At 61.2% G+C, this 115,343-nt stretch carries 99 protein-coding genes and 1 pseudogene (1 of these 100 running past the window's edge); 69 read left to right on the top strand and 31 right to left on the bottom strand.

The annotated features are described in order from the left end of the window. The 3 genes in view from U8U01_RS06440 to U8U01_RS06430 are tightly spaced (at most 11 nt apart) and all read left to right on the top strand, a layout consistent with a single transcriptional unit that may run on beyond the window. Positions 1 to 60: the final stretch of a hypothetical protein gene (locus tag U8U01_RS06440; protein WP_322172674.1), read on the top strand. It extends 534 nt beyond the left edge of the window; the window shows 60 of its 594 coding nt (coding positions 535–594); the start codon falls outside the window, past its left edge; its stop codon occupies positions 58 to 60. A gap of 11 nt (positions 61 to 71) precedes the next feature. After that, positions 72 to 533: a hypothetical protein gene (locus U8U01_RS06435; protein WP_161473127.1), complete on the top strand. Its 462-nt coding sequence runs from the start codon at positions 72 to 74 to the stop codon at positions 531 to 533. Further along, a complete protein-coding gene (locus U8U01_RS06430; RefSeq protein WP_166543239.1) occupies positions 530 to 874 on the top strand; it encodes a hypothetical protein in 345 nt (114 codons plus the stop codon). The genes U8U01_RS06435 and U8U01_RS06430 overlap by 4 nt, the downstream gene beginning before the upstream one ends. A 194-nt stretch (positions 875 to 1,068) precedes the next feature. On the opposite strand, the gene U8U01_RS06425 is transcribed toward U8U01_RS06430, so the two are convergent. Beyond that, positions 1,069 to 1,458, bottom strand: a complete 390-nt coding sequence (locus tag U8U01_RS06425; RefSeq protein ID WP_322172672.1) for a hypothetical protein — start codon at positions 1,456 to 1,458, stop codon at positions 1,069 to 1,071. Between the two features lie 31 nt (positions 1,459 to 1,489). Beyond that, positions 1,490 to 1,972: a hypothetical protein gene (locus tag U8U01_RS06420; RefSeq protein ID WP_322172670.1), complete on the bottom strand. Its 483-nt coding sequence runs from the start codon at positions 1,970 to 1,972 to the stop codon at positions 1,490 to 1,492. A gap of 162 nt (positions 1,973 to 2,134) precedes the next feature. On the opposite strand from U8U01_RS06420, the gene U8U01_RS06415 reads away from it, so the two are divergent. From U8U01_RS06415 to U8U01_RS06380, 8 genes are all read left to right on the top strand, one after another. Continuing rightward, positions 2,135 to 2,392 carry a hypothetical protein gene (locus U8U01_RS06415; protein WP_322172668.1) on the top strand — a complete coding sequence of 86 codons (258 nt, stop codon included), beginning with the start codon at positions 2,135 to 2,137 and terminating at the stop codon, positions 2,390 to 2,392. Between the two features lie 267 nt (positions 2,393 to 2,659). Continuing rightward, positions 2,660 to 2,977, top strand: a complete 318-nt coding sequence (locus tag U8U01_RS06410) for a plasmid mobilization protein (RefSeq protein ID WP_322172666.1) — start codon at positions 2,660 to 2,662, stop codon at positions 2,975 to 2,977. Next, a complete protein-coding gene (locus U8U01_RS06405; protein ID WP_322172665.1) occupies positions 2,977 to 3,180 on the top strand; it encodes a hypothetical protein in 204 nt (67 codons plus the stop codon). Before U8U01_RS06410 ends, U8U01_RS06405 begins: the two co-directional genes overlap by 1 nt. A gap of 119 nt (positions 3,181 to 3,299) precedes the next feature. Beyond that, positions 3,300 to 3,485 carry a hypothetical protein gene (locus U8U01_RS06400; RefSeq protein ID WP_166543242.1) on the top strand — a complete coding sequence of 62 codons (186 nt, stop codon included), beginning with the start codon at positions 3,300 to 3,302 and terminating at the stop codon, positions 3,483 to 3,485. Positions 3,486 to 3,543: 58 nt separating this feature from the next. Beyond that, complete coding sequence (locus U8U01_RS06395) at positions 3,544 to 3,843, top strand: nucleotidyltransferase family protein (protein ID WP_322172664.1); 300 nt, start codon at positions 3,544 to 3,546, stop codon at positions 3,841 to 3,843. Then, the gene (locus U8U01_RS06390) at positions 3,833 to 4,180 is read left to right on the top strand and encodes a HepT-like ribonuclease domain-containing protein (RefSeq protein ID WP_322172662.1); all 348 of its coding nucleotides are present in this window, start codon (positions 3,833 to 3,835) and stop codon (positions 4,178 to 4,180) included. Before U8U01_RS06395 ends, U8U01_RS06390 begins: the two co-directional genes overlap by 11 nt. Positions 4,181 to 4,278: 98 nt before the next feature. Then, on the top strand, positions 4,279 to 5,826 hold the full coding sequence (locus U8U01_RS06385; RefSeq protein ID WP_367575603.1) for a recombinase family protein: 1,548 nt from the start codon (positions 4,279 to 4,281) through the stop codon (positions 5,824 to 5,826). Then, a complete protein-coding gene (locus tag U8U01_RS06380) occupies positions 5,807 to 5,962 on the top strand; it encodes a sporulation transcriptional regulator SpoIIID (protein WP_322172661.1) in 156 nt (51 codons plus the stop codon). Before U8U01_RS06385 ends, U8U01_RS06380 begins: the two co-directional genes overlap by 20 nt. A gap of 122 nt (positions 5,963 to 6,084) precedes the next feature. Here U8U01_RS06380 and U8U01_RS06375 read toward each other — a convergent pair whose 3' ends face one another. Both U8U01_RS06375 and U8U01_RS06370 read right to left on the bottom strand, forming a co-directional pair. Further along, positions 6,085 to 8,109 carry a leucine-rich repeat protein gene (locus U8U01_RS06375; RefSeq protein WP_322172659.1) on the bottom strand — a complete coding sequence of 675 codons (2,025 nt, stop codon included), beginning with the start codon at positions 8,107 to 8,109 and terminating at the stop codon, positions 6,085 to 6,087. A gap of 115 nt (positions 8,110 to 8,224) precedes the next feature. Further along, entirely contained in the window at positions 8,225 to 8,593 is a 369-nt protein-coding gene (locus U8U01_RS06370) for a metal-dependent transcriptional regulator (RefSeq protein ID WP_322172657.1), read from the bottom strand. A gap of 154 nt (positions 8,594 to 8,747) precedes the next feature. On the opposite strand from U8U01_RS06370, the gene U8U01_RS06365 reads away from it, so the two are divergent. Beyond that, a complete protein-coding gene (locus U8U01_RS06365; RefSeq protein WP_322172729.1) occupies positions 8,748 to 9,791 on the top strand; it encodes a methyltransferase in 1,044 nt (347 codons plus the stop codon). A 59-nt stretch (positions 9,792 to 9,850) separates the two neighbouring features. Here U8U01_RS06365 and dusB read toward each other — a convergent pair whose 3' ends face one another. The 3 genes from dusB to U8U01_RS06350 form a co-directional block, all read right to left on the bottom strand. Then, positions 9,851 to 10,828 carry a tRNA dihydrouridine synthase DusB gene (dusB, locus tag U8U01_RS06360; RefSeq protein ID WP_322172655.1) on the bottom strand — a complete coding sequence of 326 codons (978 nt, stop codon included), beginning with the start codon at positions 10,826 to 10,828 and terminating at the stop codon, positions 9,851 to 9,853. Between the two features lie 92 nt (positions 10,829 to 10,920). After that, a complete protein-coding gene (gene yfbR / locus U8U01_RS06355) occupies positions 10,921 to 11,565 on the bottom strand; it encodes a 5'-deoxynucleotidase (protein ID WP_322172653.1) in 645 nt (214 codons plus the stop codon). A gap of 3 nt (positions 11,566 to 11,568) precedes the next feature. Continuing rightward, complete coding sequence (locus U8U01_RS06350; protein ID WP_322172651.1) at positions 11,569 to 12,672, bottom strand: SGNH/GDSL hydrolase family protein; 1,104 nt, start codon at positions 12,670 to 12,672, stop codon at positions 11,569 to 11,571. A gap of 241 nt (positions 12,673 to 12,913) precedes the next feature. Between U8U01_RS06350 and U8U01_RS06345 the strand changes: the two genes are divergently transcribed. Continuing rightward, complete coding sequence (locus U8U01_RS06345) at positions 12,914 to 15,124, top strand: 3'-5' exonuclease (protein ID WP_322172649.1); 2,211 nt, start codon at positions 12,914 to 12,916, stop codon at positions 15,122 to 15,124. 167 nt (positions 15,125 to 15,291) lie between these two features. Here the strand turns inward: U8U01_RS06345 and U8U01_RS06340 are convergent, their stop codons facing one another. From U8U01_RS06340 to U8U01_RS06305, 8 genes are all read right to left on the bottom strand, one after another. Next, a complete protein-coding gene (locus tag U8U01_RS06340) occupies positions 15,292 to 15,459 on the bottom strand; it encodes a hypothetical protein (RefSeq protein ID WP_322172647.1) in 168 nt (55 codons plus the stop codon). Positions 15,460 to 15,637: 178 nt separating this feature from the next. Further along, the gene (locus tag U8U01_RS06335; protein WP_322172645.1) at positions 15,638 to 18,436 is read right to left on the bottom strand and encodes a glycoside hydrolase family 3 protein; all 2,799 of its coding nucleotides are present in this window, start codon (positions 18,434 to 18,436) and stop codon (positions 15,638 to 15,640) included. Positions 18,437 to 18,961: 525 nt separating this feature from the next. Then, positions 18,962 to 19,261 (bottom strand): MGMT family protein, encoded by a 300-nt coding sequence (locus tag U8U01_RS06330; protein WP_322172643.1) that lies wholly within the window; start codon positions 19,259 to 19,261, stop codon positions 18,962 to 18,964. Beyond that, entirely contained in the window at positions 19,258 to 20,658 is a 1,401-nt protein-coding gene (locus tag U8U01_RS06325; protein ID WP_367575602.1) for an MATE family efflux transporter, read from the bottom strand. Before U8U01_RS06325 ends, U8U01_RS06330 begins: the two co-directional genes overlap by 4 nt. Before the next feature lie 730 nt (positions 20,659 to 21,388). Further along, positions 21,389 to 21,580 (bottom strand): hypothetical protein, encoded by a 192-nt coding sequence (locus U8U01_RS06320; protein ID WP_322172641.1) that lies wholly within the window; start codon positions 21,578 to 21,580, stop codon positions 21,389 to 21,391. A 351-nt stretch (positions 21,581 to 21,931) separates the two neighbouring features. Then, positions 21,932 to 24,112: a Tex family protein gene (locus tag U8U01_RS06315; RefSeq protein WP_322172640.1), complete on the bottom strand. Its 2,181-nt coding sequence runs from the start codon at positions 24,110 to 24,112 to the stop codon at positions 21,932 to 21,934. Between the two features lie 539 nt (positions 24,113 to 24,651). Beyond that, positions 24,652 to 26,475, bottom strand: coding sequence for an asparagine synthase (glutamine-hydrolyzing) (gene asnB / locus U8U01_RS06310; protein ID WP_322172638.1), 1,824 nt, complete (start codon positions 26,473 to 26,475; stop codon positions 24,652 to 24,654). A gap of 292 nt (positions 26,476 to 26,767) precedes the next feature. Continuing rightward, positions 26,768 to 27,637, bottom strand: a complete 870-nt coding sequence (locus U8U01_RS06305) for a GH25 family lysozyme (RefSeq protein WP_322172636.1) — start codon at positions 27,635 to 27,637, stop codon at positions 26,768 to 26,770. 1,279 nt (positions 27,638 to 28,916) lie between these two features. Here U8U01_RS06305 and recO point away from each other — a divergent pair. The 10 genes from recO to U8U01_RS06255 all read left to right on the top strand — a co-directional run bounded on the left by recO (position 28,917) and on the right by U8U01_RS06255 (position 41,277). Then, the gene (recO, locus tag U8U01_RS06300) at positions 28,917 to 29,663 is read left to right on the top strand and encodes a DNA repair protein RecO (RefSeq protein WP_322172634.1); all 747 of its coding nucleotides are present in this window, start codon (positions 28,917 to 28,919) and stop codon (positions 29,661 to 29,663) included. A gap of 512 nt (positions 29,664 to 30,175) precedes the next feature. After that, on the top strand, positions 30,176 to 32,530 hold the full coding sequence (locus U8U01_RS06295) for an endonuclease MutS2 (RefSeq protein ID WP_322172632.1): 2,355 nt from the start codon (positions 30,176 to 30,178) through the stop codon (positions 32,528 to 32,530). Between the two features lie 106 nt (positions 32,531 to 32,636). After that, positions 32,637 to 33,449, top strand: coding sequence for a histidinol-phosphatase HisJ family protein (locus U8U01_RS06290; protein WP_322172630.1), 813 nt, complete (start codon positions 32,637 to 32,639; stop codon positions 33,447 to 33,449). A gap of 11 nt (positions 33,450 to 33,460) precedes the next feature. Then, on the top strand, positions 33,461 to 33,937 hold the full coding sequence (locus tag U8U01_RS06285; protein ID WP_322172628.1) for an NUDIX hydrolase: 477 nt from the start codon (positions 33,461 to 33,463) through the stop codon (positions 33,935 to 33,937). Positions 33,938 to 33,955: 18 nt separating this feature from the next. Further along, positions 33,956 to 34,450 (top strand): Lrp/AsnC family transcriptional regulator, encoded by a 495-nt coding sequence (locus U8U01_RS06280; RefSeq protein WP_496196407.1) that lies wholly within the window; start codon positions 33,956 to 33,958, stop codon positions 34,448 to 34,450. Beyond that, on the top strand, positions 34,446 to 35,612 hold the full coding sequence (locus U8U01_RS06275; protein ID WP_322172725.1) for an aminotransferase class I/II-fold pyridoxal phosphate-dependent enzyme: 1,167 nt from the start codon (positions 34,446 to 34,448) through the stop codon (positions 35,610 to 35,612). The genes U8U01_RS06280 and U8U01_RS06275 overlap by 5 nt, the downstream gene beginning before the upstream one ends. A 539-nt stretch (positions 35,613 to 36,151) precedes the next feature. Then, complete coding sequence (ispE, locus tag U8U01_RS06270) at positions 36,152 to 37,000, top strand: 4-(cytidine 5'-diphospho)-2-C-methyl-D-erythritol kinase (protein WP_322172723.1); 849 nt, start codon at positions 36,152 to 36,154, stop codon at positions 36,998 to 37,000. Positions 37,001 to 37,096: 96 nt separating this feature from the next. Next, positions 37,097 to 37,720, top strand: coding sequence for a stage II sporulation protein R (gene spoIIR, locus U8U01_RS06265; RefSeq protein WP_322172626.1), 624 nt, complete (start codon positions 37,097 to 37,099; stop codon positions 37,718 to 37,720). 42 nt (positions 37,721 to 37,762) lie between these two features. Continuing rightward, a complete protein-coding gene (locus tag U8U01_RS06260) occupies positions 37,763 to 41,077 on the top strand; it encodes a PD-(D/E)XK nuclease family protein (protein WP_322172625.1) in 3,315 nt (1,104 codons plus the stop codon). Further along, entirely contained in the window at positions 41,074 to 41,277 is a 204-nt protein-coding gene (locus U8U01_RS06255; RefSeq protein WP_322172623.1) for a hypothetical protein, read from the top strand. The genes U8U01_RS06260 and U8U01_RS06255 overlap by 4 nt, the downstream gene beginning before the upstream one ends. A gap of 129 nt (positions 41,278 to 41,406) precedes the next feature. On the opposite strand, the gene U8U01_RS06250 is transcribed toward U8U01_RS06255, so the two are convergent. After that, positions 41,407 to 43,161, bottom strand: coding sequence for a Na/Pi cotransporter family protein (locus tag U8U01_RS06250; protein ID WP_322172622.1), 1,755 nt, complete (start codon positions 43,159 to 43,161; stop codon positions 41,407 to 41,409). Between the two features lie 213 nt (positions 43,162 to 43,374). Between U8U01_RS06250 and ispF the strand changes: the two genes are divergently transcribed. From ispF to U8U01_RS06235, 3 genes are all read left to right on the top strand, one after another. Then, a complete protein-coding gene (ispF, locus tag U8U01_RS06245) occupies positions 43,375 to 44,595 on the top strand; it encodes a 2-C-methyl-D-erythritol 2,4-cyclodiphosphate synthase (protein WP_322172621.1) in 1,221 nt (406 codons plus the stop codon). 104 nt (positions 44,596 to 44,699) lie between these two features. After that, positions 44,700 to 46,022 carry an alpha-L-fucosidase gene (locus U8U01_RS06240; RefSeq protein ID WP_322172619.1) on the top strand — a complete coding sequence of 441 codons (1,323 nt, stop codon included), beginning with the start codon at positions 44,700 to 44,702 and terminating at the stop codon, positions 46,020 to 46,022. Continuing rightward, a complete protein-coding gene (locus U8U01_RS06235; RefSeq protein ID WP_322172618.1) occupies positions 46,019 to 48,316 on the top strand; it encodes a transglutaminase domain-containing protein in 2,298 nt (765 codons plus the stop codon). Before U8U01_RS06240 ends, U8U01_RS06235 begins: the two co-directional genes overlap by 4 nt. 180 nt (positions 48,317 to 48,496) lie before the next feature. Here U8U01_RS06235 and U8U01_RS06230 read toward each other — a convergent pair whose 3' ends face one another. Continuing rightward, complete coding sequence (locus U8U01_RS06230) at positions 48,497 to 48,676, bottom strand: hypothetical protein (protein ID WP_322172616.1); 180 nt, start codon at positions 48,674 to 48,676, stop codon at positions 48,497 to 48,499. A 313-nt stretch (positions 48,677 to 48,989) separates the two neighbouring features. On the opposite strand from U8U01_RS06230, the gene U8U01_RS06225 reads away from it, so the two are divergent. From U8U01_RS06225 to U8U01_RS06185, 9 genes are all read left to right on the top strand, one after another. Next, on the top strand, positions 48,990 to 49,511 hold the full coding sequence (locus U8U01_RS06225; protein WP_322172615.1) for a nitroreductase family protein: 522 nt from the start codon (positions 48,990 to 48,992) through the stop codon (positions 49,509 to 49,511). Positions 49,512 to 49,701: 190 nt separating this feature from the next. Further along, positions 49,702 to 51,051, top strand: coding sequence for an ABC transporter substrate-binding protein (locus U8U01_RS06220; RefSeq protein ID WP_322172613.1), 1,350 nt, complete (start codon positions 49,702 to 49,704; stop codon positions 51,049 to 51,051). A gap of 50 nt (positions 51,052 to 51,101) precedes the next feature. After that, positions 51,102 to 51,881, top strand: coding sequence for an FAD-dependent thymidylate synthase (thyX, locus tag U8U01_RS06215; RefSeq protein ID WP_322172612.1), 780 nt, complete (start codon positions 51,102 to 51,104; stop codon positions 51,879 to 51,881). Then, positions 51,878 to 52,525: a dTMP kinase gene (locus U8U01_RS06210; protein WP_322172610.1), complete on the top strand. Its 648-nt coding sequence runs from the start codon at positions 51,878 to 51,880 to the stop codon at positions 52,523 to 52,525. Before thyX ends, U8U01_RS06210 begins: the two co-directional genes overlap by 4 nt. Positions 52,526 to 53,404: 879 nt before the next feature. Further along, entirely contained in the window at positions 53,405 to 53,971 is a 567-nt protein-coding gene (locus U8U01_RS06205; protein ID WP_322172609.1) for a DJ-1 family glyoxalase III, read from the top strand. A gap of 82 nt (positions 53,972 to 54,053) precedes the next feature. Further along, positions 54,054 to 55,388, top strand: a complete 1,335-nt coding sequence (gene mltG / locus U8U01_RS06200; protein WP_322172607.1) for an endolytic transglycosylase MltG — start codon at positions 54,054 to 54,056, stop codon at positions 55,386 to 55,388. A gap of 77 nt (positions 55,389 to 55,465) precedes the next feature. Further along, the gene (locus U8U01_RS06195; protein ID WP_322172605.1) at positions 55,466 to 56,773 is read left to right on the top strand and encodes a peptidase U32 family protein; all 1,308 of its coding nucleotides are present in this window, start codon (positions 55,466 to 55,468) and stop codon (positions 56,771 to 56,773) included. 229 nt (positions 56,774 to 57,002) lie between these two features. Next, positions 57,003 to 57,179 (top strand): YjfB family protein, encoded by a 177-nt coding sequence (locus tag U8U01_RS06190; RefSeq protein WP_322172603.1) that lies wholly within the window; start codon positions 57,003 to 57,005, stop codon positions 57,177 to 57,179. A 201-nt stretch (positions 57,180 to 57,380) separates the two neighbouring features. Then, complete coding sequence (locus tag U8U01_RS06185; RefSeq protein WP_322172601.1) at positions 57,381 to 59,756, top strand: glycoside hydrolase family 2 TIM barrel-domain containing protein; 2,376 nt, start codon at positions 57,381 to 57,383, stop codon at positions 59,754 to 59,756. An 8-nt stretch (positions 59,757 to 59,764) separates the two neighbouring features. Here the strand turns inward: U8U01_RS06185 and U8U01_RS06180 are convergent, their stop codons facing one another. From U8U01_RS06180 to U8U01_RS06160, 5 genes are all read right to left on the bottom strand, one after another. After that, entirely contained in the window at positions 59,765 to 59,893 is a 129-nt protein-coding gene (locus U8U01_RS06180) for a hypothetical protein (RefSeq protein WP_322172600.1), read from the bottom strand. Positions 59,894 to 60,008: 115 nt separating this feature from the next. Continuing rightward, positions 60,009 to 61,229 (bottom strand): AfsR/SARP family transcriptional regulator, encoded by a 1,221-nt coding sequence (locus U8U01_RS06175; protein WP_322172598.1) that lies wholly within the window; start codon positions 61,227 to 61,229, stop codon positions 60,009 to 60,011. A gap of 46 nt (positions 61,230 to 61,275) precedes the next feature. Beyond that, positions 61,276 to 62,253: an alpha/beta hydrolase gene (locus U8U01_RS06170; protein ID WP_322172596.1), complete on the bottom strand. Its 978-nt coding sequence runs from the start codon at positions 62,251 to 62,253 to the stop codon at positions 61,276 to 61,278. A gap of 281 nt (positions 62,254 to 62,534) precedes the next feature. After that, entirely contained in the window at positions 62,535 to 63,872 is a 1,338-nt protein-coding gene (locus U8U01_RS06165; protein WP_322172594.1) for an MATE family efflux transporter, read from the bottom strand. A 71-nt stretch (positions 63,873 to 63,943) separates the two neighbouring features. Further along, positions 63,944 to 64,387, bottom strand: coding sequence for a MarR family winged helix-turn-helix transcriptional regulator (locus U8U01_RS06160; RefSeq protein WP_322172592.1), 444 nt, complete (start codon positions 64,385 to 64,387; stop codon positions 63,944 to 63,946). 173 nt (positions 64,388 to 64,560) lie between these two features. Here U8U01_RS06160 and U8U01_RS06155 point away from each other — a divergent pair, with 173 nt between their 5' ends. The 11 genes from U8U01_RS06155 (at position 64,561) to U8U01_RS06105 (ending at position 73,708) form a co-directional block, all read left to right on the top strand. Further along, the gene (locus tag U8U01_RS06155) at positions 64,561 to 65,289 is read left to right on the top strand and encodes a hypothetical protein (RefSeq protein ID WP_322172590.1); all 729 of its coding nucleotides are present in this window, start codon (positions 64,561 to 64,563) and stop codon (positions 65,287 to 65,289) included. A gap of 268 nt (positions 65,290 to 65,557) precedes the next feature. After that, complete coding sequence (locus tag U8U01_RS06150; protein WP_322172588.1) at positions 65,558 to 66,067, top strand: helix-turn-helix domain-containing protein; 510 nt, start codon at positions 65,558 to 65,560, stop codon at positions 66,065 to 66,067. 444 nt (positions 66,068 to 66,511) lie between these two features. Further along, positions 66,512 to 67,885 carry a TrpB-like pyridoxal phosphate-dependent enzyme gene (locus U8U01_RS06145; RefSeq protein WP_322172586.1) on the top strand — a complete coding sequence of 458 codons (1,374 nt, stop codon included), beginning with the start codon at positions 66,512 to 66,514 and terminating at the stop codon, positions 67,883 to 67,885. Between the two features lie 233 nt (positions 67,886 to 68,118). Continuing rightward, positions 68,119 to 68,886, top strand: coding sequence for a hypothetical protein (locus tag U8U01_RS06140; RefSeq protein WP_322172584.1), 768 nt, complete (start codon positions 68,119 to 68,121; stop codon positions 68,884 to 68,886). Positions 68,887 to 68,916: 30 nt separating this feature from the next. Continuing rightward, positions 68,917 to 70,176 (top strand): 3-isopropylmalate dehydratase large subunit, encoded by a 1,260-nt coding sequence (leuC, locus tag U8U01_RS06135; protein ID WP_322172582.1) that lies wholly within the window; start codon positions 68,917 to 68,919, stop codon positions 70,174 to 70,176. Then, the gene (locus U8U01_RS06130) at positions 70,173 to 71,051 is read left to right on the top strand and encodes a GNAT family N-acetyltransferase (protein ID WP_322172580.1); all 879 of its coding nucleotides are present in this window, start codon (positions 70,173 to 70,175) and stop codon (positions 71,049 to 71,051) included. Before leuC ends, U8U01_RS06130 begins: the two co-directional genes overlap by 4 nt. Further along, the gene (locus U8U01_RS06125; protein ID WP_322172579.1) at positions 71,048 to 71,773 is read left to right on the top strand and encodes a DUF3788 domain-containing protein; all 726 of its coding nucleotides are present in this window, start codon (positions 71,048 to 71,050) and stop codon (positions 71,771 to 71,773) included. Before U8U01_RS06130 ends, U8U01_RS06125 begins: the two co-directional genes overlap by 4 nt. Positions 71,774 to 71,788: 15 nt before the next feature. After that, entirely contained in the window at positions 71,789 to 72,031 is a 243-nt protein-coding gene (gene dmpI, locus U8U01_RS06120) for a 4-oxalocrotonate tautomerase DmpI (RefSeq protein WP_322172578.1), read from the top strand. Positions 72,032 to 72,034: 3 nt separating this feature from the next. Then, positions 72,035 to 72,517, top strand: a complete 483-nt coding sequence (leuD, locus tag U8U01_RS06115; RefSeq protein WP_322172576.1) for a 3-isopropylmalate dehydratase small subunit — start codon at positions 72,035 to 72,037, stop codon at positions 72,515 to 72,517. Between the two features lie 12 nt (positions 72,518 to 72,529). After that, a complete protein-coding gene (locus U8U01_RS06110) occupies positions 72,530 to 73,177 on the top strand; it encodes a hypothetical protein (protein ID WP_322172575.1) in 648 nt (215 codons plus the stop codon). Between the two features lie 57 nt (positions 73,178 to 73,234). Further along, positions 73,235 to 73,708 (top strand): cupin domain-containing protein, encoded by a 474-nt coding sequence (locus U8U01_RS06105; RefSeq protein WP_322172573.1) that lies wholly within the window; start codon positions 73,235 to 73,237, stop codon positions 73,706 to 73,708. Here U8U01_RS06105 and U8U01_RS06100 read toward each other — a convergent pair. After that, complete coding sequence (locus U8U01_RS06100) at positions 73,693 to 74,892, bottom strand: MFS transporter (RefSeq protein ID WP_322172572.1); 1,200 nt, start codon at positions 74,890 to 74,892, stop codon at positions 73,693 to 73,695. The genes U8U01_RS06105 and U8U01_RS06100 overlap by 16 nt on opposite strands. Before the next feature lie 540 nt (positions 74,893 to 75,432). Between U8U01_RS06100 and U8U01_RS06095 the strand changes: the two genes are divergently transcribed. Then, entirely contained in the window at positions 75,433 to 76,404 is a 972-nt protein-coding gene (locus tag U8U01_RS06095; protein WP_322172570.1) for a sugar phosphate isomerase/epimerase family protein, read from the top strand. A gap of 617 nt (positions 76,405 to 77,021) precedes the next feature. Here the strand turns inward: U8U01_RS06095 and U8U01_RS06090 are convergent. Beyond that, on the bottom strand, positions 77,022 to 78,287 hold the full coding sequence (locus U8U01_RS06090; protein ID WP_322172568.1) for an HlyC/CorC family transporter: 1,266 nt from the start codon (positions 78,285 to 78,287) through the stop codon (positions 77,022 to 77,024). A gap of 246 nt (positions 78,288 to 78,533) precedes the next feature. Between U8U01_RS06090 and U8U01_RS06085 the strand changes: the two genes are divergently transcribed. The 14 genes from U8U01_RS06085 (at position 78,534) to U8U01_RS06020 (ending at position 96,662) form a co-directional block, all read left to right on the top strand. Beyond that, positions 78,534 to 79,850 (top strand): peptidoglycan-binding protein, encoded by a 1,317-nt coding sequence (locus U8U01_RS06085; RefSeq protein WP_322172566.1) that lies wholly within the window; start codon positions 78,534 to 78,536, stop codon positions 79,848 to 79,850. A gap of 34 nt (positions 79,851 to 79,884) precedes the next feature. Then, a complete protein-coding gene (locus U8U01_RS06080; protein WP_322172565.1) occupies positions 79,885 to 81,258 on the top strand; it encodes an MATE family efflux transporter in 1,374 nt (457 codons plus the stop codon). After that, entirely contained in the window at positions 81,251 to 82,180 is a 930-nt protein-coding gene (locus tag U8U01_RS06075; RefSeq protein ID WP_322172563.1) for a DMT family transporter, read from the top strand. The genes U8U01_RS06080 and U8U01_RS06075 overlap by 8 nt, the downstream gene beginning before the upstream one ends. Before the next feature lie 110 nt (positions 82,181 to 82,290). Then, positions 82,291 to 82,995, top strand: coding sequence for a glucosamine-6-phosphate deaminase (gene nagB, locus U8U01_RS06070; protein ID WP_322172561.1), 705 nt, complete (start codon positions 82,291 to 82,293; stop codon positions 82,993 to 82,995). A 69-nt stretch (positions 82,996 to 83,064) separates the two neighbouring features. Further along, entirely contained in the window at positions 83,065 to 83,493 is a 429-nt protein-coding gene (locus tag U8U01_RS06065) for a hypothetical protein (protein ID WP_322172559.1), read from the top strand. A gap of 17 nt (positions 83,494 to 83,510) precedes the next feature. After that, positions 83,511 to 85,721, top strand: a complete 2,211-nt coding sequence (gene recD2, locus U8U01_RS06060) for an SF1B family DNA helicase RecD2 (RefSeq protein ID WP_322172558.1) — start codon at positions 83,511 to 83,513, stop codon at positions 85,719 to 85,721. A 476-nt stretch (positions 85,722 to 86,197) separates the two neighbouring features. After that, complete coding sequence (locus U8U01_RS06055) at positions 86,198 to 87,718, top strand: ATP-binding cassette domain-containing protein (protein ID WP_322172557.1); 1,521 nt, start codon at positions 86,198 to 86,200, stop codon at positions 87,716 to 87,718. Between the two features lie 39 nt (positions 87,719 to 87,757). Next, on the top strand, positions 87,758 to 88,618 hold the full coding sequence (locus U8U01_RS06050; RefSeq protein ID WP_322172556.1) for a pyridoxamine kinase: 861 nt from the start codon (positions 87,758 to 87,760) through the stop codon (positions 88,616 to 88,618). A gap of 490 nt (positions 88,619 to 89,108) precedes the next feature. Beyond that, the gene (locus U8U01_RS06045) at positions 89,109 to 89,576 is read left to right on the top strand and encodes a hypothetical protein (protein WP_322172554.1); all 468 of its coding nucleotides are present in this window, start codon (positions 89,109 to 89,111) and stop codon (positions 89,574 to 89,576) included. A 12-nt stretch (positions 89,577 to 89,588) separates the two neighbouring features. Continuing rightward, positions 89,589 to 90,212, top strand: a complete 624-nt coding sequence (locus tag U8U01_RS06040) for a nucleotidyltransferase domain-containing protein (protein ID WP_322172553.1) — start codon at positions 89,589 to 89,591, stop codon at positions 90,210 to 90,212. 131 nt (positions 90,213 to 90,343) lie between these two features. Continuing rightward, on the top strand, positions 90,344 to 92,656 hold the full coding sequence (gene yicI, locus U8U01_RS06035) for an alpha-xylosidase (RefSeq protein ID WP_322172551.1): 2,313 nt from the start codon (positions 90,344 to 90,346) through the stop codon (positions 92,654 to 92,656). A gap of 197 nt (positions 92,657 to 92,853) precedes the next feature. Further along, complete coding sequence (locus U8U01_RS06030; protein WP_322172550.1) at positions 92,854 to 94,734, top strand: extracellular solute-binding protein; 1,881 nt, start codon at positions 92,854 to 92,856, stop codon at positions 94,732 to 94,734. A 101-nt stretch (positions 94,735 to 94,835) separates the two neighbouring features. Then, the gene (locus U8U01_RS06025) at positions 94,836 to 95,762 is read left to right on the top strand and encodes an ABC transporter permease (RefSeq protein ID WP_322172548.1); all 927 of its coding nucleotides are present in this window, start codon (positions 94,836 to 94,838) and stop codon (positions 95,760 to 95,762) included. A 12-nt stretch (positions 95,763 to 95,774) separates the two neighbouring features. Then, positions 95,775 to 96,662 (top strand): carbohydrate ABC transporter permease, encoded by an 888-nt coding sequence (locus U8U01_RS06020; RefSeq protein WP_322172547.1) that lies wholly within the window; start codon positions 95,775 to 95,777, stop codon positions 96,660 to 96,662. Positions 96,663 to 96,772: 110 nt separating this feature from the next. On the opposite strand, the gene U8U01_RS06015 is transcribed toward U8U01_RS06020, so the two are convergent. From U8U01_RS06015 to U8U01_RS06000, 4 genes and pseudogenes are all read right to left on the bottom strand, one after another. Continuing rightward, positions 96,773 to 97,939, bottom strand: coding sequence for an amidohydrolase (locus U8U01_RS06015; RefSeq protein ID WP_322172545.1), 1,167 nt, complete (start codon positions 97,937 to 97,939; stop codon positions 96,773 to 96,775). Positions 97,940 to 98,454: 515 nt separating this feature from the next. Next, on the bottom strand, positions 98,455 to 99,030 hold the full coding sequence (locus tag U8U01_RS06010; RefSeq protein WP_322172733.1) for a hypothetical protein: 576 nt from the start codon (positions 99,028 to 99,030) through the stop codon (positions 98,455 to 98,457). 35 nt (positions 99,031 to 99,065) lie between these two features. Continuing rightward, positions 99,066 to 99,353, bottom strand: a pseudogene (locus U8U01_RS06005) (sigma-70 family RNA polymerase sigma factor); the annotation flags it as partial. A gap of 183 nt (positions 99,354 to 99,536) precedes the next feature. After that, positions 99,537 to 100,658: an aldo/keto reductase gene (locus tag U8U01_RS06000; RefSeq protein ID WP_322172544.1), complete on the bottom strand. Its 1,122-nt coding sequence runs from the start codon at positions 100,656 to 100,658 to the stop codon at positions 99,537 to 99,539. 205 nt (positions 100,659 to 100,863) lie between these two features. Between U8U01_RS06000 and U8U01_RS05995 the strand changes: the two genes are divergently transcribed. From U8U01_RS05995 to U8U01_RS05960, 8 genes are all read left to right on the top strand, one after another. Next, complete coding sequence (locus U8U01_RS05995; RefSeq protein WP_322172542.1) at positions 100,864 to 101,502, top strand: hypothetical protein; 639 nt, start codon at positions 100,864 to 100,866, stop codon at positions 101,500 to 101,502. Continuing rightward, positions 101,499 to 103,160: an HsdM family class I SAM-dependent methyltransferase gene (locus U8U01_RS05990; protein ID WP_322172540.1), complete on the top strand. Its 1,662-nt coding sequence runs from the start codon at positions 101,499 to 101,501 to the stop codon at positions 103,158 to 103,160. The genes U8U01_RS05995 and U8U01_RS05990 overlap by 4 nt, the downstream gene beginning before the upstream one ends. Further along, on the top strand, positions 103,141 to 104,235 hold the full coding sequence (locus tag U8U01_RS05985) for a DNA cytosine methyltransferase (RefSeq protein ID WP_322172538.1): 1,095 nt from the start codon (positions 103,141 to 103,143) through the stop codon (positions 104,233 to 104,235). Before U8U01_RS05990 ends, U8U01_RS05985 begins: the two co-directional genes overlap by 20 nt. Before the next feature lie 210 nt (positions 104,236 to 104,445). Next, positions 104,446 to 104,973: a MarR family winged helix-turn-helix transcriptional regulator gene (locus tag U8U01_RS05980; protein ID WP_322172536.1), complete on the top strand. Its 528-nt coding sequence runs from the start codon at positions 104,446 to 104,448 to the stop codon at positions 104,971 to 104,973. Further along, positions 104,970 to 106,703 carry an ABC transporter ATP-binding protein gene (locus U8U01_RS05975; protein ID WP_322172534.1) on the top strand — a complete coding sequence of 578 codons (1,734 nt, stop codon included), beginning with the start codon at positions 104,970 to 104,972 and terminating at the stop codon, positions 106,701 to 106,703. Before U8U01_RS05980 ends, U8U01_RS05975 begins: the two co-directional genes overlap by 4 nt. Beyond that, positions 106,693 to 108,603 carry an ABC transporter ATP-binding protein gene (locus tag U8U01_RS05970; protein ID WP_322172532.1) on the top strand — a complete coding sequence of 637 codons (1,911 nt, stop codon included), beginning with the start codon at positions 106,693 to 106,695 and terminating at the stop codon, positions 108,601 to 108,603. Before U8U01_RS05975 ends, U8U01_RS05970 begins: the two co-directional genes overlap by 11 nt. A gap of 781 nt (positions 108,604 to 109,384) precedes the next feature. After that, positions 109,385 to 111,034: a putative polysaccharide biosynthesis protein gene (locus tag U8U01_RS05965; protein WP_322172530.1), complete on the top strand. Its 1,650-nt coding sequence runs from the start codon at positions 109,385 to 109,387 to the stop codon at positions 111,032 to 111,034. Positions 111,035 to 111,309: 275 nt separating this feature from the next. Then, entirely contained in the window at positions 111,310 to 112,827 is a 1,518-nt protein-coding gene (locus U8U01_RS05960) for a D-alanyl-D-alanine carboxypeptidase family protein (RefSeq protein WP_322172528.1), read from the top strand. A gap of 81 nt (positions 112,828 to 112,908) precedes the next feature. Here the strand turns inward: U8U01_RS05960 and nifU are convergent, their stop codons facing one another. Genes nifU through nifS form a run of 3 tightly spaced genes read right to left on the bottom strand, consistent with a single transcriptional unit; the run spans position 112,909 to position 114,722 of the window. Continuing rightward, positions 112,909 to 113,340, bottom strand: a complete 432-nt coding sequence (nifU, locus tag U8U01_RS05955) for a Fe-S cluster assembly scaffold protein NifU (RefSeq protein WP_322172526.1) — start codon at positions 113,338 to 113,340, stop codon at positions 112,909 to 112,911. Position 113,341: 1 nt separating this feature from the next. Continuing rightward, positions 113,342 to 113,530 (bottom strand): hypothetical protein, encoded by a 189-nt coding sequence (locus tag U8U01_RS05950; RefSeq protein WP_322172524.1) that lies wholly within the window; start codon positions 113,528 to 113,530, stop codon positions 113,342 to 113,344. Next, complete coding sequence (gene nifS / locus U8U01_RS05945) at positions 113,514 to 114,722, bottom strand: cysteine desulfurase NifS (RefSeq protein ID WP_322172522.1); 1,209 nt, start codon at positions 114,720 to 114,722, stop codon at positions 113,514 to 113,516. Before nifS ends, U8U01_RS05950 begins: the two co-directional genes overlap by 17 nt. Positions 114,723 to 115,343 lie beyond the last annotated feature (621 nt).

Genomic DNA, 115,343 nt, shown 5'->3' with positions numbered 1-115,343 from the left:
CATGAAGACAGCTATAAAATCAACCTTGCGGATGGATATATTACCACGGACCGCGTTTAGGAGGGGAGCAAATGAATATGAATCAATTCCAGTCCGAAGTAGAGCCGATTTCAATCGAGGGGTTTCAAGTAGTCAGCGGGGAGCTTTTCTCCCGTGTCAGCAGTTGTGCTTCGCCGTCCTGCACCATTTGGAGTTCGGGGATAACCTTCAACAGGCTGGCGCTGACCGCGTTGAACTGCTGTGAGCGCATCCGCCTGGAGGTACATCCACAGAAGAAAAGCCTTTTGGCCGTCCCGGTGACCGTCAAAGACAAGGACAGCATAATATGGCGCAAAAACATTAAAGAGTACGCACCAAGACGCATGGAATCCGTCCGGTTCTCCTCACAAATCTATGAGATATGGGGCTGGGATACCAGCTGGGTCTACAGGGCCGTGGGACACGTTGTGACAGTGGAAAACAAGATCATGCTCCTCTTTGATTTCAGCGCCCCTGAGCAGTGGAAGGCCAAAGAGAAAAAGACGGCAAAATGAATGGCGTATACATCTCTTTTTATTTGAAAGCGAACCGAATCCATATTTTTGTGGAAGCCCTTCGCTCTATGGGCAGTCCTGAACGGATCCGCTTTCTTATCTCCAAGGATGGGCGGATCCTGCTGATCCAGCCTTATGGCAAAAGGGGTTTTACCTCGCATATGATCCCACGGGAAGTATATGATGGCAAGCGGCCGCTGGAAATATCCAGCTATAAACTGTGTACAATCCTGGCTGAGCTTCACGGCTGGGACCTGGGTTGTTCCTACCGTGTGCCTGGACGGATCGCGGCGGACACCCGGTCTGCGCTCTTCTTTTTGGATAAAGCCGAGGCTATCTGATAGCAAAACAGAACTTCTATTGTGGGTTATGGAGTGAAATGGCCTTCCCATATAGCGTGGCAGGAATTACTAAATAATGTGATATGTTATTTTCACAAGCGGAAAATGCTATGTAAGCACAATACATCCAATTACTATCCGGTACGTGTAAATTAGAAATGAACTGGCGTATTGATATATAATGCCAGTTCATTTTATTTATGCATACCTCTCAAAAGCCTGTGATTCCCAGCGATAATGCTTTTATAAAGCGTTTTGAATTGATCAAAGGTTCTCGTTTTTTCTTGACTCGGTCCCTGCCGCCAAAAAGCTGGAAACAGGGGCATGAACTTATCAATGACGGTGATGACTGGCACGTTCCACACACTGGATTCTTCATTGTCGATCACAATCACCCGATGGGGCTTATCAATTTCAATCCCATCTAGGGCTTGTTTGAAAAATCGGAAACGCCGTCTTTTTTGCCATAAGAGGCCACTTTCTACGTCGAAAATCCTCGTCAATCGCGAGATTGCCTTGCGGTTTTCTCCTTGAAATTGTCCCCTTCTGGCCAAAAATTCGTCATTTCCTCTATTTTCAAACAAGCCCTAACCTTGTTCCGCCGGAGAGCATCAGTCAATTATAGGCGTACAGTTTGCTCAACTGGCAAGAACCAATCTTCATATCCAGCATGATCCTCCGGCGCAGCGGCTCGTAAATGTCCTCTCGCACGAAAGAGATCTGCGCCTTGCGGCTCATGCTGTTGGAGCGCTCGAAAGCCAGATACCGACAGGGTCCAGCGCCAAAATCCAGCACGATGCCCTCTGGCCGGAACATACTCTCTGCTTTCTTCTGTCGAACGGCATGACGGTTCTGCGCGGCATTCCGGTCGAAGATATTGCTGAAATCTACGTAGCAAATCACGTCCGACAGGTCGCTGATGAGCGTGTCCTCCATCGGTAGCTGGTAGTTGTCTCCACGCAGAACACACATAGTCTGAAAGAGCAGCGCGCAGTCCTGTTGCTCATGAAGCGAGGAAAGTACCTTGCACTTCTCCGTTGCTTTAGCATTTAGAGTAAAGGCATAGCCGCTCTCCGCACCTCCCTGAGCATAGGCCATGAGGGCGCTAGCAGAAAGTGAGTAGATTTTATACCTGACCTGTGGCACGGCAGTCACCTCTTGCCCAAATTATACCAGAGTCCTTTCCGGTTTGCAATATGAATACTGCTCCCACTTTTTCAAGCTGGGAGCGTTTCTATTTTACCGAAAGGACTGATGTGTATGCCCAAACCCATCGAAAAGCTTACCGTCATCGACGGCGAAACCCTACAGGACATGAGGTTTCAGCCGGGAAAGGGTGTGTTCTTCCAAAGCCGCAAAAGTAATGGACAGCGGCTGGTGCAAGTCTTCTTTGTCTCTGCAAAGGACGTAAGTGCCGCAAGTGACGCAACTTTGAGTGGTGCCGGATTTACCGTCCCTTGCGACCCTTACAATGCTGAACTCCCTGTATTCTCTAGGGAAAACGCCCATTCAGCGTGAGCCGCTACTTTCGACCCTTGCGCCCCTGTGAGGCCACAGCAGGCCCGTGTTGGCGTTTTGCGGCGGCAGTCGGGTACGTCTCCACCACCAGGCCCTGAGAAGGGCGTTTTGGGGCAATTCTGGCCCCGTTTCGCGGCAAGGTTCAAAGGGGCCGGATTTCCCGGCAGGGGAGGGCCGTAAGGGCCTCCCGCTGGGGCAAGCAGAGCGCGTGGCTGTCCGCCCCGCACAAAAGAACCGGGCAGAAGCCCGTACCCACTTTAGAAAGGTATGCAGAACAACAGAAAACGAGCAGAAACTCTGACGATTCGTCTGACAAAAACAGAGAAAGAAATGATTCAAAAGAAAGCAAAGAAGGCTCAACTCAGCGTTACAGATTTTTTCGTTGCAACATCGTTGCGCACGGAGATTCACGTTGCCGAGAACATCAAGCCTCTGCTGATTGAGCTGAAACGCATCGGCAACAACATCAACCAAATCACCATGAAAATCAATGCGGGAGCGTTCCACTCCGCTGACTTTTCGGATGTCATACAGGGTCAACGGATGCTCTACGAACAGCTCCTGCGCATTGCGGGAGGGCGGTAATGGCAACCGTAAAATTTACCCAGGAGAGCCGCCAATCAATTTGTGCCATGAAAGGCGTGATTTCCTACTGCTTGCAGGAGAAAAAGGTTGCGGATGATGCCACCGGCCAGCGCATGGTCAGTGGCATTTCCTGCGATGGAGAGAACGCATTTGCTGAATTTTTGACGACAAAGACCGCCTATTGGAAGCAATCATTGGCCTGACAGCCGGCATAATACCCAACTCCAATTAATTTACCCCAGCGGTTCGGTGCTATCACCGGGCCGCTTTTCATATATATTCACATCGAGAAACTGAATCCAAAGGAGGCCTGGCAAACAATTTGAGTAAAAAAAAGCTGAATTACCGTTTTCATAATCCCAACCCCGACAGCCAAACGGCCAACTACATACTAAAGGTTTTCCTCGAATCGAACCGCCCAAAGGTCGAAAACGCTGTCCAACAGGCGGCGCAAGAAGTTCAGGCCGGGGAAGAAACGGAACATGAAGCCATTACCAGGGCAATGTGATTTTCTCTTGCTATTTTTCCGCCAATGCGGTACAATAGTCTTGAAAGGGGGCGGCCTTATGCAAAAGGTTTATTCCATCCACGAAATCGAAAATATCCTCCAGCCGGTTTTCGCTGGCTATGGCGTGCGGCGAGCGGTGCTGTTCGGCTCCTACGCAAAGGGACAGGCCACTCCCCGCAGTGACGTGGACATTCTGGTTGACAGCGGCCTGCGCGGGCTGGCGTTCTTTGGCCTGTTGGAAGGTGTTTCATCCACACTGAGCGTACCGGTTGACCTTATCGATGTTTCACAAATCGAGGAGGGCTCTCAAATTGATGCAGAGATACGGCAGACAGGGGTGCCGATTTATGGGCAGTAAGGATCTTGCGGTGCTGAGAAAAATCCTTCGGCATATCGAAAGCATTATGCGCTACTGTGCCGATTGCCGTACGCTGGAAGATTTTTCATCCGACGCCATGCGCTTGGAGGCTACCGTCTTCAACCTGATGCAAATCGGCGAGCTTGCAAAGGAATCTCTGAGCGACGAGGCAAAGGCGCAGATTAAAACCATCCCCTGGCAGCAGATATACGGTATGCGCAACCGCATCGTTCACGGCTATTCCGGAGTCAATATGCAGATCGTGTGGGATACTGTGTCAGTTGACATTCCCATGCTCCACAAAGAGTTGAAATCGATTATTGAAACAAATACCTAACCTATATGGCGGAGCCGAACCGGCCCCGCCAATTTTTTGTTGCTTTCTCGAAAGAAGTGTGGTAAACTCAGTAGTAACAAGAAGTCTTAAATCAATTAGTGAGGTACCTCGTGAATATAGCCGCCTACTGCCGTGTCTCCACTGACAAGGAGGACCAGCTCAACAGCCTTGAGGCCCAGAAAGAGTTTTTCTCCGAATACACCAGCCGCACCGGCGACGTGCTTGTGCGCCTCTACGCCGACGAGGGCATCTCCGGCACAAAGATCAAGAACCGCAAGGAGTTCCTGCGGATGATGGCGGATGCCGAGCACCATCTGTTCGACATGGTAGTGGTTAAGGACATCAGCCGCTTTGCCCGAAACACTGTGGACCTTCTCCAAAGCGTCCGCAGGCTGAAAGCCCTGGGCATCGAGACCCAGTTCCTCACTGCCAACATGACCAGCATGGGCAACAGCGAGTTCGTGCTAACTATCTTCGGCGCGCTGGCCCAAGAGGAGAGCGCCAACACCTCCAAGCGGGTAAAGTTCGGCAAGAAGATGAATGCTGAAAAAGGCCGGGTCCCCAACATCGTCTACGGCTATGATAAGACCGCTGGGGACTATTTTAATCTGGCAATTAACCCAACAGAGGCTGACATTGTCCGCCAAATCTTCCATATGTACACTGAGGAAGGGGCGGGCGCGGCGAAAATCGCCAACACCCTCAACGAGCGCGGCCTGCGCACCAAGCGCAACTGCTCCTGGAGCCAGAACGCCATCTGCCGCATCATCACCAACGAGCTGTACACCGGCAAAATCATCAACGGCAAGCAGGAAGTTTCCGACTTCCTCACCGGCCAGCGAGCGGACAAGCCTGAGGATGACTGGATCGTGGTGGATCGTCCCGAGCTGCAAATCATCTCTCCCAAGACTTTCCAGTATGCCCAAGAAATCTTAGACTCCCGCCACAAGACTTTCCGCACCGACCACCAGCGCCAGAGCAACAAGCACCTGTTCTCCACCCTCATCAAGTGCAAGGAGTGCGGCTGGTCCTTCTACCGCACCGTGCGCACCTACAAAAACACCTATGTGCGCTGGGTCTGCTCCGGCCACACCGGGCGAGGCGCGGATAGCTGCCCCAACGCCGTCACCGTGGACGAGGACGAATTGATAGACACCCTGCAAGAGTATTTCGCCGGGATATTAAAGCAAAAGAAAAATATCATCCCCTATGTTGTCAAGGAGTTCCAGCGGGTTTACCGCGCTAAGGATGATAACCAGGAGTATGAAAAAGAATTGACCGCCCAGCTTGACAAGTTGCAAAAGACCCGCCAGAAATACATGGATATGTACACCGACGACCTTATCAGCCGGGAGGAGCTGAACGAGAAGATAGGCGGCTCAAAGAAGGAAATCAAGCGCATCGAAAACGAGTTGAAAATCGTCGGCTACAATATCACCAAAGGCGACCAGTTGGAAAGCATCTTGCAAAACACCTTCAAGACCATCGAGGACATCACCGATGTGCGCTCCATGACCAACGCTCAGCTCAAGCGGCTGATCCAGAAAATCGAGGTGGACAAGGACGGCAACGTGGACATCTACCTGCGGCTTCTAGGCGATTTAGGTCTGGAAGAAACCGTAGTGATTGCGGACAACCATACATAAAGACGTTTCCCAACGCCTGAAGTACATAGACCGGGGGCTATACAGGGACGTAAAGAACGTGTTGGCGGTCAATAAGGCCCAGCGGCACATCCGCGGGGGCATGGCCACCAAAAAGAAATATGAATCGCTGAAATGAGGGCCAACACGAAAACGGAAAGCACACAAAACAGAGAAAATACACGGAAAAGCCATCGCCCGCCTCCCTGTTGGCCAGGAGGCGGGCGATGGCCCTTTTTTATGGTATGCGCACGGCCGGCTTTATTCCAGCCCGGCCACGTTCTGGCAGAAGGTCATCAGGATCTGTGCCATCTGCGCCCGGGAGGCGGTGCCACGGGGCAAAAGCTGGCCGTCTGAGCCGTTGACCAGCTTGTTGCCTACCGCCCACTGCATGGGGGCTTTGGCATAGCTTTGCACCTTGCCGCCGTCCGGGAAAGCGGACAGGTCGCCGCTGGCGGTTACATCGTAGCCCTTATACTGGGCGTAGCGGTACAGGATAGCCGCCAGGTCCTGCCGGCTGATGGAGCTGCCAGGCATAAACCGCCCGTCCTCATACCCGCTGACGATCCCGTTGGCCGAGGCCCACTGTACCGGGTTATAGTAATAGGCGCCGGGGTTGGTCACATCGGTAAAGTCCTTGCCCCCGGAAACAGCCGGCTTGTTTTCCAGGTTGTACAGCACCGTAACAATCTGCCCACGGGTGGTTTTGCCGTTGGGGTTAAACTTGCCGCCCCCTTCCCCGCTCATCAGGCCGTGTGCCACCACGTACTTCACTGCGGGCTTATACCAGTTGGCGGTCAGGTCGGTAAAGCCGGTGTCCGGGTCCGGGGTGGGCGTCGGCGTAGGCGTAGGAGTAGAAGTGGGGGTGGGGGAAGGCGTTGCCGGCGCGCTGCCAAAGTGCTTGGGCGCGTCATGCAGGGTCTGGTTGTAGCCGTAGTCGTCGCTGATGCTGACCCGCTCCCACTGGTCCTGGGTGCCGGCGTAGTACACGCCGGTCAAGGGGCAGTCAGAAAAGGCGGCGGTTTCTATACTGGTCACGCTTTGGGGGATATGGACCTTTTTCAGGCTTGTGCAGCCGTTAAAGGTCTGCTTCTGGATGCGGGTAATGCCCTCCGGCAGGGTGATTTCCTCCAGCCCGGTGCCCTGGAAAGCGGCCCAGCCCAGCTCCCGCAGCCCGGCGGGCAGGGTGACGGCGCGCAGCTTGGGCAGATAGCAGAACGCGGCCGTGCCAATGGTGGTCACGCTGCTGGGGATCGAGATGGACGCCAGGTTCTCGGCGTATTCAAAAGCCTGCTGGCCAATGGTGGTCAGGGTAGAGGGCAGGCTGACCTTGGTAAGGCTGGTGCAGTGGCTGAAGGCGAATTTATCCAAAGAGGTGACGCCCTCCTCCAGGACAACCTGTTCCAGCCCCGCGCAGTATGAAAAAGCGCTTTCGTCCACCTGCTTTACGCTGCCGGGTATGGTAACGGAAACCAGCTTGTTGCACCCTACAAAGGTACCCTCGCCCAAACTGGTCAGGGTAGAGGGCAGGCTGATCTCCGTCATTTCGCAGCCGTAAAAGCCCCGGTTGCCAATGGAGGTAACGCCCTCTTCAATGACCACCTTCTTCACCTTTTCCGGGAAACTGTACCAGGGGTGTACGGCGTTGGGGTAGTCCTGCATATCCCCGGTGCCCCGTATGGTCAGCAGGCCGTCCCCGTCCAGGGTCCAGGTAACATTGTCCCCCTGGGCGCCCACCTGGCCGGAGAGCACCTCCGGCGCCGGTTCGTCCCCGCCCGCCCCTTCCGGGTAGCGGGTGAACAGGTATGTAGAGGCCTCTACCTCCTCCTGGCTCAGGGTACGTCCCCAGTAAATAACAGACTGGTTATCCCACATACCCCACATGGTCATGTTCCCTTCGGCAATGGTCACGCTGTCCGCCGCCTTGCCGGTTACAACCACACTGTGGGCGTCCCCTTCCAGCCGCAGCACGTCCCCGATGCGCACGTCCGCAAAGCTTACGGGGGCGACCTTCCGGGCGGGCAGGCTGTCAAAAGCCGCGTCGCTTAGGATAAAGGCGAAAGCCGCGCAGCCGTAGCCGGTTATGTTTTTGCCGTCCCACAGGCCCTTGGCCTGGTAAGAATCGGCATTGGACCAGGGCGTGCCGGTGGGGTACTGGCCCTCCAGCGCCATAATCCGCGACCGGGCCTCCTCCTGGCTGGGGGCTTCCCCGGCGGCCAGGGCCCCTACCGGCACCACGGCCAGCAGCATACAAAGGGCCAGTACAATGGAAAGAACCTTCTTCAAATCGATAACCTCCTAAGAATAATTTTATAAAAACAGAAACCCTCTGGGTATCCCAGGTTAAAAAACCCGCCCCTTGGCTTGCAATCCGGCGGGCAAAAGGGTATAATGGCAACAGTCAGCCCCCGTCCACGTGCCTTTGTATGGCCCGGAACGTGTCCTCGCTGACCACGTGCTCCATCCGGCAGGCGTCCTCGGCGGCCAGTTGAGGGGGCACGCCCAGGCTGGTCAGCCAGCGGGTGAACAGCAAATGCCGCTCGTACACGCTTTCGGCAATCCGCCTGCCCTCCTCCGTCAGGGTGATGAACCCCTCCGGGTCCACCACAATGCAGTTGCGCTCCCGCAGGTGTTTCATGGCCACGCTGACGCTGGGCTTGCTGAACTCCATCTCGGCGGCAATGTCAATGGAGCGCACCGCCCCGGTACGCTGGTGGAGGATCAAGATGGTTTCAAGGTAGTTTTCCGCAGATTCCTGGATCTTTTTCACGGCGCGCAGGCTCCTTTCCCCGTACCCCGGCATACCGCACAAAACAGCCGGGCAGCGGGCCGGGTGACAGTTCTATTATATACGAATTTAAAAAAAAAGCAAGCCCATCCGGTTTTTTTACCCTGGGTTTGCGGGATAGGGGGTCGTTTTGGTGATGTACCGCTATTTTGGCGCCTTTATCGCCGGCACAGAGGAGATCGTGGCGGCCATCCTCCGGCAGGGGCTGCCGGGGGGTTCTGTCCGGGCGCTGTCCCCTGGCGCGGTGGAGTTTGAGGCCGGCCAGCCCTACCGTCGGCTCAGCCTGCCCTGTTTCAACAACCTTTTCCGGGTGATTTGGTCCGCGCCCGCCGCCCCCACCAAAGCCGGGCTGGAAAAGTTCCTGCGGGCCCTGCCCAGCGCCCGGGCAGACTGGCCCGCCGCCCGGCCGGAGGAGGGGAAGGGCCGCAGCTTCCGGCTGGTGGTTTCCTGCAAAAACCAGTTGGTGGGGGTGTCCCGCCCGGCCAAAGAGGCCGCCGAGAAAAAGTTAGCCGCCGAAACCGGCCTCCGGCTGGACCGCAGCCTGCCGGACTGGGAGTTCTGGGCCCTGGTCCGGGACGACGGCCGGGCCTACCTGCTGCGCCGCCTGACCCGCCACCGGGCCTATGACAAGCTGCTGCACCCCGGCGAACTGCACCCGGAGCTTGCCTATATGCTGTGCTGGCTGACGGACCCCCGCCCCACCGACCGGGTGGCGGACCCCTTTTGCGGCTACGGGGCCATCCCGGCCCAGCGCTGCGCCCGGTTCCCCTACGCCAGCCTGTACGCCGGCGACCTGGCCACCGGGCCCCTGGAGGCCGCCCGGCAAAAACTGCAAAAGTACAAGGGCGTCACCGTCGCCCGGCAGGACGCCCTGCGCCTTCCGGAAACTTTGGGGCACGGGGCCCTGGACGCCATCATCACCGACCCGCCCTGGGGGCTGTACGGGGACGTGGGCATGGAGCTGGGGGAATTTTACCGGCTGATGCTGGCCGCGTTTGCCGGGGCCCTCAAGCCGGGGGGCCGGGCCGTGGTGCTCACCGCGGCCAAGCGGGAACTGGCCGCCGCCCTGGCGGGTACCCCGGCCCTGTCCCTGTCCGGCCGCTGGGACATTCTGGTGTCCGGCAAAAAGGGCGCCATCTTCCGCCTGTCCAAGGCAGGGGGCGCCCCGCCCCGGCCCTGACCCCGTCCGGGCACGGCAGAGCCCCCGGCCCCTTTCGGGCCGGGGGCTCTTTTGGGGCGCTACCGGGTGGGCTCCCCCAGGCGAAGGGCCTCCTCGATCAGCCCGTCCAGGCCCGCAAGGCTGTCCAGTTCGCTGGCCAGCCGCCTAAGCTGGGCCGCGCCCCGCAGGCCCTTCAGGTACCAGCCCGCGTGCTTGCGGGCCTCCCGCATGGCCCTGGCCTCGCCCTTATAGCTGCACATCAGCCCGATATGCCGGCGCATGGCCAGCAGCCGCTGGGCCGGGGAGGGCGGGGGCAGCAGCCGGCAGTCCTCCCCCAGGTAGGCGTTGATCTCTGCAAACACCCAGGGGTTGCCCAAAGCGCCCCGGCCCACCATGACCAGGTCGCAGCCGGTGGCGGCCAGCAGGGCCGCGGCGGAGTGGGGGCCGGTCACGTCGCCGTTGCCGATGACCGGTATGCCCACCGCCTCCTTCACCTGCCGGATGACGGCCCAATCCGCCTGGCCCTGGTACAGTTGCGCCCGGGTGCGGGCGTGTACGCACACCCCGTCCGCCCCGGCGGCCTCGCAGGCTTTGGCCACCGCCGGGGCGTTGATATGGGCGGCGTCCCAGCCGGCCCGCAGTTTCACGGTAACAGGCAGGCCGCAGGCCTCCTTCACCGCGGCCACAATCTCCCCGCAAAGGGCCGGGTCTTTCATCAGGGCGCTGCCCGCGCCGCCGCCGGTGATCTTCGGCATGGGGCAGCCCATGTTGATGTCAATACCCGCGGGGGCCAAGCGGGCCAGTTTCCGGGCGGCGGCGGCCATGCAGGCGGGCTCGCTGCCGAAAATCTGCAAAAACACCGGCCCCTCGTCGTGGGAAAGGTCCGCCAGTTGGGCGGTTTTTTTGTCGTTATACTCCATCGCCTTGGCGCTGATCATCTCGCTGACCGTATAGGTCGCGCCATAGCGGCTGCAAACCTGCCGGAAAGCCGCGTCCGTAACCCCGGCCATAGGGGCCAACGCCACAGGGGAGGGAAGGTGGATATGGGCGATCTCCATGGGAAACTCCTTACCATACAGAATAATAAAAATATGCCGGGCAAAAAGCGGGCCCTCCCGAAGCGGGTACCCCCGCTTGTTTACGGCAAGCCCTACAGGGCGCTGGAAAAGAACATTTGGGCGCTCTCCGCCATTTTTACCCCCGCGGTAGAGGAATAGTTCTGCTCGTCCAGGGTCAGCCCGTAGCTGGGCAAAAACTCCCGCACAAAGCAGTCGGCCTCCGGCAGGCCCATTTCCTCCAGGGCCTTCAAGGTGGCGCGCTCGGCCTCCCGGAAATCCTGGTTGCCGCTAAGCCGCTCCTCCATGCACTTGATCACCGCGGAGATCCGGTCCGCAGCCTTGACCAGGGGCAGTAGCTGCCGGTCCTCCGGGGCGCTCATGGACATCAGCTCCCGGTAGGCGGGGCGCAGGTCCTCCGGTAGCATGGCCACCAGCCGGTCCACCGCCAGTTGCTCCACCTCGGCATAGGCCCGCCGTATCTCCTCCGAGTGGTACTTGACCGGCGTAGGCATATCCCCGGTAATAATCTCCGATGCATCGTGGAGCAGCGCCAGGGTAGCGGCCCGCTGGGGGTCATACTGCCGGCCAAAGCGCCGGTTGCCAATCACCGCCAGGGCATGGGCCACCAGGGCGGTTTCCAGGCTGTGTTCGCACAGGTTCTCGCTGCGGGTGTTGCGCATCAGCCCCCAGCGGCTGATGTACTTCATCCGGGACAGCATGGCAAAAAAGTGGTACATCCCTTACGCCTCCCACACGGTTTCCAGGTAATCGGCCAGTATCTGGGCCGCTTGGGCGTGGGCTTTCCTGCCCGGGTGGCCGCGGGAGCCCATCAAGTCCCGGCCGGTGTCCGGCAGCAGCAGAAAATCCGCCCGCAGGTCGCCGGTTTCCCGCCGGTACGCCGCCACGGCCTCCCGGATGGCCCCGGCCATCTCCCGCCCCAGCATACCGTAGGCCCACAGCAGGAAAGCGCCGGGGTTGCGCGCCCGCAGTTGTTTCAAAAAGGCCACGGCCGCGCCGGTAAAGGCGGCCCGCCCGGCCCGGTTGCCCTCCTGCTGAAAGCACGCCCCGGTAGCCGGATCCTGCCAGGGGGGCTGGCGCACCGCGCCGCCGTCATTGGTGCCCAGGTTGATAACCACCGCGTCCGGCTGCCAGGCGGCAAAGTCATAGGGGGCCTGGGCGCCCAGGTCCTGGTTGGCCTGGCCGGTAAGGGGGCCGCACACCCGGTCGTACACGCCGGGCAGGGTGCAGTGGGGGTTGTTGTCCCAGCTACTGCGCACCCCCCAGCCGCTTTGGGAAACCACCCGGTAGTCCGCCCCGCACAGGCCGGCAGCCAGCATGGGGAACCCGTATACCGCCGAGAAAAACAGGGGGATCCAGTCCTGCTCTTCCTGGGCCCCCACCAGCCCCTCGCCGGAAGTAATGCTGTCGCCGATAAATTCCAGCCTGCGGCCCCGCGCCTCTACCGGCAGGAAACTGCCGTCGGTGCGCAGGGCGTGCACCTGCAACCTGGCCTGGGGGTCCCCCGGCATGGCCTGTACCTCTTTCACCAAGCGGACGCTCTTGGCCTTTGCGGGGTCCATCCCCCTAAACAGGCACAGCCAGTGCCGCCCGGCGGGCAGGGGGAACCGGCTGATTACCTGGCCGTTCACCGTAACCGCGGCCCACTGCTCCAGTTGGGAAAAATCCGCCTCCACCTCCGCCCACAGCCCGGCCGCCCGGACGTTCACCTCCAAAGCGCTGCCCGTCCAGAACAGCGTCAGCGGCGCCAGCGAGCCGTTGGTGCGGCCCAGCACCTTCAGGTGGGGCACCGCCGACAGGGCATATTCCTGCAAATCCTGTAACATAGGGGAAATCTCCTTTATTTTGGCATGGTACCCTTCCGGGCCGCCGGGGCCCCGCAAAGGGTGTTTTCTACATTATACCACAATCCCCGCCCCCCTGGGTAGGGGGTAAATAAAAAATCCCCCAAACCGCCCCTCTGCCCCAGGGGCGAAAAAAGTTGCGCCCCCCCGTTTCCTGTGGTATACTGGTAGAATAAATCGAAACAAAAAGGGATGCCCCCCATAAAGCAAAGGAGGAACAGGCATGAAGATCGAGTTTATGCTGACCGCCGGGTTTATCAAAACCCTCTGCGGTATGGATAAAGCCCTGCAAGGGGCCACCTTGGATACCCTGAAGGAGTGTCTGGAAAACCCCGCCCGCATCACAGACCCCTCCGACAAGGGCCTGCGCCCGGAGATCCTGAAAAGCGCCAGAGGGGATGCCGGCCGGCTTATGTCCATCCGCGTCCGGCAGGGCCCCCGTATCATCCTGGCCCAGCGGGAAGGCGCCTACTACTTCCTGGCCGCCGGCAAGCATGACGATATGTACGGCGAGGTCAACAACAACGGCAGGCAGTTGCTGGCCCGTGCCGACCCCACCGCGGCCGTAGGGGCCGCCAGCCCGGCAGAGGTAGCCGCCCTGCTCCAGGCCCTTCTGGAGGAAGAGGCCCCCGGCGGGGCCGTGGCGGACGCCCGCCCCTTCCCCCAGGAGGGCGCCAGCGACGTGCAACTGTACCGCATGGGCGTGCCCGAGGACAAGATCGGCTGCCTGCGCGCCCTGAAGGACATGGAGCAGTTTATCGACGAGGTTTCCGGCCAGTTGGAGGACAGCCTCTGCGACCGGCTCTTTACCCTGAGCACCGGCAGCGCCACCGCCATCGAGCTGATCCGGGAGTACGAAAAAACTCAAACACTGCCGGCCGGCCAAGCCGGGCAAACCGGCCAAAACGGGCAGCCCGCCTTCCAGGAGGCCCCCTCCCTGGTGCGCAGCGGCCACGAGCAGTTGGCCAAAATCCTGCAAGAAGGCCGCCTGGAAGAGTGGCGCACCTTCCTGCACCCGGCCCAGCAGCGGCTGGCCGAGGCCCGCCTGGTCCGGGGCGGCGTTGAGTCCACCGGCTACGACGGCCCCGTGCGGGTGTCCGGCGGCGCGGGCACAGGCAAAACCGTTACCGCCATATACCGGGCCATCTGCCTGGCCAAAGGGCTGGGCAACGGGGAAAAGCTGCTCTTCACCACCTTTACCGAGAACCTGGCCCAGGATATCGAGCAAAGCCTCAAACTGCTAAACGGCGGGGCCCTGCCACGGGGGGTGGAGGTTTGCCATATCGACAAAAAAGCCGGCGAACTGCTCCGGGCCACCGGCGGGAAGATCCTCTACAACCCCGCGGAACTGGAGCCCCTTTGGCAGCAGGCCGCCAGCCAGGCCAAAGACCCCTACCCGGAAACCCCTACCTGGTACCGGGAGGAGTGGGAGCAGGTGGTAGCCAAGGGGGCGTTCCTCACCCAGGAAGAGTACCTGCAAGTGGCCCGCCACCAGCGGGGCGCCCCCCTTTACCGCCAGGAAAGGGAGCGGGCCTGGCCGGTGTTTACCGAATACCAAAAACTGCTGGAAACCCGGAACACCTTTGACCGCAACAGCGCCCTGCGCCGCTGCGTGGAGCAGCTCCCCCCGGCGGGCCTCTATAAGCACGTGGTGGTCGATGAAGTCCAGGACTTCTCCGGCTGGGACCTGCGCCTGATCCGGGCGCTGGCCGGGCCGGCGCACCCGGATGACCTGTTTCTGGTGGGGGATGTGCGCCAGCGCATTTACGGCAACAGGCCGGTGCTGTCCCAGTGCGGCATCCACGTGCCCGGCAGCCGCAGCTTTGTGCTGCGCATGAACTACCGTACCCGCGAGAACGTGCGCCGGGCCGCCTCCTGCCTGCTGGAGGACGAGCTTTTTGACAATATGGACGGCGGCCTGGACGACAGCGCACGGGCCTACTACTCCCCCCTGGCAAAAGGCGTGGTGCAGGTGCGTCATGCCCAAAACGAGGCCCAGGAGATGGAATGGATTCTGGGCGAGTTGGAAAAACTCCGGGCCCAGGGCGTGCCCCTGCGCAATGTCTGCCTGACAGCCCCCACCAATGCCCTGGTGCAAAAGTATAAGAAAAAGCTGGCCGAACAGCTCGGCAAGGTGTTCGAGGTCAAAAAAACAGGCCTGGACGAAACCGGCCAGGACGGCTTGCGCATCGCCACCATGCACCGGGTAAAGGGGCTGGAGTTCCAGTATATGTTCCTGGCCGCCGTTAACGACGGCACCCTGCCCCATTACCCCCTGAGCAATGAAACCGAACGGGCCAAAGCCGCCCGTAAGGCCGACAAATGCCTGCTCTACGTGGCCATGACCCGCGCTCGCGACGGCGTGTTCGTCAGCGGTTTCGGCCCCAAAAAGTCCCCCTTCCTCTCCTCCCTGGAGCACCGCTCTACCCCCTGACGCCCGCCCCCTTTTTTGCCTCTCTCCCCTTTACCTCTGGCGGGCAGGGGCCCGTTCTCGCCTGCCGGCTCGGTCGGCTCGGAACGGTCGCCACTGGCGACCCTTGCCCCTGCACCCCGCCAGGAACTGCGTCCCTGGACCCGCCTGTGGCCCGGCCTTTAGCCTTCCTAAAATAATAAAAAAGCAGTCCCTCCAGCGTCAAAAGGTACTGCTTTTTCTTTTTTCATTTTTTTATTTAAATTCCCCTCCCCCCTAAAATAAAACATTCCCGCCGTGCTCTCCACCCAAAAACCACAACAAACCCGCCCTTCAAAATAAAAAAGCAGTCCCCCCAAAACGTCCCAAGGGCACTGCTCTTTATTTTCCTGATACCCCCCATAGGGGGCCCACAAGGCCGGTCCAGCGCGGCCCCAGCGCTGGCGAGGGGTTTGGGGGCGAGCAGCCCCCAAAAAGCCCCCTATGCCGCCAGGGCAGCGCCCCTTGCGGGGCCAAATGGCTTAAACAAGCGCCGGCTTACTCCCCGGTAGCCTCCCGGTTTTTCATCAGATCCTCCAGGCCCATTTTAAAGTGGAAGGTACAGGACTGGAGTTCCAGGCCGGTTTGGGCGGCGAAGAAACGCAGGTAGAAGTTGGCGGAGAAACCCATCACGTCCAGTTCCACGGTCTGCCAGTCCCGCTGGGCGCCGGTCAGGGTGATGGTCCCCAGCAGGCTATGGTCCTGGAACACAGAAAGGGGAAGCTGGCTGACGTCGTTGCTGTCCGTGCTGCGCAGCACCAAACGCAGGGTATACAGCCCCTGCCGCTTTACGGACATCCCGAACCGGGTATTATCCCCCTTATGCAGGCCGATAAGCCCGGTGTCCAGTTGGGCAAAGCCCTCCCGGTCGGCCTCCACAAAGTGGATCTGTGCCGCGCTGCCGTCGTCAAAAGAGGGGGCGCAGGCCAGGTCCCGGTCCAGTTGGCTCTCCTGTCCCCGCAGCCGGGCCAGGGCGGGGGATTGCATCAAAAACCGGCAGATATTCCCGGCGCAGCGTTGCAAATCCCCCCGGCTCAGGCTGCCCTGGGCCAAAGCGGCGGCCAGGTTGTCCGGGTTCTCCTGGGCGTTGGCGGTCACCATATACAGGTCGTTCTGGGCCCTGGCCATAGCGGCCAGGTTGGTGCGTTCGCCGGGCTGCCCCTGGTCGTTGCACCGTGCCCACCAGTCGGTCATCACCTGTCCCTCAAAGCCCCACTGGTCCCGCAGTACGGTGGTCAGCAGGTCGTAGTTGCTGGCCGACCAGAACCCGTTCACCGGGTTATAGCTGGTCATAATCGAGCGTGCCTTCCCGGCTTTCACGGCAATCTCAAAGCAACGCAGGTACAATTCCCGCAGGGCCCGTTCCGAAACCACCGCCTCCACGTCATGCCGGTGGAACTCCTGGCTGTTGCAGGCAAAGTGCTTAATGGTGCCCGTCACCCCGTACTTCTGCATGGCGTTCAGTTGGGCGGCGGCCATGCGCCCGGTCAGCAAGGGGTCCTCCGAGAAATACTCAAAGTTCCGCCCGTTCAGCGGGTGCCTGTGCAGGTTGATGCCCGGCCCCAGCAACGTGTCCACCTTGTTTTTGCGAAGCTCCAGGCCGGCGTACTCGTACAGCTCGCCCACCAGTTGGGTGTCAAAGGTGCAGGCCTGGCAGGTGCCGCTGGGCATGGAGAACGCCCAGGTGCCGCAGTCCATGCGGATGCCGCTGGGCCCGTCGGCGCAGCAGCCGGTGGGTATGCCCATATCCACCAGCCGCTGCGTCACCCCGCCAAAGGCCCCGGCGGTGCCGGGGGTCACTTTGGGCGAGCACATCCCCTCGCCCCGCACCACGCAGCACAAATCCTCATCCGAAAGCTGGGCGATAAACGCCGCCATATCCACCTTGCCGTCGGCCACATCCCCCAGTTTCCAGCCCTTATCGCCGGTTTGGGGATAGGCAGGCGCCATGTGGGCAGCCCGGCGGGCCATGGGGTCCACCGTACCCAGGGGAGCGGGCTCATAGGCCGGGGCGTATACGCCGTTTTCCGCCGCCCCCGGCCGCAGGCGCTCAAAGGGCGTAACCGGCGCGCAGGCCTCCTCCAGTTGCTCCAGCACCTGGGCCTCCAGGGCCACGCGGCCCACCGGCCGGGCGCTGCGCACGTCCGTCCCGGCAAAGAAGGCGTACTCCCCTGCCTCCACCACCCAGGCGGACTTATGCCCCGTAACCCCGCTGTCGTCGTAAGAGGCCAGCAGGTCTACCGAAAAGGTCATCTCCACCGTGGCCTCTTCCCCCGGCGCCAGCAAGGGGGTCTTGGCAAAGGCGCACAGGCTCCGGGCGGGCTTGCCCAGCCGGCCCTGGGGGGCCGCGCAGTACAGTTGCACCACTTCCCGGCCGGGCACGCCGCCGGTATTGGCCACTTTGGCAGAGAACCGGAACAGCCCGTCATACTGCACCGGGGCGGGCTCCACCGCAAACTGGGTGTAGCTCAGCCCAAAGCCGAAGGGGTACAGCACCTTGTCCGGGGCAAAGGTTTCAAAGTAGCGGTAGCCCACGTAAATATCCTCGCTGTACACGTTCCGGCTCTCGCTGCCGTAGTTCCCGGCAGCCGGGTAGTCGCCAATATCCCTGGCAATGGTGTCCGAAAGCTTACCAGAGGGCGTCACCTGCCCGGTAAGCAGGTCGGCCACGGCCAGGCCGCCTTCCTGCCCGCCCTGCCAGGTCAGCATCACGGCCCCCGGGCGGTATTCCTCCACCCATTTCATGTCCAGGATGCTCCCCGTGTTCAGCACCACGGCCACCTGCCGGAAAGCCCCGCAGGCCAGCGCCAGCATCCGGCGCTCCGCGGCGGCCAGCAGGTAGCTGCCCTCCGCGTCCGAGTTATCCTTATCCTCCCCGGCAGTCCGGCCGATGATCACCAGCGCCGCGTCGTTTTTTTCGCTGTATTTTCCCACCAGGGTTTCGTCCAGGGGCATTTCCTCCTGGTACCAGGGCTCGGCGGCCCAGCCCTGCCCTACGTCAAAGGGGTGGTCCTGTAGCCACGCCTCGTACACGGCCTTCAGTTCCTGGTCCACCTCTACCCGGCCGCCCTGCTCCAGCGCCTCGGTGATGGTGGGCACGTGCCCGGTGTTCACCAGCCCGCCCGAACCGGTGCCGGACTTGTAGTAGTTGAACTGGCTGCGGCCGAACACGGCCACCTTCGCGCCGGGGGCAAAGGGCAAAACGCCCGCCTCGTTGCGCAGCAGGACAGCGCCCTCGCAGGCAGCGGCCCGCGCCGCCGCCCCGTAGGCTTGTGGGTCAAAAGTTTTTGCTTTCATGGGGGTTCCACCTTTCTGTATGATTATGGATGGAAAAAAGTACCTTTTATGTATAGTATAACCTACCCGCCCCCATTTAGCAAGAGGCAAATCCCCAACCCACCCCCACGTTTTTGCCTCTACCTCCAAAAAAAGCCCCTTCCCCCTTTGCAGGGGAAAAGGGCGCGTCCAAAATAAAGAACGAAAAAGTGAAACTCCGGCGAACGAATCAATAAAAGTTTCGTTTTCTCACCTGCCGGTTCGGCCGGATCGTGACGGCCGCTCTACTTGGCTGTGCCAAGTAGCCGGCGGCCCTCGCCCTTTTCAAACGGGCAAACAATAAAAGTTTCGTCGTCTCACCTGCCGGTTCGGTCGGCTCGTGACGGCCGCCACTGGCGACCCTCGCCCTTTTCAAAGGTGGTGGGGTTTTTAGGGGGCGACAATCGCCGGTGGCGATTGTCCGTCGCCGGCCGAGGCGGCAGCCGAGAATCAAAGCCCCCGCCGGAGGCAAAAATCCCGTATAGACCCAGCAGCCGCCCCGCAGCCCTAACCCTCCCAAAGGGCGGCCCGCAAGTCCACGCGGCCGTCAGGCAGAAAGGGCACGCCCTCCGCCTCCAGCATATTCCGCTGGATGGCTTTCCCGCCAAAGGCCTGGTCGCAGCAAAGGGTGCCGTCACGGTAGATGACCCGGTGGCAGGGCAGCCCGCCGGGGGCATGGAGCATCGCCGCCCCCACAATCCGGGCGGCCCTGGGCCTGCCGCACAGCAGGGCAATCTGCCCGTAGGTGGCCACCCGCCCGGCGGGGATGCGCCCCACGGTGGCAAACACTTCGTCCCGAAAGCTCATAGGGCCCTCCCCAAAGGCAGGGGCCTCTTTTCCAGTTGCCGGAACAGCCGCACCAGAATCACCACCGCCACCACAGCCAAAATAAACTCCGCCACCAGTTGCGAGTAGGCCAGCCCATAGGGCGGGAACAGCCTGTCCAGCAAGATCAGGGCCGGTATCTCCAAAATGATCTTCCGCAGCACCGCAAACACCAGGGCCTTCCTGCCCATGCCGCAGGACTGGAACACGCCCACCGCAATAAAGTCAATGCACAGGAAGGGCTGCGCCAGGCAAAGCCCCTGCAAAAAGGCCGCCCCATAGGTAACAACCGACTCGTTCTGGATGAACAGCAGCGTAAACCACCTGGCCCCAAAGAACATGGCCGCCGTGGCTACCGCCATAAAGGCCATGGCAAGCTTCATCAAAAAGCCGATCGTGCTCTTCATCCGGGGGGTGTTGCCGCTGGCATAGTTGTAGCTGATCAGCGGCATGATCCCCTGGGAGCCCCCCAGCGCAATCTGCATGGAAACCGAACTGATGGTGGTGGCAATGCCCATGGCGGCCACCGCGTCGGGGCCGTAGCCGGCGGTAAAGTTGTTCAGCACCATGCGCCCGGTCACGTTCAGCAGGTTCTGTATGGAGGCCGGTATGCCCACCCCGAAAATACCCAGCACAATGGCCCGCCGCCACCGAACCATAGCCGGGTTCACGCACACATAGGTTTTGCCCCTGCGCACAAACAGCAGCACAAAAAAGTACCCGCAGGCAAAGCAGTTCGAGAGGAACGTGGCCAGCCCCGCCCCCGCGGCGCCCAGGCCCAGCCCCCAGGGCAAAATAAAGATGGGGTCCAGTATAATGTTGAGGAAACACCCGCTCATGGTGCCGATGCTGGCGTGCAGCGCCGCCCCCTCCGAGCGCACCAGGTAGGCCAGCACCACGTTCAAAATGGCCGGGCTGGCGCCAAAAGTCACCGTCCACAGTAGGTAGTCGCTGGTGGCGGAAAGGGTAGACGCATCCGTGCCCAGCGCCGTCAATAGGGGCATACGGAAACAGGTAAACCCCACCGAAAACAGCACCCCAAACAGCAGCGACCCATAAAACCCAAAGGCCGAGCTGCGGTATACCGTGTCATAGTCCTTGCTGCCCAGGGCCCGGCTCATCATGCTGGAAGTCCCCACCCCAAACAGGTTGTTCACCGCGTTAAAAGCCAGCAGCATGGGCCCCGAAAGGGTCAACGCCGCATTCTGTACCGGGTCGTCCAGCATCCCCACAAAGTACGTGTCCGCCAAGTGGTACAGCACCATCACCAGCGAGCTCAATATAGTAGGTATCGCCAGCGTCATCACTGCCTTGCGTATAGGCATCCGCTCAAAAAGTTCCGTCTTGCTTGTATCCGGCATATGTACTCCTTTCTCCATAAATGCGCCTGCTGCTTTGCTGCCACCTTCCGGCCCAGCCTGCCTTAAGGGGCGCCGCCCCTTAAGAATCCCTGCCAGAGGGGCCCAGCCCCTCTGGACTCCCACCGCCGCGCACCCCCGGCCCTGTCCCCCAAGGCCCCCTACCCGCGAGGGCCAAACAGCATAACTTAAAATCTTTTTTCTTTTTTAATTTCAGTCCCTTGCCCACCTACGGTGCCCCCACCGGCCCAGCCTTCCTTAAGGGGCGCCGCCCCTTAAGAATCCCTGCCAGAGGGGCCCAGCCCCTCTGTACTCCCGCCGCCGCGCACCCCCGGCCCTGTCCCCCCAAGGCCCCCTACCCGCGAGGGCCAAACAGCATAACTTAAAATCTTTATTCTTTTTTTATTTCAGCCCCTCGCCCACCTACGGTGCCCCCACCGGCGCTACCTGCCTTAAGGGGCGCCGCCCCTTAAGAATCCCTGCCAGAGGGGCCCAGCCCCTCTAGACTCCCACCGCCGCGCACCCCCGGCCCTGTCCCCCAAGGCCCCCTACCCGCGAGGGCCAAACACCATAACTTAAAATCTTTTTCCTTTTTATTTCAGCCCCTCGCCCACCTACGGTGCCCCCACCGGCGCTACCTGCCTTAAGGGGCGCCGCCCCTTAAGAATCCCTGCCAGAGGGGCCCAGCCCCTCTAGACTCCCGCCGCCGCGCACCCCCGGCCCTGTCCCCCAAGGTCCCCGCCCGCGAGGGTCAAACAGTATACTTAAAAATTTTTTCTTTTTTTAGGGCTTGTTTGAAAATAGAGGAAATGACGGATTTTTGACCAGAAGCGGTCAGCTTCAAGGAGAAAACCGCAAGGAATACTTGCGTATTACGAGGATTTTCGACGCAGGAGATGGCTGCTTCTGGGTAAAAAGACGGCGTTTTCGATTTTTCAAACAAGCCCTAGTTTTATTTTTTGATCTCTTGCCCGCTCCAGGTGTTCCCCTCGGCCCAGTCGAGCCCACAAAAATAAGCCAGCGCCATCCGCACGCCCCCCAATTTCCATGACGCCCCCCATCCCGGCCCTTCAAAAAACAAAAAAGATCCAGTCCCCGCACAACCCAACAGGGGTTTGCACCCCCAATAAACAGTAAGCGTCCCCAAGGCCCCCTATAGGATTCCAAAGGGGCTGTGCCCCTTTGGCAGGGGCCTGGGGGCAGCGCCCCCAGCAGGGTACAGGGGCAGAGCTCCTGGCAGGGGTCTGGGGGCAGAGCCCCCAGCGGGGTCAGGGGCTCTGCCCCTGGAAAGCACTCAAGGGGATTGCGGTGCACGCATAGAGAGGGCGATCCGTTTTTTCTTCTCATCCACTTCCATCACCGTAACCTCCACCACGTCGCCCACCTTAACCACCTGGTTAGGGTCGCGGACGAAACGGTTGCTCAGTTGGGAGATATGCACCAGCCCGTCCTGGTGCACGCCAATGTCCACAAAAGCGCCAAAGTCCACCACATTGCGCACGGTGCCGGTAATCTTCATCCCCGGCGCCAGGTCGCTGATGTCCATCACGTCCGTGCGCAGCATAGGCGGGGGCAGTTCGTCCCTGGGGTCCCGGCCGGGCTTTTGCAGTTCGGCGGCAATATCCCGCAGGGTAGGCAGGCCCACGCCGCAGGCCGCGGCGGCCTTTTCCGGGCCCAGGGCCTTCAGCCGCGCGTCCAAATCCCCCAGCGCGCCGGGTGTGCCCACATCCTCCAGGGCATAGCCGCACAATTCCAGCAGCTTTTCCGCCGCCTTATAAGACTCCGGGTGCACGGCCGTGCGGTCCAGCACCTTCTGGCTCTCCGGCACCCGCAAAAAGCCCGCGCACTGCTCAAAGGCTTTGGGCCCCAGCTTGGGCACCTTCAGCAGTTCCCGGCGGGTGGTAAAGCTGCCGTTTTCCTCCCGGTAGGCGGCCACGTTCTTCGCCACGGTGGGGCTTATGCCCGCCACCCGCCGCAAAAGGGCCGGCGAGGCCGTATTCAGGTCCACGCCCACGGCGTTTACGCAGTCCTCCACCACCCCGTCCAAAGCCTCCGAAAGCCTGGCCTGGGGCATATCATGCTGATACTGCCCCACCCCAATGGCCTTGGGGTCTATCTTCACCAGTTCGGCCAAAGGGTCCTGCAAGCGCCGGGCAATGGACACCGCCGAGCGCAAACTCACGTCAAAGTCCGGGAACTCCTCCGCCCCCAGTTTCGAGGCCGAGTACACCGAGGCCCCAGCCTCGCTGACCACCATATAGGACACATCCCCGCCGTACTCCTTGATAAATTCGCTGACGAATATCTCCGACTCCCTGCCCGCCGTACCGTTGCCAATGGCAATACACCGGATGTGGTGGGTGTCGCACAGCCGGCGCAGTACCCGCTTGCCCTCCTCCACCTTGTTGTGGGGCTTGGTGGGGTAGATCACCGCCGTTTCCAGCACCTTGCCGTTGCCGTCCACCACAGCCAGCTTGCAGCCGGTGCGGTAGGCCGGGTCAAAGCCCAGGGTCACCTTGCCCTTTACCGGGGGCTGCATCAGCAGGGGCCGCAGGTTCAGGGCAAAGGTGTGTATGGCCTGTTCCGCCGCCTGGTCCGTCAGGGCCCGCCGCAACTCCCGTTCCAGCGAGGGGAAGATCAGCCTGTCCCAGGCGTCCCCGGCCACCTCCTCCAGCACCGCCCCAAAGGGGTGGTCCCGCCGTACCCCCTGCAAAATCAGCCGGGTGGGGCCAAACTCTCCGGGCAGCAGGCTTACCTTCAGCACGCCCTCCCGTTCGCCCCGGTCCATGGCCAGTACCTGGTGGCCCTGCAACCGTTTCAGCGGCTCCTGAAAGTCATAATACAGCCGGTATACCGTGTCCTCCTCGGTGTTGGCCACGGCCCGGGCGCTGCCCTCTTTCTGCATCCGCTCCCGCAGCCGTTTGCGGGTGTCCGCCTCATCAGAAAGGTCCTCGGCGATAATGTCCTTGGCCCCTTGCAGGGCCTCCCCGGCAGAGGCCACCCCCTTTTCCGGGTCGATATACCCCCCGCACAGTTCCTCCAGCCCCAGGGGCCGCCCGTCCGGCCCCTTGCCGGCCCATATGGCCGCGGCCAGGGGCTCCAGCCCCTTTTCCCTGGCGATGCTGGCCCTGGTCTTGCGCTTGGGCCTAAAGGGCCGGTACAGGTCGTCCACCTCGGTCAGGGTAGCGGCCCGGCCAATGGCCTCCTCCAGTTCCGGGGTCAGCTTTTCCTGCTGGGCAATGGCGGCCTTCACCTCGGCCTTGCGCTGTTCCAGGCCCCGCAGGTATTGCAGCCGGTCCGCCAGGGTGCGTATGGTCTGGTCGTCCATAGTGCCGTGCTGCTCCTTGCGGTACCGGGCGATAAACGGCACCGTGTTGCCCTCGTCCAGCAAGTCCGCCACCGCCTGCACGTGTCCGGGCCGCAAATGCAGTTCCGCGGCAATGGCCTCTATAATCGGTTCCCTGTTATTCTCCATAATTTTTATTTCACTCCCTGCTCGTTGGGTCCCTCTCTGCTGGGCGTGTCCCAAGCAAAGCGCTTAAAAACGTTTCAAAAGTAGGCTCCGGCAAATAAAACAATAAAAGTTTCGCCTTCCCACCTGCCGGTTCATGACGGCCGCCCAACCTTGGCTGCGCCAAAGCCAGTGCCCCCGCCCTTTTCAAACGGGCCAACAATAAAAGTTTCGTCCACCTTTTCAAAGGTGGTGGGGTTCTTAGGGGCAAAGCCCCTAAGCCGCCGGAGGCAAGGTGGTGGAGTTCTTAGAGGTGAAACCCAAGAGTTGGCAACGCCAACTCTCCACCGCCAGAGGCCAATATTCCGTCATAAACTCTTCTTTATGGACACACCCGCTGTCTGCGGTGTGCCCAAAACGAAGAGTTTAAAAACGGGACTCCGGCAACCAAATGGTAAAAGTTTCGTCCACCTTTTCAAAGGTGGTGGGGTTCTTAGGGGCAAAGCCCCTAAGCCGCCGGAGGCCCACATTCCGACCCTTCTGTTGGCCGCGCCCCCCTCAGCCTACCGATTCACAAAAAATTCCCGGTACCACACCAAAAAGGTGTATACGGTCCACACCCGCCGGCTGTTGTCCGCTTTCCCGGCCTTATGCTCGTCCAGCAGTTTCACCAGCCTGCCCGTGTGGAAGAACGCCTCCGCCTCCGGCCCGGTGAACATCTCCTTCACCCGCTGGTAATAGGCGTCCTCTTTCAGCCATACCCGCGTAGGCACCGGGAAGCCCAGCTTTTTCTTCCCCGCCCACTTTTCGGGCATCCGCCGCAAAGCGGCCTGGCGCATGGCATATTTGGTGTTCTCGCTGTTCACCCGGTACCGCATGGGTATGCGCCCGGCCAGCGCCATCACTTCCTTGTCCAAAAACGGCACCCGCAACTCCAGGGAGTTGGCCATGCTCATCTTGTCCGCCTTCAGCAGGATATCCCCCACCATCCACATATGCAGGTCCACAAACTGCATCTTGGTCACCGGGTCCTTGTCCTGCACCATATCGTAATAAGGTTTCACCATCTGGGCCGGTGAGGGCGCGCCCACCGGGTCCTTCAGCAGGGCCCGGCGCTGCTTTTCGGTAAACATATAGGCATTGCCGATAAACCGCTCCTCCAAAGGCTTGCCCCGGCGCACCAAAAAGTTCAACCCCCGGCGGGCGGGCAGCGCCCCGGCAATTTTGCCAATGACCCGCCGCACAGGCAGGGGTATCCGGTCATACCAGGCCATGGAGAGGGGCTCCCGGTAGATGTTATACCCCCCAAACAGTTCGTCCGCCCCCTCGCCGGAAAGCACCACCTTCAGGTGCTGGGCGGCGGTGTTGCACACAAAGTACAGGGCCACCGCCGAGGGGTCCGCCAGGGGCTCGTCCATATGGTACTGTATCTTCCCAAAGTTGCCCCAAAACTCCTCCGGCGTAATCACCTTGCTGATGTTCTTCACCGGTATCAGCGCCGAAAGCTCCTTGGCGTAGCTGGTTTCGTTATACCGCTCGCCGTTGTCAAAGCCCACGGTAAAGGTCTTGTCCACATGGGCCGAGCACGCCACATAGCTGGAGTCCACCCCCGAGCTCAAAAAGGACCCCACCTCCACGTCGCTGACCTTATGGGCCTCCACGCTGCCGTCAAAGGTCTTTTCAATGGCGTCCACCCACTCTTCCAGGCTCTTGCCCTCGTCCGCCTGGAACTTGGGCAGCCAGTACCGGGTAATGGCCATGTCCCCGTCCTTATAGGTAAAGTAGTGGGCCGGGGGCAGCTTGTACACCCCCTCAAAAAAGGTTTCCGGCCCCGGCGAGTACTGAAAGCTCAGGTAATGTTCCAGCGCCCGGCGGTTCAGCGCCTTCTTAAAGGCCGGGTGGGGCAAAAACCCCTTTATCTCCGACCCAAACAGGAAACTCTCCCCCATGCTGGCATAGTACAGGGGCTTTATGCCAAAAAAGTCCCTGGCCCCAAACAGTTCCCCCTTCTCCTTGTCCCATATCACAAAGGCGAACATCCCCCGCAGCTTGTCCAGCATACCGGGGCCGTACTCCTCATAGCCGTGCAGCAACACTTCGCTGTCCGCCGCGGTCTTAAAGGTATGCCCGGCGGCCAGCAGGTCCTTTTTCAGGTCCCGGTAGTTGTATATCTCCCCGTTAAACACCAGCACTTTAGACCCGTCCTCGTTGCACATAGGCTGGCGCCCGCCCTCCAGGTCAATAATCGAAAGCCGCCGGAACCCCAGCGATACCCGCCCGTCCTGGTAATACTGGGCGTCGTCCGGCCCCCGGTGGGCAATGGCGCCGGCCATCTCCTGCAACACGCCCTGGTCCCCGTCGCCGGTAAAGCCAATAAATCCACACATAGTTTCTTATCCCCTTTCGGTGGTAATAGGCAGCATATAAACCAACAGGAATAAAGAAGATTATACCACAAAACCCCCGCCGGCGCAACAGGGCAGGGCCAAAAAGGCCCTGCCCCGCCTTAGAACCTGCTAGCCGTGCACGGATTGCGCGGACAGGTTTGTTGTCAGAGGACATTTTTTGTCAGAGGACGTAGATTGCGCGCGGGCAATCCCACGATTGCCAAGCAAAAGCTGCGTCCTACGGCGGAAAATATGCCGGCAAGATGGGTGCGGATCAATGCTGGACAGGTTCTCAGCTTTCCGCCATCCCGTCCAGCTTTTGCAGCACCCGTTCTATTACGTACAGGGCCCGTATATAGCTGTAGCTGGCGTCTATCCGGGTTTTCCCCGTCACCGTTTCACCGGACCCCGCCAAGCCCAGCTCCCGGTACACGTCCTCCACGGCCTGCCGGGCCCACTTGGGCACCTGGTCAAAGGTGGGGTACTTCTTCTCGTTCCGGTCGTACACCGCCTGGGCCTCCTGCCTGGCCAGTTGCTGCACCTCTTCTCTTGTCATGTCGGTCCAATCTCCTTTCCCTATTATGGCCGGGTAATCCCGAAACGCCCGGTCCAGGTCAAATATTTTCCCGTTGATAACCCCCCGGTCGCTGTACTGCCACAGCCCCGCGCCCGGGTAGTCCAGTTGATCGTTCCACTGGGCCACCCACCGGTCTATCCCGGCCAGCCGGGGGCTGTCCAGCCGGGTGCGCATCCAGCTCAGCGAGGCATACAGCCCGCAGTAAAAGCCCGCGTCCTTCAGCGCCCCGTAGTAGGCCAGGCAGTTGTCCACCAGCGCCTGGCCGCTGGGCAGCGTGGCGTCCTCCAGGTCGTACCATACGCCGTATAGGGGCTCCACCCCCTGCAAAAGCCGCAGGGTGTGCCGGGCCTCGCTCAGCGCCATTTCCCGGTTCCTGGCGTACGAGTACAGGTATACCCCAAAGGGTATCCCCGCCGCCCGGCACTTGCGCACGTTCGCCCAGTATTGGGTGTCGTCCTGAGAGGTATAGTCGCTCCCGTACCCGCAGCGTATGATGATAAAGTCTACCTTCCCCCGCAGCCCGTTTATGTCCACATCCCCGTTGAACTGCGATATGTCGATCCCCGACGCCAGATAACCCGCCATGCAGATGCCCCTTTCCTTCGCTCTGGTACCCCTATCCTATGCCCGCCCCGGCCAAAAGGTGCTTTTTGCCTTTTGCCTCTGGCGGTTTGCCTCCGGCGGTTTGCCTCCGGCGGCCCAAGGGGCCTTGCCCCTTGGGAATCCCCACCACTTTTGAAAAAGTGGACAAAACTTTTATGTGCGCACGCCAAAACGCCTTTTCTCCAACCGCCAGGCTTTGCCATCGAAACTTTTCCTCGTTTTACTTTTTTTCTTTTTTATTTTTTAATTGATAAACAGCATCAAGTGCAACCTATAAAAATAATCATGATAACTAGGGCTTGTTTGAAAATAGAGGAAATGACGGATTTTTGACCAGAAACGGTCAGCTTCAAGGAGAAAACCGCAAGTAATACTTGCGTATTACGAGGATTTTCGACGCAGAAGATGGTTGCTTCTGGGTAAAAATACGGCGTTTTCGATTTTTCAAACAAGCCCTAGCCTTCGCAATTTAAATGATAAAAGCAATTACGATAACCGCCCCTCAAAATCAAAGTCATAAAAATAATGAATATAACTATTCTTTTTAATTTAAATAATAGAAATTATCATAATAATCGCGATATCCCCGTCCAATCCCCGCCGAACCGGCCCGAAAATACATAAAAATACATTCCCCCCAAAAAATCTCCGCCCTAACTGCCTCCTAACCCCCGAATATCCCCCCACGATCCCCCCAATACCCTGCGGTTACGCACCCCTAACCGCCTCCCGAAAGAATAAAAATACGCCCTCATATATATTTATACACGCCCAAAACAGGCGCGCAAAAAAGTTTTGTCCACTTTTTCAAAAGTGGCAGGGATTCCTAAGGGGCGGAGCCCCGAAAGGCAAAAAAAGCTTGCGTTAGGGCAAAAAAGAAGGTACAATATGTAGTTAGAACGGGGGGACAAGCACATCTGGTGGGAAAAGTATGCTGAAATTTGTCGATAAAAGATATTTTTCCCACTCATAGCCGGGGCAAAAGCTGTGAATACTGCTAGTAGATCAAGCCGGAAAGCAGGGCGGGGGCGCACCCAGGCGGCGGAAACGCGGCAGGGTGGTCCAGTCGAGTCGGTTAGCTTTCTGGTAGAATTTACAAATTTTTTGGCATTTTCGCCGAAAAACCGCAGTGAGGAGGCGTTTGCAGTGAACGAAAGGCAAGCCTGGCAAAGCTTTGTACAAACCGGCCGGGTAGAGGACTACCTCCGGTACGCCCACATACGCGCCGTGGCAAGCGCCCGGCAGGAAGGGGAGCCGCAAGTTGACATTTCAAACACAGGGCCTGGTCATCCGCGAAACAGAGGCCGGGGAGAAGTACCGCCAAGTCACGGTACTTACCGCTGAATACGGCCTGTTACGGGCCTTTGTACGCCGGCGCAGCGGCAAGCGGGACAACAAAAGCGCCGGCACAGACCTTATGTGCTATTCCCGCCTGGACATCTCCAAAGGGCGGGGAGATTACATAGTCAATGATGCCCGGCCCCTGCGCCGTTTCACCTGGTCCCCGGCCGATGTAAGCGCGGTATACCTGGCCATGTACTTCTGCCAGTTGGCCGAGTTGCTGGTAACGGATACCGGGCATACCGGCGAGTGCCTGCGCCTGCTGATGAATGCCCTCTACCTGCTCAGCCAGGGCAGCCGCTCCCAGCCCCAGCTAAAGGCCACGGTAGAGCTACGCCTGCTGTCCCTTTGCGGCTACCTGCCCGACCTGACCGGCTGTGCCGGCTGCGGGGCGTACGAGGCCCCCCAAATGGCCTTTTTGCCCAGTGAAGGCTGCATTTTATGCGAAAACTGCCACCGGCCCGGCAGCCGTCCTGCCGTCCCCCTCACCCCGGACGCCCTCCATGCCATGCGCCACATCGTCTACGCCGACTTTGCGCGCGTCTTTTCCTTCCGGCTCACCGGCCCCTCCCTCCAGGCCCTCTCCGCCGCATCCGAGGCCTACACCCTCTCAACCCTCCAGGAGGAGCCCAAAGCGCTCTCTTTCTATAAAAGCTGCGCCCTGTAGGGCCCTGCCGGCCTGTGCCATGGTATGTCCTGGGGGATTGGATTTGTGCGGATTGGTGAAAATTATGGGTAAATTTTGTGCTTTTATACATTCCTTTTGGGTGCATGGCCCTTTGCAGGGGGCCGTGCTGGCGTTTTGCCCGTGTTTTAGGGCGTGTTCACATAAGCTGAGTATGCGGATTTTGGAGTAAATTTTTGTCAGATTCAAGGCGGAAATTTGCAGACGTACTCGCGTACTTCAAAAATTTTTAACGCAGAAGATGGCAAAAATTTGCCCAAAAAACGTGTGCGAACGCTTATGTGAACACGCCCTAGGAAAATAAACGGCAAAAAAGGCTTAAGAAGTTCCCCCTGCTGCCGATTTGCTAAAGAGGAGCCTTATACCCCGGCACAAGCGCCGGAAAGGGAAAAGCGGCAGCCTGTGCCTGGGCTGCGGCCCTTTGCCAACAGGAAATACCCCCGTATCCGGGGGCAAGGTCCCAAAAGGTGGGACCCGCTACGAAAGGAGTCAGAATGAACAGGAATTATAGAGCGCTGGAACTGGACAAGATACTGGAGATGGTGGCGGCGGAAACCGCCTGCGAAGACGCGGCGGAGGCTGTGCGGGGCATAGAACCGGCGGGCACGGCAGGGGAGGCCCAGCGGCTTTTAGAGGAAACGGACGCGGCCTTTGTGCTGATGGCAAAGTTCGGCGGCCCCGGTTTCCGGGACCTGAAGAACGTTTCCAACCCCCTGCGCCGGGCCCAGGCCGGCGGCAGCCTGGGTATGCGGGAACTGCTGGATGTGGCAGGCACCCTGCGGGCCATACGGGCGCTGCAAAGCTGGCATGACAAATCCGCCGGGATGAAAACGGCGCTAAGCGACCGGTTTTCCGTGCTGTCGCCCAACAAATACCTGGAGGAAAAGATCTTCACGGCCATTATCAGCGAGGAGGAAATGGCGGACGCCGCCTCCCCGGCGCTGGCCACAATCCGGCGGAAGATCCGCAATGCCTCGGCCCGGGCCCGGGACCAGTTGGACAAGCTGGTGCACGCGGCGGCCCACCAAAAGCACCTGCAAGAGAGCATCATCACCCAGCGGGGCGGGCGCTATGTGGTGCCCGTCAAGGCCGAATACCGGGGGGAGGTGCCGGGCCTGGTCCACGACACCTCCGCCAGCGGGGCCACGGTGTTTATAGAGCCCATGAGCGTGGTGGAGGCCAACAACGAGATCCGGGTGCTGCAAGCCCAGGAATTGGAGGAGATCAACCGCATTTTGCGGGAACTTTCCGCCGAGGCCGGGGCCTTTGCGGACGGGGTCATCCACAGCTACCAGATGGCGGTAGAGTTAAACGTGATCTTCGCCAAAGCCCAGGTAGCCTACCGCATGAAGGCCGTCGCCCCCACCGTAGGGGAGGACGGCGTCACGGTTCTGCACGGGGCCCGGCACCCCCTTATCGACAAAAACAAGGTGGTGCCTACGGACATCAGCCTGGGCAGGGATTTTGACACGCTGATCATCACCGGCCCCAACACCGGCGGCAAAACCGTGGCCCTGAAAACCGTGGGCCTGCTGACCTTAATGGCCATGTGCGGGCTGATGATCCCCGCCGGGGCAGGGAGCCAGGTGTCGGTATTCCGCCATATTCTGGCGGATATCGGCGATGAGCAGAGCATCGAGCAGAGCCTGTCCACCTTCTCGGCCCACATGACCAATATCATCCGCATATTAAGCATGGCCGGCGGCCAGAGCCTGGTGCTGCTGGACGAGTTGGGCGCGGGCACCGACCCGGTAGAGGGCGCGGCCCTGGCCGAGGCGATCATAGAGGAACTGCGGGCCAAAGGGGCCCGGCTGGCCTGTACCACCCACTACGCCGAGTTAAAGGCCTACGCCATCCAGACCCAGGGTGTGGAAAACGGCTGCTGCGAGTTCGACGTGGAGAGCCTGCGGCCCACCTACCGGCTGCTCATCGGGGTGCCGGGCAAGTCCAACGCCTTCGCCATCTCCAAGCGGCTGGGGCTGGAGGAACGCATCGTCGGCCGGGCAGGGGAGCTGGTTTCCAAAGAGGACAGCGCCTTCGAGCAGGTAGTGGGCCGGCTGGAGGAGGAGCGCCATAAGTTGGAGGAAGAGTTGGCCGCCGCCCAAAGGGCCGCGGAAAGGGCGCGGGACAGCGTGCGCGAGGCCCAGGCCAAGCAGGCCGAAGCCGGCCGGCAGGCAAAGCGGGAACTGGAGCAGGCTAGGCAGGAGGCCGCCAATATCGTGCAGAAAACCCGCCGCCAGGCGGACGCGCTGCTCAACGAACTGGACGAGCTGCGCCGCCAGCAGAACAAAGCCCTTTCCGCCGAGCAGAAGGCCCGGCTGCGGGGCGGGCTGCGGGACTTGGAAACCGCCGCCGACCCGGTGCACCAGTTGCGCTCCAACGAGGCATACACCCTGCCCCGGAAACTGCGGCCGGGGGACAGCGTGCAGATTTTTGACATTGACAAAAAGGCCACGGTGCTGGAAGAGCCACGGGACGGCCAGGTGCTGGTACAGGCGGGGATCATCAAGACCCGGGTAACGGTGGAAAACCTGCGGCTGCTGGGGGAGGGCAAGCCGGAAAAGGCCAGGGGCCGCACCGTAACCAAAAGCGTAAGCGCACCGGACGCCAGCACCAGCCTGGACCTGCGGGGGCAGAATGTGGACGAGGCCCTGATGGAGGTAGACGCCTTTATCGACCGGGCCGCGCGGATGAACCTGCCCCAGGTGACGATCATCCACGGCAAGGGCACAGGGGTGCTGCGGGCGGCGGTGCAAAAGCATCTGCGCCAGTGCAAGCAGGTGAAAAAGTTCCGCCTGGGGGCCTTTGGCGAGGGTGAGAACGGGGTGACCATCGCGGAATTGGCGTAAGGGGCGCCCCCTTTGCCATCCCCGTTTCTACAGGCCCTTCCCTTTTCTGGGGAAATATGGTATAATAGCCCCTAATACCCAATTAAAGACCCAAGAGGTGATCAGAATGGAGCACAAATACGCCAGCGACTGCCATAACCACTCCAGTTGCTCGCCGGACGGCAAACACCCGGTAGCGGCTATGCTGGATAGGGCAAAGGAACTGGGCCTGTATGCCTATACCCTTACCGACCACTGCGAGTGCAACCAGTATCAGGATAAATACCGCCAGCGGGCCGCCAGGGCCTGGCAGGCTATGGAGGAGGCCCGGCCGCCCCAGGGGCTGCGGTTTTACCGGGGCCTGGAGTTGGGCCAGCCCCTGCAAGACCTGCCCGCCGCCCAGGAGGCCGTGGGCCGCTTTGCCTATGATTTTGTGATCGGCTCGCTGCACAACCTGCCGGACAAGGAGGATTTTTACTTCCTGGACTGCGCCGCCATGGCTCCCGGCGAGGTAGACGCCCTGTTGGGGGAGTATTGGGACGGCCTGCTGGAAATGATAGCCTGGGGCGGGTTCGACAGCCTGGGGCACCTGACCTACCCGCTGCGGTACATCCAGGGGGCGCAGGGGGTACAGGTAGATATGGAGCGGCACGCGGAGAAAATCGACCGGGTTCTCTTGGCGCTCATCGCCAAAGGTAAGGCCCTGGAGGTGAATACCTCCGGCCTGCGGCAGGCGTTGGGGGAAACCATGCCCGGCCCCGGCCTGCTGAAACGCTACCGGGCGTTGGGCGGCCGGCTGGTGACACTGGGCTCGGACGCCCACTGTACAGAGGACCTGGGCAAGGGCATTGACCAGGGCATGGCGCTGCTGCAAGCGGCGGGCTTTTCGGCGTTCGCCGTCTATGAAAAGCGGCAGCCGGTGCTGCTGCCGCTGGCATAAAGGGCGCCTGCATGGATATTTTGTTTGATACGGAAAAGGGCCGGTTCTCCTACCGGGTGGCAGGGCTGGCTGTGCAGGGCGGCAAGCTGCTGGTGCAGCGGGCTAAAGGCGACGGGGGCCTTGCCATCCCCGGAGGCCATGTGGCCTTTGGCGAAACCGCGGAAGAGGCCCTGCGGCGGGAGTTTCGGGAAGAGTTGGGGCTACAGGCGGAAACCGGCGAATTGGCGGCAGTGGGCGAGGTGTTTTTTAACTGGAACGGCCCCTGCCAGCAGATCGCCCTGTACTACCGGGTAAGTCTGGATGTGGAGCCCTGGGAGGGCCCCCGGTACGGTTTTGACGAAAACGGGCGGGTACGGGATGCGGTAGAGTTCTTGTGGGTACCGGTGGAGGCGGTCCGGCGGGGGGAGTTACTGCTTTACCCGCCGGAGCTTGCCTTGCACTTAACGGGGAAGGGTACGCTGCATTTTGTATCGAACCAACTGGAATAACGGAGAGGAGCGCAACATATGGCAATGGAACAGGTTTTGGAACTTTTGCAGGACAACGCCCAACTGAACCCCAAACAGTTGGCTGTGATGCTGAACGAAAGCGAGGAGGCGGTGGCAAAGGCCATCGCCCGGTATGAGCGGGAGGGCGTCATCCGGGGGTACCAGGCCCTGGTGAACTGGGAGCGCACCGAGAGCCAGAAGGCCTCGGCCCTTATCGAGTTGCGCATTACCCCGAAAAAGGACACGGGCTTTGACGAGATTGCCGGGCGCATTATGAACTTCCCGGAGGTGGAGAGCGTGTATTTGATGTCCGGCGGGTACGACCTGGCCGTAACGGTAACAGGGCGCACCATGCAGGACGTGGCCATGTTTGTGCAAAAGCGGCTGGCCACCATAGACGGGGTGCTGTCTACGGCCACCCACTTTGTGCTGACCAAGTATAAGGACGGCGGCGTGATCTTCCAAAGCGAGTACGAGGAAATCGACGAGAGAGGGAGCAACCTTTGTGATTGAGTATGATAAACTGGTAAATTTCACCGTAAAACAGATCAAACCCTCCGGCATCCGGCGTTTTTTTGACATCGCCACCGAGATGGAGGACGTGATATCCCTCTCGGTAGGCGAGCCGGACTTTTACACCCCCTGGCATATCCGGGAGGCGGGCATTGCCTCGCTGGAAAAGGGGCGCACCCGCTATACCCCCAACCGGGGGTTCATCCAACTGCGGCAGGAGGTGGCCAATTTCCTTGGGCGGCACTATGGGGTGGCGTACGCCCCCGAAAGCCAGGTGCTCATCACCGTGGGCGGCTCCGAGGCCATAGACCTGTGCGTGCGCAGCCTCATCAACCCCGGGGATGAGGTGCTGATACCGGAGCCCAGCTTTGTGTGCTACGTGCCCATCACCCAAATGGCCGGGGGCGTGCCGGTGGTCATTGAAACCACGCCGGAAAACGGCTTTAAGCTGACCGCCCGGCAGTTGGAGGAAAAGATCACCGAAAAAACCAAGCTGCTGATCATGCCCTACCCCAACAACCCCACCGGCGCGGTCATGGGCCGGGCGGAACTGGAGGAGATCGCCAAGGTGGTGGAGCGCCACAACCTGCTGGTGCTTTCCGACGAGATCTACGCCGCCCTTACCTATACCCAAGAGGGGCACGTGACCTTTTCCTCCCTGCCGGGCATGGAGGGGCGCACCGTGGTGGTCAATGGCTTTTCCAAGGCCCATTCCATGACCGGCTGGCGGCTGGGGTATGCCGCCGGGCCCAAAGAGATCATTTCGCTGATGACGAAACTGCACCAGTTCGCCATTATGAGCGCCCCCACCACCAGCCAGTACGCCGCTATAGAGGCCCTGAAAAACGGCGACGAGGACATGGCCTATATGCGTAGCCAGTATGATATGCGCCGCAGGCTGATTGTGGACGGCCTGAACCAGATGGGCCTGAAGTGCTCTGAGCCGGAAGGGGCCTTTTATGTGTTCCCCTCGGTCAAGTCTACCGGCCTTACCTCCGCCGAGTTCTGCGAAAAACTGATCTACGGCAAACGGGTGGCCGTGGTGCCCGGCGATGCCTTCGGCCAAAGCGGCCAGGGCTTTGTGCGTATCTCTTACTGCTATTCGGTCAAACATATCACCGAGGCACTGGAACGCATCCAGGCTTTTTTGCAGGAACTGTAGGCGGCCAAGGCCAAGCCCAAGGCCAAGCCCAAGGCCGTGGGGACGCTGTCCCCACACCCCTGCCAAAGGAGCAAAGCCCCTTTGGAATCCCCTCTCCGCGCACCTGTGGGGATGTAGCCTGGCCTGCCTTTCCCGCGAGGAGCGCAGGCGGTGTACCGGATTTTTTCGTTTTTATTGTGTTGCGGAATGGTGATCGCCAAAAAATAAGAAAAAAGAAGATAGTAAAAATCAGCCTGATTGCGCGGGCATAAGCCCCCAATAACAGCGCCCGAAAGCGCGGCCCCAAAAGTTTTTGAAGAGTGCAGGGAAACTTTTTTCAAAAAGTTTCCCTGCCCGCCGGAGGCGGCCTTAGGCAAAAAGAAAGCAATAAAAATCAGCCTGATTACGCGGGCATAAGCCCCCGATAACAGCGCCCGAAAGCGCGGCCCCAAAAGTTTTTGAAGAGTGCAGGGAAACATTTTTCAAAAAGTTTCCCTGCCCGCCGGAGGCGGCCTTAGGCAAAAGCCCAACCGGCGGCAAGAGGAAGGGAGTTGAGGAAGATGAAGGTAAAGGCATTTGGAAAGATCAACCTGACGCTGGACGTTGTGGGAAGGCGGGAGGACGGGTACCATTTGCTGGACACGGTGATGCAGACGGTATCCATATGGGACGAGTTGGAGATCATGCCGGGGAAGGAGAAGGGCATCTGCCTGGAGTGCAACCGGGAGAGCCTGCCCCTGGACAGCAAGAACACGGTATACCGGGCGGTCAAGTTCTTTTTGGCAGATCGTGGCCTGCACCGGGAGGACCTGTATGTATACATCCACAAATTCATCCCCACCCGGTCGGGCATGGGCGGCGGCAGCGCAGACGCGGCCGCAGTATTGCGCGGCCTGAACGAGATGTATCAGGCGGGGCTGAGCGAAGAGCAGTTGATGGCCATAGGGGCGCGGGTAGGGGCCGATGTGCCCTTTTGCGTAGCGGGCGGGGCCGCCCGCTGTACGGGCACGGGCACCGAGGTATCCCCCGCGCCCATGATGCCGGATTGCTGGCTGGCCATTTGCAAGCCCCCCGCGGGTATGAGCACCCCGCGGGCCTACGCGCTGCTGGACCAGTACCCCCTTTCCAGCACCCAGGCCACCCCCCGGATGATGGACGCCCTGAACGCGGGCAACCTGCGCCGGGTAGCCAAGGGCCTGGCCAACCGGTTTGACGAAACCATCCGCATGGGGCAGGTGCGCAGCGTAAAGCGGGCCATGCTGGAAAACGGCGCCCTGGGCGCCATGATGACCGGCAGCGGCTCCGGGGTATACGGTATTTTTGAAACCGAACAGCAGGCGCGGGCCGCCATGCGTAAAATGGAGCACCTGGGGAAGGTGTTCCTGGTACGCCCCTGCAAAGGGGTCTAAAGCCTGCCCAAGGCCCCTGAAAATCCGCCGGCCCTGTATAAGCGGGGGGCGGGCGTCCCATACTTTTCCCAAATACTGGAAAAGGCGGGACGGAAAATGAAAAATTGGGCAAAACGGATGATGCCTCTGGCGGCTGCCTGCGGGCTGGTACTGGCGGCCTGTGTAGGCTGGCTGCGGGCCGCGGCGGCTACAGAGCTGCTGCCGGAGAACATACTGCGCCTGCACGTGGTGGCCAACTCGGACAGCCGGGAGGACCAGGCCCTCAAGCTACAGGTACGGGACGCGGTACTGGAAGAAGCCGGCCGCTGGTGCCGGGGGGCGGGCAGCCTGGAAGAGGCCAACGCCCTGGTGTGCGTACATCTGGAAGGGATCAGGCAGGCAGCAGAGGAAACCGTACGGGCCCGGGGTGCCGGGCAGCCGGTGCGGGTACAGGTAACGGAGATGTTCTTCCCCACCCGCGCCTACGAAGGGTTTACCCTGCCGGCCGGGCGCTACCGGGCCCTGCGGGTCACGCTGGGGGAGGGTGCCGGGCGCAACTGGTGGTGCGTGGTGTTCCCGGCGCTGTGCCTGCCCGCCGCGGGCGAGGGTGCCGGCGGCGACATTCTGGCAGCCCTGCCGGAAAGCCAGCGGGCGCTGGTAGAGGAGCCGGGGCGCTACCGGGTGGAGTTGAAAGTGACGGAGTTATACGAACGGCTGAAGGAGTGGCTGCGGGGCACGTAACCGGGGCCGCTTGGGGCCGGTTTTTTGTAAGGGGAGGCGCGTATGCTGCAATTTGTTTTGGGCCGGGCGGGCAGCGGCAAAACCGAATACCTGCGCCGGGCGCTGGCGGCTAAAGCCCTGGCCGGCGATACCCGCTGCATGATGCTGGTGCCTGAGCAGTACAGCTTTGAAACGGAAAAGGCCATGCTCCGGCTGGCCGGGCCCCAGCGGGCCAACGCCATCAGCATTGTCAGCTTTACCCGGCTGGCGGAGATGGTGTTCCGCCGGGAGGGGGGCGCGGCGGGGCGCAGGCTCAGCGACGGGGGGCGGCGGATCCTGATGTCCTCCGCCATCGCGGCCTGTGAGGACGGGCTGTCCGTTTACCGCAGCGCCGCACGCGCCGGGCGCCTGACCGACCTGATGCTTACCGCGGTGGACGAGTTGAAAATGTGCGGCATCGCCCCCACGGGCCTTGGGGAGGCCGCCGGCCTGCTGGAGGACCGGGGCCTGGCCCAAAAGCTGCGGGAGGTAGGGGCCGTCTACGCCGCTTACGAGGCGCTGGTGGCGGCCTCCTATCTGGACGCCCGGGACGACCTGACCCGGCTGTGGGAGGCCCTGCGGGGCGCCAACCTGTTTGCGGGCTATACCCTGGCGGTGGATTCCTTTGAGGGCTTTACCGTGCAGGAGCAGCAGGTGCTGGGGGAGCTGCTGTGCCAGGCGGACCAGGTGCTGGTGGGCCTGTGCACAGACGGCCTGCCCGACAACGGGTCGGGGCTGTTCGCGCTGGTAAACCGCACCCGGCGGCGGCTGACGGCCCTGGCGGAAAAACAGGGGGTACAGGTGCAGCCCCCGGTGCTGCTGGCCGGCGCGCCCCGGTTTGAAAACGAGAACCTGAAACTGCTGGAGGCCCAGCTTTTCTGCCGGGAGGAGTCGTTGGTGTCGCCGGACGCAGAGGGGGTCACCCTGTTCCGGGCCAGGGATGTATACGAGGAGGCGGAGTTCGTGGCGGCCTCCATCCGCCGGCTGGTGATGGAAGGTATGCGCTACCGGGAGATATCCGTTATCTGCCGCAAGCCGGAGCAGTACTTCGGCAGCCTGGACGTGTCCCTGAAAAAGCGGGAGATCCCCTGCTTTATGTCCCAGCCGGTGCGGGTGGACGCGGAGCCGGTGTGCAGGTTCGTGCTGGGCGCCTTTGAGGCGGTGCAGGAGGGCTTTGACACCGACGGGCTCATGGAACTGCTAAAAACCGGGGTTTCCGGCTTTACCGCAGAGGAGATATCCGGGCTGGAGAACTATGCCTTTTTGTGGCGGATGCGGGGCCGGGACTGGCAGCAGCCCCTGGTGCGGCATCCACGGGGCTTTGGGCGGGAGATGACGGAGGAGGACCGGGCGCGGCTGGAAGAGTTGGAGGGGCTGCGGTGCCGGCTGGTGCAGCCTCTGGAGCGTTTTGCGGCGGCCACGGCAGACTGTTCCGGCGCGCAGCTCAGCCAGGCGGCATACCAGTTGCTTATGGACTTTGAACTGGAAGAGAGCCTGCCCGCCTACTGCCGCCAGTTGGAACTGGCCGGGGAGGACGCCCTTGCCGCCCGCCAGATGCGGGTGTGGGACCTGCTGATGGAAACCCTGGACCAGATGCACAGCATCCTGGGGGACCGCAAAACCCCGCGGGAGCGCTTTTACCGCCTGCTCCGGGAGGTAATGGCCGGGGAGGACGTGTCGGAGATCCCCCAAACCGTGGACCAGGTGCTGTTCGGCACGGCAGAGCAGGTGCGGCAAACGTCCCCCCAGGTGGTTTTCCTCATGGGCGTCACCCAGGGGGACCTGCCCCTGGCCCCCCAATCCACCGGGGTGTTTTCCGACGCGGAACGGCGGGCGCTGATCGAACTGGACCTGCCCTTGGGGGACCCCCTGGAGCAAAAGGCCATGGAGGAGCGGTACCTGGCCTACTCGGTGGCCTGCCTGGCCAGCCGGGCCCTGTACATAAGCTGGCCGGGCACGGCGGGCGGCGAGGACAAGGAACCCAGCGAGCTGGTGGCGGAGGTGCAGGGGGTATTCCCCGGCCTGACGCTCCTGGGGGAACTGCCGGAGGCCCTGCTCTCCAACGCCCAGGAGGCGGCGTTCTCCCGCATGGCGGCCCGCTGGCAGGAGGACAGCCCCCAGGCCGCGGCCCTGCGGCTTTTTGTCCGGGAGGCCCCGGACTACGCCGGCCGGCTGGCCGCCCTGGAGCGGGCCGCCGGCGGGCGCCCCCAGCGCCTAAAGGAGCCGGAAATGATAAAAAGCGCCTACGGCCAGGGGCTGTGGCTGTCCCCCACCCAGGTGGAAACCTTCTACAGTTGCCCCTTTAAGTACTTCTGCCGGTACGGGCTCAACGCCCGGGAGCACCTGCCGGCCCAGGTGGACGTGATGCAGTATGGCACGCTGATGCACTACCTGTTCGAGCAGGTATTCCGCGTCGACCCGGCAGAACGGGCCCGCTGGAGCCCCCAGGAGTTGGAGGCCCTGGTGCGGGGGATGGTAACCCAATACGCCGCGGAAAACATGGGCGGCCTGGAACTGCTGGACGGGCGCCAGCGCTACCGGCTGGACCGGATGGCGCAATCGGCCTGCAAGCTGATCGCCCATGTGGAGGAGGAGTTGGCCCAAAGCCGCTTTGTGCCCCAGCATATGGAATGGCGGCTGGGGATAGACGCGCCCCCCCTGCGGGTAGAAACCGGCAGCGGCACGGTGGTAACGGTGGGGGGCACCATCGACCGGGTGGACGTATACCGCAGCCCGGACGGGAAAGGCTATGTGCGGGTCATCGACTACAAGACCGGCAATAAGGCGTTCCGGCTGGCAGACGTGCTGCATGGGCTGAATATGCAGATGCTGGTGTACCTGGCCGCCCTTTGCCAGCAGGAGGACTGGGCGCCGGCAGGGATCCTCTATATGCCGGCGGTAGACCCCAGCGTCAGCGTAGAGCGGGGCGCGGACCCGGAAGAGGTCAAAAAGGCCGGGGACAGGCTGCTGCGTATGAGCGGCCTGGTGCTGGACGACGGGGAGGTCATCCAGGCTATGGAGGCCGGGGCAAAAGGGCGGTTCATCCCCGTTACCCTGAAGAAGGACGGCCAGCCGGACGCCAAAAGCCCGGTGCTGGGGGCCGGGGCGCTGGAACAGGTGCTGGCCTACTCCAAGCGGCTGATCGCCTCCATGGGGCGGGAGCTGGAAAACGGGCAAGCGGCGGCAAGGCCCAACCTGGCCAACAAGCCCGCCTGCCGGTATTGCCCCTACGGGGCTGTGTGCGGCCAGGAGTACGGCGAGCGGGACGCCCAGGCCGACCATACCGGCCTCAAAGAGGCCATGGGAGAGATAGAAAAGCGATTGGAGGAAAGCCTATGAGCAAAAAGGCAGGCAAAGCCGCCGGCAGAAGGGGAAAGCCCGGCACCGGGGCCAAGTTGGCGCTGGCCATTGTAACCTGCATCAACCTGGCCCTAACGCTGGCCCTGTCCGTCCGGCGGCGCCAGGACGTACTGCGGGCCGTCAGCCAGGACGGCCGGGTACAGCTACTGCTGGAAAAGCCCCGGCACGAAGGGCCGTAGGCCCTCCCGGCAAGCGTCAAAAAAAGGCCGCCCACCCGGCTTGGGGGGCTGCCTTTTTTGTGTTTCTTTTTCTTCTTCCGCCCTGCCACGGAGAAAGGCCCGGCAGGGCAATCAGGCAAACCAGGCGGCCTACTCCGGCAGTTGGTAGCAGTGGGAGTACTCCTCGTAAGCGCGGGTAAAGGCCGGGCTGCCGGAGCTTTTCAACGCGTTGAGATAGCCGTGGGCGTCCATAGCGGAGGACTCCTGGATCTGGATCACCGCCACGGCAATGTTCGAGCAGTGGTCGGAAACGCGCTCGTAGTTGGTCAGCAGGTCGGTTAGCACAAAACCCAACTCAATGGTGCAGCGGCCCTCCTGCAAGCGGCGGATGTGCCGGGCCTTCAGTTCGGTTTTCAGGCCGTCCACCACCTGCTCCAGGGGCTCCACCTTGGCGGCCATGGCGGTGTCCTCGTGCTCAAAAGAGTCCACCGTCAGGTTGAGGATATCGATAATGGCGTGGGTGATGATCCCCAGTTCGGCCTGGGCCTTGTCGGAAAAGCGCAACTGCTTGTCGTGGATCTCCTGCGCCACCCGCTGTATGTTCACCGCGTGGTCCCCAATGCGCTCAAAATCCCCAATGGCGTGAAGCAGCTCGGCCACCTGGCTGCTGTCGGCCTGCGAAAGGTCCTTGCTGCTCAGTTTCACCAGGAAGGTGCCCAGGGTGTCCTCATACAGGTCAATTTCCGCCTCCTGCTCGGTAATGGCGGCGGCGGCTTTGCCGTCGTACTCCTGGGTGATCTGGATGGCGTTGAGCATGGAGTTGCGGGCCGTCCGGGCCATGCGCACGGCCAGGGCCCTGGCCTCGGCGATGGCAAAGGAGGGGGAGAGCATCAGGCGCTCGTCCAGCAGGGCTTCTTCGGTGTTGGCGTCCCGTATGGTCAGCTTGGCCAGCTTTTCCAGTTGTTTCGAGAAAGGCAGCAGCACAAAGGTGTTGATAATGTTAAACAGGGTATGTACAACGGCAATGCCCAGCGCGCCGATAGGCGCGTCCACAAAGTCAAAGTGGAATATAGCGTCCAGCCCGTAGAAAACAGAGAGGCAGATCACCGTGCCGATGACCTTAAAGTATACGCTGACCGCCACCACCCGCTTGGCGTTCTTGTTGGCGCCAATGGCAGAGAGCAGGCCGGTCACGCAGGTGCCGATATTGGCGCCGGTGATAATGGGGAAGGCCATGCCCATGGTGATGCTTCCCGTCATGGCAAGGGACTGGAGGATGCCCACCGAGGCCGCGCTGCTCTGGATAATGCCCGTAAACACCGTGCCGATCAACACGCCCAGGATGGGGTTCTGAAACATGACCAGCAGGTCGTGGAAGGCGGGGGTTTCTGCCAGGGGGCTTACGGCCTGGCTCATAAAGGTCATGCCGGTCATCAGCACGGCAAAGCCGATGAGCACATGGCCCGCGTCCTTTTTGCGGCCGTCCTTGCCGGCCATGGTCATCACCACCCCGGCAAGGGCCAGCAGGGGGGAGAAGGACTCCGGCTTTAGCATCTGCAACCAGAAACTGTCAGACTGGATGCCCGTAGCGGAGAGGATCCAGGCCGTCAGGGTGGTGCCCATGCTGGAGCCCATGATGACCCCCACCGTCTGGCTCAGCTCCATAATGCCGGAGTTCACCAGGCCCACCAGCATCACCGTCATGGCGGAGGAGGACTGGATGGCAATGGTGATCACCGCCCCCAGGGCCAGCCCCTTAAAAGGGTTGGAGGTCATGGAGCGCAAAACCGACTCCAGCTTGCCGCCGACCATTTTTTCCAGGCCGGCAGAAAGGACGTTCATGCCATATAAAAAGAAGGCAAGCCCGCCCAGCAGGGTAAAAATCGAGAAGATGTCCATTTTCATTCCTCACTGTTTTCCTTTTTTAGGCCGGCAGCCCTGCCCGGCCCACAGGGCAGCGCCGCCCTGGTCCTCATTCCCACCCATGATAGCATACCAGACGCCCGCAAATCAATGGGTTTTGAAAAAATCAGGAGAAATATCCGGGAAAAATCAAAATCCGGTGGAAAATTTTTTCTTTATGTGCTACTATGTTGTTGACCGAAAGGAGGCTCCATCATGAATGAACGGTTCGGCGCGGTACTGGCCGCGGGCGGGGGCGGTACCCGCATGGGCAAGGGGCGCCCCAAGGTGCTGCGCCCCATTGGCGGGGTGCCGGTTTTGGCCTGGTCCCTGGCGGCCCTGCTGGCCTGCCCCTATGTAGAGGAAACCTGCGTGGTGTGCCGGGAGGGGGAGATGGACGAGATCGCCCGGCTGGCGGCCCGGGTCGCGGCCAAAACCGGCGGGGGCAAGCCCGTCACCTTTGCCCTGGCAGGGGAGGACCGGCAGTCCTCGGTGTACAACGGGGCCATGGCCCTGCAAGGCCGGGGTGATTACCTGCTCATCCACGACGGGGCCCGGCCCTTTGCCGGGGGGGAGCTGTTGGGGGCCGTATGCCGGGATGCCCTGGCCTATGGCGCGGCCACGGCGGCGGTGCCCAGCAAAGACACCTGCAAGCTGTCCGACGGACAGGGCTTTGTGGCCGGCACCCCGCCACGGGAGCACCTGATGGCAGTGCAGACCCCCCAGGCTTTCCGGCGGGAGTTGTACCTGTACGCGGTAGAAAAGGCCCGGCAGCGGGGCCAAAGCTATACCGACGATTGCCAGTTGGTAGAGGCCGCCGGGTGCCGGGTACGGCTGACGCCGGGGGACTATCAGAATTTCAAGATCACCACGCCGGAGGATCTCCTTCTGGCGCAGGCTATGGCAGCGGAAAGGAGCGGTGCCGGTATGGAGGGACAAGGCGGGCTGCCGGGCGCAGGCGGCATACGGGTCGGCAGCGGGTACGACGTGCACCGGCTGGCAGAGGGCCGGGCGCTGGTTTTGGGCGGGGTGGAAATCCCCTTTGAAAAGGGCCTGCTGGGCCACTCGGACGCGGACGTGCTGGCCCATGCCATGGCGGACGCCCTGTTGGGCGCGGCGGCGCTGGGGGATATCGGCCACCTGTTCCCGGACAGCGACCCCCGGTATAAGGGGGCGGACAGCCTCAAGCTGCTGGGGGAGGTGTGCGCCCGGGTGCGGGCGGCGGGGTATGCCGTGGGCAATATCGATGCCACGGTCATGGCCCAGCGCCCCAAGCTGGCCCCCCATATCCCGGCCATGCGGGAGAACCTGGCCCTGGCCTGCGGCATCAGCCCCGCCCAGGTAAGCGTAAAGGCCACCACCGAGGAGGGCCTGGGCTTTACCGGCCGGGAGGAGGGCATAGCCGCCAGCGCCGTGTGCCTGCTCATACAGGCATAAGCCCCCAAAAACCCCAAAACGAAAGCGCCCCGCCCAAAAAGGCCAGCCCCGGCAGGGCAGACCAAAGCAAACTAACCAAAATTATAACATAACGGAGGCACAGTATGTACCAATTCAATCAGGCAGAATACGAAAAACGCATGGAATGGTTCCGGGAGGCCCGTTTCGGTATGTTTATCCACTGGGGGATCTATGCCATCCCGGCCCGGGGCGAGTGGGTGCGCAGCACCGAGCAAATGCCCGAAGAAGAGTACCTGCCCTTTTTTAACGAGTTCAACCCGGTAGATTATGACCCCAAACAGTGGGCCAAAGCCGCCAAAGCCGCGGGTATGCGGTACGCCGTGCTCACCGCCAAGCACCATGACGGTTTCTGCCTGTTTGACAGCGCCCTCACAGACTTCAAGTCCACCAACACAAAATGCGGCCGGGACCTGGTGCGGGAGTACCTGGACGCCTTCCGGGCCGAGGGGCTGAAGGTAGGGCTCTACTACTCCCTGCTGGACTGGCACCACCCGGACTACCCCCATTTTGAGGACCAGTACCACCCGGACCGGGCCCGCCCGGCGTGCGGCAACGAGGGCCGGGACTTCGGCCGGTACCTGGACTACCTCCACGGCCAGGTGCGGGAACTCTGCACCAATTACGGCAAGCTGGACGTGCTCTGGTTCGACTTCTCCTACGGCGAGGGGGAAAAGGCCATGCGCGGCGAAGCCTGGCGGGCTCATGAGCTGGTGACCATGGTGCGGCAGTTGCAGCCGGGCATCATCATCGACAACCGGCTGGAGGTCAGCGGCGAAGGTTTCGGCTCCATGTGGGAGGGCAACCCCAAGCCCTGGCACGGGGACTTCGTCAGCCCCGAACAGATCATCCCCCCCAACGGCCTACAGGACAAAAACGGCGGCGACCTCTGCTGGGAGGCCTGCGTCACCATGAACAACAACTGGGGCTACTGCGCCCTGGACCGGTTCTTCAAGCCCGCCCCCATGCTCATCAAAAAACTGGTGGAGTGCGTAAGCAAAGGGGGCAACCTGCTGCTGAACGTGGGCCCCGACGCCCAGGGGAACATCCCGGCGGAGTCCCTGGCCATTTTAGAGGGCATCGGCCGGTGGATGGAGAAAAACAGCGAGAGCATCTACGGCTGCGGCAAGGCCGGTATGGCCAAGCCCGATACAGGCCGCATCACCCGCAAGGGCAATACCCTGTACTACCACCTGTTCGAAAACACCATCGGTTGCGCCCCCCTCCAGGGCCTGGAAAAAGGCCAGGTGAAATCCGTGCGCTGGCTGGCCAGCGGGGCGGAAGTGCACTTGGCCCAGGGCTGGGTGTATGACAACTACCCGGACGTGGTCTTTGCCGACCTGGGCCCCGACCCGGTGCTGCCGGACCCGATAGACACGGTGCTGAAGGTGGAGCTGGCGGAGAAATGAGTATATTTACCGATGCATTACAGGCTTTCGCCCAGGCCGCCTGGCAGGGCCGGCAGGCGCTGGTAGACAGCCGGCTGCCGGCCTACCGGCAGGCTTGGCAAGACCTTACAGGGGATGTCCGGGTGGCGTTCGAGTATATCGCCGGCACCCTGCCCCTGACGGATCTGGGGGACTACCCCCCGGCGCTGTTCGTGGAAACAGCCCGACAGGCGCTGGCGGCGCGGGAGGCGTTCCCCTGGTGCCGGGCCCTGCCGGAACATCTCTTCCTGCGGGAGGTAGCCTGCCCACGGGTAAACACCGAGGAACTCTCCCCCTGCCGGGAACCGTTCCGCCGGGCCCTGGCCCCCCTGCTACAGGGCCTGTGCCTGGCCGATGCCGTACAGGCGGTCAACCGCTGGTGCGCCGGGCAGGTCTGCTACCGCTCCACCGACGGCCGCACCGCCTCGGCGCTGGACATCTACCGCCGGGGCTGGGGCCGCTGCGGCGAGGAGTCGGTGTTCGCCGTAAACGCCCTGCGCAGCGTAGGCATAGCCGCCCGGCAGGTCTATGCCCCCCGCTGGTCCCACTGCGACGACAACCATGCCTGGGTCGAGGTTTTCGACGGCACAGGCTGGCGGTACCTGGGCGCCTGCGAGCCGGAGCCCAGGTTGGATATGGGCTGGTTCACCCCGGCGGCGGGCCGGGCCATGCTCTGCCATGTCAAAGCCTTTGTGGGCGATGGGGAGGGCTGGCAGGCCCTGTTCCCCGGCGTAGGCAGCCTGGACCTGGACCGCCGGGAGGGTGTCGCCTATGAGAGCGTCACCGCCCGGTACGCCCCGGTGCAGCCCTTCACCGTTACGGTGCAGGGTGCCGGGGGCCCGGTGTGCGGGGCAAAAGTCACCCTGCACATCCTCAACGAGGGGGGCCTTTGCCCCATCGCCGGGCGGGTGACGGACAGCCGGGGCCAGGCCGCCCTAAACCTGGGCCTGGGCAGCCTGTGGGTCACGGCCCAAAAAGGCCCCCTGCTGGCCGAGGCCCTGGTGAACACCGCCGAAACCCATACCCTAAAGCTGGCCCTGTCCGAGGGGCAGGCCCCTACCGGCCAGGCCGGGCCGGTGGAGTTTGACTTCTTCGCCCCCCAGGCCGGCAGCGCCCAGAACCCGCCTCTGTCCCCGGCAGAAAAGCAGGAGCGGCGGCAGGTGCTGGCCCAGGCAAAGGCCGGCCGGGAGGCCCGGCCTGTCCCGGCCCCCCAGGTAGCCCCGGCCCACCGCCCCTTTGCCGCCATGCTCACGGAAAAGGACCGGGCCGTGCCCCTTGCCCCCGCGGTGTTGGAGGAAAGCCTTCTGGCCGCGGGGCAGGCCCCGGCAGGCAGCGGCCCTGCCCTGCTCTCCCCACGGGTGGGGCTGGAGCCCCTGGCCCCCTGGCGTACCCTGCTGCAAGGAGCCCTGCCGACAGCGCCTCCCCAACTTTGGGCCTGGCTCAGCCGGGAAACCGCCCCCACAGGCAGCTTTGGCGAGCTGCCACAAACCCCGGCAGGGGCCTGGCGGCTGGGCCGGGCCAGCGGGCTGGGGTTGCCGGTGCTGTTCTGCGCCCTGTGCCGGGCCAACGGCGTCCCCGCCCGGCTGGGCCCGGACGGCCACCCGGTCTACCAGGCGGGCGGCCGCTTTTGCCGGGCCGACGGGCAGGGCACAGGGGAAGTCACCCTGCAAACGGACAGCCCCGGCGGCTGGCAGCTTATGCGCTTTGCGGACGGCTGGCAGCCCCTGGCGGTGGAGCCCGGCCAACCGGCGCCGCTGCCTCCGGGCCATTACCGGCTGATGGCCGCCGTGCGCCTGCCCAACGGCAACCAGCTTGGCTGGTACAAGGATTTCACCCTGGCCGCCGGGGAAAAGCGGGCCCTAACGCCCACCTTCCGCCCCACCGAGGGCTACCCGGTGCTGCAAGATCTTTCCCTGCCGGAAACAGGCTTTGCCTGGAAAGGCCCTGCCCTGCTTTGCTGGCTTGCGCCGGGGGAAGAGCCCACCGAGCATATCTTGGGCGAGTTAAAAGCAGCCTGGCCCCGCCTGGAGGCCCTGGGCTGCGGGCTGTACCTGGCCGCCAAAGAGCCGGAAAAGCTCAGCTTTGCCCCCCCACACGCCCACCTCTGCCCCTGGGATGAGGACGTGGCCGAGAACATGGCCCGCCGCACCTACCAGGAGCCCGGCGTGCTCCCCCTGGCCGTGCTGGCCGGCCCCCAGGCCAGCGGCCGTTTCGCCTGCGCCGGCTACCGGGTCGGGCTGGGAGATCTGCTCTCCTCTTTGGCCGCTCTTCTCTAGGTGGCTTGCCTCCGGCGGTTTGCCTCCGGCGGCTTAAGAAACTTTTTGTAAAAAGTTTCTTAAGAATCTTCCAAAACTTTCCTGCCGTTTCCGGCCGCTCAATGGGAGCCGGGCCGCCCGCTCGACCGGCAATTATCTACGTTTTTTCATTTTTTCTATTTGATTGCAAGGCCCTTCCCCTTAATAATAACCCCCCCAAAACAATAAAAAAAGAAAAAAGTATTCCTCAAAACGCCAAAAGCGCAGGCCGCAGGCCCCCCATAAAAACTTTCCTGCCGTTTCCGGCCGCTCAATGGGAGCCAGGCCGCCCGCTCGACCGGCAATTATCTGCGTTTTTTCATTTTTTCTATTTGATTGCAAGGCCCTTCCCCTTATAATAAACCCCAAAAACAACAAAAAGAAAAACGTATTCCCCAAAATCACCAAAAGCGCAGGCCGCGGGCCCAAAACCCCTATAATATAGCAACCGTGCCTTTGCGCGACACAAAAGTTTCGTCCACCTTTTCAAAGGTGGCGGGGTGTGGGGCAGAGCCCCACGACCTTAAGCTGGCAGCAGGTGGCGGGGTGTGGGGCAGGGCCCCACGACCTTAAGCTGGCAGCAGGTGGCGGGGTGTGGGGCAGAGCCCCACGGCCTTAGGCTGGCAGCCCGACTAAAAGAAAGGAGAGCACACAAATGGAGAATCAGGTTATACAGGCGCTGCTGACGCGGCGGAGCGTACGGAAATACCAAGACAAGCCGCTGGAGGCGGCGGTGCTGGAAGCGGTGCTACAAGCGGGCACTTACGCGCCCACCGGGCGGGGTATGCAGTCGCCGGTGATTGTGGCGGTAGAGGACCCGGCGGACCGGGCGGCGGTACAGGCGCTAAACTGTCAGGCACGGGGCTTTTCCGGCGACCCCTACTATGGCGCGCCGGCCATTTTGCTGGTGTTCACAGACCCCCAGCGCAACACAGGGGTAGAGGACGCCTCCTGCGTGCTGGCCACCATGATGATAGCCGCCCATGCCCTGGGGGCGGCCAGTTGCTGGATCCACGGGGAGCGGGAGATGTTCGAGCTGCCAGAGGGCAAAGCCCTGCTGGAAAAATGGGGCCTGCCCACCGGCCTGCGGGGGGTAGGCGCCCTGGCCGTGGGCTATGCCGAAGGCCCCCTGCCCGCCGCCAAAGCGCGCAAGGCAGACTACATCAAGCGGGTATAAGCAGGCGGGCGCCGGGCTATGGCAGCCCGGAAAAATGTGAATAAACCATAAATTACAGGCCGCCGGGGAGGATATTGCCCCAAGCGGCTTGTTTTTTCTTGGGAAAAAAGTTATAATAAGAGAAATTGACAAAAAAAGGCCCCCTGCCCGGCCTTACGGGGCAGGCAGAAAGGGGAAAGGCGGCAAAGCTATGGTAAAAAAGCGGCACATACGGGGCGCGGCCCTGTGCCTGGCAGTTATATTGGCCCTCGCCGGCTGCAAGCCGGAGAAAACGGTGATGTACGAAACGGAAACCCTGCCCCAAAACGACGGCCAACCCGCCCGGCTGGTGGTCGAGGTGCCCGCCGGGGTGGAGGGCGCCGGCCCGGTGATGGAGGAGATCGTAGAAAAGTACCGGGCAGACTACCCCCAAACGGAGATCAGCCTACAGCCCCAGGGCAGCGGCGCCCAGCAGCCGGACATCCGGGTGGTCACGGACAGCGGCCTGGGCGATCAGGCCGACGGGCTGCTGGACTTTTCCCTGTATGCCGACGCCTGGTACAACGAAGGCAGCCTGGGCAGCGCCACGGGGCTTGCCATGCGCTACATGGGCCGCCAGGGGATGTACGCGGTGCCGGTGGATGTGCGGCAGGACCTGCTTTTCTACCGCACAGACTGGATCACCGCCCACAATAAAGGCAAACCCTGGGAGGAGCAGGTGAACCTGGAGGCCTGGGACCGGGCCGGGCTCATGCCCCTGCTCATGGGCGAGCAAGGCCGCCTGGCCATCAGCCGGGACAAGGTAAGCCGGCTTTTCAGCGCGGTCATGTGGAGCGTGCTGGGGGTGCATACCGCCTCCGCCCCCTACTATTCCCCCAGTAAGGACGGCCTCAGCGCCACCTCCATCTTCACCGGGGAGAACGCCCCCAGCGCCCTGATAACCTTTGACAGGCTCATGGGCTCCGTGCCCGGGGGCGGCTACGCGGACGAGGCCGGGGCCGTGCAGGCCTTTATCAACGGCGATGCGGGCCTGCTCATCGCCGGCAGCGAGGCGTTGGAAACCATCCGCGCCGCCATGCCCGCCGAAAGCTGGCAGGTGGCGGGCTTGCCGGCAGGCGCCACCACCAAAACGGCCACCGTGCCCTGCCAGTGGGTGGGCTGGGGCGTCAGCCGGCAGACAGCCCAGCCGGAAAAGGCCGTGCACTTCCTGGCCTACCTGACCAACGCGGACAACAACACCCACATGGCCAAGGTGTGCGGCACCTTGCCCATCTACCGAGAGGCCGTTTCCATGGAGCCCACCCTGTTGGAAGGGGCGCGGGCCCCGGAGATGGCCTTGCTGCAAGAGGCCAGCTACCGCTACAGCGGCGTCCCCCGCTGCCTGGAAGGTTTCTGCTGGGAGGAATCCCCCTTTGTCGGGCAGTTGGAAACGTACCTGGCCGGGGGCCTCAGCGGCGAAGAGCTGCTGGCCCAATTGGACGCCCTGTGCATCCGGCAGTTGGACACCCTAAAGCCCGGCTGGCCCCTGCCCTGGCTGGAGGAAGAAGAGGAAGAGGGCTAGAGCCGGTTTTCAAACAGACTCTAACCCCTGCCCCAAAAGGAGAAGAACCCATGAAAAGTTTACACGTAAAATTGTTGGCCTGTACCCCGGACCCGGAGCGTACCGTGGCCTGTGCCGCCAAACTGTGCTACGCGGCGGCGGATATCGACACGGTATACCAGGGCCTGACAGAGGAAAAAACCGGGGCCTTTATTGATATGCTCACCGAGATTGGCCATGAAAGCCCCCTGGAGCACGCCAGCTTTACCTTTGGCATCGAGGGTGTGTCCCGGTCGCTCCTGGCCCAGTTGACCCGCCACCGGATCGCCTCCTACAGCGTGCAGAGCCAGCGCTACGTCAAAGAGGGGCGGTTCGACTATGTGCTCCCCCCGGAGATCGAGGCCCTGCCCCAGGCCAAGGAAGAGTTCCTGGCCGCCATGGAGGAGGATGTCCGGCACTACCAGCGGCTGGCGGATATCCTGCAAAAAGAGCACGAGCAGGCGTTCCTGGCCCAGGGCCTCACCCCAAAAGAGGCGGCCCGCAAGGCGGAGAAAAAGGCCATTGAGGACGCCCGGTTCGTGCTGCCCAATGCCTGTGCCACCAAGCTGATCTGCACCATGAACGCACGGGAACTGCGGAACTTCTTCACCCACCGCTGCTGCAAGCGGGCCCAGTGGGAGATACGGGCCCTGGCCACCGAGATGCTCCGGCTGGTCCGGGAAACGGCCCCCCACCTGTTCCGCCAGGCGGGCCCCCCCTGCCTGCGGGGGGAGTGCCCGGAGGGGAAAATGAGTTGCGGCCAGGCCACTGCCGTGCGGGAGCAGTTCGCCGGGCTGGGGGCGTCCCTATGAGCCTGATCGTGCTGGAGGGGCTGGACGGCACCGGCAAAAGCACCCAACTGCCCCTGCTGGAACAGGCCCTGGCCCGGCGGGGGCCGGTGCGGGCGGTGTCCTTCCCGGACTACGCCTCCCCCTCTTCGGCGCTGGTGAAGATGTATCTGGGCGGGGCCTTTGGCAGCGCCCCTGGGGACGTGAACGCCTATGCCGCCGGGGCCTTTTACGCGGTAGACCGCTACGCCAGTTTCCGCACCGGCTGGGGGGAGGATTACCGGCGGGGTGTCACCATCCTGGCCGGGCGATACGCCACCTCCAACCTGCTCTACCAGATGGAAAAGCTGCCGGAAAGCCAGTGGGAGGCATATATTGCGTGGGTCGAGGACTTTGAGTACCATAAGCTGGGCCTGCCCCGGCCCGACCGGGTCATCCTGCTGGATATGCCGGTAGAGGTTTCCCAAAAGCTGCTAAGCGGCCGCTACGGGGGCCAGGAGGGCCAAAAGGACATCCACGAGCGGGACCGGGCCTTTTTGGAAAACTGCGCCCGCTGCGCCCGTTTCGCCGCCGCCCGGTTGGGTTGGCGCACCGTGCACTGCGCCCGCGGCGGCCGCCCCCTCCAGGTGGAGGAAATCCACCAACAAGTGCTGCAAGCCGCTCTTTAGGCTCTCCCCCTTTAGCCTTTAAGGCCGTGGGGCCCTGCCCCACACCCCGCTTAAGGAGCTTTTTGAAAAAAGCCCCTTAAGAATCCGCAAAAACTTCTACGCGCACTTCGTGCAACACGTTCTCCTGCCCCGCGTTAGCCTTTTTAAGGCCGTGGGGCCCTGCCCCACACCCTGCTTAAGAGGCTTTTTGAAAAAAGCCCCTTAAGAATCCGCAAAAACTTCTACGCGCACTTCGTACAACACGTTCTCCTGCCCCGCGTTAGCCTTTTTAAGGCCGTGGGGCCCTGCCCCACACCCCGCTTAAGAGGCTTTTTGAAAAAAGCCCCTTAAGAATCCGCAAAAACTTTTACGCGCACTTCGTGCAACACGTTCTCCTGCCCCGCGTTAGCCTTTTTAAGGCCGTGGGGCCCTGCCCCACACCCCGCTTAAGGGGCTTTTTGAAAAAAGCCCCTTAAGAATCCGCAAAAACTTCCATGCGCACTTCGTGCAACACGTTTTCTTCCCCATCCCCGCAACATTCGAAAGGAAAATTTAATAAAAATATAACCACATAAAAGTTTTGTCCACTTTTTCAAAAGTGGTGGGGTTCCCCAAGGGGTGAAACCCCTTGGGCCGCCGGAGGCATACAACAGCGGCCCCCCAAAAAATACCCCTTAGAGAACCCGTTGATATCCCCCTAAGAACCCGGTAATAACCCCTTGATACCTGCCGAAGAACTGGGGGAGAACGGGGCATTATCTGGCCCAAAAAGGCAGGTACGCGGCAGAAAGGGCGGTAAAACCTGTCCTGGCCCATGAAAGAAACGGCAAGAACCGCCCCTTATGGCCGCATACAGAAGGGGCGCAAGCGAATAAGCACAAAGGAAAGGAGCCACAATATATGGTATATGTACTGTTAGCAGAGGGCTTTGAGTTGGTAGAAGCAATGGCCCCGGTAGACATTTTGCGCCGTGCAAAAGTCGAAGTCAAAACCGTAGGCGTAACCGGCAAGGTTGTAACAGCGTCTAACGGGGTACCCGTTACGGCTGATCTGGAGCTGTCCGGGGCCACCCCCGCGTCCCTGGACTGCCTGGTGCTGCCGGGGGGCCTGCCGGGCACCCTCAACCTGGAAAAATCGCCGGAAGTGCAGGCCCTGCTGGATGCTTGCGTGGAGGGGGGCAAGCTGGTGGGGGCCATATGTGCCGCGCCGTCTATCCTGGCCCACAAGGGGTTGTTGAGCGGCAGGGAAGCCACGGCTTTCCCCAGTTTCCAGAAGGACCTGGAAGAGGGCGGCAGCAGGCTCAGCCAGCGCTTTGTTTGCAAGGATGGGCAGTTCATCACAGCACGGGGAATGGGCGTATCTACCCAGTTTGGGCTAAAGCTGGCCCAGGCCCTCACCTCCAAAGAAACAGCAGAGGAGATCCAGGCCGGCATCCAGTTTGACAAGGGAGCGGCCGGGCCGGGCTAAGCCGGGCCATCCCCCAAGGCAGCGGCGGGCCCGGCTGGGAGGAACGGCGGCCCAATACGGATAGGTACAGAAAGGAATCAACATGGACAACAGACCCCAGCAGAATAAAGGACAACAACAAGGTAAACCCCAGGCACCGGCGGGCATCACCCCCACCAGCGGCTTTAAGGTAAGCATTGACGAGCGGGACCTGATGACCGCCAGTATGGAGATGCCCCGCAGCCGCAGGGCGCAGCCTGGCCAGTACAGCGAGCCGCCCCACTCGGTGCGGAAGGCTGCCCTGACCCCCCAGGAACAGCGCGCGGAGCGGAAGGCCCACAAAAAGCGCAACCGGGTAAAGGCCCGGAAGAATAAACGGGTGTTCTCCCTGATGTGGCTGTGTATGGTGCTGCTCATCTCCTTTACCCTGGCCAGCTACCTGATCGGTGGGTCTAACGACTTTTTCGGGGCCAGCCGCCAGCCGGGCAAGGTGGACATCACCATCCCGGAGGGCAAGCTTACCGAAGAAGGGCTGGCAGAGATCCTCCACCAGGCAGGGGCCGTGAAGGAGCCGGAGTTTTTTGCGCTATACTGCAAGATCAAGGAGGACATGGAGGATTTCACCCCCGGCGAATACATCCAGGTGGACACCAACCTGGACTATGAGGCACTGATCAACGTACTACAGGGAGGCGGCAGCGAGCACCTGGAGGTGGTGCAGGTGGTGTTCCCCGAGGGCACGACGGCCCTGGAAATGGCCAACCTGCTGGAGGAAAACGAGGTTTGCACGGCCCAGGATTTCCTGGACGAACTGAACAACGGCGATTATAGTGACTACGATATGGTGGGGGATATTGGCGATACAAGCGGCAGGTACTACAAGATAGAGGGGTACCTGTTCCCGGACACCTACGACTTCTACAAGGGCGAGGAGTTGGACTCGGTCGTGGGCAAGCTGCTTTGGAACTTCCAGCGGAAGGTGGATGACAAGCTACAGCAGAAGATCGCCGACTCTGGCATGACAGTGGACGAAGTGGTACGGCTGGCCAGCATTATACAGGCGGAGGCCGCCAATACGCCGGATATGTTCAATGTATCGGCCGTACTGCATAACCGGCTGAACTTTGGCGCGGACTATGGCATTTTCAACCTGGAGTGCGACTCTACCTCCTTTTACCCCTATAAAAACGCCAAGGAAATGGCGGAACTGGGGGGCACCCTCAGCCACGGGGCTTACGACACGTACCAGTTCAGTGGGCTGCCGGCCGGTGCCATCTGCAATCCGGGCATTGACGCCATAAACGCCGCCCTGAAACCCAATACTACCGGGGACGCGGCGAATTACCTGTATTTCTGCCACTCAGAGGATGGCGTGGCCTACTACGCCACCAACGCGGACGACCACGAGTACAACAAGCAGTTGGCCGGTTTGAGTTGAGAAACAGGGCAAACAACCCTCTCTGCCCCATAAAGCAGGGAAAATCTTGGCCGCCGGAGGCAGAAAGGAGTACAGCTATGGCCGTACAAGAGCCAGAGTTCCAGCATAAGTCGGAGCGAGAGTTCTGGCATAAGCCGGAGCCAGAGTTCCGGCATAAGCCGGAACTCTTAGCTCCCGCCGGGGACATGGAGCGCTTGCAAGCCGCCGTACGCTACGGGGCCGACGCGGTATACCTGGCCGGGAAGGACTACGGGATGCGGGCAGCGCCGGGGAACTTTACAGAGGACGAACTAAAAGAGGCCGTGGCCTTTTGCCACGAGCAGGGGGTGCGGGTGTATGTGACCTGCAATACCCTGCCCCGCAACCAGGAACTGGCAGCCCTGCCGGGGTTCCTGGCCCATTGCCAGGGCTGCGGGGTGGATGGGCTGATCATCTCCGACTTGGGGGTGCTGGCACTGGCAAAGGAATATGCCCCAGCCGTGGAGCGGCATATCTCCACCCAAACGGGCATTGTGAACTACGCCGCCGCCAACGCCTGCTATACATTAGGGGCCAGCCGGGTGGTACTGGCCAGGGAGCTTTCCTTGGAGGAGATTGCCGGGATACGCCGGTATACCCCGCCGGAACTGGAACTGGAGGCTTTCGCCCACGGGAGTATGTGCGTGTCCTTTTCCGGGCGGTGCCTGCTCTCCAACTATATGGCGGGCCGGGACGCCAACCGGGGCCGGTGCGCCCAGCCCTGCCGCTGGGAATACAGCCTGACGGAAAAGCAGCGGCCGGGCCAGCATTTCCCCGTGATAGAGAGCGGGGGAGGCACCTATATCCTCAACTCCAATGACCTGCGGATGATCGAACACATCCCCGCCATGATGGAGGCAGGGGTTGGCAGCCTGAAAATTGAGGGGCGGGCCAAGTCGGCCTATTATGTGGCCTGTGTTACCGCGGCCTACCGCAGGGCTATCGACTTCTTTTGGGAGAACCCCCAGGGGGCGTTGCCGGCAGAGGTTTTGGAGGAAACGGAAAAAGTCAGCCACAGGACGTATTCCGCCGGTTTTTACCTGGGCGGGGAACCGGGCCAGACCACGGGCCGCAGCCAGTACACCCGTACGTATGAGGTGGTGGCGGTGTGCGCAGGCCGGGCCGGCCCCTACATAAAGCTGCGGGAGCGCAACCGCTTTTTTGCCGGGGAGCAGGTGGACATCCTCCAGCCGGGGACAGCGCCGTTTACGGCGGAGTTGGGGGAATTGTATAACGAGGACTGGGCGCCTATCCAGTCCGCCCCCCACGCGGAGATGCTGGTGTACTGGAAAACGGACCTGCCGGTGGCAGAGGGCGCATATCTGCGGGTAAAGGCAGAGGGCAGAAACCAGGTGCCGGGCGGATGATACAAGCAAGGGGCCAGCCTTGGCCCCTTTTTTGTAACGGTTTTGGGTGCGTTCTGCTTTCTCTTTGCCGAGCAGTAGCACAGGATGCCCCCGCCCACCCTGTTATTTTGCAGACAGGGAAATCGTATAAGGGCTCCCCGGCCCTCTGTCCCCATTGACAGCGCCCCCAAAGTGTGCTACACTATCTGTGACCCCATGCGCCCCGGCGCATAAAAAGGAGGTTTTTTCTATGGGTATTATGGACAGCATCGCGTCCATGGCCACGTCCTACAGCCAGGCCCAGGTGGCTACCGGTTACTCTTTGGCCCTGACCAAGAAGATGATGGACACCACCGAAGAACTGGCCCTGAAGGAGCTGCAGCAGATGATGCCCCCCAGCCCCTACACTTTCGACGTGTACGCCTGAGTATGGAACAGGAAAGAAGGCTCCCGCACAGGGGCCTTCTTTCTTTTTGAGGGCGGTGGGTAAAGCGCCGAAACTTTTGCGTTTTCCTATTCATCAACTATGCCCTTTGGACACCCTGCCTGTAACCGGCACTTGCAAAATGACGGAAAAGAGGGTATAATAAAATTTATGAATTTTATCCACAAAAAGGAGTGTGGACACATGAAAGCGCAAGCTTTTAACGAGAACTGGCTTTTTGGCATATATGGGCAGGAAACGCGGGTGGCGATCACATTGCCCCATGACGCGATGATACATGAGCCGAGGGATCCCGCAGCCCCAGGGGGCTCCGGCCATGCCTTTTTTCCGGGCGGGAAGTACATCTACGAGAAGGTGTTCTACTGCCCGGCGGATTGGGAGGGTCAGACTGTCCTGCTGCATTTTGGCGGGGTATACCGCAACGCCCAGGTCAGCCTGAACGGCGAGGCCCTGGCCTGGCACGCCTATGGCTACACAGACTTTACCGTCGACCTGAGCGCGGGCCTGCGCTGTGGCGCCAACAATACCGTGACCGTCGAGGTGGATAACACCCAGATGCCGAACTCCCGGTGGTATAGCGGCAGCGGCATCTACCGGCCGGTGGAACTGATAACCGGCGGGCCGGTGCACATTGGCTGGCAGGGCCTGCTGGTGACAACAGTGGGCGTAGCCCCCGCCAGGGTAAGGGTGGAAACCAGCCACACAGGCGGGGCCGCCGGGGAGAGCCAGCCGGAGGTGGCGGTAGCTGTTTTTGACGGCGACACCCTGCTGGCCCGCGGCACAGGGGAAAAGGTGGAACTGGACCTGCCCGGCGCGGCCCTGTGGAGCGCGGAGAGCCCCAAGCTTTACCTGTGCCGGGCCAGCCTGCTGCAAAACGGGCAAACAGTGGACACGGCGGAAACCTGGTTCGGCATACGGCAGATCGCCTGGGGGCCGGAGGGGCTGTTGATCAACGGCCGGGAAACCCTGTTGCGGGGCGGGTGCATCCACCACGACAACGGCGTATTGGGGGCTGCGGCTCCCCCGGAGGTGGAGGAGCGGAAGGTGCGGCTGCTGAAAGAGGCCGGGTTCAACGCCATCCGTTCGGCCCACAACCCGGCCTCAGAGGCCCTGCTTGCCGCCTGCGACCGGTATGGACTTTACGTAATGGACGAGAGCTGGGATATGTGGTATAAGCATAAAAGGCCCCACGATTATGCGGGGCAGTTTATGGAAGGCTACCAGGCCGACCTGGGGGCTATGGTGGAAAAGGATTACAACCACCCCAGCGTGATCATGTACTCCATTGGCAACGAGGTGGCCGAGCCTGTGGAAGAGCGGGGCATGGACCTGGCACGGGAACTGGTGGCCCGGCTCCATGAACTGGACGGGACCCGGCCGGTAACAGCGGGCATCAACCTGTCCATCCTGACGGCCACGGCCAACGGCAATCCCCTTTACAAAGAGGAAGGGGACCGGGCGGACGACTCCGTAAACCAGACGGGTGGGATGAACAGCACCATGTTCAATATGATGGCCGCCAAGGTGGGCCCCGCCATGAACAACGCCGCTAACGGGCCTAGGGCAGATAAGGTCACCAGCCCTGTGCTGGACGCCCTGGACATAGCCGGGTACAACTATGCATCGGGCCGGTATAAGCTGGAAGGGGAAAAACACCCGGACCGGGTGCTGGTGGGCAGCGAAACATTCCCCCAGGACATCTGGAAAAACTGGCGGATGGTGGAGCGCCTGCCCTATCTTATCGGCGACTTCATGTGGGTGGCCTGGGACTATCTGGGCGAGTGCGGCATCGGCGCCTGGGCCTATACCGCCGACGCCAAGGTGTTCGACAAGCCATACCCCTGGCTGCTGGCTGACTGTGGCGCCTTGGACATCCTGGGCGACCCCAATGGGGAGATGTTCTGGGCCCAGGCGGCCTGGGGGATGCTGAAAGACCCGGTCATTGCCGTACGGCCGGTAGACCATCCGGGGGATAAGCTGATTAAGTCGGTATGGCGGGGGGCCAACGGCCTGCCCTGCTGGAGCTGGCAGGGCTGTGAGGGATACCCGGCCACGGTAGAGGTGTACGGCTGCGGGGAGAGCGTTAAGCTGCTTTTAGACGGCCGTTCTGTAGGCAAAAAGAGGCTGAAGGAGGGCCGGGCCCTGTTTAAGCTGCGCTATGCCCCCGGAGAACTGACCGCCGTGCTGTATGACGGCAAGGGCAGGGAAACCGGCCGGAGCAGCCTGTTTTCCGCGGTGGGCGCGGCTAAGGCCTGCCTGGAGCCGGAGAAACTGGAGGCTGCCCCCGGGGAAACCCTTTGCATCCCCATTACCCTGCGGGGTACCAACGGCGTGCGGGCTTGCGCTGCCGACCGGGTGCTGACTGCCACGGTGGAGGGCGGGGAGCTGCTGGCCTTTGGCAGTGCCGCCCCCCGTACCGAGGAGCGCTATGACGTGGGAGAGTGCACCACCTATTATGGCCGCGCAATGGCCGTGGTGCGGGCCGCCAAACCCGGCAGCCTGGTGCTTACCGTCCGTGACGGGCGCCAGGAACGGTCGGCCGTTATCCGGGTGGGCTAAGGCCGCGCCTACTCTAGAGTTTGTTTTATAACCGGAGAAATGCCGGATTTTTGTCCAAAAACGAGGGCTTTCAAGGAAAAACCGCAAGAGAGGCTTGCCGCCAGAAAGGCTTGCAGCCTTTCGAGGATTTTTGACATAGAAAGCACCGTTTTGGGGCAAAATAGACGGCGTTTCGGCGTTTTAAAACAGACTCTAGCCCCAACCGGCAAAATAAAAACAGCCAGGCATTTTTGCCTGGCTGTTTTGGTGGGGTCAGGGGGTGCCCTCCATGGCGGGGGGCAGATGCTCCCCCGGCTGCAAAGGGCATACCGTAACCTGTAGCATGGCCGGGGAGTGGGGGTACAGCCGGCAAAAGGCCCTGGTGATCCGCCGGCAGACCTCCCGGCTGTTCTGAAAACTGGCACGGGGCAGCAGCAGGACGTATTGGGAGGCGCTGCACCGGGCTACGGCGTCCCCCTGACGCAGGGAGGAGGGGATCAGCCGTAAAAGGTTTGCCATAACCAGCTCCAGGCTGCGGCGGTTCAACTGGCCCCCGTGCTTGGGGGCCGCCGTGACCACGGCCAGGCTGGTTTCCTCACCGCTGCGCGCCGAGTCCCGCACCTGTAGGCGGTACAGGGCGCGGAACACATCGTAATCGCAGATAAACGCCCCTTCGGCCGGCTCCTCTGCCAACTGGTCCAGAATAGCCGCCGAGGGCACTGAGCCGCCGCCCATATCATGGGTTGCCCGCCGGTAGATAGACTGGGCCTCTTCGCCGGGCAGGCCCCCAGACTGGGCCAGGAAAAACTGGTTCATATCCTCGTATACCTGGGCGGCAGCCCGGTTCTCCCCCAGGTTGATCAGCGCGGACATCTGCCGGCAGTACAGGTTTTCGTTGAGAGGGTCATGGGCCAGGGCGGTTTGGCACAGCCGCACCATATCCTGCCAGCGGCCCTGCTCCTCCAAAAGGGGGAGGGCCCCGTTGACCGCCGCGGCAAACTGCCCGGCCAGATGACGGGCGGTTTCCGCGGCCCAGGGGTATTCCCGCAGCTTGGGGAGGAACCCCTCGTCGAACATCTCCGCCGCCTGTAGCCAGTTGTCGGGCTGGCTACTGCCACCGGCAGCGCATAGGGCCTGGAACTCCTCTATGTCCAGCGCCACAGGCACGTCAGGCATCCAAATATAGCCGTTCTCCCGGGTCTGCACCAGCCGGTGGCCGGCGCCAGGCTCCAGCCCGTCCAAACAGGCCCGTACCCGGAAAAAGGAGGTTTTCATGGAGTTGGCCAGGTTGGCCGGGCGCTTTTCCCCCCGCTGCGGGGGCCAGAGCACCCCGGCCAGTTCCTCTTTCGAAACAGCCCGGCCCCGGTTGCAGATCAAATAGGCCAAAAGCAGCCAGACCTTTTTTGAGTGCCCAATGCCGTCGCCCACTACCGCGCCCTGGTAGCGCAGGCTGAGCCGGCCAAGCATGGTGATTTGCAGGTTCGATTCGTCCATAAGCGGGCCTCCTGTGGGTTTTGCCGGTAGTGGGGGGGCGGGTTCTTTATATGTCCATCATGTCGTCCAGCCAGCGGATAGCCAACTGGGGCCAGATATCCACTTGGCGGCAGGCATTCTCCACGGCAGCCCGCCAGGCCGGGTCCTGGGCGCCGGGCGGGGCAAAGAAGTGGTCCATCGCATCCGGCTCTACGCCGGGCAGTTGGCCTGCCTGGCATAGGTCCCGCAGGGCGGCCAACTGGGTTTTGGTATAGGGTTCGCCCACATTGCCGGCCAGCCAATCGGCATTGGCCACGGAAAGGCCGTGGGCCCCCTTGGTAAACACATGGTGGGCATAGGGCACGCCTTTTGCCTGTAGGGCCTGGGCGAAGAGATAGCTGTTCTCTACCGGGACACAGTCGTCCTCCATGGTCTGCCACAAAAAACAGGGCGGGGTGTTTTCGCTGACGTGGTTTTCCAGGCTCATGTAGGCCAGTTCTTCTGCCGGGGCGTCCTTGCCCAGCAGGGCCTCAAAGGAAGGCCGGTTGGCAAAGGAGCCGCTGGTGATAACCGGGTAGCAGAGGAGCGCCGCGTCCGGCCGGTTGGAGATCCCGGCGTAGGCGGAGTCAGGGTCGCAGGCCCCGGCCCAGTGGACGGCCAGGCTGGCACACAGGTGCCCCCCGGCGGAAAACCCGCATACGGCCAGCCGGCCCGGGTCAATGGCAAACGCCCCGGCGCGGGCGCGGATAAACCGCACGGCCCGTGAAATATCCTGTAGGGCCTGGGTTTTAAGGGGGGCGTTCATCAGGGGGTTAACGGTATACGTCAGTACAAAGGCATTGTACCCCGCCTGATAGAACACCTTTGCCACCGGTTCGGCCTCTGTAGGGGACACAAAACAGTAGCCGCCGCCGGGCACCACCAGCATGGCAGGGCGTAGCGCGGTGCCGGTATGGGTGTAAGCGGTGAGGAAGGGCACAAACCCCGCGGCCATGGGGTAGGCGTATTCTTCCCCCTGCCAGATGGTATACGTTTGCTGGGTCATGGGAATGCTCCTTTCGGTGTTTGGGACTATCATACCATATACCTGCTTGGGAATCAACCACTAAGTGGGCACGGGGTGTGTTCCAAGCGAAGAGTTTATAACGAAATTTTGGCCCCCGGCGGCGGAGAGTTGGCGTAGCCAACTCTTGGGCTCTGCCCCTAAGAACCCCGCCACCTTTGAAAAGGTGGACGAAACTTTTACCAGTTGGTTGCCGGAATCCCGTTTTTAAACCCTTCGTTTTGGACACACCCGTGGGCGCGCCCCATAGTAAGGACGCCGGGCTACATATAGTGGTACCGTTTCCGTTTGGCAAAGAGGAAGATAAGGGAGATGGCGCAGGCAAAAACGTCGGCCACCGTGACAGACCACCAGATGCCGTCCAGGCCCACAAGGGCAGGCAGGGCCAATACGCAGAGGATCTGAAAGACCAGGCTGCGCAAAAAGGAGATGGCGGCGGAAACCGCGCCGTTATTCAGGGCGGTGAAGAAGGAGGAAACGAAGATATTGAACCCTGCCAGCAGGAAGGACCAGGAGAACACCAAAAAGGCGTGGCGGGTCATCTCCGCCAGGGCCGGGTCGTAGCCCACAAAGACCTGTGCCAGCGGCCGGGCCAGTACCCAGGATAGGGCCATCATCAGTACGCCGCCCCCGAACATCAGCACCACGCTTTTTTTGAGAAGGCTCTTCAGTTCGGCATAGTTGCCGGCCCCGTGGTGGTACCCCACCACCGGCGTGCTTGCCACCGTAAAGCCGATAAACACAGCCACAAAAATAAAGGAAACGTACATCAGCACCCCGTACACGGCCACACCGTCCTCACCGGCAAAGCGCAGCAACTGGAAGTTGTAAAGCATCCCCACCAAAGAGCCGGAGATATTGGACATCAGTTCCGAAGAGCCGTTGCCGCAGGCCCGCAGAAGGACGCGGGGCTCCAGGCGGGTTTTCCGCAGCCGCAACAGGCTGGCATTGGGCCGCAGGAAAAAGAAGAGGGGCAGCACCCCGCCCACGCATTGGCTGATGCCCGTAGCCAGCGCCGCCCCGGCCACGCCCCAGCGGAACCCGGCAATAAACAGCGCGTCCAGGGCCATATTGGTAACGCCGGCCGCCACGGTGTAAAAAAGGCCCAGCTTAGGCTTTTCGGCAGTGGAAAGGAAAGTCTGAAAGACATTTTGCAGCATAAAGGCAGTGGTAAAGCCTATCACAATACGGCCGTACAGGACGCAGTCCCCCAGCATGGCGTCCGTAGCCCCCAGCAGCCGGGCGGCGGGCTCCATAAAGGCCAGGCCAAAGGCCGTGGTAGCCGCGCCGGTCAACAGGGTGAAAAGCACCAGCATGGTAAAGTAACGGTCCGCGTCCTCTCGGCGGCCTTCGCCCAGGGTCTTTGCGACCAGGGCGCTGCCACCGGTGCCGATCATAAAGCCCAGCCCGCCCAAAATCATGGTAAAGGGCATAATCAGGTTGATGGCGGCAAAGGGTACTTTGCCCACAAAGTTCGATACAAAAAGGCCGTCCACCACGCCGTAAATAGAGGTAAAAACCATCATCAGGACCGGCGAGAGGGCGAACCGCAGCAGGCGGGTATAAGAAAAGTGGTCGGAAAGTTGGATCTGTTGTTTCATAAAAAGTCCTTTCTGTCAAAATAACGTACCAATCGGTTCAAGCTGTAAAAAAGGTGTGCGCATCCGGCGGGCTACATAGAGCCCATGGTTTCCCGCAGGCGCTGGTTGAGCTTGCGGTAGGCCCGTAAAAACCCTTCCCGTTCCTGGGGCCCCAGGCCGGCCAGGGCCTGTTCTTCGGCCTCAATCAGCCGGTCGGCGGTCTGCGCTGCCAGGGCCGCGCCTTTTGGGGTCAAGGCCACCTCCCTGGTGCGCCGGTCGCCGCCGGGGGAGAGGGTAATGGCGCCCTCCCGCTCCAGGTTTTTCAGGGCGGAATTCACCGTCTGCCGGGGCTGCTGGATCAGCCGGCAAAGCTGTGCCTGGGTAAGGGGCGGGCTTTCTACCCGCAGGGAGTAGAGGATCCACAGGGTGCACGCCGGTACGCCCAGCCGCTGGGCGGCCGAGCGGTACAGGCTGTCGTTTTCCCGGAAGATGTCGTTAAATTCCAGCAGCCAGGGGTCAATGGTTGGGTCACGCATAGGCATCGCCTTCTAAACTTCCGATATCGGACAAAAGCCATTATAGTCCGATGTCGGATGTTTGTCAAGGGGGCAGCCCGCTGCCCGGTGCAAAATTTTGGGGGCAGCCCATTGTACTTTTCCGTAAAATGGGGTATAATACCAAGTACCATCAGCTAAAAGGGGTGTTTACGATGATTATGCCGATCAACCAGCAGGTGACCAGCATATATAACTATGGGCTGCGCCCGTCGGCCGGTGTGCGGGCAGGCCGGCCTACAGGGCCCATGACGCCGGTTTCCCCGGTGCGTCCGGTAACGGCGGTCTATGTAGAGTCGCCCGGCCGGGTGGGTTTTTCCACCGGGCAGTGGGCCAGCGCCTACCACGCCGAACAGGCCAACCGGGCCCGTGTGCAGTATGCGGACCGGGGGGCGGCTTATCCGGCCGGCAGCACCGGCACGCCCGCGCCGGCAGGGGCGCCGGCCCAGGCCAATGTTTTGCCCGCAGCCTACCCGGCGGAAATGGCTGCCCGTATGCGGGTCAACAGCCCGGCAGATCAGGAGGCCGGGATGCTGGGGGCCCAGGGCGCCCAAAAGGCCGCGGATGAGGGCCGCTGCGAAACCTGCGAAAAACGGAAGTACCAGGACGGTTCCGACGACAGCAGCGTGTCGTACCAGACGCCGACCAGGATCGACCCGGCCATCGTGGCGTCCGCGGTGCGCGGGCACGAGATGGAGCACGTGTACCACGAGCAGGCCAAGGCCAAGCAGGAGGGGCGCAAGGTAGTAAGCCAGACCGTCACCCTCCATACCGACATTTGCCCCGAGTGCGGCCGCTCCTATATCTCAGGCGGCACCACCCGGACCGTCACCAAGGCGGTGGACGGGGGGAAGGCCGGGGAAACCCAACAGGCGGAAACGTGATGCCCTGCACAAGGCCGGCGCTGCCGGGCCGGTATCCTGAAGTTTCACGGCTTACGGGTTAAAACGGAAAATGGCGATGGGCAACACCGCGCAGGGGCCACAGGCTGGCCTTTGTGCGGTGCTGCCTGTTATGGCAGGCAGGGCGAAAACAGAAATGTAAGGGGCAATACGGCGGTAAACCCGGTATGTTACTCCCCGTTGCTTGCGGCAACGGGCCGTTTCCTGTACAATACTGGTAGCAAAACAAAACCGAAAGGAGCTGCCTCTTATGTTAAGCGAAAATATTAAAGTGATCAGGCACGCAAAGGGCCTTTCCCAGCAGGAGCTTGCCGTCAAGCTGAACGTGGTACGGCAAACCATCTCAAAATGGGAGCAGGGCTTGTCCGTCCCGGACTCCGACCTGCTGCTCTCGATCTCGGAGGTGCTGGAAACACCCGTAAGCACGCTGCTGGGGGAAACCGTCGTCGAAACGAAACCGGATGCCATAAAAGCAATCGCCGAAAAGCTGGAGGTGATCAACCTGCAACTTGCCCAAAGGAAGGAAACCAGGCGAAAGACGCTCCAATGGCTGTGCATTGCATTGTGCACGGCCCTGGTGGCGGCTTTCGCGGTCCTGGCCTTCCTCAACAGCCCCTACCAGAACTGGGACTACAGCGACCCGGAGCTTGCCATCGCCGGAACGGCCTACCACGGGTTTGAATGGCTGTTTATCCGGCTCGCGCCGTTTCTCCTGGTGGGGGCAGGGGCGGGTGTCTTTTTGTTGTGGAAGAAATCATAAGGCCCCTTCCCTGGGTTTGCCGGGCTTTTATAAACCGGGAAGGGAAAATGAAATTTCCGGTTGACATCCTTGCAGAAGATGTGTATAATAGGCAGTAGAAACCTTTGAGAAAGTGTAAGTAGGCTGGGCCAATTTCTCCCCAGAGAGCCGCGCGGTGGTGTGAGCGCGGCGGGAAACGCGCGGCTGAATGGGCTTTTGAGGGCGGACCGAAAGGGCCGGGCGGCTGATGCAGCCGTGTGGCGCCATTAGGCGAGCCGGAGTGGCGCTCCGTTAGCAAAGCCGGCGCATAGCAGGTTTGTGCGCATGAGTGGGCGCTTTGTGCGCCAAGCCGGGTGGTACCGCAGGAGTGTATAATCCCCTGTCCCAGCAGAAATTATCTGCCGGGCAGGGGTTTTGCTGTTTATGGCAACCGCCCGGCTGCAACCGAAAGGAGCATACCGAATCATGAGTGAAAACAAGATCCCCTACAAAATCTATTTGGAAGAGCACGAGATGCCGGAGGCCTGGTACAACCTGCGGGCCGATATGAAAAACAAGCCCGCCCCCTTGCTGCACCCCGGCACCTACCAGCCCATGTCCGCCGGGGAGTTGGAGGAAGTGTTCTGCGGCGAACTGGTCCGGCAGGAGCTGGATAACGACACCCCCTATTTCCAGATCCCCACCGAGATACGGGATTTTTACAAGATGTACCGCCCCTCCCCCCTGGTGCGGGCCTACTGCCTGGAGGAAAAACTCCAGACCCCCGCCAAAATCTACTATAAGTTTGAGGGCAACAACACCTCCGGCTCCCACAAGCTGAACTCCGCCATCGCCCAGGCCTACTACGCCAAACAGCAGGGCCTTAAGGGCGTCACCACCGAAACCGGCGCGGGCCAGTGGGGTACCGCCCTCAGCATGGCCTGCTCCTATCTGGGGCTGGACTGCAAGGTATACATGGTCAAGTGCTCTTACGAGCAGAAACCCTTCCGCCGGGAGGTGATGAAGGTCTATGGTGCCAACGTGACCCCCTCCCCCTCGGAAACCACCGGCGTGGGCCGCAAGATCCTGGAGGAGTTCCCCGGCACCGGGGGCTCCCTGGGCTGTGCCATCAGCGAGGCCGTGGAGGTGGCCACCTCCACCCCCGGCTACCGCTATGTGCTGGGCAGCGTGCTCAACCAGGTGATGCTGCACCAGTCCGTCATCGGCCTGGAGGCCAAGGCGGCTATGGACAAGTACGGTGTCAAGCCGGATGTGATCATCGGCTGTGCCGGCGGCGGCAGCAACCTGGGCGGGCTGATCGCCCCCTTTATGGGCCAAAAGCTCCGGGGCGAGGCGGACTACCGTATCATCGCCGTAGAGCCGGCCAGTTGCCCTTCCTTTACCCGCGGCCAGTACCGGTATGACTTCTGCGATACAGGCAAGGTGTGCCCCCTGGCCAAAATGTACACCCTGGGCAGCGGTTTCATGCCCAGCGCCGACCACGCCGGCGGCCTGCGGTTCCACGGCATGAGCAGCGTTTTAAGCCAGTTGTACGCCGACGGGCTCATGGAGGCCGTCAGCGTCAAGCAGACCGACGTGTTCCAGGCGGCGGAAGAGTTCGCCCGGGTAGAGGGCATTTTGCCCGCCCCGGAGAGCAGCCACGCCATTTTGGCCGCGGTCAACGAGGCCCTGCGCTGCAAAGAAACCGGCGAGGAAAAAACCATCCTCTTCGGCCTCACAGGCACCGGCTACTTTGACCTGGTGGCCTACGAGAAGTTCCATAAGGGGGAGATGCAGAACACCATCCCCACAGACGGGGACATCCAAAAATCCCTGGCAAAGCTGCCGGCGGTGGAATAAACGGGTAGGCCCACAGCTACGACGCGGATACCGGCGCGCTGGAGGGCGTAACGGGGACCACCTCATACTACGCCGGCGAATAGGGACAGAAGGGGGCGGGCGCCATGCCGTCCCCTTCTTTTGAATTGTAAACTTTTCTCGATTTTGCCCACTGGGCGGCCCAAAACCTTGCGTAAACAAAAAAAATAGGATATAATGTTTGATAACTACTCAAAACGGAGGTGCCAGGCCACATGGCAAGAGAACGTTACCTGGTGGGCGCCGGGGAAGATACCATCCATACCGGCGTTATCGAACTGAAAACCCCGCGGGACAAGCGGAGGAATTGGTGGTTTTACCACAAGACCCACCTGATCGTGGGCATCGTAGGCACAATAATCCTGGGCAGTGTCATCTGGTCCATTGTCAGCAAGGTGGAGCCCGATTATACCGTGGGGATGATCACCTCCTACAATATACCCGGCGAGGTGATGGAAAGCCTGGAAAACCACTTGGCCCAGTATGCCGACGACCGCAACGGCGACGGCCGGGTGGTGGTGCAGGTCAGCAGCTATGTGTTCGGCAACCCGGCCTCTGCGGAGGATATGCAGGCCACCCAGGCCTCTTACGCCCGGTTTGCCGGGGATGCCACCATGGCCAGTTGTATCCTCTATATCCATGACGACGCCGGGTTCAAAAGCTTGGGGGACAGTTTCCAGGGGTTCTTCCAGTACAATGACGGCACGGCCATGCCGGATACCGCCTGGGACTACGAGAACGCCATGCGCCCTTGGGCAGAGGTACCGGGCCTGGCGGCGTTCACCGCCCAGGGCAACGAGCTGAGCAATTGGACCCCTGAGGTGGTGCAGGAACTGTGCAGCCGCTTGCGGATCTCGGTACGCACGGCAGAGGGCAGCAATATCGAGAAGGACGAAAAGAAGATGGCCTACTATGAGGACAGCATGGCCATGCTCCGCCGGCTGGAAAAAGACGAGAAACTCCCGGCCGCGCAGGGGGAGTAGGCGGCCGGAAAAAATAGGAGGGAAAACAAAATGGCAATGACGATGACGCAAAAGATCTTAGCGGCCCACGCAGGGCTGGAGCAGGTAGAGCCGGGGCAACTGATTGAAGCGCAGTTGGACATGGTGCTGGGCAACGACATCACGTCGCCGGTAGCCATCAACGAGTTTGAGAAGTGCGGGGCCACCGGGGTGTTCCATAAGGACAAGATCGCCCTGGTGCTGGACCACTTTGCCCCCAACAAGGACATTAAAGCCGCCCAGCAGTGCAAGCAGACCCGGCAGTTTGCCAACAAGTATGACATCACCAATTTCTTTGATGTAGGCGAGATGGGCATCGAACACGCCCTGCTGCCGGAAAAGGGCCTGGTAGGCCCCGGCGGGGCCATTGTGGGGGCGGATAGCCACACCTGTACCTACGGGGCGCTGGGGGCTTTCTCCACCGGGGTGGGCTCCACCGATATGTGCGCCGCCATGATCACCGGCAAGCTGTGGTTTAAGGTGCCCTCCGCCATCCAGGTAGAACTGAAGGGCAAGCCCACGGGCTTTGTCTGCGGCAAAGACGTGGTCCTGCACCTGATCGGGGAGATCGGCGTGGACGGCGCTTTGTACCAGTCCCTGGAATTTACCGGCGAGGGTGTAGCCGCCCTCAGTATGGACGACCGGTTTACCATCGCCAACATGGCAATCGAGGCCGGGGCCAAGAACGGCATCTTCCCGGTAGACGAAAAGACCCTGGCCTATTGCCAGGGCCGCTACCAGGGTGAGGTAAAGGTCTACGAGCCCGACCCGGACGCGGTGTATGCGCGCACCGTCACCATCGACCTTTCCACCCTGCGGCCCACGGTTTCCATGCCCCACCTGCCGGAAAACACCCGGCTCATTGAGGAGGTGGGCGACGTAAAGATCGACCAGAGCGTGATCGGCTCCTGCACCAACGGCCGCATCAGCGATATGCGCGTGGCCGCCCAGATCATGAAGGGCAAAAAGGTTGCCAAAAATGTGCGCTGCATCGTCATTCCCGCCACCCAGGAGGTCTACCTCCAGTGCATCCGGGAGGGCTTGGCGGAAATCTTTATTGAGGCCGGGGCCGTGTTCAGCACCCCCACCTGCGGGCCCTGCCTGGGGGGCTACATGGGCATTCTGGCCGAGGGCGAGCGGGCGGTGTCCACCACCAACCGGAACTTCGTAGGCCGTATGGGCCATGTGGATTCCGAAGTGGTGCTGGCCAGCCCCGCCGTGGCTGCCGCCAGCGCCCTGACCGGCTACCTTACCGACCCGGCCAAGCTATGAGGGAGCCGGCCACCCTTACAACCGCCCGGCTGCTGCTCAGGCCGCCGGAGCGGGCCGACGCGCCTGCCATACGGGCCATGCTGGCCCAGGAGCACGTGCGGCGGTACAACTGCCTGGGCAAGCTGCCCACGGTAGAAAAGCTGGAGGACTTGCTGTGCAGCGAGCCGGAGAACCAGCTTTCGTTGGTGCGCAGGGAGGACGGGCAGGTGCTGGGCCACATCGGGCTGGGGCAGGACACGCTGCGTTTCCGGGTCAACGCCACCTCCCTAGACTACTATCTGGGGGAGGAATACGCCCGTCAGGGCTATATGGCCGAGGCCCTGGACGGGCTGCTGCGGCACCTGTTTCTGCGGGAGGGGCTGGAGGCGGTCAGCGCCCGGGCCTTTACGGAAAACACGGCCTCCATCGCCCTGCTGGAAAAGCTGGGCTTTATCCGGGAGGGCACCCTCCGCCGGGCCCTGCGCACCTACGAGGACAAATGCTTTGACGACGCCCTGTTCTCCCTGCTGCGGGAGGAGTACCTGGCCGCGCATCCCCCCAAGCTGGGGGATACGCTGCAAATCCGCATGGACCGCCCCATCGGTGCCGTGCACCCCAAGCACCCGGACCTTACCTATCCCATCAACTATGGCTATGTGCCCGGCCTCACCGCCCCGGACGGCGAAGAGCAGGACGCCTACGTGCTGGGGGTGGATGTACCCCTGGAGGTGTTCACCGGCCGGTTCATCGCCGTCATCCACCGGTTTGACGACGTGGAGGAAAAGTGGGTGCTGGCCCCGGAGGGGATGGACTTCACCAAACGGCAGGTGGAGGAGCTAACCCACTTCCAGGAGCGGTACTACCACACAGAGGTCAGGATGGAGGAAGAGCAATGACAGCCTTGGAACAGGCCGGCCACCAGATCATGGCCTTTATGCGGGGCCGCTATTGCCTGGACGAGGTAGGCGACGGCAAAGGGGAGTTGAAGTTCCGGCAGGGGAAGAAAACCATCCTCACCATTTACAGCAGGGAAGGGCGGTTCGACTTCATGCTGATTTTCGGCCAAAAGGAGCGGGCGGCTTTTGAGGCCCGCCGGGAGGAGTTCCCATCCTGGATACAGGAAATATACGACAGCGCCAAAACCTACCACGACGGCAAGTGGATGCTTTTCCCGGTGTCTGCCCCCGAACAGGTAGAGGCCCTCAAGCCCCTTATTATGATCAAGAAAAAGCCCAACCGCAAGCCCTTCCCCAAAGAGGGCGCGGTGTACGGCCAGTGCGGCCAGCGCTGCGACCTGTGCGTGCACTACATAGGCCAGGACGAGGCGCGTCGGCAGGAGATGATCCCCCCACTGACCCGGATGTACGGCATCACAGACTGGTCCATGCGCTGTGGCGGCTGCGAAAGCGATACCTGCTACTGTAAGGGCAAGCCCTGCCCCGCCAAAGCCTGCGCGGCGGAAAAGGGCCTGGCCCAATGCCGGGACTGCGGGGCGCATCCCTGCATCCGGGCCACCACCTCAGACCATCTGTCCATGGTCCACACCGAAACCCATGACGCCCAGGAGATTACCTGGGGGATTTTGCCCTATGTGCCCTACCAATATGAAAACAGGTGAACAGGAGGGGTTGCCATGCCCTATATTTCCATTGAGTGCGGGGCCCTGGACAAGGGGCAAAAAAAGGCGCTGATTGAGCGGCTGACCGCCACGGCGGCGGAGATCACCCATATCCCCGCCGGTTTTTTCACCGTAACGGTAAAGGAACTGCCGGACGAGAACTTTGGCATCGGCGACAGAAGTATAGACAGGATCAAAGCGGAATATGCCCAGGCGGACGCTCCGGGCAGGAATCAGAACGCCAAGAAAGGAAGTTGACTTATGAACGCAAAAGGCACAGTACACAAATACGGCGACGACGTGAACACCGACGTGATCATCCCCGCCCGGTACCTGAACACCGCCTCCCACCAGGAACTGGCCAGCCACTGCATGGAGGATATTGACAAGGACTATGTGAAAAACGTAAAGCCCGGCGACGTGGTGGTGGCCGGCAAAAACTTTGGCTGCGGCTCCTCCCGTGAGCACGCCCCCATCGCCCTCAAAGCCAGCGGGGCCTCCTGCGTCATCGCCAAAACCTTTGCCCGCATCTTCTACCGCAACGCCATCAACATCGGGTTCCCCATCCTGGAGTGCCCGGAGGCCGCCGCGGAGATAGCCCCCGGCCATCAGGTGGCCGTAGACTTCGACAGCGGCCTGATCACCGACGAAACCACCGGCAAAACCTACCAGGCCCAGCCCTACCCGGCGTTTTTGCAAAACATCATCAAAAGCGGCGGGCTGATGGAGTCCATTAAGGGCTGAGGTGCGGGCGACATGGAGAATTTGGGCAATATCTATTTCCCTAGCTGCAATTTTACCAAGGCCAGCCCCCAGGCGGCCAAAAAGCTGCGGGATTGGCTCAAGGCGTCCATGCCCGTGGCGGGCTGCTGCCGGACGGATGCCAGGGAGTATCCGGCGGGGGGCCGGGCCCTGTACCTCTGCCAAGCCTGCCGGGAAACAATCGAGGAGCGTTTCCCTAAGCTGGAGCCGGAGAACCTGTTTGCCTGGCTGGACCGGGAGGGTGGCCTTGCCCTGCCCGATTACAGCGGCCTTATGGTGAGTATACAGGACTGCTGGCGGGACCGGGCCCACCCGGAGATCCACCGGGCGGTGCGCAGCCTGCTGGAAAAGATGGGGGTGGCTGTCCGGGAGATCGGCGAAAACCGGGAGCGGGCGGACTACTGCGGCAACCTGCATTTTACGCCCCGGCGCCCGGCGGCCCTGGCCCTGGTAAGCGCCCGGCCGGATACGCCCCTGTGGCAGTTCCCGGAAGAGGAGCAGCGGGTGGTTTTTGCCGAACAACTGGAAAAGCACGGCGGCCTGCCGGTGCTCTGCTACTGCAACCGCTGCCAATTGGGCATCAAAACAGCCGGCGGCAGGGCGGTGCACCTGATGGAACTGGTGATGGGTACTTATCAGTAAAAGAAAAGCCCCTGGCAAAAGCCGGGGGCCAATTTATACCAAAGGGAGGAAAGCAGGATGGAAACAGCAGGGCAGGTCATCCATATGCCGGTAGCCGGGCTCAAGGCCCGCCACAAAACCGGCGGCGGGCCGTATGCATATACCCGCAAAGACTTTGTAAAGCGGGGCCAGGCCCACCGGTGCGTGGTCAGCGTGTACGAGATCCCGCCCGGCAAGTCCGCGTACCCCTACCACTACCACTGCCAAAGCGAGGAGGTTTTCTATATCCTCGGCGGCAGCGGTACACTGCGTACGCCAGAGGGGGAGCGGCCGGTGGCTGCCGGGGAATTGCTCTTTTTCCCGGCCGGGGCCGGCGGTGCCCACAAGCTTACCAACCATGGCCAAGAGCCCCTGGTGTATATCGATTTTGACACCGCCCAGGCGCTGGATGCTGCGGTGTACCCGGACTCCGGGAAAATCGGCCTGTGGGGGATGGGGGTCAACCAGGTGTTCCGGCAGGGGGACGCGGTAGATTACTACGAGGGCGAGTGAGGCCCTGGCCTGCGGGCCATGCGGAACAGCAGGCAGGCCACCATCACTGCCGGGAACACCGCCGCGCTGAGCATCCCGGCCCGCAGCCCGGCAAACTCGCTGACCATGCCCGCCAGGGCCGGCCCGGCCGAGCAGCCCATGTCGCCGCACACCGCCAGCAGCCCGAACATGGCGGCGCCCCCCTTGGGGTATACCGCCGCGGTAGAGCTGAGCACCCCCGGCCACATCAGGCTGATGGAGAACCCGCACAGGGCGCAGCACAGCAGGGACAGCATGGGGATAGCCAGCAGGGCCGCGCCCGTGTAGCACAGCACACACAGCAGGGCCGTGCCCAAAAGCCAGCGGTACAGGTCCATCTTTGCGCCGAACACCCCGTAAATGGTGCGGCCAATGCCCATAAATACCGCGAACAGGCAGGGGCCCAGCAGGTCGCCCCAAAGCTTTTCTACCCCCAGGGCCTGCTCGGCAAACAGGGAGCTCCACTGGCTCATGGCCAACTCCGCGGCCCCGGCACAAAGCATCAGCACCATAGACAGCACAAACAGCTTAGAGCGGCAAAGCTGCCCCAAAGGCACCTTTTCCTCCGGGGGTACCGTAGGGCGCAGGGGCACCCTGGCAAAGGCAAACAGGTTGTAAAAGGGCAGCACTGCCCAAACCAACGGCAGCACCCACCACAGCGCCTGCCCCATCAGCCGCACGGCTACCGTGGTCAGCAGCACCACCGCCACCTGCCCCCAGCAGTAAAAAGAGTGCAAGAGGCTCATCTTCGCGTCCTTGGCCTCGCTGGGCAGGGAGTCGATAATGGGGCTGACCGCCACCTCGATGATCCCCCCGCCAACAGCCGTCACCATGGTGGCCAGGGCCAGCCCGCCAAAGGCAAAGCCGGCGGGCAGTATCCGGGGCAGTACGCCCAGCATCACCAGCCCCGCCGTGCAGCAGATATGGGCCGCCACCGTGGCCGCCCGGTAGCCTATGCGGTCTACAAAGCGCACGCAAAGCACGTCAACGCAGATCTGCGTCACAAAGTTGAAGAGGATCAGGGAGGAGATCATGGCGTACGATATGCCGAATTCCCGTTGGAAGATCACAAAAAACGGCGGGCTCAGGTTATTGACCACACCCTGCACTATGTACCCCCGGTAGCAGGCCATGCGGGTAGGGCGGTAAGAAACGGTTTCAGGCATAAGGCGGTCCCTCCTAAAGGCGAAATTGGCAGTATTATAGCAAAGAAAAAGAAGAAAGTCAACAGCCAAGGGCTTTCCGGGTGTGTCCAAAGCAAAGAGTTTAAAAACGAGGCTCCAGCAGACAAATGGTAAAAGTTTCGTCGTCTCACCTGCCGGTTCGGTCGGCTCGTGACAGCCACCTCCGGTGGCCCTCGCCCTTTTCAAAGGTGGTGGGGTTCTTAGGGGGCGACAATCGCCGGTGGCGATTTCCCGTCGCCGACCGAGGCGGCAGCCGAGACCCAGAGCCCAAGAGTTGGCGTGGCCAACTCTGCGCTGCCGGAGGCCAACATTTCGCCATAAACTCTTCTTTCTGGACAGGTCCGGGCTTTCCGCCGGTGTGGCCGCAGGCGTGCCCTACGGGTATATTATGCCCTTGCCACAAAACTGGGTACAAAAATTTTTTGAGAGCCCATTGCTTTTTCAAAAAAGATTCTGTATAATATTACCAGAACCATCTAGGGCGGCAAACCGCCCAAATAACCATATAAGGAGTGCATACCAATGAAATTAGGCATTCTGTCCAATGTTATCGGCGAAACCCCCCTCCAGGAGGCCCTGGCCTATTTTAAGTCCCTGGGCGCCCAGATGGTGGAGATCGGCTGCGGCGGCTATCCGGGCAAAGACCATTGCGACCCCGGCGTATTGCTCCATGATGAGGAGAAATTCAATGCGTTCGTCACCACGGTAAAGGAGTCCGGCCTGGAGATCAGCGCCCTCTCCTGCCACGCCAACCCCATCCACCCCAATAAGGAGATCGCCAAGTCGTTTGACGACGACCTGCACAATGCCGTGCTGATGGCCGAAAAGCTGGGCATCCACCAGATCAACACCTTCTCCGGCTGCCCTGGCGACTGCCCGGAGAGCAAGAACCCCAACTGGATCGTCTGCGCCTGGCCCAACGAGTTCCCTGAGGTGCTGGAGTGGCAGTGGAACGAGGTGCTCATCCCCTACTGGAAGAACTTCGTGGCCTTTGCCAAAGAGCATGGGGTGAACAAAATCGCCTTTGAGATGCACCAGGGTTTCTGCGTGCACAATACCCGCACCCTGCTGCGCCTGCGGGAGGCCGTAGGCCCGGAAATCGGTGCCAACCTGGACCCCAGCCACCTGTTCTGGCAGGGGATGGACCCCCTGGCTGTTGTCCGCGAACTGGGCGGCGAGGCCATCTTCCACGTCCATGCCAAAGACGCCAAGATCGACCCCTGGAACACCGCCGTCAACGGTACTCTGGACACCATCAGCTATGCGGACGAGCTGCACCGTAGCTGGATCTTCCGCAGCATCGGCTACGGCCACGACGAGTTGTTCTGGAAAGACTTTGTCAGCCAGTTGCGCCTGGTGGGCTACGACTACGTGCTCTCCATTGAGCATGAGGACAGCCTGATGAGCAAGAACGAGGGCCTGGTCAAGGCCTGCGACGTGCTCAACCGTTCCATTACCTTTGAGGACAAGATGACCGAGGCCCGGTGGATCTAAACGCCTGGCGCGGCACTTTGCAACCTTGGCCAAAAAAAGGCACAGGCCACCAGCCTGTGCCTTATTTGCCTAAAAAACACGGCAGCCCCCTCTTGCAGCCCGCCCACCCGTACCCCCATTTCTCCCAAGCCCCCCTCAGAAAGAATCAAAAAAGGAAATAAGAAGAAAACAAGTAAAGTAAGAAAAGAAGAAAAAGAAGAAGAAAAAGAAAATAAGCGAAATAAATAAAAAAGAGAAAGAAAAAGGCAGCCCCCAAACGCAAGGGGGCTGCCCTTTTATTATATAAATTATAAACAAAATAAACAAAACGCAAACAAAGCCCGTTTCCTCCCGTGCCGGGGGCCTAGGGCTTGTTTGAAAATAGAGGAAATGACGGATTTTTGACCAGAAACGGTCAGCTTCAAGGAGAAAACCGCAAGTAATACTTGCGTATTACGAGGATTTTCGACGCAGAAGATGGTTGCTTCTGGGTAAAAATACGGCGTTTTCGATTTTTCAAACAAGCCCCAGCCGCCCTATGGCGGTTGGTGCGGCAAGGGGATTCCCAAGGGCCGGCGGCCCTTGGGCGGAGTGCAGAGGCAGAAAGCGGCGGCACAAAGCAACGCGAGTAGGCGGCCTCAGCCGTCCCCTTCCGCCGGGGCAACCGGCGTGGCAGGGACGCGGACGCGGATCTCCTCGGCGCGGTTGCCGGCGGCCTTGGTCACCATAAAGCGAATACCCTGCACCTGGAACCCGTCCCCGGCTTTGGGGATACGGTCCAGCCGCTGGGCGATCCAGCCGTTGACGGTGGAGGCGTCCGTTTCAAAGTCCAGGTGCAAAAACTCAAAGAGGTCGTCGGTGCTCATAGAGCCGTACACCCGGTAAAGGCCCTCCCCTATGGGCAAGATCCCCTCCTGCACCACATCGTCATGTTCGTCCCAAATCTCGCCTACCAGTTCCTCAATCACGTCCTCCAGGGTCACAATGCCCTCCGTACCGCCAAACTCATCCACAATCACAGCCATATGCTGTTTGCTCTGCTGCAAAAGCCGCAGCAGATCAGAGATTTTCATAGAAGGCGGGATAAATTCCGCGGGTTTCAGGATGCTCTCCACACTTGGGACATCGGCGCCGGCAAAAAAGTCTTTTTCGTGTATCACGCCCACAATGCTGTCAATGGTTTCCTCATACACCGGCAGGCGGGAGTAGCCGCTCTCCCGGAACAGGGCGGCGGCCTCATCGGGGGTGGCGTCCTTGGGCAAGGCCTCCACGTCCACCCGGGGGGTCATGATCTCAATGGCCTGGATGTCGTCAAACTCAATGACGTTGCGGAGCATATCGCCCTCATTTTTGTCAATGCCCCCCTCCTGCTCCGCCTCTTCCACCAGCGTCAGCAGTTCGCTGTCCGTAACCGAGTGCTGGGGCGAGGAGCGCACCAGCCGGCGCAGCCCCTTTTTCAGTTGGGCAAACAGGAAGTTGATGGGCTTAAGTAGCACAATCAGCGCCCGTATAAAGGGGGCGGAGAGCATGGCAAAGGCCTCGGCGTGTTCTTTGGCCATGCTTTTGGGGCCAACCTCGCCAAACACCAGCACCACAATGGTCATCACCACCGTGGAAACCGTGGGGCCGGCGCCGTCGCCCAGCGCCTGCACAAACAGCAGGGTGGATATGGTGGTAGAGGCAATGTTCACCAGGTTGTTGCCCACCAAAATGGTGGACAGCAGTTCGTCATAATTCTCCGAGAGGGCAAAGGCCAGTTGCGCCCGCTTATTCCCCCCGTTGGCCAGGCTTTTCAGCCGTATGCGGTTCAGCGAGGAAAACGCCGTTTCCGTGGCCGAAAAATAGGCCGAAAGCATAATGAGCACGATCAAAACCAGAATCAACGCCGTACTGTGACTGTCCATAAAGGAAAAAACCAACACCTTTTTGCTAATATTTGCGCCATAGGGCGCATACCAATGCAGCTATCATACCATACTCCGCCCCAAATTGCAAGTGCCCCCCAGGGGAGAAAGCCTCCCCAGGAAGGCCGCAAGGCTTTTTTCCCCATAACCCTTGCATAAAAGGGCGGGTTTTGCTATAATATAAAGGATTTTACACGTTCCCCCATACCGTACTATTTTTTATTCAGAAAGCGAGCGATTTGAAATATGAAACCCATCAAGCGGATAGCGGCTGCCCTGGTTGCCCTGGCGGCCTTTTGCCTGTGCGTAGCGCTGGCAGCCTGTTCAGACGTCACCGGGCTGGTTTCCGGCACACAAAGCGGGGAGTTCCCGGTCACCGTGAACGAAGTCACCATCAACGCAAAGCCCAGCCGGGTGGTGGTATTGTCGCCCAGCCTGGCAGACGTGGTGCTGGCCCTGGGCTGCGACACCCAGTTGGCCGCGGGCAGCGAGAACTGCACCCAGGACAGCCTGCGGGACCTGAAAAAGCTCAGCGCCGGGGACGCCCAGGCGGTTGTGGGGGAGAACCCCGACCTGGTGCTGCTGGACCCTGCCAGTTCCGGGGCCGAGCAGGCCTTGCGGGACGCGGGCCTTACCGTGCTGAACCTGGCCCCCGCCAAAGACCGGGGGGACTTTGAGCGGCTGTATTCCCAGGTGTCCTCCGCACTCAACGGCGGCGGCCCCGGCTATGATACCGGCATCCGCGTGGCCCAGGATGTATTCCAGACGCTGGACGACATCAACCGGGTGGCCTCCGCCCAGGGGGAGATCGTCACGGTCTGTTGCTATTTATATGATCTGGACAGCGCCGCTGTTACAGGGGATATGCTCGCCTCCACCGTCATGACCTACTCCGGCCTGTCCAATGCCTTTGGGGACCTGGCCGGCGGGCAATATGCCTATGAAAACCTGCGCAACGCCAACCCGTACATCATTTTCTGCCCGCCCGGGCTGAAAAGCCAGATGGAGGAGGACTCCCGCTTTGCCGGCCTGCAAGCCGTGCGCAACGGCCGGGTGGTGGAGCTGGACCCCAGCCTGATGGAGTGGCAGGGCCGCACCGTGGTCAGCGCGGCCTTGGAGATGAGCGCGGCGGCTTTCCCGGAGCTGCTGGAGGAGAACTCTATGCAGGTAACGGACCCCACGGAGAAGATCGAGGACCAGGTCAGTTCGGCCATTGCCAGTTCCATGCTGGAGGAGGACCCCACCACCTACGAGCCTCTGGAAGAGGGCGACCAGGGTGAGGATGTGCTGGCCATGCAGACCCGCCTGGACGAGCTGGGCTACCTGGATACGGAATATGACGGCCATTACGGCGAATACACCGCCGGCTGTGTGCGGGAGTTCCAAAAGGTCAACGGCCTGCCGGAAACCGGCACGGCGGACAACGACACCCTGAAGATGCTGTACTCCACCCTGGCCAAGTCCAAGGACGGTACCATCGCCCTGCACAGCCCCAGCCCCTCGCCCAGCGGCGAGCCCGGCGGCACGCCGGAGCCCTCCGAAACCGGGGAGCAGGCCGGCTAAAGGCTGCGCCCAACGAGAGAGGAAACAAGAGGAAATGGGAGTATTCACAAAGGACCGGTCCTTTTATAAAACGCTGATCAGCCTGGCCATCCCCATCTCGCTGCAAAACCTGATCACCTTCGCGGTGGGCTTTGCGGACAACCTAATGATCGGGCGCCTGGGGGATGACGCCATCTCCGGGGTCTATGTGGGCAACCAGATGCAGGCCGTGGTGCAGATGTTCATTGCGGGCATCGAGGGCGCCATCCTTATCCTGGCCGCCCAGTACTGGGGCAAAAAAGATGCCGGCAGCATCCGCAAGGTGGTGTCCATCGGGGCAAAGTTTGCCTTTGGGGTAGGGCTCGCGGTCACCCTGGCGGCGGTGCTGTTCCCCGGGGCCATTATCGGGCTGTTTACCAAAGAGCCCGGCGTCCTTGCCGAGGGTACAGTGTATTTGCAGATCGTGGGCTTTACCTACCTGTTTTTCGCCATCTCCCAGGTGATGGTCGCCTCCATGCGCAGCGTGGAAACGGCGAAGATCGGCCTGTACATCTCCATCATGGCGCTGGTGGTCAATGTGGCCCTTAACTATATTTTGATCTTCGGCAAGCTGGGCCTGCCGGCCTTGGGGGTCAAGGGCGCGGCCATTGCCACCCTGATCTCCCGGGTGCTGGAAATGGCGGTCAGCGTCACCTATGTGTTCGCCGTAGACCGCAAGCTGCGGTTCGGCTTCCGGGACCTGCTGGCCACGGACCGGCAACTGCTCAAGGACTTCCTCCGCTACGGCCTGCCGGTAATCGGCGGGCAGGTAGTGTGGGCCTTCAACAACCTGATGAACACCAAAATCATGGGCTCCTACACCGCGGGGGTAATGGCGGCGGTCAGCATCACCGGGATGCTCCACAACCTGATCTATGTGTGGATGAACGGCCTGTCCTCCTCGGTAGGCATCATCACCGGCAAAACCGTGGGTGCCGGCCAGTATGAGAAGATGAAGGAATACGCCAAAACCGTCCAGATGATCTTCCTGGGCGTGGGCCTTATTTCCGGCGGGCTGGTGCTGCTGTGCCGGGAGGGTTTCATCGGCCTGTACAACGCCACCCCGGAGGCCCTGGCCTATTCCCGGCAGTTTATCAACGTGATCTCCGTCACCATCATCGGCACCTGCTACCAGGCTGCCTGCCTGTTCGGGCTGGTAAAGTCCGGGGGCGATATCAGCTTTGTGTTTAAAAACGACACCATCTTTGTGTTTTTGGTGGTTATCCCCTCGGCGCTGGTGTGCCAGTGGCTGGGGGCGCCCCCCTGGGTGGTGTTCGCGGCCCTAAAGTGCGACCAAATCCTCAAGTGCTTTGTGGCCGTGGTAAAGATCAACAGCTACAACTGGATGAAAAACCTGACTAGGGATAAGGGGGTAGACAGCCATGCCTAAGGCGTTGCGGGCCGGGCTGCTGGCGCTGGCAGCGCTGATATGGGGCACGGCCTTTGTGGCCCAAAGCATGGGCATGGAGTACATCGGTCCCTGCGCGTTCAACGCCGCCCGCAGCTTTGTGGGCAGCATAGCCCTGCTGCCGGTTATTTTCGCCGGCGACAGGCTGCGCCGGGGGGCCGGCGAGGCAGAGCGCCGGGCCAATGCCTGGGGCAACCCGGCCCTGTTGCGGGGCGGGCTGCTGTGCGGGCTGTTCCTGGCGGCCGCCAGCCTGTTGCAGCAGGCTGGCCTGCAATCCACCGGGGCAGGCAAAGCCGGGTTTCTAACCTCCCTGTACATCGTCATGGTGCCGGTACTGGGGATCTTCCTGGGCCGGCGGGGCGGCAAGAAGATCTGGCTGGCCGTGGCCCTGGCGCTGGCCGGGGCCTATTTCCTCAGCGTCACCGGGGGGATGGGCAACTGGGGCATGGGCCTGGGGGACGGCATGGTGCTTGTCAGCGCGGTGTTCTTCTCCTTCCACATTTTGGTCATCGACCGTTTCTCCCCCCAGGTAGACTGCATCAAGCTGTCCTGCCTCCAGTTCTTGGTGGTCGGCCTGGCCTCCGCCGTCCTGGCCGTGGCGCTGGAGGGCGCTACCTTTCGCTGGGAGGGCCTGTTGGCCAGTTGGGGGCCCCTGCTCTATACCGGGGTCATGTCCAGCGGGGTGGCCTATACCCTGCAAATCATCGGCCAGCGAGGCCTGGAACCGGCGGCAGCCTCGCTGATCATGAGCCTGGAGTCGGTCTTTGCGGCCCTGTCCGGCTGGCTGGTGCTCCACCAGCCCCTGTCCGGCCGTGAGCTGCTGGGCTGCGTGCTGGTATTCGGCGGGGTCGTGCTGGCCCAGTTGCCGGCGCGCGCGGGAAAAGGCCCCTCCCCCGGCGCCTGATAATTCTCCGAAACCGATCCTAATCTTAGCCAGAGGCCGGGCCCTGGCGCCCACAGGGCCCGGCAGCCCGTATAAACCACACCATTTACCGAACAGAGAGGAAAAGCATTATGAGAATCATCCACGTGGAAAACTACGAAACCCTCAGCGCCATGGCCGCGGATATCATCGCCGCCCAAGTACTGCTCAAACCGGATTGCCTGCTGGGCCTGGCCACCGGCTCCTCCCCCCTGGGTACCTACCGGGAGCTGGCCGCGCGCTGCCGGGCCGGCCGGCTGGACTTCAGCCGGGTGCGCACCGTCAATCTGGACGAGTACTGCGGCCTGGATGCAGCCAACCCCCAAAGCTACCGCTATTTTATGGACCAGAACCTGTTCGGCCAGGTGAATATCGACCCGGCCAACACCCACCTGCCCAACGGCACGGCCCCGGATATGCAGGCCGAGTGCGCCCGCTACGAGGCCCTGGTAGAGGCCCTGGGCTGGCCGGACCTGCAACTGCTGGGCATCGGCCACAACGGCCACATCGGCTTTAACGAGCCCGCCGGCCACTTCCCGGCCCAGGCCCATACGGTCACGCTGGCGGAAAGCACCATCCAGGCCAATTCCCGGCTCTTCGACCGGATCGAGGACGTACCCACCATGGCGGTAACCATGGGCGTGGGCACCATCATGAAGGCCCGTAAGGTGCTGCTGATTGCCGGCGCGGACAAGGCGGACATTGTGGACAAAGCCTGCCACGGCCCCGTCACCCCGGAGGTGCCCGCGTCCATCCTGCAACTGCATCCGGACGCCACCGTGATCCTGAGCAAATAAGAAACAAGGGACGTTCGCGGAACAACGTTTCCCCTACCGGCATAGGATGGGCCGAGGGAGGCGGTGTTCGTGAACATATTGCGTATGGTAGGCCCGGCGGGCCTCATAGCCTATCTGCTGGCAGGGCTGCTGATGGTAGTCGGCGCGGTAGAGCTGCTCCGGCGGCTGTGTTTCTGGCTGCACAACGGCAGCGGCCTGGGGCCGGGGTCCCGGCGGGCAGGGGGCACAGGGGCGGGGGACAGGGAAGGCCCTGGCAAGCTGGCCCTGGTGCTGGTCCCTACCGATGCCGGGGAATGTGAAAACCTGATCCGCACCGGGGGCCAGCGGGTGGCGTGGATGGCCCTGCGGCCCCCCTGCCGGCTCATCTGCCTGGACGACGGCAGCCCGGAAACCAGGGAGATCGCAGCCCGGCTGGCCCTGCAATACCGGGGCCTGGAGTTGTGCGGGCCGGAGGAGCTGGCAGGGCTGCTAACGGGCAAGGAAGAAAAAGACAGATAGAAGGGACGGGAAAAGCGGTGGAGCAAAGGGAGCCTTTGGAATTGCACGGCACGGTGGAGGAGATCCACTTCCACAACGATGAAAACCAGTATACGGTGCTGCAAATGCTGGCCGGGGAGGACCTGCACACGGTGGTGGGCTGTTTCCCCTTTATCAGCGAGGGCGAAGAGCTGGGCGTAACCGGCCGGTGGGAGGAAAACGCCACCTACGGCCGGCAGTTTAGGGCCGAAACCTTTACCCGCGCCCAGCCCTCCACCGAGCGGGGGATGCTGAAATACCTCAGTTCCGGCGCGGTAAAAGGGGTGGGCAAGGTCACGGCCCTGCGCATCATAGAAACCTTCGGGGTAGATGCCCTGCGGGTGATCGAGCAGGAGCCCGAACGGCTGGCCCAGGTCAAAGGCATCACCGCCGCCAAGGCCCAGGAGATCAGCGAGGAACTGCAAAGGATCTACGGCATCCGGGAGGTCATGACCTGGCTGGGCGCCTTTGGCGTCCCCCCCGAGCAGGCCGCCCTGGTCTGGAAAAGGTACGGGGACGAAACGGTCTATCTGGTGCAGGAGGACCCCTACCTGCTGTGCGACGAGTCCATCGGCGTCAGTTTCCAAATTGCCGACGCCATTTCCCAGTCCATGGAGTTCCCCATTGACCATGAAACCCGCATCGAGGCGGGCTTGCTCCATGTGCTGCGCCACAACCTGCTCAACGGCCATACCTGCCTGCCCCAAGAGCCCCTCTGCCGGACGGCGGCGGGGCTTTTGGGGGTGGGCGTAGACCTGGTCCAGGACGGGCTGGAAACCCTCTGCGGGGAGTTCCAGTTGATGCGGGAGGAAGACGGCGGCAGGCCCCTGCTCTTTTTGCAACAGCAGCACCACTACGAAACCTACATAGCCGCCCATATGCGGGCCATGCTCCGGGCCCCCGCCCGGGCGCTGGCCGGGGCCGATGAAAAAATCGGCGCCATCGAGGCGGCGGAGGGCATCCAGTATGCCGGCAAGCAGCGGGCGGCCATCCGGGCGGCCATGGAGCAAGGGGTGCTTATCCTCACCGGCGGGCCCGGCACCGGCAAAACCACCACCCTCAACGCCATCATCCATATCCTCAAAGAGGCCGGGGAGCGGGTGCTCCTGGCCGCCCCCACCGGCCGGGCCGCCAAGCGTATGAGCAGCCTGACCGGCGAAGAGGCCAAAACCATCCACCGTATGCTGGAGGTCACCTGGGACGAGCGGGACAACCCTATCTTCAACCGCAACGAGGAAAACCCCCTGGCCTGCGAGTGCCTGGTAATCGACGAGATGTCCATGGTAGATACCTACGTGTTCTGTAGCCTGCTGCGGGCCCTGCCGCTGGGCTGCCGGCTGATCCTGGTAGGGGATACGGACCAGCTCCCCTCTGTGGGGCCGGGCAATGTGCTGGGCGATCTGATCGCCTCCGGGCTGTTCCCCACCGTGGAGTTGACAGAGGTGTTCCGCCAGGCCCTGCAAAGCCTCATCATCACCGGCGCCCACAAAATCGTGGCCGGCGAGATGCCGGACATCACCCGCAAAGACAGCGACTTCTTCTTCTTCCACCGGCGGGAGGTAGGGGAGGCCCAGGCCCTGGTCCAGTCCCTGCTTGGCAGCCGCCTGCCCAACGCCTATGGCTATGACCCCCTGGAGGACATCCAGGTACTTTGCCCCAGCCGCAAGGGGGAGATGGGCACCGTAGAGTTGAACCACCTGCTGCGGGAGGCGGTCAACCCTCCGGCCGAAGGCAAGCCGGAGGTCAAGCTGGGCGGCGGCCTGTTCCGCCTGGGCGATAAGGTTATGCAGGTGAAAAACGACTATGACCTGCCCTGGACGCGGGACGGCGGCACCGAGGGCCAGGGGGTCTTTAACGGCGATATGGGCGTCATCACCGCCATTGATAAGGTGGGCCAGATCATCGAGGTGCGTATGGAAGACCGGCTGCTGGCCTACGGCTACGACCAGGCCGCCACGGAGTTGGAACCGGCCTTTGCCGTCACGGTCCACAAAAGCCAGGGCAACGAGTTCACGGCGGTAATCCTGCCGGTGCTCAAGGTGCCCCGGCCCCTGTGCTACCGCAACCTGCTGTACACCGCGGTCACCCGGGCCAAAAAACTGCTGATTCTGGTGGGCGAGCCCGCTGTCCTGCAAGAGATGATCGCCGACAACCGCAAAACCCGCCGCTATACCGGCCTGGGGCTGTTCCTGTCCAAAGAGCAGGAATAGGGGAATAGGGGCTTTGTCACCGCCCCGGTCAAGAGGTATCCAAACGGAAGAGTTTAAAAGCGAGGCGCCCGCGAGCCAATAGTAAAAGTTTCGTCCGCTTTTTCAAAAGTGGTGGGGATTCCCAAGGGGTTTCACCCCTTGGTCCGCCGGAGGCCATTCCTTACTTCGTCATAAAACACCCGTTTTGGTCACTCCCCGCCCAAAAAAAGTATTGACAGAGGCAAGGGCCTGTGGTAAAATAGGGCTCAAGACTGGAAGAGGAGTGAAAAGATGAAGGCATAAGCTCATAATAACCGGAATACACAGAAAAGCCGCCGTAAGGGGGCCTGTTTTGTGCCGGGATTTTGGGCTGTGCGTAGTTTCCCTCCCTCTGTTCGGGATAGTTGGGCCTATCAGGGCCTTTTTATGCGCATACAGCCAACCCGGCGGGATTGGAGGTATGCGCATTGTTGCAAATAAAAGACTTGAGCATCGTGATGAAAAAAGATCTACGCCCCCTGTTGCAGGGCTTTACCTTTGCCCTGAACGCCGGGGACCGGGTGGCCATTATCGGCGAGGAGGGGGACGGCAAGTCCACCCTGCTGCGGCTGATCTGCCACCCAGAGGCTGCGGAGGGCTACGCCGAGTACAGCGGTTCCGTCCAAACAGGGGGTATGCTGCTGGGCTATCTCCCCCAGGAGGTAACGGCCGAAGAAGGCGCCCTGTCCGGCTATGCCTTCTGCTGCCGGGAGCCCGCCTTTTTAGAGAGCAGCCCCGGCGAGCTGGCCGCCGCGGCAGCCAAGCTGCGGTTCCCCCAGGAACTCTTCTACACCGACCGCCCGGTAGCCAGCCTTTCCGGCGGGGAAAAGGTCAAGCTGCGTATGGCCCTGCTGGCCCTGGGCCGGCCGGACGCCTACCTGCTGGACGAACCCAGCAATGACCTGGACGTGGAAACCCTGGAATGGCTGGAGGGCTTTATAACCGGCTGCGGCAAGCCGGTCATGTTCATCTCCCATGACGAAACCCTGCTGGAGAACACCGCCAACGTGATCATCCATCTGGAGCAGTTGCGCCGCAAGACCCTCCCCCGGTGCACGGTAGCCCGCTGCGGCTACCGCCAGTATGTGGAAGAGCGGCTGCAAAAGTTTCAAAAGCAGACGCAGTTGGCCCGCAAGGACCGGGAGGAAGACCGCAAGCGGCAGGAGAAGATCCGCCGTATGGAGCAGAAGGTGCAGCACGGCCTGGACACCATCAGCCAGGCCGACCCACACGGGGGCCGCCTCCTGAAAAAGAAGATGAAATCCGTCAAGTCCATGGAGCACCGTTTCGAGCGGGAGCGGGAGGATATGACCCAGTTCCCGGACAGCGAAGAGGCCATCCTGGCCGGGTTCGACCAAAGCGTGTCCCTGCCCGCGGGCAAGGTGGTGCTGGACCTGTCCCTGCCCGCCCTGGCCGCCCCGGACGGTACCCCCCTGGCGGAAAACATCCGGCTGTATGTCCGGGGGCCGGCGCACATCTGCATCACCGGGCAAAACGGCGCGGGCAAAACCACCCTCCTTCGGGAGATCGCCCGGCAACTGCTGCCCCGCACAGACCTGAAAGCCGCCTATATGCCCCAAAACTACGCCGAAACCGTCGACCAAACCCAAACCCCCGTCCAGTTCCTCACAGGCGGCAGCGGAGAGAAAGAGAAACTTACCCAAGCCAAAACCTTCCTGGGCAGCATGAAGTACACCGCCGAGGAGTGCGAGCACAGCATCAGCCAGCTTTCCGGGGGCCAAAAGGCCAAGCTGTTTTTCCTCAAGATGATCCTGGGCCACAACGACGTGCTGATCCTGGACGAACCCACCCGGAACCTGAGCCCCCTTTCCGGCCCGGTCATCCGGGGGATGCTGCAAAGTTTCGGCGGCTGCGTTATCAGCGTGTCCCATGACAGGCGTTTCATCGCCGAGGTGGCCGAAACCACCTACCGCCTGACCCCCCAGGGCCTTGTCCCCGGCGCGCCCGGCGGCTCCTGAGCCCCCCAAAAACGTGATTTTACAGAAAGAGGTGCCTCCATGATCTATCAGGAAAAGACCTGCGCCGCCATCCACGACCTGTCCGGCATGGGCAAATGCTCCCTAACCGTAGCCCTGCCGGTACTTTCCGCCTGCGGGGTAGAAACCGCCGCCCTGCCCACAGCGGTACTGTCCACCCATACCGGCGGGTTTACCGGCTATACCTACCGGGACCTCACCGGGGATATGCTGCCCACGGCCAAGCACTGGGCCGGGCTGGACGTCCACTTTTCGGCGCTGTACACCGGCTTTCTGGGCTCGGCGGAGCAGACCGGCATCGTGGAGGAGATCATCACCCTGCTGGGCCAAGATGCCCTGGTGCTGGTAGACCCGGTCCTGGGGGATGGGGGCAAGCTGTACCAAACCATCACCCCCCAACTGGCCGCGGGCATGGCCGGGCTGTGCCGCAAGGCGGACCTGGTAGCCCCCAACCTGACCGAGGCAGCCTGCCTGCTGGGCCGGGAGTACCGGGGCGATACCCTGAGCCGGGCGGAAGCCGGCGATATCCTGGGGGCCCTGTGCCAAATGGGCCCGTCCATGGTGGTGCTGACCGGGGTGCGCTGCCAGGGGGGCCTGGGGGCCGTGTGCCTGGACGGGGCAAAGGGCCAGCCGGTATTCTGCATGATGGAGGAGATCCCCGGCTCCTTCCACGGCACCGGTGACCTGTTCGCCTCCACCCTGCTGGGGGGCCTGCTGAACGGTATGCCCCTGGAAGAGGCCTGCTGGCTGGCCGTCCGTTTCGTCCACCGGGTGGTGGAAACTACCCGCCGGTATAGCAAAGACCCCCGTTTCGGCCCAAAGTTCGAAGTCCACCTGCCCGCCTTGGCCCAGGAACTGGAGGCTTATCGTTTACGCCGGTAGCCTCCGGCGGGAAGGGGGGCTTTGCCCCCCTTCACCCCCCGCCACTTTTGAAAATAGCGGGGCCTCCGGCGGGAAGGGGGGCTTTGCCCCCCTTCACCCCCCACCACTTTTGAAAAAGTGGACAAAACTTTTATGTGTTTACATTTTTTTAGTTTGTCCTTTGGAACGCCGCGGGGTGGGGGACGTGTACTTGTTTTTTCCCCCGGCGGCCAAGAGTTGCCATAACCAATGCTTGGGGAACCCCAGACTTTTAAAAAGTGGATAAAACTTTCATGTTTTTATTTTAAAAATATTGTAAACGCAAAGTATTCCCCACAGCCACCGGTCGAGCCAACGGCCCCGCCCCCACAGCGCGGCAGATAACGGCTCAAAAGCTTTTGGGAGTCCTTAGAACCCTTTTCACGACAAGGGTTCGCGACTTCGCCAAAGGCGAAGTCGGCCGCCGGAGGCGACCTCAGCACAGCAAGCAAAAAAGCGAAGGAGGCATTCCATGTACACATACACCCAAGAAAGCATCCAGCCGATATTTACGAAATGGCGTTCACGCCTACGCCTGGAGGAGGGGTGGGACGTAAAGCTGGAGCTGGTCGACGACCCGGCGTTCACCAAGACGGGAGATTTCAAGATTGACCCCACAGACCGGAAGGCGATTTTACTGCTGAACGCCCGGAACCCCCGGCAGGAGAACCCGGAGGAGGTCATCTGCCACGAGCTGCTGCACCTAAAGCTCTATCCCCTGGACCAGCTTACGGAAACGCTGATCGACAGCCACTACCAGCAGGGCACACCGGCCTACAGCGCCCTATACACCCAGTTTATGGTGATGCTGGAAACCACCGTGGAGGAAATGGCCAAGTGCTGGCTCTCTGCCTTTGGGGAGGACAAGGCGCTGTCCTATGGCCGGTGCCGGGAGATGAAGTCCTTTAACCAACTGTATGACGGGCTCAAGAGCCTGTGAGGGAGGCGGGGCATGGAGGAGATCATCCGTTATTTGCGGGAAAAATATGCGCCCCTGGGGCTGATCGTCTACGGCTCCTACGCAGACGGAAGCAACAACCTGCACAGCGACTTTGACGCGCTGGTCATCACCCCCTGGCCGGGGGATGGCCATGACAGTTCGGTGGTGGCGGGGGTACAGTTGGATGTATTCCTGTACGGCCCCGGCCATTTTGCGGGCGGGGCCGCGGACCTGGACGAGGCGGTGCAGGTGTTCGATGGGCAGGTGCTGGTAGACGAAGGGGGCGTGGCCTCCCAACTACAGAAACGGGTGCAGGCGCGCCTGGCGTCCTGGCAGCCCAAGCCCCGGCCGCTGGTAGAGCGGGACATAGCCTGGTGCTGGAAGATGGCCGCCCGTTGCCGGCGGGGGGATGCGGAAGGTTTCTACCGCTGGCACTGGCTGCTGCGCGACAGCCTGGAGATTTACTGCGACGCGGCGGGGCTATACTTTTTCGGCCCCAAAAAAGCGTTAAGGGCCATGGAAAAGCAGGACAATACCTCCTTCCTACTGTACCGTGAAGCCCTCAAGAACCCCGAAGCAACTGCCCTAAAGGCATGGCTAACCCGCCTGGAAACCGTGGGTAAAACCGTAGGATAAGATTAGAAAAAAAGAGGATCGTACCAGTTTAGGCGTTTCTTTTTGTATGGGATATGTGCTATAATACATCCTGTACAAAAGGGGACGCCGTTTTTTCCCCCAAAATATATCCATCAGAAAGGAGTTTCAACATGAAATTCACCAGAGGTTATTGGGTCAACAAGCCCGGCGTTTCGGCGGCCGATTGCGTGCAGATCCGGGAAACCCGCGTGGAGGACAACAAGCTGTACATATACAGCGTGCCCTATCCACAAGATATGCGGGGCATGGGTGGCCCGGTGCTGGAAATGTATATCAGCTCCCCCCGCCAAGACATCATCCGCACCCAGGCCTGGCACTTCATGGGCAGCGCCAAAAAAGAGCCCGCCTTTGAGCTGGAAACCGAGGCATTCCCCCTGCAAGTCAGCGAGGAAGAGGGCATTATAACCGTAACCAGCGGCAAAACTCAGTTAAAAATAACAAAAAATCCCGCCAGTTTCACCTATTATTATGACGGAAAGCCCATTACCAAGGTGGGCGACAAGTTCGGCCGCAGCATGATCAGCTACCTCACCACCCCGGGGGGCCCCTTCATGCGCGCCCAACTGGACCTGGGCATTGGCGAGAAGGTCTACGGCCTGGGCGAGCGTTTCACCCCCTTTGTGAAAAACGGCCAGGTGGTGGATATCTGGCAGGAGGACGGCGGCACCTGCTCCGAGATCTCCTACAAAAACATCCCCTTCTATGTAACCAACCGGGGCTACGGCGTGTTCGTCAACAGCAGCGACCAGGTCAGCTATGAGCTCTGCTCCGAGGTGGTCACCCGGGCCCAGTTCTCCGTGCCCGGCGAAAAGCTGGACTTCATGGTCATCGGTGGCGGCGATGCCAAAACCGTGCTGCAAAACTACACGGCCCTCACCGGCCGCCCGGCCCTGCCCCCGGCCTGGACCTTCGGCCTGTGGCTTTCCACCTCCTTTACCACCAATTATGACGAGGAAACGGTAAACGAGTTTGTAGGCGGCATGGAGCAGCGGGACATCCCCCTGCACGTATTCCACTTTGACTGCTACTGGATGACCGAGAACGAGTGGTGCAACTTCAAATTCGACCCCAAAATGTTCAAAGACGCCCCAGGGCTGCTGAAACGGCTGAAGGAGCGGGGCCTGAAGATCTGCGTGTGGATCAACTCCTACATCGGCCAGAAGTCCCCCCTGTTCAAAGAGGGGATGGAGCACGGCTACCTGCTCAAGCGCCCGGACGGCTCTGTGTGGCAGTGGGATATGTGGCAGGCCGGCATGGGCCTGGTGGACTTCACCAACCCCGCCGCCTGGAAGTGGTACCAGGGTAAGCTGCGGGAACTGCTGGATATGGGCGTGGATTGCTTTAAGACCGACTTCGGCGAGCGCATCCCCACCGACTGCGTGTACTATGACGGCAGCGACCCGGTAATGATGCACAACTACTATACCTATTTATATAATAAGTGCGTGTTTGAGTTGCTGGAGGAGTACAAGGGCCACAACGAGGCCTGCCTCTTCGCCCGCAGCGCCACAGCCGGCGGGCAGAAGTTCCCGGTACACTGGGGCGGCGACTGCTCCTCCAACTACCTCTCCATGAGCGAAAGCCTGCGGGCGGGCCTGTCCCTGTGCATGAGCGGCTTTGCCTTCTGGAGCCATGACATCAGCGGCTTTGAGGGCACCGCCCCTGCCGATGTGTACAAGCGCTGGGCTGCCTTTGGCCTTTTGTCCACCCATTCCCGGCTGCATGGCTCCAACTCCTACCGGGTGCCCTGGCTGTTTGACGAGGAATCCGTAGACGTGGTGCGCAAGTTCACCAAGCTGAAGTGCAGCCTGATGCCCTACCTGTACACCAAGGCCGTGGAGGCCCACACCACTGGCGTGCCCATGATGCGGGCCATGGTGCTGGAGTTCCCGGAGGACATCCCCTGCGCGGACCTGGACCGGCAGTATATGCTGGGCGAAAGCCTGCTGGTGGCCCCGGTATTTACCAAAGAAGGGGACGTGGACTACTACCTGCCCGCGGGCAAGTGGACCAATATCCTTAATAACCAGGTGGTAGAGGGCGGCCGCTGGCTCCATGAGGTCCATGACTTCATGAGCCTGCCCCTGCTGGCTAGGGAGAACACCATTTTGCCTGTAGGCGCCAACGACAGCCAGGTGGAGTACGACTACGCCGAGGACCTGACCCTGCATATCTACCAACTGACCGGCAAAGCCGCCTGCGATGTGGTGGATAAACAGGGCGGGAAGTTCCTCTCCGTGACAGCCGAGAATACAGACGGCAACGTGGTTATCCGCTTTGACGGCAAGGCCCAGGGCCTGCGGGTTCTGCTGCACAATGTAAAAGCCGCCGGCAGTCTGGCCGGGGCCGAGGCGGAGGAAACCGCCCAGGGCCTGCTGCTGAAAGTGGACGCCGGCCTTGGCCAGGTGTCCTTTACCCTATAAATCCTGTAAATCCGGCAAAATAACGGAAAATGACCCGCCGGTTTGTAAATTTTGGATTTGGGTCTTTACAATTTTTTCATATTGTGTTATACTTTCACCAGTTCGGTTCCCAAGAGGAGTACTCCTCTTGGCATTTACGCCAAAGGGCGTAAATGATCTAGAACCTGGACGACTATATGTAAAGGAGAAGATCAACGATGAGCAAAAAGATTTTGGCCCTTCTGTTGGCGCTGGCCCTGATTGTGTCCGTTTTCGCGGCCTGCGGCGGCAACGGCGGCGAAAGCTCCTCTTCCGCTGGCACAGACTCTTCCAGCCAGAGCGAGTCCAGCGAGAGCGCCCCTGCCGATGACGGCAGCGAGGCCGGCGACGACGCCAGCACCCCTGAGGAGGGCGGCACCGGCCTGTCCGGCGAGGGCTCCATGGAGTCCGCGGGTCTGAAATGGCACACGGCAGACGAGGTGGAGGGTGACGACGCCCCCGCCGGCGAAACCGACAGCCGCGCTTTCCAGAAGTTTGACGAACTGGTAGAGGTCCACTTTGCCAGCGCCATTGACCCGGTCGACACCACCCTGTCCGAGGGCGAAGACGCTGCCAACAACCAGTACACCCGCTACCTGGAGGAGAACTTCAACATCAAGTATGTTTCTGACTGGACGGTAGGTTCTACCGCTGACTTCCAGCAGAAGATCTCCCTGCAAATCGCCTCTGCCGCCCTGCCGGACGGCATCGTGTTCCCCAACCGCAGCTACATGGTAAAGGCTGCCCAGTCCGAACTGCTGGCCGACCTGCATGATGTGTATGACCAGTATGCTTCCAAGCAGGTCAAGCAGATCATGGAGTCTACGAAAGGCCGCGCCTACAGCAACGGCACCTATGATGGGGTGTTTGTGGGCCTGCCCAACGTGTCCGTGGAAACCGACGGCGTCTACATCTACTTCATCCGCCAGGACTGGCTGGATGAGCTGAAGCTGGAAGTTCCCAAGACCATCGCCGACCTGGAGGCCGTTGCCCAGAAGTTCAAGGACGAGGGCAAATCCCCCAAATACTCCATCGCCGGCGTGGGCCAGGGCGTGCGCAGCTATGACACCTTCCTGACCTCCGGTAACAAGAGTTACGGCTTTGACGCTGTCTACCAGGCCAAAGACGCCTACCCCGGTTTCTTCTACTATGAGGGCGACGAGCTGATCTACGGCACCAACACCCAGCAGTCACGGGATACCCTGGAGATCCTGGCTGACTGGTACAAGAAGGGCCTGATCAACCCCGAGCTGGGCGTGGCCACCAACGGCGACGAGGCTGCCGGCGTGAAAGAAGGCACCTGCGGCATCTTCATGGGCCCCTGGTGGAGCCTGGGCTACGGCAACGGCGACTCCTTTAAGAATGACCCCACCGCCGACTGGCAGGCTTACCCCCTGTACAGCGACGACGGCAAGTGGAACGTGAAGATCAAGGACTGCGGCTCCTCTTATACCGTAGTAAACGCCGATGCGTCTGACGACGTGAAAAAGGCCATCATCATCACCAACAACGTGCTGGTGCGTGACGAGTCCATCTTCGATACCTCCGTGGCGATCAGTTGGTACCCGCTGCGCAACACCATGGCTGCCATGGACGAGTGCGAGTACGAATACAACGCCCTGATGGACGTGCTGGCCGGCGAAAAGACCGCTGAGGATTTCAACATCCCCGGCAACATCTATAAGAACCTGTACACCGACGCCGTGGATCTGCCCACCGTGTTCAACGAGGACTTCAAGGGCGACCGGAACGTCAGCGTAAACGATATGGACGTCATGACCAACAATGGCCAGTTCAACCGCTACTATGCCCTGCTGGTAGGCGACCGTCCCTACGAGACCCTGACCCCCGATAAGAAGGTAGAGTCCGTTATCTACTACACCATCGATGAGTTCGACCAGTACTGGACCCAGTTGCAAGACCTGGAGGACCAGACCATCATGTCCATCATGACCGGCCAGGCCGACATCTCTGCTTTCGACACCTACGTGGAGAACTGGAAAGCCCAGGGCGGCGACACCATCCTGGCTGCGGTAGACGCTTTCGTAAAGGCCGGCTAAATACCCCGTCTTTGCATAAATTGAACTAGATAGAAGAGGCAAAGGCGTTTCCACAGTAGGGCGCCTTTGTTCTCTCATTACTTAAAAACAGGAGGGAGAATATGGATAACAACAGCCATCCTGCTGTCAAAAAGCCCCGTAAGTCCCTACCGGTCAGTTTCCATTATACCCTAATGACCGTCCCCGGCTTTATCTGGATGATCCTGTTTAGCATTGTGCCCATGGTGGGCATTGTCATGGCGTTCCAGAACTATATGCCTAAAAAAGGCTGGTTCGGTTCCCCCTGGGTCGGGCTTGACAACTTTACCTACCTGATGAGCCTGGGCGATGTGTGGAACATTGTCCGCAACACCCTGGTCATTGCCATTGGCAAGCTGGTGCTGAATATTGTCATCCCGCTGGTGTTTGCCATCCTGCTCAACGAGATCAAGAATATTGCTTTCAAAAAGACCGTGCAGACCATTGTGTACCTGCCCCACTTTATCTCCTGGGTTATCCTGGCCAATATTGTAAGCAATATCTTCGGGTATTTCGGTATTTTCAACACCGTGTACACGGCCTTTGGCAACGAGCCCAAAATGTGGCTTACGGACCCCAATATGTTCCAGGGCTTTGTCATCGGCACCGATGTGTGGAAGGAGTTTGGCTACAACGCGGTGGTGTTCCTGGCAGCCCTCACGGGCATCAGCCCCAGCCTGTACGAGGCCGCCGCCATCGACGGCGCCTCCCGCTGGCAGTCCATCCGCAACATCACCCTGCCGGCCCTTATCCCCACGGTGGTGCTTCTCACCACCCTGGCCATGGGCAATGTGCTCAACGCCGGTTTCGACCAGGTGTTCAATATGTATTCGCCCATGGTGTACAGCACCGGCGATATTATCGACACCTACGTCTACCGTATTGGTATTACCAATATGCAGTTCTCGCTGGCAACGGCTGTGGGCCTGTTCAAATCCGTGGTCAGCTTTACCCTGATCACCGTGTCCTATGTGCTGGCCTATAAGTTTGCCGACTACACCATATTCTAAGGAGGGAGCACAGTGGTAGAAAACAAGACCTTTTTATCCCGGCTGTTCGATATTATCAACGTGCTCATCCTGCTTTTCCTGGCAGTGAGCTGCCTGTACCCCCTGTGGTACACGTTCTGCGTGTCCGTTTCCGACAAAGTCGCCGTATCCTCCGGCCAGGTAACCATGTTCCCCATCGGGTTCAATATCAACTCCTACAAGCTGGTTATGGGCGACGCCAAGTTCTGGAACTCCTTCTGGATTTCCGTCCAGCGGGTGCTGTACGGCACGGTGTTCACCATGGTGGTCATCATCATGATGGCCTACCCCCTTTCCAAAAGCTCACGGGAGTATAAGCCCCGCACCGCCATGATGTGGGTGCTCATCTTCTGTATGCTCTTTAACGGCGGCACCATCCCCTGGTTCATCACCGTAAAGACCTATGACCTGCTGGACACCATGGCCGCCCTGGTATTGGCGGGCAGCGTGCCGGTGTTCAATGTTATCCTGTTGATGAACTTCTTCCGCAACCTGCCCAGCGACCTGGAGGAAGCCGCCGCCATTGACGGCGCGGGGCCCTGGCGCATCCTGTGGCAGATCGTAGTGCCCTGCTCGGTGCCGGTTATTGCCACGGTGGTGCTGTTCACCTCCGTGGGTTTCTGGAACGAGTTCTTCCAGGGCCTGGTGCTGATGTCCAGCGACGATATGTACCCCCTGCAAACCTACATCAAGCAGATCGTGGTGCAGATCCCGGTGGGCGTCACCCTGACGGCCGAGCAGTACCAAAAGCTCAACCAAAACTCCAACAAAGCGCTGGAAGCGGCAAAGGTATTCATCGCCATGATCCCCATGCTGATCGTCTACCCCTTCCTGCAAAAGTACTTTGTAAACGGCATCACATTGGGCGCTGTGAAGGAGTAAGCTGCCGCCCCTGCCCAAACCAATACGAACAACCCAAAAAAGCCCGCACCCTTTTTCAGGGGGCGCAGGCTTTTTTGTCTGTTCAATCTTTATAAAGGGTATAAAGGGGCTTAGCCCCCGTATACGATGTTCCCGTCGATCAAAGTGTAAAGCACCCGGCACTGGATATCCCGCAGCGGGTCGCCCTGGTAGACCACAATATCCGCGTCCTTGCCGGGCTCCAGGCTGCCCACCCGGTGGCTGATGCCCACAATCTCCGCCGGGTTGATGGTAATAGCCCGCCAGGCGTCCTCCTCTGGCAAACCGGCCTGCATGGCAAGGCCCGCGCACAGGGGCAGGTACCGCAGGGGTATCACCGGCGCGTCGGTAATAATGGCCAGTTTCAGCCCATGTTCGGCCAGCACCCTGGGGGTATCCCAACTTTTGTTTTTCAGCTCGAACTTGGATTTATCCCCCAAAGTGGGCCCCACCAGGCAGGGCTTGCCCTCGGCGGCCAGTTCCCCGGCAATCAGGTGGCCCTCGGTGCAGTGGTCCAGGGTAATGCCCACCCCAAACTCCTTGGCCACCCGCAGGGCGGTAAAGATGTCATCGGCCCGGTGAGCGTGGGATTTCAGCGGGATATCCCCCCGCATCACCGGCAGCATCGCCTCCAACTTGGGGTCATAGGCGGGCTTTTTATGGTTGTCCGGGTCCTTCTCCCAGGCGTCCAGTTCCTCCATGTAGTTGCGGGACTTCGCCAGCAGTTCCCGCAGCAAAGCGGCGTTGCCCATACGGGTCATGGGCATCTTCTGCGAGCGCCCGTAGCAGCGCTTGGGGTTCTCGCCCCAGGCTATCTTCATGGCCACCGGGTCCTTCACCACCATGTCGTCCACCCGCCTGCCGGCCAGCTTAACGGCCAAAAAGGTGCCGCCCACCACGTTGGCGCTGCCCGGCCCTGTCACAGCCGTGGTAATGCCATGGCTGTAAGCCTCAAAAAAGGCCTCGTCCATAGGGTTCAGGCCGTCAATGCCCCGCATCTGCGGGGTAACGGGGTCGGTCATCTCGTTGTAGTCGTCCCCCTCAAAGCCAATGGCCTCCTCGTCCAGGCCGATGTGGCAGTGGGCATCGATAAATCCGGGCGCCACCAGCCCGCCCTTTGCGTCCAGCACCTGCACGTCCGCCGGCGCCTCCACAGCGGTGCCAACCGCCACGATCTTCCCGCCGTCCACCAGCACCTGCCCCGCCGGAATGTCCGGCCCTGCCATCGTCTTGACCCTGCCGTTCTTGATCAGTATCATCGCTTTACCTCCCTAAGCTTTTTCCCTATCATACCACGTTTGGCCCGGCTTGGCAAGGGCCACGGGTCTAATGGCCTCCAGTCCTCTGGGCCTCCGGGCCTCCGGCGGCTCAAGAAACTTTTTGTAAAAAGTTTCTTGAGAATCTTCAAAAACTTTTATGCCGTCCCCAGCCCCTTTGTTTAGGCCAAACAACCCGCTCGGCCGCCAAAGGGGCGGGCTACTGTTTTTTTTATATTGATTTTGAGCCCCGCCCCTCGCCAAAAAATGTTTTGGCCACCCCCATAGGGCCAGGCAGCATTACACCGTCCCCGGCCTCTTTGTTTAGGCCAAACAACCCGCTCGACCGCCAAAGGGGCGGGCTACTGCTTTTTCTTTTTTATATTGATTTTGAGCCCTGCCCCTCACTAAAGAATGTCCCTGCCACCACAGTAGGGCCAGGCAGCATTACACCGTCCCCGGCGACAATACCTAAGCCACACCCTTGCCAAACCGGCAGGGGGGAGCGCGCCCTTTGCTTACCCTGGGGGCTCCACCCCCAGCACGTGCCCATCCACCAGAAAGGCCCTCTCTCCGCTGCGCCCATTTGGGGGCGTTACCCCACAGATCTCCCGCAGCGCATTCCACCTGCTGGCCCCCAGTACCTTCGCCGTGTACCGCCAACAGGGGATGCCCTTCTGCCTGCGCCGGTCAAAATCCTCCTCGCCTACTGGCTGTATGCGCTGGTACTCCGCGATGAACATCCCTTTCAAATCATCCGGTGTCAGCCCCTTATAGCGGCCCGGCAAACCGCCTTTGGGGCCGGGATAATTCTCCTCCAGCCACCTTCCCGCGGTCATGCCATATTGCCGGGCTACAACGGTGTGGGGCGGCAGATACCCCACACCGTCCAGTTCCTTTACCTTGGGCGGTCGTCCATTTTCTTCTATAAATCTTTCAACTGCGCCCCGAATAGCCCCGTCCGTCCAGATCTTCCCCGGCATCCCGTTTTGCATTTCCTTCAAAATAAGTATTGCTTTGCAGAGTTCTTGGGGCAGGTCTGGCTGCTGCTCTAAGTAGCCGAGCACCGCGGAAATGGCCTGTTTCCGGGTCATTTCGTGCCTCCTTCCCTTTTTCCCCAAGGGAATGTCATGGGCACGCCGTAGGTGGAAAATTGCACGCCCTGGCTCACGTCAAAGTGGTCGATGGCCTTCATCAGCCCAATGCATCCCACCTGGAACAGGTCGTCCGGGTTCTCCCCCCGGTTGCCAAAGCGCTGTATCACGCTAAGCACCAGCCGCAGGTTCCCCTGTATCAGCTTTTCCCTGGCCTCCTTATCCCCGTCGTGGCTGCGGATCAGCAACTCCCGCATCTCGTCGCTTTTCAGCACTTTCAGCTTGGCGGTGTTCACCCCGCATATCTCCACTTTCCCCTGCATAGAAAAGCACCTCCGTAATTTTCGTTACGGAGGTAGTCTTTGCATTTTCTGGTTGATTTAATCTGCGCCGTCCCCGCGGGAAAAGGCCCGGCCGTCCGCCCATATAGCCCGCGGCCTATATGGCGGGGCAGCCGGCGGCGTCAAAAAAATTTTTGTGCCCGCCCCCGCGGCCGGGGTTCCCCCTTACCGGTCAAAGTGCCCCGAAACCGCCTTCAGGTGCTCCATAATCGGCAGATGCTGGGGGCACATCTCCTCGCACTGGCCGCAGCCGATGCAGTCCCCGGCCCGGCCAAAGTCCTTAGCCAGGTTGGCGTAGTTGGAGAAATTTACCGTCCAGCCCTTCTCCTCCAGGCGCTCCCGCATATCCTCGTTGTACAGGGAGAAGTACTGGGGTATAGCAATCTTCTGGGGGCAGCCCTCGGTGCAGTACGAGCACCCGGTGCAGGGCACGGCAATCTGCCCGTTGATGATCTCCCCGGCCTTAAAGGCCATGGCCTGCTCCTCCCCGGTCAGGGGCACAAAGTCCTCCATATACCCAAGGTTGTCCTCCATCTGCTGCAAGCTGCTCATGCCGGATAGCACCATCATCACCCCCGGCAGGCTGGCCGCAAAGCGTATAGCCCAACTGGCCGGCGAGGCATGGGGGTCGTGGGCCTTAAACAGCGCCTCCACCTGGGCGGGCACCTTTGCCAGGGTGCCGCCCTTAACCGGCTCCATCACAATAACGGGCTTGTGGTGTTTCACCGCCACCTCATAGCAGGCCCGTGACTGGATCCACTGGCTCTCCCAGTCCAGGTAGTTGATCTGCAACTGTACAAACTCAATGTACGGGTACTTGGTCAAAATCTCGTCCAGCAGCCCGGCGCCCGCATGGAAGGAAATGCCCATGGTCTTTACCAGCCCGGCCTTCTTCTTGGCTTTCAGCCAGTTAAAGCAGTCGAACTGCTCATACTTGGGCAGGCTGCCCTCCTCAATGCCGTGCAGCATATAGTAGTCAAAGTACCCGGCCCCGGTCTTTTCCAGTTGCTGGTCAAACACCTTGTCCCGGTCCTCCAGGCTGTTAAAAAACCCGTTATGCAGCTTGGTAGCCAGGGTAAAGCTGTCCCTGGGGTACCGGCTCACCAAAGCCTCCTTCACAGTGGGCTCGCTGTTAAAGCCGCAGTACATCCACGCCGTGTCAAAGTACGTAAAGCCCTTCTCCATAAACAGGTCCACCATCTTTTTTACCTGTTCCAGGTCAATATCCCCGGCTTTCGCAGGGTCGCGCGTAGGCAGGCGCATCAAACCAAAACCCAACTTTTTCATACACAGGCCATCCTTTCCATTTTTCTCCATTATACAATATGGAGGGGGCTCCAAGTCAACACTTTTTTTCCCCATCACGGTCTACGCACGGTCCCCCCCAAAAAGCGTTGCACAGGCCGGGGCATTTGTGTTATAATAAGCGGAAAGGCCTTTTCGCGCCGCAACTCGCGGCCAGGGGCCCACCATACAAGAGGAGGGTATACAAATGGAACAGCGTTTCGACAGCCGGGGCTCGTACAAGGTGGCCTACTATAGGCTGGCCGTCACCCCCGGTATGCGCCACAAAGCGCTGGATTTTTCTCGAAAAATCATCCTGGGCAACGACCAGTACTCCCGCCTGCTGCCCCAGGAGTTGCGGGCCTGTCGGGACATAGCCCGGCAGCAAAGGGTAGAGATCCAGCGCACCTACATGGGCAAGCTGGGGGAGATGGTCTTTGCCCAGTTCCTGTGGGAGCAGGGCAAACAGGTGGATACCTCCCAGATGTTCGCAATCTACCACGGCCAGGAAAATGTGGACGCCTTTGACTTTATCACCGCCTCCGGCAAGCGGGTGGATGTAAAAACCGGTTTCCGCGCCATCCACAGCCGCCTGCTGGTGAATACAGAGCAGTTTGACCGCGACCACAAGGACTACTACGTGGCCGTCCGGCTCTACGCCAAGGACATAGACGCACACGATAAGCTGGTAGATTGGGAGGATATCCCCGAAGCCGATGTGCTGGGCTATGCCGAGTACGCGTATATGAAACAGCACGCCGGCATCCGGGACTTCGGCGAGGGCGATGCCCGCTGGCTCCCCTACAGGGGGCTTTTGGGTATCGACCGGCTGGTGCGGCAGTTTTGAGCGGCCGGCTACCGGCCGGGCAGGCGGGCATAGATCCGGGCTTTCTGGGGCGGGCCTGGCAGATCGCCGCCGGCTGCCTGGCCCGGTTGCCCGGCCCCGCCGCCCCGGCAGAGGAGATCCTAGGCCACATCCTGGGCCCGCCCCCCCCGGCCGCCCCGCCCCCGCCGCCCTGCCCCTACGGGAAAGCCCAGCAGCAACTGGCCGTCCTCAACGAGAGGGGGGAGGGCCGCCGGGCCAAAGGGGTCTACTACACCCCCCCCGACCTGGTGGATTTCCTGCTGGGCCGGGCCATCCGCCTGGCCTGCGGCGGGCCCTGGGCAGGGGGCGCGCCCCCTTTGCCCACGGCGGATATCCCCCCCGCCTACCTGGCCAAAACCGTATACGACCCCACCTGCGGCACCGGGGCCTTCCTGCTGGCCGCCCTCCGGCGTAAGCTGGACAGGCTGGCCCTGTCCGGCCCGCCTAGTCGGGCGCAGTTGGTCCGGGTGGTGGGCACCCTCTACGGCAACGACCTGGACCCCGGCTCCGTGGCCATCACCCGGCTGCGGCTGTTCCTCTGTGTCCTGCACCGTTTCGGCCCGGAAAAAGCGGCGGCCGTCTGGCCCCCCTTGCGGGACAACTTCACCTGCCGGGACTTCGTGTCCGCCCCGCCTGCCGGCGGCCCCCGGTTCGACCTGGTCCTGGGCAACCCCCCCTATGTGGAGGACGGCAAATGCCCCAGCCCCCCGCCCCGGCGCTACGGCAATATCTACGCCAATGTGCTGGAAAACGCCGGGGCCACCCTGGCCCCTGGGGGGGTGTTGGGGTTCGTCATCCCCCTGTCCTACACCGCCACCCCCCGTATGCAGGCCATCCGGGAGGTGCTTTTCCGCCTGATGCCCCAGCAGGCGGTCTACAGCTTTTCCGACCGCCCGGACTGCCTGTTCCCCTCGGTGCACCAAAAGCTTTGCGTGCTGTTCGGCCGGGCAGGGGCGGGCAAGCGGCAGGTGTTCACCGGCAACTACCGGTACTGGTATAAGGGGGAGCGCCCCCGGCTGTTCGCCTCCTTGCAGGCGGTAGAAAACCCCTTTGTAACCGGGGGCTTTATCCCCAAGCTGGGCAACGCCCTGGATATCTCCATCTACCAAAAAGCCACTGCCGCCGGCCGCCCCCTGCTGGAGCTGCTGGCCGGAAGCGGCCCCCCGGTCTACCTGAATATGCGGGCCACCTTCTGGGTCAAGGCATTCCTCGCCCCCCACACCGGCGGCGAGTACCGGGCCTTCCCCTGCCAGGACGCCCCCCTGTGTATGTGCCTGCTGAACTCCTCCCTGTTCTGGTGGTACTGGGTCTGCGTGTCAGACTGCTGGCATATCACCCGCAAAGAGTTGCAGGGTTTCCGGGTGCCGTCGAGTCCAATGGCCTTGCAGCCGGCAGGCCCGGAACCCGCCCGGCTGGCCGCGGCCCTGGAGGAACGCCTGGAGGCCACCAGGGTCTTTGTGGGCACCCGCCAGACCGCCTACGAGTACAAGCACCGGGCCTGCCTGCCGGAGATCGCCCAAATCGACGCCTACATAAGCCGCCTCTTCGGCCTCACCGAAGAGGAAAGCGCCTATATCCATCACTTCGCGCTGCCCTACCGCGCAGGGGGAGGCCAATCAAATGCCAATGGAAGCCATTGACCTGTTTGCCGGCTGCGGCGGCCTGTCCTGGGGCTTTCTACAGGCGGGCTGGCACATGGCCCGCGCGGTAGAGCTGGACGGCCAGGCCGCGGCCACCTATGCCCACAACCATCCCCACGCCCAGGTGTTGGCCGAGGATATCAGCCAGACCGTGGGCCTTTTCCGGCAGGGGGAGGCCCAGGCGGTCATCGGGGGCCCCCCCTGCCAGGGGTTCTCCATGGCCGGGGCCCGCATCCGCCGGGGCTTTATGGATGACCCCCGGAACTACCTGTTCCGCCACTATTTCCAAATCGTCAAAACCGTGCGCCCCCTGGTGTTTGTTATGGAGAACGTAAAGGGCATGGCCACCATGCAGGGCGGCGCCATTTTCCGGGAGATCCTCCGCCTCTTCCAGGACGAATCCGCCCTGGAGGGCCCGGCCTACCGGCTGCACTGGCAGGTGGTCAATGCCGCCGGGTTCGGCGTGCCCCAAAAGCGGGAGCGCCTGATCCTGCTGGGCACCACCCTGTCCGGGGTCGACTTCCCCGCCCTGTGGGAGGCCACCCGCCGGGAGATCGCCCAGGCGCAGCCCGGCTTTTTTGACCCCGTCACCGTCCGGGACGCCATCGGCAACCTGCCCGCCCCCGCCCCCAACGGCCTGGTGCCCGCCCCGCCGCCCCAAACCGCCTACCAGCGGTACCTGGCCGGCGCCGGGGCCATGCTGTCCGGCCACAGCCGCACCAACCACTCCCCCCTGGCAGTGGCGCGGATGAAGCAGATCCCCGCCGGCGAAAACTACACCGTCCTAAAGGAAACCATCCGCTCCGTGCACAGCGGGGCCTACGGCCGCCTGCAATGGGACAGCCCCGCCCCCACCGTCACCACCCGGTTCGATACCCCCGCCGGGGGCCGGTTCATCCACCCGGTGGAGGACCGCACCCTCACCCCACGGGAAGCGGCCCGGCTCCAAAGTTTCCCGGACGATTTCCGGTTCTCCGGCAGCAAAACCGCGGTCTGCCGGCAAATCGGCAACGCCGTGCCCCCCAAGGTCGCCTACTTTTTGGGCAAGCTGGCGCAAAAAGCCGCCGGGGGCTAAGCCCCCGCCCACATCCCGCCATCGGAAAGGCCCCCCGGCTACAAGCTGGGGGGCCTTTCCATTTTCCCGCCTTTTTTTCCAAAAAAAACCTTGACATCCTCCCCACCCCGGCTTATAATTGTTAGCAGGCGGACAGTTCGGCACCTAACAGTACAAAAGCTAACAGTACGGTGCCGTACTGTCCCGGCCCACAGGAAAGGAGGCAACGCCATGCGGGATAAAGGCAAAGGCCCCGGCGGGCCGGATATCACCGGCCACAAGGACGAGATCGGGTTCCATATCAACGGCCTGTCCCATATGATCCGCTGGATGACCCACCAGTACAGCGGGCCGGACGGCGAGCGTTCCGGGGCGGGTATGTACGGCTGGCTCATCGGGTTCATCTACGTGAACCGGGACCGTGACATCTTCCAGCGGGACCTGCAACAGCAGTTTTCCGTGCGCCGCTCCACCATGACCGGCATTTTGCAGGCGATGGAGCGGGAGGGCATGATCACCCGCAGCCCGGTAGAATGGGACGCCCGGCTCAAAAAGATCCAGCTAACCGAAAAAGCCATCGCCCGGCAGGAGCAGTTCCACCGCAACATCAAGGACATCGAGGCCCGCCTCTCCGCCGGCCTTACGCCCGAAGAGCGGGAAACCTTCATCCGCCTGTGCGAGAAGATCGGCGACTCTATCAAAGGCACAGAGCCCGGCGCCCACACAGCCCGGCCCACAGAAAGGAAGGATAAGACATGATACGCAAGCTTTCCGGCTTTGTCCGGGAATACAAAAAAGACGCCATCCTCACCCCGGTCACAGCGGCCATGGAGGTGGTCATGGAGGTGGTCATCCCCCTGCTGATGGCCTACATGATCGACGACGGCATCAACGCCGGGGATATGGGCGTCATCTGGCGCATGGGTGCCCTGCTGGTAGCCTGCGCCCTGGTGTCCCTGGCTTTTGGGGTGCTGTCCGGCTTTTTCGGGGCAAAGGCCTCCACCGGCTTTGCCGCCAACCTGCGCCGGGCCATGTACTACCATGTGCAGGGCTACTCCTTCTCCAATATCGATAAATTCTCCACCGGCAGCATCGTCACCCGCCTCACCACAGACGTAACCAATGTGCAAAACACCTTCCAAATGCTCATCCGCATTGCGGTGCGGGCCCCCTCCACCCTGGTGTTCGCCATGGTTATGGCCTTTATGGTCAATGCCCGGCTGGCCCTTATCTTCCTGGCGGCCATCCCGGTGCTGGGCCTGGGGCTGGGTTTCATCTCCACACGGGCCTATCCGGCCTTTAAGCGTATGTTCAAGCATTACGACCGGATGAACACCGTGGTGCAGGAGAACCTCCGGGGCATCCGGGTGGTCAAGGCCTTTGTCCGTGAGGAAAAGGAAACCGAAAAGTTCATCGAGGCCAGCGACCAAATCCGCCGCGACTCCGCCCTGGCCGAAAAAATCCTGGCCTTCAACGCGCCGCTGATGCAGTTCTGTATGTACGGCGTCATCCTGCTCATCTCCTGGTTCGGCGCCCGGTTCATCGTGGCCGGGGATATGACCACCGGCCAGTTGATGAGCATGATGAGCTACGCCATGCAGGTGCTTATGAGCCTGATGATGCTCACCATGATCTTCGTCATGGGCACCATGTCGCGGGCCTCCGTCGGCCGTATTGTGGAGATCCTGGACGAACAAAGCGACATTGCGGACGGCCAGAAAAACCTCACCACCGTCCCCGACGGCTCCATTGTCTTTGAGAACGTGGACTTCAACTACAAAAAATCCGGCCGCGCCTGCCTGTCCGGGGTCAACCTGCACATTAAGCCCGGCCAAACCGTAGGCATCCTGGGGGGCACCGGCAGCGGCAAGTCCAGCCTGGTGCAGCTTATCCCCCGCCTGTATGACGTGCAAAGCGGCCGGGTGCTGGTAGGCGGCCAGGACGTGCGGGACTACAACGTAGAGGCCCTGCGCCAGGAGGTGGCCATGGTGCTGCAAAAGAACGAGCTCTTCTCCGGCACCATCAAAGAGAACCTCCGCTGGGGCGATGAAAACGCCACCGACGGGGACATTGAGCGGGTCTGCCGCCTGGCCCAGGCCGACGGCTTTATCCGGCAGTTCCCCGAAGGCTACGATACCCACATCGAGCAGGGGGGCACCAATGTGTCCGGCGGCCAAAAGCAGCGGCTCTGCATTGCACGGGCCCTGCTGAAAAAGCCCAAAATACTTATACTGGACGACTCCACCAGCGCCGTGGATACCCACACCGACGCCATGATCCGCCAGGCATTCAAAGAGGAGATCCCGGACACCACCAAGCTGATCATCGCCCAGCGGGTGTCCTCCGTGCAGGAGGCCGACCAGATCATCATCCTGGACGGCGGCAAGGTCGTAGACGTGGGCACCCACGCCGAACTGATGGAACAAAGCGCCATTTACCGCGAGGTATATGAGTCGCAGCAGAAAGGGGATAGTGCAAATGCCTCCTAGAGGGCCAATGGGCGCGGCCTACGCCAAAAACAGGCCAAAAGCAAAAAACGGCGGCAAAGTCATCAAGCGGCTCTTAAGCTACATGAGCCTGCCCAACCGTATCCGCATGGGGTTCGTGTTCCTGTGCATCCTGGCCAGCGCCATTGCCGGCGTGGCGGGTTCCCTGTTTCTGGAAACCCTCATCGACGATTACATCACCCCCCTGCTGGCCTCTCCCAGCCCGGTATTCACCGGCCTTTTGCAGGCGCTGGGGACCATGGGGCTTATCTACCTGCTGGGCATAGCGGGCACCTTTATCTATAACTGGCTGATGGTCAGTATCTCCCAGGGCATCCTAAAGGATATCCGGGACGACCTGTTCTCCCATATGCAAAAGCTGCCCATCAAGTATTTTGACACCCATACCCACGGCGATATTATGAGCCGCTACACCAACGACACCGACACCCTGCGGATGCTCATTTCCCAAAGCATCCCCCAGTTGTTCAACACGGCCATCACCCTTACGGCGGTGTTCGTGGCCATGGTCACCACCAGCATCCCCCTCACCCTGCTGGTTCTGGCCATGGTGGCCCTCATGCTGGTACTAACCGGCAAAATCGGCCAAAACAGCGGCAAATACTTTATGCGCCAGCAAAAATCCCTGGGCGCCATCAACGGCTATATCGAGGAGATGGTCACCGGCCAAAAGGTCATTAAGGTGTTCTGCCACGAGGAAAAGGCCAAAGAGGGCTTTGACGCCCTGAACGAGGCCCTGCGCAGCGATTCGGCCAAGGCCAACGGCTTTGCCAACATCATGGGCCCAGTCATGAACAACATGGGCCACCTGCAATACGCCGTTATCGCCATTGCCGGCGGGGCGCTGGCCATCGGTGGGGTAGGGGGGCTCACGCTGGGGGGCATCGCGGCCTTCCTGCAGCTCTCCCGCAGCTTTACCATGCCCATCGGGCAGATCGGCCAGCAGTTCAACACCATTGTCATGGCCCTGGCCGGCGCCGAGCGCATCTTTGACCTGATGGATGAGCCCCCTGAGCAGGACGAGGGCTACGTCACCCTGGTCAATGCCAAAGAGGTGGACGGCCGCCTGGTGGAAACCCCCGAACGCACCGGTATGTGGGCCTGGAAACATCCCCACAAGGATGACGGCACCGTCACCTACACCCGCCTTACCGGCGAGGTCGAGCTCCTGGACGTGGACTTCGGCTACAACGAGGAAAAGCTGGTGCTCCACAACATTGACATCGACGCCCAGCCCGGCAAAAAGATCGCCTTCGTCGGGGCCACGGGTGCTGGCAAAACCACCATCACCAACCTGATCAACCGTTTTTACGATATCGCCGACGGCAAAATCCGCTACGACGGCATCAACATCAACAAGATCAAAAAGCCCGACCTCCGCCGCTCCCTGGGCATCGTGCTTCAGGAAACCAACCTGTTCACCGGCACCGTCCGGGAGAACATCCGCTACGGCAAGCTGGACGCCACCGACCAGGAGATCGAAGCCGCCGCCAAGCTGGCCAATGCCGATAGCTTTATCCGCCGCCTGCCCGAGGGCTACGACACCATGCTTACCGGTGACGGCGGCAGCCTCTCCCAGGGCCAGCGGCAGCTCCTCAGCATTGCACGGGCCGCCGTGGCCGACCCCCCGGTCATGGTGCTGGACGAGGCCACCTCCTCCATCGATACCCGCACCGAACGCCTGGTGCAGCAGGGCATGGACGGCCTGATGCAGGGCCGCACCGTTTTCGTCATCGCCCACCGCCTCTCTACCGTCCAGAACTCCGACAGCATCCTGGTCCTGGAGCTGGGCCGTATCATCGAGCGGGGCACCCACGACGAACTCATCGCCCAGCACGGCAAATACTACCAACTCTACACCGGCGCCTTCGAGCTGGAGTGATGTCCCTTCCCACGTCCCTTTTGGGGGCTCCTCGCCCCCTCGCCCCGCCCTTTTGGGGGCTCCTCGCCCCCAAACCCCTCGCCAGCGCTGTGGCCGCGCTGGACCGGCCCCGTGGCCCCCTATTGGGGCTATCAGTAAATAAAAAAGCAGTGCCCCCAGGACGTTTCTGGGGGCCTGCTTTTTTTCTTATTGCCTCCTATACCAAGCCATAGAAAACCCAGAAAGAATTCCCTACCGTTTGTTGAAGAAGTAATACCCCACCCAAAAAACAAAAAAAGAAAAACGCAGATTTCCTCCCCCTTTCGGTCGAGCCACCGGCCCCCCTCCCTCAAAGCGGCAGATAACGTCACAAAAGTCTTTGAAGATTCTTAAGGAACTTTCTACAGAAAGTTCCTTAAGCTGCCAGAGGCGACCTTGTCCACGTCAAAAAGTTGCAAGGGAGCGGGGGAGTGTCTAAAATGAAGGATTGATAAACGAGGCTCCGGCGGGCAAATCATAAAAGTTTCGTCGTCTCACCTGCCGGTTCGGTCGGCTCGTGACGGCCGCCACTGGCGGCCCTCGCCCTTTTCAAAGGTGGTGGGGTTTTTAGGGGCAACACCCAAGAGTTGGCGTTGCCAACTCTCCGCCGCCGGCGGCCTTGTCCAGCCAAAAAGTTTCAAGGGTGCCGGAGGCGGCCTTGCGTTCCGAAGAAAAAGATGGTATAATTATCAGATAGTTCCTAGGGAACCATAAGCAAAAAAGGGGGGACGGCATTACGGCACAGGAAAACAAGAACGGTTTCATGCTGGGGGCGGCGATCCTGTCGGCGTCCACGCTGCTAGTGAAGGTGCTGGGGCTGCTGTTCTCCATACCGCTGGCCAATTTCATCAGTGCAGAGGGGATGTCGTACTTTTACGGCGCGTACGATATCTTCACCATTTTCCTCATGCTCTCCACGGCCGGCCTGCCCATAGCGGTATCCCGCATGGTCAGCACGGCCTATGCCCGCGGCCGCAAAAAAGAGGCCGACCAGGTATTTTCCGTAGCCTTCTGGCTGTTTTTCAGCCTGGGCCTGTTGGGTTGTCTGGTCATGCTCTTTGGTTCCCGGCAGATCGCGGTACTTTTAGGCAAGCCGGGGGCGGCCAACACCATAGTCGCCCTGGCGCCCACAGCCTTTTTCATTTCGGTGATGTCCGCCCTGCGGGGCTATTTCCAGGGGCGCAGCAATATGGTACCCACCGCGGTGTCCCAGGTTATCGAGGCCGTATCCAAGGTAGCCATCGGGGTGGGGCTGGCCGCCTATATTATCCGGCAATACCAGTCCGATGCCTGGGCAGCGGTGGGCGCCATTGTAGGCGTGTCGGTAAGCGCGGCGCTGGGGCTTGGGTACCTGGTGCTGTACAAGTTCCACCAGCGCCGCAAAGACCGGGCCCAGCCTCCGGGCGACCCGGCCCTCACCCCCCGGCGGGATATGCTGGTTTCCCTGCTGCGCTTTGCCATCCCCATCACCCTGGGGGCCTGCTTTTTAAGCGTGCTGGACTTCGTAGACAGCGCCGTGCTCATGGACCGCATGAAGTCCGTAGCCGGTTTCACCCAAGACCAGGCCGATTGGTACAGCGGCGTGTTGGGCCATGCCCGCAAGCTGTTCGACCTGCCGGGGGCCTTCGTGGTACCCATCTCCACCAGCCTGCTGCCGGTGCTGTCCGCCTCCATTGTTTCCGGGGACAAGCCGGGGGTAAACAACATTGCCTCCGTGTCCATGCGTATGACCCTGCTGATCTCCGTCCCCTCCAGCATCGGTATGTCCATTTTCGCCCGGCCCATCTGCCAGTTGTTCCTATTCAACCGGCCGGAGGTAGCCGAGGGCGCGGCCCGGCTGCTACAGGTGCTGGCCGTCGCCATAGCCTTTAACAGCACCCTGTTCACCACCAACGCCATTTTGCAAAGCTTTGGCCGCACCACCCGCCCGGTGGTAGATATGGCCATTGGCGGCGTGGTGAAGATCGCCATCTCCTACTTCCTCACCGGCATCTCGGAGATCAACGTGATGGGCTCGGCCATCAGCACGGCCATCGCCTATTTCCTCATTATGCTGCTGAACCTTGCCGCGGTGCGCCGCAGCCTGCCCCGTATGGATTCCGTCCTGGCCACGGCCGCGCCCATCGTAGTATCCGGCGGGGTGATGGGCCTTACCTCCTACGGGGTCTATGGGGCGCTGTTGCGGTTCCTGTCCCCGCCCATGGCGGTGCTGCCGGCCATCCTGGTGGCAGTGGCCGTGTACGCGGTAGGCATCGTGCTCTTCCGGGCCGTCAGCTACGACGACGTAGCCATGCTCCCCAAAGGCGAAACCCTGGCCCGCCTCCTGCACGTCAAAAAGAAAGTCCGCCCCCGCCACATGGAGGTCAAAACCACCACCAGCACCCGCGGCGGCAAGCATATGCGCAATATGTAGCCCCCCCATAAAGAAAAAGCATAAAGACAAAAAGCAATAGAACAAGAAGAAAAATAAGAAATAAAGAAAGAAATAAAGAAAAAATAAAAAAGAAAAATGCCCTTCCCCTTAAAACCTATCCAGGGTTATCTCTCTTAAAAAATAAACGCCCCCCAGGGGGCCCCCGTGGCCGGTCAAGCGCGGCCACAGCGCTTGCAGGGGTGTGGGGACGGAGTCCCCACGACCTTCCGCCCCACGGCCTTCCGCCAGCAATCCCAAAACAGGAGGAGAAGCAAATGCAACCAAGAGCAGCCAGAGCGACCAGCAAACGGTGGGCAGCGGCCCTGTTGGGGGTCCTACTCACGTTTTTCTGCGCCCTGCCGGCCCACGCCACCGAAGGCTTTGCCTTCAACTGGGACAGCGGCCGGGAGGGGGACAGCGACCACCCCCACTGCAAGTCCCTGTTCATGCTGAACCTGGACACCGACACGGTGGTGTACACCTACAACCCGGACGAGCAGTTGCCCATGGCCTCCATGACCAAGATCATGACCTACATCATTGCCTACGAGAACATCCCGGACATAGAAAACACGGTGATCACCGTCCCCCAAAGCGTGGCCGACGACCTGGAGGGCACCGGCAGTTCCCTGGCCGGGGTGCAGGTAGGGGAGGAACTTACGGGCCTGCAACTGCTGTACCTCCTGATGGTCCCCAGCGGCAATGACGCGGCCCTCACCCTTATGGAGCACGTGGACGCCCTGTATGCCAGCGGCAGCATCGTGCCCAAAAACGCCCCCAACCCCGAGGACCCGGCGGCCCCCAGCGACGCCGGCGCCACCCCGCCCCCTGCCCAGCAGGAGGAATACGGCGCCACCATCGATTACAGCGAGAGCAGCTATTTTGTCCGGCTGATGAACGAAAAAGCCCAGGAGCTGGGCTGCCGGAACACCCATTTCTCCAACCCCCACGGCCTGCATAAGGAGAACCACTACTCCACCGCACGGGATATGGCCATCATCACCCAGTACGCCATGACCCTGCCCAACTTCTCCGCCATCACCAGCGCCCCGGCCTACAATAAGCCCCAAACCAATCTCAGCGAGCCCACCACCCTGCCCAATACCAACAAAATGCTCCTGAACTTCGAGGACCCCCAAAGCGGGATCAACTACTTCTACACCTATGCCAGCGGGGTCAAAACCGGCTCCCACGACCAGGCCGGCCATTGCCTCACCGCGTCGGCCACCACCCTGGGGTACACCTATATCGTGGTGGCAATGGGGGACATGGAGGGCTACCAGCAGGGCGTCCACAACGAGATGCTGGACGCCCGCACCCTGTTCCGCTGGGCGTTCACCAGCCTGGAGAAAAAGACCATTACCACCCAAGGGGATATCCTCAGTTCGGTCAAACTGGAGTACGCCTACCAAAAAGACGAACTCCTGCTGGCCGCGGAAACCAATGTCAGCGTGATGCTCCCCAACAGCGTAGACCAAAGTTCCATCATCACCACGGTCAATAAGCCGGAGTCGGTCCAGGCGCCCATCCGTAAGGGGGAGGTGATCGGCACGGCCACTATGCGCTACGCAGACGAGGTGATCGCCACCGTGCCCGTTGTGGCGGCCGAGTCGGTACCCAGAAGCGACCTGATCGCCGGCTGGGAGCAGGGCCGTTCCCTGCTCACGTCCCCCTGGTTCATCGCCGCCATGGCCGTAATCGGGGCCCTCATAGCGGTGTACCTGATCCTTGTGGTGTTCTACCGCCGGAAACAACGCCAGTTGCGCCGGGTCAAGAAATTCCGCGACCTGTAAAGCAGAACACAAAACCCAAAGCCCAAAACACAAAAGGAGGGAGCCCCGGCTCCCTCCTTTTCCTATCCGCGCCCCTTTTCCCTACCCCTCGCAGCCGCAGCTATCGCACGCCGGAATGGCCCCCACAATGGGTTCCGGGTCGATGCCCATACGGTTATAGTAGTCAGAAACCGCGGCCTTAATCGCCTGCTCCGCCAGCACCGAGCAATGCACCTTCACGGCGGGCAGCCCGTCCAGGGCCTCCATCACGGCCTTGTTGGTCAGTTGCAGGGCCTCGCCAATGGTTTTCCCCTTAATCAGCTCGGTGGCCATGCTGCTGGTGGCAATGGCCGCCCCGCAGCCAAAGGTCATAAAGGAAACATCCGTAATCACGTCCCCTTCCACCTTAATGTACATCCGCATAATATCCCCGCACTTGGGGTTGCCCACCTCGCCTACGCCGCTAAAGTCCTCCATCTCCCCCACGTTCCGGGGGTTGGCGAAATGGTCCATCACTTTTTCGCTGTATGCCATATTATCTGCCCTCTCTTTTGCTATTTCTCATGATGTTCCTGTATGTGCGATGGTCCGCTATCTCCTGGCTGAACTCCCTGCCTCCCTGTACCGCCAGGTTGATGAGCAGGCAAGGCAAACTCAGCAGCAGGGCCCGCCTAAGCACCCTGCCCGCCCGCCTAAGCCGGGCGCGCTCACATATACGGGTCATAGTCAACCGTCCCCTTCTCAATGGCGTCCCATAGGGGGGACATCTTCCGCAGCCGCTCGATGATCCCCGGCAGCACCTGCAAAATATAGTCCACATCCTCCTCGGTGTTATAGTCCCCAAAGGAGATCCGCAACGAGCCGTGGGCCACCGCGTGGGGCAGGCCAATGGCCAGCAGCACATGGCTGGGGTCCAGCGACCCGCTGGTGCAGGCCGAGCCCGAAGAGGCGCTGATGCCGTGCATATCCAGCAGCAGCAGCAGGCTTTCTCCCTCTATCCCCTGAAAACAGAAACTCACATTCCCCGGCAGCCGGTGTTCCCTGCTGCCGTTCAGGCGGCTGCGTGTAATTTGAGAAAGCCCCGCAATCAGCCTGTCCCGCATGGGCGTCAGCCGGGCAACGCGCTGGTCGATGCTCTCCGTGGCCCGTTTCATGGCCGTGGCCAGCCCCACAATCTCCGCCACATTCTCCGTGCCGGCCCGGCGGCCCCGCTCCTGGGCCCCGCCGTCCATAAAGTTCTCCACGGCCACGCCGCTGCGGATATACAGCGCCCCCACCCCCTTGGGCGCGTGTATCTTGTGCCCGCTCAGGGAGAGCATATCAATGTGTTGCTCTTTCACGTGGATGTGCACATTGCCGATGGCCTGCACCGCGTCCGTGTGGAACAGCACCCCATGTTTTTGGCAAACCGCGCCGATCTCCGCAATGGGCTGCACGGTGCCGATCTCGTTGTTGGCGTACATCACCGTCACCAGGGCGGTCTTTTCGGTAATAGCCGCCTCCAGTTCCTCCGGCCGCACCAGCCCGTCCTGGTGCACGTCCAGGTAGGTTACGGTAAAGCCCTCTTTTTCCAGTGCCTGGCAGGTATGCAGCACCGCGTGGTGCTCAAAGGCAGAGGTAATGATATGGTCCTTCCCCTGTTTCTTCCGCATGGCACGGGCAGCGCCCTTAATGGCCCAGTTGTCGCTTTCGCTTCCGCAGCTTGTAAAGTAGATCTCCTGGGGTTTCGCCCCCAGGCAGGCGGCCACATCGGCCCTGGCCTGTTCCAGGGGGGCCTTGGCCTGCTGGCCCAGTTCGTACAGGCTCGAAGGGTTCCCGTACACCTCTTTAAAGAAGGGCAGCATAGCCTCCAGCACCTCGTCCGAAACCGCCGTGGTGGCCGCGTTGTCGGCGTATACTTTCCTAATGTTCTCCATATACCATAAACTTCCTTTCCCAATGGGTAAGCCTGATCATCCCCCAAAAAGCAAGCGTGACCATCCCCCTGTCCGTCCGTGTGATCCTTTTCACGCAGAGGAAACCTCTATAGCTTGCCCCTGCCAGATTAATATATACCTTTTTAGTATAGTTTGTCAACCCCCTCCGCCAAATTTTCCCCGCCCCCTGGGCATATTTGGAAACCCCCCTGCCCACAATACCCTTACCGCCCTTTCTAGGCCCGCCGTCCCCCGGTGTTTGCCTCCGGCGTCTGCCTCCGGCGGTTTAGGGGCGTTGCCCCTAAAAACCCCACCACCTTTGAAAAGGGCGAGGGCCGCCAGTGGCGGCCGTCACGAGCCGACCGAACCGGCAGGTGAGACGACGAAACTTTTACGATTTGCCCGCCGGAGCTCTGCTTTATAATATTTTCGTTTTTGGTACGCCCCCATCCTGTGTTTCTAAAAGAATTACCCTTCTATCCCCCTTCCTCTTTTTTTAAAATATTAGATAGTGTCTACACAAGGTAGAGGAATTGTGATAGAATGGAAGCATCAAAAAAGACAGGAGAGGAAAAGATGGATGCTTCCTATCACAGACACGACATAAGCGATCAAGTGTGG

The sequence above is a fragment of the Acutalibacter caecimuris genome (genome assembly GCF_034335085.1).
Taxonomy (GTDB): domain Bacteria; phylum Bacillota; class Clostridia; order Oscillospirales; family Acutalibacteraceae; genus Acutalibacter; species Acutalibacter caecimuris.
Note: the sequence above shows the minus strand (reverse complement) of the source record. Positions and strands in the feature narration are given on the sequence as shown.

Excerpts from the sequence above, each read along its gene's own strand:
- U8U01_RS06435 (WP_161473127.1), top strand. The coding sequence starts at position 72 with ATGAATATGAATCAATTCCAGTCCGAAGTAGAGCCGATTTCAATCGAG.
- U8U01_RS06430 (WP_166543239.1), top strand. The coding sequence starts at position 530 with ATGAATGGCGTATACATCTCTTTTTATTTGAAAGCGAACCGAATCCAT.
- U8U01_RS06420 (WP_322172670.1), bottom strand. The coding sequence starts at position 1,972 with ATGGCCTATGCTCAGGGAGGTGCGGAGAGCGGCTATGCCTTTACTCTA.
- U8U01_RS06415 (WP_322172668.1), top strand. The coding sequence starts at position 2,135 with ATGCCCAAACCCATCGAAAAGCTTACCGTCATCGACGGCGAAACCCTA.
- U8U01_RS06410 (WP_322172666.1), top strand. The coding sequence starts at position 2,660 with ATGCAGAACAACAGAAAACGAGCAGAAACTCTGACGATTCGTCTGACA.
- U8U01_RS06405 (WP_322172665.1), top strand. The coding sequence starts at position 2,977 with ATGGCAACCGTAAAATTTACCCAGGAGAGCCGCCAATCAATTTGTGCC.
- U8U01_RS06395 (WP_322172664.1), top strand. The coding sequence starts at position 3,544 with ATGCAAAAGGTTTATTCCATCCACGAAATCGAAAATATCCTCCAGCCG.
- U8U01_RS06390 (WP_322172662.1), top strand. The coding sequence starts at position 3,833 with ATGGGCAGTAAGGATCTTGCGGTGCTGAGAAAAATCCTTCGGCATATC.
- U8U01_RS06365 (WP_322172729.1), top strand. The coding sequence starts at position 8,748 with ATGTACCGCTATTTTGGCGCCTTTATCGCCGGCACAGAGGAGATCGTG.
- dusB (WP_322172655.1), bottom strand. The coding sequence starts at position 10,828 with ATGGAGATCGCCCATATCCACCTTCCCTCCCCTGTGGCGTTGGCCCCT.
- yfbR (WP_322172653.1), bottom strand. The coding sequence starts at position 11,565 with ATGTACCACTTTTTTGCCATGCTGTCCCGGATGAAGTACATCAGCCGC.
- U8U01_RS06350 (WP_322172651.1), bottom strand. The coding sequence starts at position 12,672 with ATGTTACAGGATTTGCAGGAATATGCCCTGTCGGCGGTGCCCCACCTG.
- U8U01_RS06345 (WP_322172649.1), top strand. The coding sequence starts at position 12,914 with ATGAAGATCGAGTTTATGCTGACCGCCGGGTTTATCAAAACCCTCTGC.
- U8U01_RS06335 (WP_322172645.1), bottom strand. The coding sequence starts at position 18,436 with ATGAAAGCAAAAACTTTTGACCCACAAGCCTACGGGGCGGCGGCGCGG.
- U8U01_RS06330 (WP_322172643.1), bottom strand. The coding sequence starts at position 19,261 with ATGAGCTTTCGGGACGAAGTGTTTGCCACCGTGGGGCGCATCCCCGCC.
- U8U01_RS06325 (WP_367575602.1), bottom strand. The coding sequence starts at position 20,658 with ATGGAGAAAGGAGTACATATGCCGGATACAAGCAAGACGGAACTTTTT.
- U8U01_RS06315 (WP_322172640.1), bottom strand. The coding sequence starts at position 24,112 with ATGGAGAATAACAGGGAACCGATTATAGAGGCCATTGCCGCGGAACTG.
- asnB (WP_322172638.1), bottom strand. The coding sequence starts at position 26,475 with ATGTGTGGATTTATTGGCTTTACCGGCGACGGGGACCAGGGCGTGTTG.
- U8U01_RS06305 (WP_322172636.1), bottom strand. The coding sequence starts at position 27,637 with ATGGCGGGTTATCTGGCGTCGGGGATCGACATATCGCAGTTCAACGGG.
- U8U01_RS06295 (WP_322172632.1), top strand. The coding sequence starts at position 30,176 with ATGAACAGGAATTATAGAGCGCTGGAACTGGACAAGATACTGGAGATG.
- U8U01_RS06290 (WP_322172630.1), top strand. The coding sequence starts at position 32,637 with ATGGAGCACAAATACGCCAGCGACTGCCATAACCACTCCAGTTGCTCG.
- U8U01_RS06285 (WP_322172628.1), top strand. The coding sequence starts at position 33,461 with ATGGATATTTTGTTTGATACGGAAAAGGGCCGGTTCTCCTACCGGGTG.
- U8U01_RS06280 (WP_496196407.1), top strand. The coding sequence starts at position 33,956 with ATGGCAATGGAACAGGTTTTGGAACTTTTGCAGGACAACGCCCAACTG.
- ispE (WP_322172723.1), top strand. The coding sequence starts at position 36,152 with ATGAAGGTAAAGGCATTTGGAAAGATCAACCTGACGCTGGACGTTGTG.
- spoIIR (WP_322172626.1), top strand. The coding sequence starts at position 37,097 with ATGAAAAATTGGGCAAAACGGATGATGCCTCTGGCGGCTGCCTGCGGG.
- U8U01_RS06260 (WP_322172625.1), top strand. The coding sequence starts at position 37,763 with ATGCTGCAATTTGTTTTGGGCCGGGCGGGCAGCGGCAAAACCGAATAC.
- U8U01_RS06255 (WP_322172623.1), top strand. The coding sequence starts at position 41,074 with ATGAGCAAAAAGGCAGGCAAAGCCGCCGGCAGAAGGGGAAAGCCCGGC.
- U8U01_RS06250 (WP_322172622.1), bottom strand. The coding sequence starts at position 43,161 with ATGAAAATGGACATCTTCTCGATTTTTACCCTGCTGGGCGGGCTTGCC.
- ispF (WP_322172621.1), top strand. The coding sequence starts at position 43,375 with ATGAATGAACGGTTCGGCGCGGTACTGGCCGCGGGCGGGGGCGGTACC.
- U8U01_RS06240 (WP_322172619.1), top strand. The coding sequence starts at position 44,700 with ATGTACCAATTCAATCAGGCAGAATACGAAAAACGCATGGAATGGTTC.
- U8U01_RS06235 (WP_322172618.1), top strand. The coding sequence starts at position 46,019 with ATGAGTATATTTACCGATGCATTACAGGCTTTCGCCCAGGCCGCCTGG.
- U8U01_RS06225 (WP_322172615.1), top strand. The coding sequence starts at position 48,990 with ATGGAGAATCAGGTTATACAGGCGCTGCTGACGCGGCGGAGCGTACGG.
- U8U01_RS06220 (WP_322172613.1), top strand. The coding sequence starts at position 49,702 with ATGGTAAAAAAGCGGCACATACGGGGCGCGGCCCTGTGCCTGGCAGTT.
- thyX (WP_322172612.1), top strand. The coding sequence starts at position 51,102 with ATGAAAAGTTTACACGTAAAATTGTTGGCCTGTACCCCGGACCCGGAG.
- U8U01_RS06210 (WP_322172610.1), top strand. The coding sequence starts at position 51,878 with ATGAGCCTGATCGTGCTGGAGGGGCTGGACGGCACCGGCAAAAGCACC.
- U8U01_RS06205 (WP_322172609.1), top strand. The coding sequence starts at position 53,405 with ATGGTATATGTACTGTTAGCAGAGGGCTTTGAGTTGGTAGAAGCAATG.
- mltG (WP_322172607.1), top strand. The coding sequence starts at position 54,054 with ATGGACAACAGACCCCAGCAGAATAAAGGACAACAACAAGGTAAACCC.
- U8U01_RS06195 (WP_322172605.1), top strand. The coding sequence starts at position 55,466 with ATGGCCGTACAAGAGCCAGAGTTCCAGCATAAGTCGGAGCGAGAGTTC.
- U8U01_RS06190 (WP_322172603.1), top strand. The coding sequence starts at position 57,003 with ATGGGTATTATGGACAGCATCGCGTCCATGGCCACGTCCTACAGCCAG.
- U8U01_RS06185 (WP_322172601.1), top strand. The coding sequence starts at position 57,381 with ATGAAAGCGCAAGCTTTTAACGAGAACTGGCTTTTTGGCATATATGGG.
- U8U01_RS06180 (WP_322172600.1), bottom strand. The coding sequence starts at position 59,893 with ATGTCAAAAATCCTCGAAAGGCTGCAAGCCTTTCTGGCGGCAAGCCTC.
- U8U01_RS06175 (WP_322172598.1), bottom strand. The coding sequence starts at position 61,229 with ATGGACGAATCGAACCTGCAAATCACCATGCTTGGCCGGCTCAGCCTG.
- U8U01_RS06170 (WP_322172596.1), bottom strand. The coding sequence starts at position 62,253 with ATGACCCAGCAAACGTATACCATCTGGCAGGGGGAAGAATACGCCTAC.
- U8U01_RS06165 (WP_322172594.1), bottom strand. The coding sequence starts at position 63,872 with ATGAAACAACAGATCCAACTTTCCGACCACTTTTCTTATACCCGCCTG.
- U8U01_RS06160 (WP_322172592.1), bottom strand. The coding sequence starts at position 64,387 with ATGCGTGACCCAACCATTGACCCCTGGCTGCTGGAATTTAACGACATC.
- U8U01_RS06155 (WP_322172590.1), top strand. The coding sequence starts at position 64,561 with ATGATTATGCCGATCAACCAGCAGGTGACCAGCATATATAACTATGGG.
- U8U01_RS06150 (WP_322172588.1), top strand. The coding sequence starts at position 65,558 with ATGTTAAGCGAAAATATTAAAGTGATCAGGCACGCAAAGGGCCTTTCC.
- U8U01_RS06145 (WP_322172586.1), top strand. The coding sequence starts at position 66,512 with ATGAGTGAAAACAAGATCCCCTACAAAATCTATTTGGAAGAGCACGAG.
- U8U01_RS06140 (WP_322172584.1), top strand. The coding sequence starts at position 68,119 with ATGGCAAGAGAACGTTACCTGGTGGGCGCCGGGGAAGATACCATCCAT.
- leuC (WP_322172582.1), top strand. The coding sequence starts at position 68,917 with ATGGCAATGACGATGACGCAAAAGATCTTAGCGGCCCACGCAGGGCTG.
- U8U01_RS06130 (WP_322172580.1), top strand. The coding sequence starts at position 70,173 with ATGAGGGAGCCGGCCACCCTTACAACCGCCCGGCTGCTGCTCAGGCCG.
- U8U01_RS06125 (WP_322172579.1), top strand. The coding sequence starts at position 71,048 with ATGACAGCCTTGGAACAGGCCGGCCACCAGATCATGGCCTTTATGCGG.
- dmpI (WP_322172578.1), top strand. The coding sequence starts at position 71,789 with ATGCCCTATATTTCCATTGAGTGCGGGGCCCTGGACAAGGGGCAAAAA.
- leuD (WP_322172576.1), top strand. The coding sequence starts at position 72,035 with ATGAACGCAAAAGGCACAGTACACAAATACGGCGACGACGTGAACACC.
- U8U01_RS06110 (WP_322172575.1), top strand. The coding sequence starts at position 72,530 with ATGGAGAATTTGGGCAATATCTATTTCCCTAGCTGCAATTTTACCAAG.
- U8U01_RS06105 (WP_322172573.1), top strand. The coding sequence starts at position 73,235 with ATGGAAACAGCAGGGCAGGTCATCCATATGCCGGTAGCCGGGCTCAAG.
- U8U01_RS06100 (WP_322172572.1), bottom strand. The coding sequence starts at position 74,892 with ATGCCTGAAACCGTTTCTTACCGCCCTACCCGCATGGCCTGCTACCGG.
- U8U01_RS06095 (WP_322172570.1), top strand. The coding sequence starts at position 75,433 with ATGAAATTAGGCATTCTGTCCAATGTTATCGGCGAAACCCCCCTCCAG.
- U8U01_RS06090 (WP_322172568.1), bottom strand. The coding sequence starts at position 78,287 with ATGGACAGTCACAGTACGGCGTTGATTCTGGTTTTGATCGTGCTCATT.
- U8U01_RS06085 (WP_322172566.1), top strand. The coding sequence starts at position 78,534 with ATGAAACCCATCAAGCGGATAGCGGCTGCCCTGGTTGCCCTGGCGGCC.
- U8U01_RS06080 (WP_322172565.1), top strand. The coding sequence starts at position 79,885 with ATGGGAGTATTCACAAAGGACCGGTCCTTTTATAAAACGCTGATCAGC.
- U8U01_RS06075 (WP_322172563.1), top strand. The coding sequence starts at position 81,251 with ATGCCTAAGGCGTTGCGGGCCGGGCTGCTGGCGCTGGCAGCGCTGATA.
- nagB (WP_322172561.1), top strand. The coding sequence starts at position 82,291 with ATGAGAATCATCCACGTGGAAAACTACGAAACCCTCAGCGCCATGGCC.
- U8U01_RS06055 (WP_322172557.1), top strand. The coding sequence starts at position 86,198 with ATGAAAAAAGATCTACGCCCCCTGTTGCAGGGCTTTACCTTTGCCCTG.
- U8U01_RS06050 (WP_322172556.1), top strand. The coding sequence starts at position 87,758 with ATGATCTATCAGGAAAAGACCTGCGCCGCCATCCACGACCTGTCCGGC.
- U8U01_RS06045 (WP_322172554.1), top strand. The coding sequence starts at position 89,109 with ATGTACACATACACCCAAGAAAGCATCCAGCCGATATTTACGAAATGG.
- U8U01_RS06040 (WP_322172553.1), top strand. The coding sequence starts at position 89,589 with ATGGAGGAGATCATCCGTTATTTGCGGGAAAAATATGCGCCCCTGGGG.
- yicI (WP_322172551.1), top strand. The coding sequence starts at position 90,344 with ATGAAATTCACCAGAGGTTATTGGGTCAACAAGCCCGGCGTTTCGGCG.
- U8U01_RS06030 (WP_322172550.1), top strand. The coding sequence starts at position 92,854 with ATGAGCAAAAAGATTTTGGCCCTTCTGTTGGCGCTGGCCCTGATTGTG.
- U8U01_RS06025 (WP_322172548.1), top strand. The coding sequence starts at position 94,836 with ATGGATAACAACAGCCATCCTGCTGTCAAAAAGCCCCGTAAGTCCCTA.
- U8U01_RS06015 (WP_322172545.1), bottom strand. The coding sequence starts at position 97,939 with ATGATACTGATCAAGAACGGCAGGGTCAAGACGATGGCAGGGCCGGAC.
- U8U01_RS06010 (WP_322172733.1), bottom strand. The coding sequence starts at position 99,030 with ATGACCCGGAAACAGGCCATTTCCGCGGTGCTCGGCTACTTAGAGCAG.
- U8U01_RS06000 (WP_322172544.1), bottom strand. The coding sequence starts at position 100,658 with ATGAAAAAGTTGGGTTTTGGTTTGATGCGCCTGCCTACGCGCGACCCT.
- U8U01_RS05995 (WP_322172542.1), top strand. The coding sequence starts at position 100,864 with ATGGAACAGCGTTTCGACAGCCGGGGCTCGTACAAGGTGGCCTACTAT.
- U8U01_RS05985 (WP_322172538.1), top strand. The coding sequence starts at position 103,141 with ATGCCAATGGAAGCCATTGACCTGTTTGCCGGCTGCGGCGGCCTGTCC.
- U8U01_RS05980 (WP_322172536.1), top strand. The coding sequence starts at position 104,446 with ATGCGGGATAAAGGCAAAGGCCCCGGCGGGCCGGATATCACCGGCCAC.
- U8U01_RS05975 (WP_322172534.1), top strand. The coding sequence starts at position 104,970 with ATGATACGCAAGCTTTCCGGCTTTGTCCGGGAATACAAAAAAGACGCC.
- U8U01_RS05970 (WP_322172532.1), top strand. The coding sequence starts at position 106,693 with ATGCCTCCTAGAGGGCCAATGGGCGCGGCCTACGCCAAAAACAGGCCA.
- U8U01_RS05965 (WP_322172530.1), top strand. The coding sequence starts at position 109,385 with ATGCTGGGGGCGGCGATCCTGTCGGCGTCCACGCTGCTAGTGAAGGTG.
- U8U01_RS05960 (WP_322172528.1), top strand. The coding sequence starts at position 111,310 with ATGCAACCAAGAGCAGCCAGAGCGACCAGCAAACGGTGGGCAGCGGCC.
- nifU (WP_322172526.1), bottom strand. The coding sequence starts at position 113,340 with ATGGCATACAGCGAAAAAGTGATGGACCATTTCGCCAACCCCCGGAAC.
- U8U01_RS05950 (WP_322172524.1), bottom strand. The coding sequence starts at position 113,530 with ATGACCCGTATATGTGAGCGCGCCCGGCTTAGGCGGGCGGGCAGGGTG.
- nifS (WP_322172522.1), bottom strand. The coding sequence starts at position 114,722 with ATGGAGAACATTAGGAAAGTATACGCCGACAACGCGGCCACCACGGCG.